General features: G+C 69.9%; 104 protein-coding genes and 4 pseudogenes (1 of these 108 running past the window's edge). 70 read left to right on the forward strand and 38 right to left on the reverse strand.

Annotated elements, in window-relative coordinates; genetic code table 11:
* The 9 genes and pseudogenes from FHR36_RS35280 to FHR36_RS35320 form a co-directional block, all read left to right on the forward strand.
* Window positions 1-1,083, forward strand: a pseudogene (locus FHR36_RS35280) (hypothetical protein); the annotation flags it as partial.
* A gap of 71 nt (window positions 1,084-1,154) precedes the next feature.
* The gene (locus FHR36_RS35285) at window positions 1,155-1,385 is read left to right on the forward strand and encodes a hypothetical protein (protein WP_253804170.1); all 231 of its coding nucleotides are present in this window, start codon (window positions 1,155-1,157) and stop codon (window positions 1,383-1,385) included.
* Window positions 1,386-1,688: 303 nt separating this feature from the next.
* Entirely contained in the window at window positions 1,689-1,925 is a 237-nt protein-coding gene (locus FHR36_RS35290) for a hypothetical protein (protein ID WP_253804172.1), read from the forward strand.
* Window positions 1,926-2,002: 77 nt separating this feature from the next.
* The gene (locus FHR36_RS35295; protein ID WP_253804174.1) at window positions 2,003-2,188 is read left to right on the forward strand and encodes a hypothetical protein; all 186 of its coding nucleotides are present in this window, start codon (window positions 2,003-2,005) and stop codon (window positions 2,186-2,188) included.
* A gap of 84 nt (window positions 2,189-2,272) precedes the next feature.
* Window positions 2,273-3,136, forward strand: a complete 864-nt coding sequence (locus FHR36_RS35300) for a hypothetical protein (protein WP_253804176.1) — start codon at window positions 2,273-2,275, stop codon at window positions 3,134-3,136.
* Window positions 3,137-3,185: 49 nt separating this feature from the next.
* Entirely contained in the window at window positions 3,186-3,410 is a 225-nt protein-coding gene (locus FHR36_RS35305; RefSeq protein ID WP_253804178.1) for a hypothetical protein, read from the forward strand.
* 117 nt (window positions 3,411-3,527) lie between these two features.
* Window positions 3,528-4,208: a hypothetical protein gene (locus FHR36_RS35310; protein WP_253804180.1), complete on the forward strand. Its 681-nt coding sequence runs from the start codon at window positions 3,528-3,530 to the stop codon at window positions 4,206-4,208.
* A 90-nt stretch (window positions 4,209-4,298) separates the two neighbouring features.
* Window positions 4,299-4,742: a hypothetical protein gene (locus FHR36_RS35315; protein WP_253804181.1), complete on the forward strand. Its 444-nt coding sequence runs from the start codon at window positions 4,299-4,301 to the stop codon at window positions 4,740-4,742.
* A gap of 182 nt (window positions 4,743-4,924) precedes the next feature.
* Window positions 4,925-5,242 (forward strand): hypothetical protein, encoded by a 318-nt coding sequence (locus tag FHR36_RS35320; RefSeq protein WP_253804183.1) that lies wholly within the window; start codon window positions 4,925-4,927, stop codon window positions 5,240-5,242.
* A gap of 300 nt (window positions 5,243-5,542) precedes the next feature.
* On the opposite strand, the gene FHR36_RS35325 is transcribed toward FHR36_RS35320, so the two are convergent.
* Window positions 5,543-6,292, reverse strand: a complete 750-nt coding sequence (locus FHR36_RS35325; RefSeq protein ID WP_253804185.1) for a class I SAM-dependent methyltransferase — start codon at window positions 6,290-6,292, stop codon at window positions 5,543-5,545.
* A gap of 158 nt (window positions 6,293-6,450) precedes the next feature.
* Here FHR36_RS35325 and FHR36_RS35330 point away from each other — a divergent pair, with 158 nt between their 5' ends.
* The gene (locus FHR36_RS35330; RefSeq protein ID WP_253804187.1) at window positions 6,451-7,386 is read left to right on the forward strand and encodes a phosphotransferase family protein; all 936 of its coding nucleotides are present in this window, start codon (window positions 6,451-6,453) and stop codon (window positions 7,384-7,386) included.
* 55 nt (window positions 7,387-7,441) lie between these two features.
* Here the strand turns inward: FHR36_RS35330 and FHR36_RS35335 are convergent, their stop codons facing one another.
* The 8 genes from FHR36_RS35335 to FHR36_RS35370 all read right to left on the reverse strand — a co-directional run bounded on the left by FHR36_RS35335 (window position 7,442) and on the right by FHR36_RS35370 (window position 16,977).
* A complete protein-coding gene (locus tag FHR36_RS35335; protein WP_253804189.1) occupies window positions 7,442-9,397 on the reverse strand; it encodes an HAD-IA family hydrolase in 1,956 nt (651 codons plus the stop codon).
* Window positions 9,398-9,403: 6 nt separating this feature from the next.
* Window positions 9,404-10,399: a nucleotidyltransferase family protein gene (locus FHR36_RS35340; protein WP_253804191.1), complete on the reverse strand. Its 996-nt coding sequence runs from the start codon at window positions 10,397-10,399 to the stop codon at window positions 9,404-9,406.
* Window positions 10,400-10,472: 73 nt separating this feature from the next.
* Window positions 10,473-11,549 (reverse strand): amidohydrolase family protein, encoded by a 1,077-nt coding sequence (locus FHR36_RS35345; protein ID WP_253804193.1) that lies wholly within the window; start codon window positions 11,547-11,549, stop codon window positions 10,473-10,475.
* Between the two features lie 77 nt (window positions 11,550-11,626).
* Window positions 11,627-13,507, reverse strand: a complete 1,881-nt coding sequence (locus tag FHR36_RS40160) for an inositol monophosphatase family protein (RefSeq protein ID WP_253804195.1) — start codon at window positions 13,505-13,507, stop codon at window positions 11,627-11,629.
* Entirely contained in the window at window positions 13,504-14,424 is a 921-nt protein-coding gene (locus FHR36_RS35355) for an aminotransferase class IV (RefSeq protein ID WP_253804197.1), read from the reverse strand. The genes FHR36_RS40160 and FHR36_RS35355 overlap by 4 nt, the downstream gene beginning before the upstream one ends.
* The gene (locus tag FHR36_RS35360; RefSeq protein ID WP_253804199.1) at window positions 14,411-15,169 is read right to left on the reverse strand and encodes an NUDIX hydrolase; all 759 of its coding nucleotides are present in this window, start codon (window positions 15,167-15,169) and stop codon (window positions 14,411-14,413) included. Before FHR36_RS35360 ends, FHR36_RS35355 begins: the two co-directional genes overlap by 14 nt.
* A gap of 53 nt (window positions 15,170-15,222) precedes the next feature.
* Window positions 15,223-16,437: a Sir2 family NAD-dependent protein deacetylase gene (locus FHR36_RS35365; RefSeq protein ID WP_253804200.1), complete on the reverse strand. Its 1,215-nt coding sequence runs from the start codon at window positions 16,435-16,437 to the stop codon at window positions 15,223-15,225.
* A gap of 141 nt (window positions 16,438-16,578) precedes the next feature.
* The gene (locus FHR36_RS35370) at window positions 16,579-16,977 is read right to left on the reverse strand and encodes an ATP-binding protein (RefSeq protein ID WP_253804202.1); all 399 of its coding nucleotides are present in this window, start codon (window positions 16,975-16,977) and stop codon (window positions 16,579-16,581) included.
* Window positions 16,978-17,398: 421 nt separating this feature from the next.
* On the opposite strand from FHR36_RS35370, the gene FHR36_RS35375 reads away from it, so the two are divergent.
* The 11 genes from FHR36_RS35375 to FHR36_RS35425 all read left to right on the forward strand — a co-directional run bounded on the left by FHR36_RS35375 (window position 17,399) and on the right by FHR36_RS35425 (window position 25,943).
* On the forward strand, window positions 17,399-18,406 hold the full coding sequence (locus FHR36_RS35375; RefSeq protein WP_253804204.1) for a hypothetical protein: 1,008 nt from the start codon (window positions 17,399-17,401) through the stop codon (window positions 18,404-18,406).
* Entirely contained in the window at window positions 18,400-18,624 is a 225-nt protein-coding gene (locus FHR36_RS35380) for a hypothetical protein (protein ID WP_253804205.1), read from the forward strand. Before FHR36_RS35375 ends, FHR36_RS35380 begins: the two co-directional genes overlap by 7 nt.
* A gap of 273 nt (window positions 18,625-18,897) precedes the next feature.
* The gene (locus FHR36_RS35385) at window positions 18,898-19,062 is read left to right on the forward strand and encodes a hypothetical protein (RefSeq protein WP_253804207.1); all 165 of its coding nucleotides are present in this window, start codon (window positions 18,898-18,900) and stop codon (window positions 19,060-19,062) included.
* Complete coding sequence (locus FHR36_RS35390; protein ID WP_253804209.1) at window positions 19,059-19,622, forward strand: hypothetical protein; 564 nt, start codon at window positions 19,059-19,061, stop codon at window positions 19,620-19,622. Before FHR36_RS35385 ends, FHR36_RS35390 begins: the two co-directional genes overlap by 4 nt.
* A gap of 169 nt (window positions 19,623-19,791) precedes the next feature.
* The gene (locus FHR36_RS35395; RefSeq protein ID WP_253804211.1) at window positions 19,792-21,213 is read left to right on the forward strand and encodes a DUF6197 family protein; all 1,422 of its coding nucleotides are present in this window, start codon (window positions 19,792-19,794) and stop codon (window positions 21,211-21,213) included.
* Window positions 21,214-21,339: 126 nt separating this feature from the next.
* Complete coding sequence (locus FHR36_RS35400) at window positions 21,340-21,759, forward strand: hypothetical protein (protein ID WP_253804213.1); 420 nt, start codon at window positions 21,340-21,342, stop codon at window positions 21,757-21,759.
* A gap of 156 nt (window positions 21,760-21,915) precedes the next feature.
* Window positions 21,916-22,605, forward strand: coding sequence for a hypothetical protein (locus FHR36_RS35405; protein ID WP_253804215.1), 690 nt, complete (start codon window positions 21,916-21,918; stop codon window positions 22,603-22,605).
* Window positions 22,606-22,692: 87 nt separating this feature from the next.
* Window positions 22,693-23,751 carry a hypothetical protein gene (locus tag FHR36_RS35410; protein WP_253804217.1) on the forward strand — a complete coding sequence of 353 codons (1,059 nt, stop codon included), beginning with the start codon at window positions 22,693-22,695 and terminating at the stop codon, window positions 23,749-23,751.
* Window positions 23,752-23,884: 133 nt separating this feature from the next.
* The gene (locus FHR36_RS35415; protein WP_253804219.1) at window positions 23,885-24,700 is read left to right on the forward strand and encodes a deazapurine DNA modification protein DpdA family protein; all 816 of its coding nucleotides are present in this window, start codon (window positions 23,885-23,887) and stop codon (window positions 24,698-24,700) included.
* A 123-nt stretch (window positions 24,701-24,823) separates the two neighbouring features.
* Complete coding sequence (locus tag FHR36_RS35420; RefSeq protein WP_253804221.1) at window positions 24,824-25,198, forward strand: hypothetical protein; 375 nt, start codon at window positions 24,824-24,826, stop codon at window positions 25,196-25,198.
* A 109-nt stretch (window positions 25,199-25,307) separates the two neighbouring features.
* Window positions 25,308-25,943: a hypothetical protein gene (locus FHR36_RS35425; protein ID WP_253804223.1), complete on the forward strand. Its 636-nt coding sequence runs from the start codon at window positions 25,308-25,310 to the stop codon at window positions 25,941-25,943.
* A 127-nt stretch (window positions 25,944-26,070) separates the two neighbouring features.
* Here FHR36_RS35425 and FHR36_RS35430 read toward each other — a convergent pair whose 3' ends face one another.
* Entirely contained in the window at window positions 26,071-26,997 is a 927-nt protein-coding gene (locus tag FHR36_RS35430; protein WP_253804225.1) for a TRADD-N-associated membrane domain-containing protein, read from the reverse strand.
* Between the two features lie 333 nt (window positions 26,998-27,330).
* On the opposite strand from FHR36_RS35430, the gene FHR36_RS35435 reads away from it, so the two are divergent.
* The 4 genes from FHR36_RS35435 (at window position 27,331) to FHR36_RS35445 (ending at window position 32,327) form a co-directional block, all read left to right on the forward strand.
* On the forward strand, window positions 27,331-28,767 hold the full coding sequence (locus FHR36_RS35435) for a DNA cytosine methyltransferase (RefSeq protein ID WP_253804227.1): 1,437 nt from the start codon (window positions 27,331-27,333) through the stop codon (window positions 28,765-28,767).
* A 227-nt stretch (window positions 28,768-28,994) separates the two neighbouring features.
* Window positions 28,995-29,129, forward strand: coding sequence for a hypothetical protein (locus FHR36_RS39700; RefSeq protein WP_301331147.1), 135 nt, complete (start codon window positions 28,995-28,997; stop codon window positions 29,127-29,129).
* Window positions 29,130-29,538: 409 nt separating this feature from the next.
* Window positions 29,539-30,327: a hypothetical protein gene (locus FHR36_RS35440; protein ID WP_253804617.1), complete on the forward strand. Its 789-nt coding sequence runs from the start codon at window positions 29,539-29,541 to the stop codon at window positions 30,325-30,327.
* Between the two features lie 395 nt (window positions 30,328-30,722).
* Window positions 30,723-32,327: a zinc-ribbon domain-containing protein gene (locus FHR36_RS35445; RefSeq protein WP_253804229.1), complete on the forward strand. Its 1,605-nt coding sequence runs from the start codon at window positions 30,723-30,725 to the stop codon at window positions 32,325-32,327.
* 178 nt (window positions 32,328-32,505) lie between these two features.
* Here the strand turns inward: FHR36_RS35445 and FHR36_RS35450 are convergent, their stop codons facing one another.
* Both FHR36_RS35450 and FHR36_RS35455 read right to left on the reverse strand, forming a co-directional pair.
* On the reverse strand, window positions 32,506-34,491 hold the full coding sequence (locus tag FHR36_RS35450; RefSeq protein WP_253804231.1) for a hypothetical protein: 1,986 nt from the start codon (window positions 34,489-34,491) through the stop codon (window positions 32,506-32,508).
* A 628-nt stretch (window positions 34,492-35,119) separates the two neighbouring features.
* On the reverse strand, window positions 35,120-36,037 hold the full coding sequence (locus FHR36_RS35455) for a hypothetical protein (protein ID WP_253804233.1): 918 nt from the start codon (window positions 36,035-36,037) through the stop codon (window positions 35,120-35,122).
* 288 nt (window positions 36,038-36,325) lie between these two features.
* Here FHR36_RS35455 and FHR36_RS35460 point away from each other — a divergent pair, with 288 nt between their 5' ends.
* The gene (locus tag FHR36_RS35460) at window positions 36,326-37,027 is read left to right on the forward strand and encodes a hypothetical protein (protein ID WP_253804235.1); all 702 of its coding nucleotides are present in this window, start codon (window positions 36,326-36,328) and stop codon (window positions 37,025-37,027) included.
* 51 nt (window positions 37,028-37,078) lie between these two features.
* Here the strand turns inward: FHR36_RS35460 and FHR36_RS35465 are convergent, their stop codons facing one another.
* Window positions 37,079-38,053, reverse strand: coding sequence for a hypothetical protein (locus tag FHR36_RS35465; protein WP_253804237.1), 975 nt, complete (start codon window positions 38,051-38,053; stop codon window positions 37,079-37,081).
* Window positions 38,054-38,300: 247 nt separating this feature from the next.
* Here FHR36_RS35465 and FHR36_RS35470 point away from each other — a divergent pair, with 247 nt between their 5' ends.
* The 6 genes from FHR36_RS35470 to FHR36_RS35495 all read left to right on the forward strand — a co-directional run bounded on the left by FHR36_RS35470 (window position 38,301) and on the right by FHR36_RS35495 (window position 46,445).
* The gene (locus FHR36_RS35470) at window positions 38,301-39,281 is read left to right on the forward strand and encodes a hypothetical protein (protein ID WP_253804239.1); all 981 of its coding nucleotides are present in this window, start codon (window positions 38,301-38,303) and stop codon (window positions 39,279-39,281) included.
* Between the two features lie 199 nt (window positions 39,282-39,480).
* Window positions 39,481-40,395, forward strand: coding sequence for a replication-relaxation family protein (locus FHR36_RS35475; protein ID WP_253804241.1), 915 nt, complete (start codon window positions 39,481-39,483; stop codon window positions 40,393-40,395).
* Between the two features lie 603 nt (window positions 40,396-40,998).
* The gene (locus tag FHR36_RS35480) at window positions 40,999-42,246 is read left to right on the forward strand and encodes an AlbA family DNA-binding domain-containing protein (RefSeq protein WP_253804243.1); all 1,248 of its coding nucleotides are present in this window, start codon (window positions 40,999-41,001) and stop codon (window positions 42,244-42,246) included.
* A gap of 266 nt (window positions 42,247-42,512) precedes the next feature.
* Window positions 42,513-43,997, forward strand: a complete 1,485-nt coding sequence (locus FHR36_RS35485; RefSeq protein ID WP_253804245.1) for a hypothetical protein — start codon at window positions 42,513-42,515, stop codon at window positions 43,995-43,997.
* On the forward strand, window positions 43,994-45,049 hold the full coding sequence (locus tag FHR36_RS35490) for a caspase family protein (protein ID WP_253804247.1): 1,056 nt from the start codon (window positions 43,994-43,996) through the stop codon (window positions 45,047-45,049). Before FHR36_RS35485 ends, FHR36_RS35490 begins: the two co-directional genes overlap by 4 nt.
* Complete coding sequence (locus FHR36_RS35495) at window positions 45,033-46,445, forward strand: hypothetical protein (RefSeq protein WP_253804248.1); 1,413 nt, start codon at window positions 45,033-45,035, stop codon at window positions 46,443-46,445. The genes FHR36_RS35490 and FHR36_RS35495 overlap by 17 nt, the downstream gene beginning before the upstream one ends.
* A 331-nt stretch (window positions 46,446-46,776) precedes the next feature.
* On the opposite strand, the gene FHR36_RS35500 is transcribed toward FHR36_RS35495, so the two are convergent.
* Together FHR36_RS35500 and FHR36_RS35505 are read right to left on the reverse strand one after the other, a co-directional pair.
* A complete protein-coding gene (locus FHR36_RS35500) occupies window positions 46,777-48,483 on the reverse strand; it encodes a MarR family transcriptional regulator (protein WP_253804249.1) in 1,707 nt (568 codons plus the stop codon).
* A complete protein-coding gene (locus FHR36_RS35505; RefSeq protein WP_253804250.1) occupies window positions 48,480-49,148 on the reverse strand; it encodes a hypothetical protein in 669 nt (222 codons plus the stop codon). Before FHR36_RS35505 ends, FHR36_RS35500 begins: the two co-directional genes overlap by 4 nt.
* A 490-nt stretch (window positions 49,149-49,638) precedes the next feature.
* Here FHR36_RS35505 and FHR36_RS40415 point away from each other — a divergent pair, with 490 nt between their 5' ends.
* The 12 genes and pseudogenes from FHR36_RS40415 to FHR36_RS35565 all read left to right on the forward strand — a co-directional run bounded on the left by FHR36_RS40415 (window position 49,639) and on the right by FHR36_RS35565 (window position 64,908).
* The gene (locus FHR36_RS40415; RefSeq protein WP_407660885.1) at window positions 49,639-49,773 is read left to right on the forward strand and encodes a TerD family protein; all 135 of its coding nucleotides are present in this window, start codon (window positions 49,639-49,641) and stop codon (window positions 49,771-49,773) included.
* A 40-nt stretch (window positions 49,774-49,813) separates the two neighbouring features.
* Window positions 49,814-50,217 (forward strand): annotated as a pseudogene (locus FHR36_RS35515) (TerD family protein); the annotation flags it as partial.
* 489 nt (window positions 50,218-50,706) lie between these two features.
* Window positions 50,707-50,889, forward strand: a complete 183-nt coding sequence (locus tag FHR36_RS35520) for a hypothetical protein (RefSeq protein ID WP_253804251.1) — start codon at window positions 50,707-50,709, stop codon at window positions 50,887-50,889.
* A 2-nt stretch (window positions 50,890-50,891) separates the two neighbouring features.
* Complete coding sequence (locus FHR36_RS35525) at window positions 50,892-51,908, forward strand: hypothetical protein (RefSeq protein ID WP_253804252.1); 1,017 nt, start codon at window positions 50,892-50,894, stop codon at window positions 51,906-51,908.
* 796 nt (window positions 51,909-52,704) lie between these two features.
* A complete protein-coding gene (locus FHR36_RS35530; RefSeq protein WP_253804253.1) occupies window positions 52,705-53,781 on the forward strand; it encodes a conjugal transfer protein in 1,077 nt (358 codons plus the stop codon).
* Window positions 53,778-54,110 carry a hypothetical protein gene (locus FHR36_RS35535; RefSeq protein ID WP_253804254.1) on the forward strand — a complete coding sequence of 111 codons (333 nt, stop codon included), beginning with the start codon at window positions 53,778-53,780 and terminating at the stop codon, window positions 54,108-54,110. The genes FHR36_RS35530 and FHR36_RS35535 overlap by 4 nt, the downstream gene beginning before the upstream one ends.
* Window positions 54,111-54,172: 62 nt before the next feature.
* Window positions 54,173-54,706 carry a hypothetical protein gene (locus FHR36_RS35540; RefSeq protein WP_253804256.1) on the forward strand — a complete coding sequence of 178 codons (534 nt, stop codon included), beginning with the start codon at window positions 54,173-54,175 and terminating at the stop codon, window positions 54,704-54,706.
* Entirely contained in the window at window positions 54,703-57,279 is a 2,577-nt protein-coding gene (locus tag FHR36_RS35545) for an ATP-binding protein (protein ID WP_253804257.1), read from the forward strand. The genes FHR36_RS35540 and FHR36_RS35545 overlap by 4 nt, the downstream gene beginning before the upstream one ends.
* A complete protein-coding gene (locus FHR36_RS35550; RefSeq protein WP_253804259.1) occupies window positions 57,276-60,239 on the forward strand; it encodes a hypothetical protein in 2,964 nt (987 codons plus the stop codon). The genes FHR36_RS35545 and FHR36_RS35550 overlap by 4 nt, the downstream gene beginning before the upstream one ends.
* Window positions 60,236-61,357, forward strand: coding sequence for a C40 family peptidase (locus FHR36_RS35555; RefSeq protein WP_253804260.1), 1,122 nt, complete (start codon window positions 60,236-60,238; stop codon window positions 61,355-61,357). Before FHR36_RS35550 ends, FHR36_RS35555 begins: the two co-directional genes overlap by 4 nt.
* Before the next feature lie 9 nt (window positions 61,358-61,366).
* Window positions 61,367-62,038, forward strand: coding sequence for a hypothetical protein (locus FHR36_RS35560; RefSeq protein WP_253804261.1), 672 nt, complete (start codon window positions 61,367-61,369; stop codon window positions 62,036-62,038).
* Window positions 62,035-64,908 (forward strand): type IV secretory system conjugative DNA transfer family protein, encoded by a 2,874-nt coding sequence (locus tag FHR36_RS35565; protein WP_253804262.1) that lies wholly within the window; start codon window positions 62,035-62,037, stop codon window positions 64,906-64,908. Before FHR36_RS35560 ends, FHR36_RS35565 begins: the two co-directional genes overlap by 4 nt.
* A 121-nt stretch (window positions 64,909-65,029) precedes the next feature.
* Here the strand turns inward: FHR36_RS35565 and FHR36_RS35570 are convergent, their stop codons facing one another.
* Entirely contained in the window at window positions 65,030-65,629 is a 600-nt protein-coding gene (locus tag FHR36_RS35570) for a hypothetical protein (RefSeq protein WP_253804263.1), read from the reverse strand.
* 61 nt (window positions 65,630-65,690) lie between these two features.
* On the opposite strand from FHR36_RS35570, the gene FHR36_RS35575 reads away from it, so the two are divergent.
* A protein-coding gene (locus tag FHR36_RS35575) for an IS5 family transposase (RefSeq protein WP_407660891.1) occupies window positions 65,691-66,538 on the forward strand; the annotation gives its coding sequence in 2 pieces (ribosomal slippage) (window positions 65,691-66,054 and window positions 66,054-66,538; 849 coding nt in all).
* Between the two features lie 84 nt (window positions 66,539-66,622).
* Here the strand turns inward: FHR36_RS35575 and FHR36_RS35580 are convergent.
* Window positions 66,623-67,391: pseudogene (locus FHR36_RS35580) on the reverse strand (transposase).
* A gap of 60 nt (window positions 67,392-67,451) precedes the next feature.
* Here FHR36_RS35580 and FHR36_RS35585 point away from each other — a divergent pair.
* From FHR36_RS35585 to FHR36_RS35645, 13 genes are all read left to right on the forward strand, one after another.
* Complete coding sequence (locus FHR36_RS35585; RefSeq protein WP_253804264.1) at window positions 67,452-67,967, forward strand: hypothetical protein; 516 nt, start codon at window positions 67,452-67,454, stop codon at window positions 67,965-67,967.
* A gap of 744 nt (window positions 67,968-68,711) precedes the next feature.
* Window positions 68,712-69,347: a hypothetical protein gene (locus FHR36_RS35590; RefSeq protein ID WP_253804265.1), complete on the forward strand. Its 636-nt coding sequence runs from the start codon at window positions 68,712-68,714 to the stop codon at window positions 69,345-69,347.
* 15 nt (window positions 69,348-69,362) lie between these two features.
* Complete coding sequence (locus tag FHR36_RS35595) at window positions 69,363-70,175, forward strand: hypothetical protein (RefSeq protein WP_253804267.1); 813 nt, start codon at window positions 69,363-69,365, stop codon at window positions 70,173-70,175.
* 8 nt (window positions 70,176-70,183) lie between these two features.
* Entirely contained in the window at window positions 70,184-71,482 is a 1,299-nt protein-coding gene (locus FHR36_RS35600) for a TadA family conjugal transfer-associated ATPase (RefSeq protein WP_253804269.1), read from the forward strand.
* Window positions 71,479-72,348, forward strand: a complete 870-nt coding sequence (locus tag FHR36_RS35605; protein WP_253804271.1) for a type II secretion system F family protein — start codon at window positions 71,479-71,481, stop codon at window positions 72,346-72,348. Before FHR36_RS35600 ends, FHR36_RS35605 begins: the two co-directional genes overlap by 4 nt.
* Complete coding sequence (locus tag FHR36_RS35610; protein ID WP_308199724.1) at window positions 72,345-73,256, forward strand: type II secretion system F family protein; 912 nt, start codon at window positions 72,345-72,347, stop codon at window positions 73,254-73,256. Before FHR36_RS35605 ends, FHR36_RS35610 begins: the two co-directional genes overlap by 4 nt.
* A 43-nt stretch (window positions 73,257-73,299) precedes the next feature.
* Window positions 73,300-73,575 carry a hypothetical protein gene (locus FHR36_RS35615; RefSeq protein ID WP_253804273.1) on the forward strand — a complete coding sequence of 92 codons (276 nt, stop codon included), beginning with the start codon at window positions 73,300-73,302 and terminating at the stop codon, window positions 73,573-73,575.
* A gap of 53 nt (window positions 73,576-73,628) precedes the next feature.
* A complete protein-coding gene (locus FHR36_RS35620; protein WP_253804275.1) occupies window positions 73,629-74,054 on the forward strand; it encodes a TadE/TadG family type IV pilus assembly protein in 426 nt (141 codons plus the stop codon).
* A complete protein-coding gene (locus tag FHR36_RS35625) occupies window positions 74,044-74,463 on the forward strand; it encodes a TadE/TadG family type IV pilus assembly protein (protein ID WP_253804277.1) in 420 nt (139 codons plus the stop codon). Before FHR36_RS35620 ends, FHR36_RS35625 begins: the two co-directional genes overlap by 11 nt.
* The gene (locus FHR36_RS35630; protein ID WP_253804279.1) at window positions 74,460-74,897 is read left to right on the forward strand and encodes a TadE/TadG family type IV pilus assembly protein; all 438 of its coding nucleotides are present in this window, start codon (window positions 74,460-74,462) and stop codon (window positions 74,895-74,897) included. Before FHR36_RS35625 ends, FHR36_RS35630 begins: the two co-directional genes overlap by 4 nt.
* Before the next feature lie 37 nt (window positions 74,898-74,934).
* The gene (locus FHR36_RS35635) at window positions 74,935-75,618 is read left to right on the forward strand and encodes a hypothetical protein (protein ID WP_253804281.1); all 684 of its coding nucleotides are present in this window, start codon (window positions 74,935-74,937) and stop codon (window positions 75,616-75,618) included.
* Window positions 75,600-76,592, forward strand: coding sequence for a hypothetical protein (locus FHR36_RS35640; RefSeq protein WP_253804282.1), 993 nt, complete (start codon window positions 75,600-75,602; stop codon window positions 76,590-76,592). The genes FHR36_RS35635 and FHR36_RS35640 overlap by 19 nt, the downstream gene beginning before the upstream one ends.
* A 40-nt stretch (window positions 76,593-76,632) precedes the next feature.
* Window positions 76,633-80,067, forward strand: a complete 3,435-nt coding sequence (locus FHR36_RS35645; protein WP_253804284.1) for a LysM peptidoglycan-binding domain-containing protein — start codon at window positions 76,633-76,635, stop codon at window positions 80,065-80,067.
* A gap of 310 nt (window positions 80,068-80,377) precedes the next feature.
* On the opposite strand, the gene FHR36_RS35650 is transcribed toward FHR36_RS35645, so the two are convergent.
* From FHR36_RS35650 to FHR36_RS35660, 3 genes are read right to left on the reverse strand one after another with little or no spacing between them, the layout of a single operon-like run.
* Complete coding sequence (locus FHR36_RS35650; protein ID WP_253804286.1) at window positions 80,378-80,731, reverse strand: hypothetical protein; 354 nt, start codon at window positions 80,729-80,731, stop codon at window positions 80,378-80,380.
* A gap of 49 nt (window positions 80,732-80,780) precedes the next feature.
* Window positions 80,781-82,001 carry an IS256 family transposase gene (locus FHR36_RS35655; RefSeq protein ID WP_253804288.1) on the reverse strand — a complete coding sequence of 407 codons (1,221 nt, stop codon included), beginning with the start codon at window positions 81,999-82,001 and terminating at the stop codon, window positions 80,781-80,783.
* 27 nt (window positions 82,002-82,028) lie between these two features.
* A complete protein-coding gene (locus FHR36_RS35660) occupies window positions 82,029-83,057 on the reverse strand; it encodes a hypothetical protein (protein ID WP_253804289.1) in 1,029 nt (342 codons plus the stop codon).
* 521 nt (window positions 83,058-83,578) lie between these two features.
* On the opposite strand from FHR36_RS35660, the gene FHR36_RS35665 reads away from it, so the two are divergent.
* The 3 genes from FHR36_RS35665 (at window position 83,579) to FHR36_RS35675 (ending at window position 89,599) form a co-directional block, all read left to right on the forward strand.
* Window positions 83,579-84,373: a hypothetical protein gene (locus tag FHR36_RS35665; RefSeq protein WP_253804290.1), complete on the forward strand. Its 795-nt coding sequence runs from the start codon at window positions 83,579-83,581 to the stop codon at window positions 84,371-84,373.
* A 659-nt stretch (window positions 84,374-85,032) separates the two neighbouring features.
* Window positions 85,033-85,539, forward strand: coding sequence for a hypothetical protein (locus tag FHR36_RS35670; RefSeq protein ID WP_253804291.1), 507 nt, complete (start codon window positions 85,033-85,035; stop codon window positions 85,537-85,539).
* Between the two features lie 370 nt (window positions 85,540-85,909).
* A complete protein-coding gene (locus FHR36_RS35675) occupies window positions 85,910-89,599 on the forward strand; it encodes an NB-ARC domain-containing protein (protein ID WP_253804292.1) in 3,690 nt (1,229 codons plus the stop codon).
* Window positions 89,600-90,181: 582 nt separating this feature from the next.
* Here the strand turns inward: FHR36_RS35675 and FHR36_RS35680 are convergent.
* Window positions 90,182-90,937: a hypothetical protein gene (locus tag FHR36_RS35680; RefSeq protein ID WP_253804293.1), complete on the reverse strand. Its 756-nt coding sequence runs from the start codon at window positions 90,935-90,937 to the stop codon at window positions 90,182-90,184.
* Window positions 90,938-91,109: 172 nt separating this feature from the next.
* Here FHR36_RS35680 and FHR36_RS35685 point away from each other — a divergent pair, with 172 nt between their 5' ends.
* On the forward strand, window positions 91,110-91,856 hold the full coding sequence (locus tag FHR36_RS35685; RefSeq protein WP_253804295.1) for a hypothetical protein: 747 nt from the start codon (window positions 91,110-91,112) through the stop codon (window positions 91,854-91,856).
* A 105-nt stretch (window positions 91,857-91,961) separates the two neighbouring features.
* Here the strand turns inward: FHR36_RS35685 and FHR36_RS35690 are convergent, their stop codons facing one another.
* The 3 genes from FHR36_RS35690 to FHR36_RS35700 form a co-directional block, all read right to left on the reverse strand.
* Window positions 91,962-92,288 carry a hypothetical protein gene (locus FHR36_RS35690; RefSeq protein ID WP_253804296.1) on the reverse strand — a complete coding sequence of 109 codons (327 nt, stop codon included), beginning with the start codon at window positions 92,286-92,288 and terminating at the stop codon, window positions 91,962-91,964.
* Entirely contained in the window at window positions 92,285-92,620 is a 336-nt protein-coding gene (locus FHR36_RS35695) for a hypothetical protein (RefSeq protein ID WP_253804297.1), read from the reverse strand. Before FHR36_RS35695 ends, FHR36_RS35690 begins: the two co-directional genes overlap by 4 nt.
* A gap of 142 nt (window positions 92,621-92,762) precedes the next feature.
* A complete protein-coding gene (locus tag FHR36_RS35700) occupies window positions 92,763-93,791 on the reverse strand; it encodes a hypothetical protein (protein WP_253804298.1) in 1,029 nt (342 codons plus the stop codon).
* A gap of 348 nt (window positions 93,792-94,139) precedes the next feature.
* On the opposite strand from FHR36_RS35700, the gene FHR36_RS35705 reads away from it, so the two are divergent.
* On the forward strand, window positions 94,140-94,451 hold the full coding sequence (locus FHR36_RS35705; RefSeq protein WP_253804299.1) for a hypothetical protein: 312 nt from the start codon (window positions 94,140-94,142) through the stop codon (window positions 94,449-94,451).
* 184 nt (window positions 94,452-94,635) lie between these two features.
* Here the strand turns inward: FHR36_RS35705 and FHR36_RS35710 are convergent, their stop codons facing one another.
* From FHR36_RS35710 to FHR36_RS35720, 3 genes are all read right to left on the reverse strand, one after another.
* Window positions 94,636-95,598, reverse strand: a complete 963-nt coding sequence (locus FHR36_RS35710) for a coiled-coil domain-containing protein (protein WP_253804300.1) — start codon at window positions 95,596-95,598, stop codon at window positions 94,636-94,638.
* Window positions 95,595-96,128 carry a hypothetical protein gene (locus tag FHR36_RS35715; protein WP_253804301.1) on the reverse strand — a complete coding sequence of 178 codons (534 nt, stop codon included), beginning with the start codon at window positions 96,126-96,128 and terminating at the stop codon, window positions 95,595-95,597. The genes FHR36_RS35710 and FHR36_RS35715 overlap by 4 nt, the downstream gene beginning before the upstream one ends.
* Before the next feature lie 372 nt (window positions 96,129-96,500).
* Window positions 96,501-97,340, reverse strand: a complete 840-nt coding sequence (locus FHR36_RS35720; protein WP_253804303.1) for an IS5 family transposase — start codon at window positions 97,338-97,340, stop codon at window positions 96,501-96,503.
* 457 nt (window positions 97,341-97,797) lie between these two features.
* On the opposite strand from FHR36_RS35720, the gene FHR36_RS35725 reads away from it, so the two are divergent.
* Complete coding sequence (locus FHR36_RS35725; RefSeq protein ID WP_253804305.1) at window positions 97,798-98,637, forward strand: IS5 family transposase; 840 nt, start codon at window positions 97,798-97,800, stop codon at window positions 98,635-98,637.
* A gap of 142 nt (window positions 98,638-98,779) precedes the next feature.
* Window positions 98,780-99,061 (forward strand): sortase domain-containing protein, encoded by a 282-nt coding sequence (locus FHR36_RS35730; protein WP_253804307.1) that lies wholly within the window; start codon window positions 98,780-98,782, stop codon window positions 99,059-99,061.
* Window positions 99,062-99,400: 339 nt separating this feature from the next.
* On the opposite strand, the gene FHR36_RS35735 is transcribed toward FHR36_RS35730, so the two are convergent.
* From FHR36_RS35735 to FHR36_RS35760, 6 genes are all read right to left on the reverse strand, one after another.
* Window positions 99,401-100,423 carry a PQQ-binding-like beta-propeller repeat protein gene (locus FHR36_RS35735; RefSeq protein ID WP_253804309.1) on the reverse strand — a complete coding sequence of 341 codons (1,023 nt, stop codon included), beginning with the start codon at window positions 100,421-100,423 and terminating at the stop codon, window positions 99,401-99,403.
* A 94-nt stretch (window positions 100,424-100,517) separates the two neighbouring features.
* The gene (locus FHR36_RS35740; protein WP_253804311.1) at window positions 100,518-104,783 is read right to left on the reverse strand and encodes a DUF6531 domain-containing protein; all 4,266 of its coding nucleotides are present in this window, start codon (window positions 104,781-104,783) and stop codon (window positions 100,518-100,520) included.
* A complete protein-coding gene (locus FHR36_RS35745; protein ID WP_253804313.1) occupies window positions 104,780-105,478 on the reverse strand; it encodes a WXG100-like domain-containing protein in 699 nt (232 codons plus the stop codon). Before FHR36_RS35745 ends, FHR36_RS35740 begins: the two co-directional genes overlap by 4 nt.
* Before the next feature lie 136 nt (window positions 105,479-105,614).
* Window positions 105,615-107,522 (reverse strand): hypothetical protein, encoded by a 1,908-nt coding sequence (locus tag FHR36_RS35750; protein WP_253804314.1) that lies wholly within the window; start codon window positions 107,520-107,522, stop codon window positions 105,615-105,617.
* 670 nt (window positions 107,523-108,192) lie between these two features.
* Entirely contained in the window at window positions 108,193-108,867 is a 675-nt protein-coding gene (locus tag FHR36_RS35755; protein ID WP_253804315.1) for a hypothetical protein, read from the reverse strand.
* A 328-nt stretch (window positions 108,868-109,195) separates the two neighbouring features.
* A protein-coding gene (locus FHR36_RS35760) for an IS5 family transposase (protein ID WP_253796714.1) occupies window positions 109,196-109,992 on the reverse strand; the annotation gives its coding sequence in 2 pieces (ribosomal slippage) (window positions 109,196-109,656 and window positions 109,656-109,992; 798 coding nt in all).
* A 72-nt stretch (window positions 109,993-110,064) separates the two neighbouring features.
* On the opposite strand from FHR36_RS35760, the gene FHR36_RS35765 reads away from it, so the two are divergent.
* The gene (locus FHR36_RS35765) at window positions 110,065-110,355 is read left to right on the forward strand and encodes a hypothetical protein (RefSeq protein ID WP_253804316.1); all 291 of its coding nucleotides are present in this window, start codon (window positions 110,065-110,067) and stop codon (window positions 110,353-110,355) included.
* A 570-nt stretch (window positions 110,356-110,925) separates the two neighbouring features.
* Here FHR36_RS35765 and FHR36_RS35770 read toward each other — a convergent pair.
* Together FHR36_RS35770 and FHR36_RS35775 are read right to left on the reverse strand one after the other, a co-directional pair.
* Entirely contained in the window at window positions 110,926-111,312 is a 387-nt protein-coding gene (locus FHR36_RS35770; protein ID WP_253804317.1) for a hypothetical protein, read from the reverse strand.
* A gap of 236 nt (window positions 111,313-111,548) precedes the next feature.
* The gene (locus FHR36_RS35775) at window positions 111,549-112,349 is read right to left on the reverse strand and encodes a tetratricopeptide repeat protein (RefSeq protein WP_253804318.1); all 801 of its coding nucleotides are present in this window, start codon (window positions 112,347-112,349) and stop codon (window positions 111,549-111,551) included.
* A gap of 208 nt (window positions 112,350-112,557) precedes the next feature.
* Here FHR36_RS35775 and FHR36_RS35780 point away from each other — a divergent pair, with 208 nt between their 5' ends.
* Window positions 112,558-113,064, forward strand: a complete 507-nt coding sequence (locus FHR36_RS35780; protein ID WP_253804320.1) for a suppressor of fused domain protein — start codon at window positions 112,558-112,560, stop codon at window positions 113,062-113,064.
* 32 nt (window positions 113,065-113,096) lie between these two features.
* Window positions 113,097-113,336 (forward strand): annotated as a pseudogene (locus FHR36_RS35785) (transposase); the annotation flags it as partial.
* 261 nt (window positions 113,337-113,597) lie between these two features.
* On the opposite strand, the gene FHR36_RS35790 reads toward FHR36_RS35785, so the two are convergent.
* Window positions 113,598-114,071, reverse strand: coding sequence for a transposase family protein (locus FHR36_RS35790; RefSeq protein ID WP_253804322.1), 474 nt, complete (start codon window positions 114,069-114,071; stop codon window positions 113,598-113,600).
* Here FHR36_RS35790 and FHR36_RS40420 point away from each other — a divergent pair.
* Window positions 114,064-114,309 (forward strand): DUF3418 domain-containing protein, encoded by a 246-nt coding sequence (locus FHR36_RS40420; protein WP_407660886.1) that lies wholly within the window; start codon window positions 114,064-114,066, stop codon window positions 114,307-114,309. The two genes, FHR36_RS35790 and FHR36_RS40420, sit on opposite strands and share 8 nt — an antisense overlap.
* Here FHR36_RS40420 and FHR36_RS35795 read toward each other — a convergent pair.
* Window positions 114,236-114,955 carry a DinB family protein gene (locus FHR36_RS35795; RefSeq protein WP_253804323.1) on the reverse strand — a complete coding sequence of 240 codons (720 nt, stop codon included), beginning with the start codon at window positions 114,953-114,955 and terminating at the stop codon, window positions 114,236-114,238. The two genes, FHR36_RS40420 and FHR36_RS35795, sit on opposite strands and share 74 nt — an antisense overlap.
* A gap of 10 nt (window positions 114,956-114,965) precedes the next feature.
* Complete coding sequence (locus tag FHR36_RS35800; protein ID WP_253804325.1) at window positions 114,966-115,148, reverse strand: hypothetical protein; 183 nt, start codon at window positions 115,146-115,148, stop codon at window positions 114,966-114,968.
* Window positions 115,149-115,330: 182 nt separating this feature from the next.
* On the opposite strand from FHR36_RS35800, the gene FHR36_RS35805 reads away from it, so the two are divergent.
* Window positions 115,331-115,343: the 5' portion of a hypothetical protein gene (locus FHR36_RS35805; protein ID WP_253804327.1), read on the forward strand. It continues 428 nt past the right edge of the window; 13 of the gene's 441 nt are visible here — the first part of the coding sequence; it begins with the start codon at window positions 115,331-115,333; its stop codon lies beyond the right edge, outside the window.

The raw sequence follows: 115,343 nt of genomic DNA on the forward strand, positions 1-115,343 counted from the left end.
CGGTCGGGTAAGCCCGGCAACGGCGAGTGGCGGCAGACGGTACAGGCGATCAAGGACGAGCAGGCCGAGGAGCAGAAGCGGCAGGCCGTGCGGGACGAGCTGCGCGCGGCCGGGGTGGCGGTGATCGACGTCCCGTATCGGTGGTGGCACACGGACGCCCGGCCGCTGTCGCACCTGCTCACCTCGTTGGGTAAGCCTCTGACGGTCGAGATCCACACACAGGTCTGCCCGAGTCACGGCGCGGCCGTCGACCCGGACACGCTGGAGGTGACCCACGTGTGCACCAACTGGCACGCCGAGGGCCACCGGCTCACCGAGGAGCACGCCGCCGAGCTGGAGGAGATGGGCAAGACTCCGGTCGACCCCGAGGCCGAGAAGGCGAAGGCGAAGGCCAGGCGCGAGGGCAACACCGCGTGGCGCTCCGCCCGGACCGTCCGTCAGGAGGTGCTGCGCGCGGCGATCGCGGAGAAGAACCTGCCCGAGGCTGCCGACGAGCTGACCGAGCGCACCGTCATGGGCCGTAAGACGTGGTGGTTCAAGTCAGTTGCGTCCGCCCGAACCGAGGTGGCCGCCGCCCTGCTGGGCGTGCCCGACCCGAACGAGGGGCGCAGCCAGTGGGAGCGGCTGGAGGACCCGTTCGCGGAGCTGATCGCCGCCGGTCCCAAGACCCGCCGCAGGCACCGCATGTTCGCCCGGGTGGTGGCCGCGATCGAGACCTATGTCATGGCGGACAAGGAGTGGCCGGAGCCGACCGAGGACATGGTCACGTACCTGCGGTTCCTGGAGAAGGCGTTCGGCTACACCCTGGCCGAGTGCGAGCGCCAGGTGATCGCCGCGTACGAGAGCAAGGCGAAGCAGGGCGACAAGGACGCAGGTAGCGATTCGGCCGACGACGCCGAGGCCGACGACCAGGGCGACACCGCCGAGGGCGGAGCGGCAGAGGAGAGCGGCACCGGCCACGACGCCGAGGTGGAGGCTGAGGCGCAGCCCGCACCGGAGAGCGCGGCGGGCGAGGTGGCCGAGGGCCAGGAGCAGGCCGAGGCGGAGCAGCAGCCGACCGGGGACACCCCGACCGAGGGCTGACAGCAAGGTCGGGGGCGGGGGCCGTTGTTGTGGCCCCCGCCCCCGGCTCGATCGGAGAGGAGGAGAGGTGCATGGAGAAGGCCGAGGAGGTAGCCGGCGACCTGTTCGCCGCGCTGCTGAAGGAGACCGCCGAGTGGGCCGACGACTCCGAGCAGGGGTGGGTGGACGGGCTCTGGGCGATGCCGCCGGGCGAAGCGCTCACCGCAATGGAGGAGTCGAACTGTCTGCCCGGCCAGCTGGCCGGTCCCGCCGCCGCCGCACTGCGCTTCTTGGCTCCGCACGTCTACGGCGTCCCGGGCTGATCAGCAGGACCGGGACGGGAAGAAGAACGGCGGTCCGCCCCGCCATAAGGCGGGACCCCCTGTCGAGCTGACAGCAGGCTGGCGCGGACCGCCATCTGCGGCAGGTTTCGACGCTGCCGCTCCCTTCGAACCAGTTCTCACAGGGAGACCGGTTGCGAGGGTTCAGGATAGCGCGGCGGGCGATCGGTCTGTGACGGGTAGATCACGCTTGCATGCGTGATTGATGGGTGATATAGTTCTCTTGTTGGAGCGGGGTGGCACCCCGGACCCGCACCCTTCGAGCCAGACCCCAGGGAGAACCCGATGGAACTCACCCACCTCCGCACGGACGAGCGCGAACCGGAGTGCACCGACTGCTACGGAACGGGCCGCATCGAGCTCTACCACCCCTCCACCGACGCTCTTACCGGCTACACGCCCTGCGCCCCGGAGTGCCAGCAGCCCATCGCCGAGAGCGCCGCCCGCTCGCGCGCCGCACGGGACCTCGCCGACGCCGCGTGGGCCGCGAAGGTGGCGGCTGGCACCGAACCCCCGCTCTGACCCACCCCGCGGCCGGGGCCGACCGCCCCGGCCGCGCACACGACCACACCAGACCCGACCACGCCCAGGGAGATCCGATGAACGATCCGGCAGCGACGACCCCCGCCGAGCCCACCACCGAGAACGACCGGCCCGACTGGACGACCCTCCCCGCACACGCCTTCACCGCTGCGCCGCGCGCCACGCAGGTCTCCCTGTTCGCCATCGGGGACGACTCGTTCGGCACCCCGTCGCTGCTCGACGACGCACAGCCGCTGTTCTGACCGCCCGGCCGCCCGGCCCGGCCACACCGCTGCGCCCCGGCTGGCCGCCGGGGCGCCGACCCTGAACCGAAGAAAGGGAACGACATGGAGATTTCGCCGACCTGGGAGAAGCTCAGCAGCCGGTTCGCCGCGCTCGGCGAGCAGATCGCCGCCGCCCTGAACACCCTCGAACCCGAGGAGCGGCGCGGCTGGACCCACCGCCGCGAGAACAATGCGTACGGCTCGGTGGCGCTCCTGCATCCGGCCGGCTGGCAACTGCACATCTGGCGGGAGAAGGCGCACTGCACGGGCGCGGCCGGCCAGCGGCTGACGATCAGCGGCATCGTTCCGAGCGAGTACCGGGGCCGGGCGGAGCACCGGATCACCGTCGCGGGCGACCGCCCGCCCGGGGACATCGCACGCGACATCGCGCGGCGCCTGCTCCCGGGGTACCGAGACACGGCGGCCAAGGCTTTCGAGCATCGCGACCAGGAGCAGGCCGCCACCCGGGCCCGGGTGGCGGCGTTCGCCCGGCTGCGCGAGGCTCTGCCCGCGCTGAACACCGGAGCGAGCAGCATCGAGAGCGGGTACGGGCTGTTCTACCGGGGGTACGCCCGGGTGGCCGACGGCCAGGGGGGTGCCCGGGAGAGCGGGCACCGCGCCCACGCCTCCGGGACAGTGCGGCTGTCCCACGACGGGTCGACCGGTTCCATCAAGGCGGACGAGGTGCCGCTGGAGTTGCTGGTGGAGTTCCTGGCGCGACTCAACGCCGACCCGCAGGCGCTGACCGGGAGGGTGATGCCGCGCTTGCTGGACAGTGCTCTGCCCGAGCTGGGCTGGCGGCCACGCGTCGTCCCCGGGGAGGTGGTCACCGGAGAGCCGGCGGGCAGCGGGGAACAGCGGCAGACGCTGCCCGCCGCCGGGACCGAGGCGAAGCCGATCACGCCCGCCGACGTGCCAATGATCTAATCTAGTTCTCTTGTTGGAAATCGGCGGCACCTTCCACCGGAGGAACCACATGAGCACGAAGCGCGGATACGCCTGGGGCATCGGCGGCACCGAGTACCTGATCGTCCCCGGCGAGGCATGGAACAGGCCCCCGCTGACGGAACACCCGCAGGAGGCCGTCCGCCCGGTCCACCCGCGCGTGGACACCCTCGCGCTGGTGGACCGGGTCTGGCACGGAGGCGTGAGCGGCGACGGCTACGTGCACCGCATCGTCGAGGTCGTCCCGACCACCTGACGCCACGAGCCGGGCCCCGCCCGACCGCGACCGACCCGCACCCCTGCCCGGGGGCGGCGGCTGGCCCCGCCGCCCCCGAACCCCTTCGAACCACAACCGACCCGAGGAGACACCACCGTGCACACACACCCGCCCACCGCCGCCGCCCAGGCCCGCAGACTGGTCACCGCCGCCCTGCTGGAGGCCGGGCTGCGCCCGACCTCCCTCCACCCGGACGAGCCCTGGCGGGGCCGCACCACCGGGTTCCTGGTCCGGGGCGACGAGAGGGCCGTGACGGTCAGTCGGCACCCGTTGCCGCTCGACCGCCAGGCACGCGACACCTACCACCGCGCGGTCTACGCCGGTTCGGTGGCGACCAACAGCGCGTGGCGGTACGAGGACGGCCCCGAGGGCTCCCTGGTGGTGCGTCCGGGCGTCTGGGGGTGGGGCGGGCCCATGACCACGCCCGGCCCGCTGACCGCCCTGGCCGCCGAGGAGCTGGAGGCGGCACTCACCGGCGAGGCGTTCGAGGTGTGGGCGGACACCGCGAACGGGCGCACCGTCGTCCCGGTGGGCAACTCCCGCACGACGACGCTGGCCATGCTCCGGCGTGCCCTGAAGAACGGGCGCACGGTGGCCGCCGACGCCCAGGGCGTGGTCACGGTCGACGCCCGCGGCTTCCGGGGGGACCCGTACCGCGTGTTCGTCAACGCCATCCCCGCCGCGTGGGTCGGCGGGCTGTGCGCGGGATGCGGCTGCACCCGGCGCGAGCACGGCGACCTCTACAAGCCGCTGTGCTGCGACGAGTTCCGGCGCTGACCTGCCCACAAGCGGCGGGCCGACCGGCCCGCCGGGCCCCCGAAGCCACGGCGAGACCGAGCACCCACCATCGGAAGGGACGATGCATCCATGCCCGAGGCGGACCTGACTGCCGAGCAGAAGGCCCTAGCGCAGCGGCGGGCACGACTCCCGCGCTCCCTCCGTCAGCTGCGCGGATTCGTGGACCGGTTGGCTGGCCTGGCGGAGCACAGCGCCTACGACGCCTATCTGCTCGACTGTCTGCGCGCGGTCCTGCTGGAGCAGGAGGTCGCCTCCGCCACGTCGGGGCGCTCGGTCCATCCCGGGCTGCGCGTGGAGGGGAACGCCTGGCCGGGGGCGGACCCCGCAACCCGATTCAGCGTGGCGCTGACCGGGGGGCGGGGGCGACTGCTGAGGCGGGGGTTCCCGACGACGCACGCGGCTCGGTGCGCGGCGGTCCGGCTGGCCGACGCCGCCGACTGGCGCCTGCCGACGGCGGAATTCGGGGCGCAGCACCACGCCGCCGTGCTGGCCGAGGAGACCCGGCCAATCTGACGGGGCCTCCGGTGTTCGAGGCACCCGGCCACGGTGGCCGGGTGCGCTGCCCCTGCTCCACCCTCACCGCCCCCTGACGGGCTCCCGCAGCCCCCTCTCTGCGGGGCGGCCAGCACCGCCGCCCCGCCCCCACCACACCCCGCCGCACCGTCCCGTGCGGCTCACCGAACCGGAGGATCATCGTGTCCATCCCCGCCATGACCACCAACGCCACCACCGCGTGCGACAACTGCGGCCACCGCCGCTGGACGCTGCACGTCACCGTCACCACGCGCAGCCCGGCCGCCGGGGCCGTCGTGGTCGCCGTGCCCGCGCCGCCCGCCCTGGAGCTCCTGGTCACCTGCGGCACCTGCGCCGGCTGGCTCGACCAGAAGGACCCCCTCCACGCCGCCTTCTACGCGCTCCTGGTCGACCGCTTCGCCCAGCAGCAGTCCGTCCGGCCCGGACGCCTGCACCACCTGCGCCGCCTGCTGCGCCGCCACACCGGGGCCCGGGTGTGAGCCGCACCCGCACCGGGGTCCGCAGACGCACTGCGAACGTGAACGCAGTCTGATATAGTTGTCGTTCTGGTAAAGCCCGGAGGTCGATCCACCGCTTCGAACCAGAGGAGCCTTTCGTGAGCACCACCACGACCACCCTGGCCTACCGCATCGGCGACCCGGACGCCGAATGCCGCCTACCCCGTGATCATCGGCATCGAGAACCCCCTGGTGATCGGCCGGGCCTACCGGCGGCATCGGACCGCCGATGGCCGATACGTGGCGCCCCGACCCGGGAGTGGCAGCGGCCCCTCGCCTTGATCAGTTGGAGGCAATGACGACAGTGCGATGGTCGTCATCAACGGGACCACCGCGAAGGTCCCCCATCATGCGGACATCGTTGAAGCCAGCGGCCAACAGGGCGGATCGCAGCTGGCTGCGGGAGTACATGCGGGTGCGGCAGCCCCTGGACCAGCCAGGACGTGAGTAGCGGACGTGGGCGAGCTGGCTGGTCCAGTCGAACCAGGAGTCCTCCTGGAGATCGCCATGCCGTACCCTCTTCGTGCTGATGGCCTCCGCTTCCGTGGTCCGGATCTGGCGCATCGCCTGCTCCAGAGTCGAGAGTTCCATGAGGAGTCGGCCGCCGGGAACCAGGACGCTCTGCCACGCGATGAGTGCCGCGAGGTCGTCCTCGGGCGTGCTGAGATAGCCGAAGCTGGTCCACAGGTTAAGGACGAAGTCGAACGGGCCGGGTGGCGGGTTTCGCATGTCCTGTAGATGGAAGGTGGCGGACGGCCAGCGTCGCCGGGCCTCGGCGATCTGGTGGGGAGAGATGTCGATGCCGGCCACTGAGAATCCGCGGCGGGACAGCGGCCCGCTGTGGCGGCCGAAGCCGCACGGTACGTCCAGGATGCGTTGCCCGGGTCGGAGACCGAGAAGCTCGGTCAGGTCGGCAAGTTCCTGCTCCGTGGAGTCGTACTTGCCGAGAAGGCGGGATGTGGCCTCGAAGCCTGAGTCGAAGAAGTTGTCGACCCAACCGTCGGGAACGGGCTGGTGCGCTGCTGCGGACACGGGTATCACCCTTCGGTGGATGACGATGCTGCCGGACGTTGAGTGGTGGGACTGCGTCCATGCAGTTCCACCTCGCTGGTAGTCCTTCTGCGTAGCGAAGCGCTACTCTGAGTATCCGGCGATGGCCGATCTGTCGATAGCTTCCCGCGAGGTGGCACATGCAGTCGCACGAGACGAATTGGATCGAGTACTTCAGCTCCGGCGGGCACCGCGACGTGGTCCCGCTGGCTGCCGGAATGGAGGGCGCGGTCTACCGCCTCGGGCAGGGGCTGGTCGGCAAGGTCTGGGGCCAGCGCGAAGCTGCGGAGCTGAAGCGCCTGCAGGAGTTCTATGCGGACATCTCTGCGGCGGGGCTGTCCTTCGCGACGCCGCAGATCCTCGAAGTCCGCGAGGTCGAGGGGACCTCGGTGACGATCGAGCGGGAGCTGGCGGGCCGTCCGCTCAAGCAGTTCGTGGGCGACGGCGTGCCGCCCGAGGCGGACGCGGCCGTCGTGGAGGTGCTGCGGGGCTTGGCCTCGGTGCCGGCGACAGCGGCGATGCATCAGCTGGCGGTATTGGACGAATCAACGCCGCTGTGGGAGGGCGCGGGGAGCTGGGCAGCAGCGCTGAACGGACTGCTGCGGCGCCGGGTTGACGTCTTCGGAGATCAACTGCGTTCAGCGGTTGCCGACTTCGACGGCGTGTTCAACCAAGTCGCCGAGCTGGTCTCTCGGCAGGCTGATCGGCCGCAGTCGGTGGTGCACGGCGACGTGTGCCTGGAGAACATCCTCGTGGACGATGACCTGCGGCTAACCGCCTTGCTGGACTTCGGGTTCCTGTCCGGCGCGGGCGATCCTGCGTGGGATGCGAGCATCACGGCGGGAATCGTCGACATGTACGGGCCTCACGCACGGGAGGTCGATGACCGGCTTACTCACCGGATGGCGCGAGAGTTCGGCTATCCCGTTGAGCTGCTGCTCGGTTACCGCGCCGCGTACGGGATCGCGGCGGCAAATGCCTACGACCCCCACGGGGCTGACGGGCACTTCGCCTGGTGCGCAGCCGTGTTGAGGCGCGAGGACGTCCGTGAAGCTCTCGGGGCCATCGCTGTCTGACGAGCCGGACACACGGCCCCGCCCCTCCGACTGGTTGGAGAGCGGGGCCGTGGTGTCAGCTGGATGGACGCCTGAGCCGGTCGATGGCGTCCGGAACTTCGGTGAGCCGGTTCACGCTGGCGGTCGCCGGCAGGTGACCGTAGAGGTCGTAGCGGTCGTACAGGAGTGGCAGGGCGATGCGAGCGGCGCGGGCTCCGAGCACGTCGTTGACCAGGCCGTCCCCGAGGAACCAGCACTGGTCCGGGCTGAGACTCAGGGCGTTGACCGCGATGTCGAAGATCTCGCGGCGGGGTTTCTCCACGCCGACCTGACTGGAGTCGATGACGACCTCGAAGTACCCCCTCATTCCGGTAGCGGCCAGCTCGTCCTCCAGTGCTCCTTCGGAGTTGGCGACGGCGGCCAGGCGGATGCCCTGCTCACGTAGACGACGCAGGGCGACGTGCGCGTCGGGGTCCACGTCGCTGTAGAGGTCGGGCCTTCGGAGGCAGGTGTGGAACGCCCGAAGAGCGATGGGGTCGGGCACACCAAGGGCGCGGCCCCAGGCGAGGGCGACCTTGTCGTCGCCGCTGATGCCGACGGGAAGTGGCAGGTGGCGGGCTTCGGCGGCCAGGACGAGGGCTGCGGTTAGGCGATCTGGCTCGAAGGGCGAGCGGTGCCCGGCCTGGCGGAGTTCTTCCCCGAGGACGGTCGAGCTCGGGTGGATGACCGTCATCCCGATGTCGAGCAGTAGGGCCTTCGGCACGGCAGTGGCGTGCTGCAGGCTGCGCCCGGCATGAGGGGCTGGCTCTGCCTGGGAGGACACATGCGCCGCGGCCGCGTTGCTGGGTGCGGTGCGCCGGGAAGCGCTGGCGGTGATCAGGTCCGCGAGAGCAGCCTGGGTGTGGTCGGCCATCCGAGCATGGGAGAAATGCTCTTCCACGTGGGCTCGGGCTCGTTCGCCCAGGGACTTGCGCACGTGAGGGTCGGTGACGAGCTGGTCGAGAGCTTTGGCGAGCGGAGGAACTTGGTCGGGCGCCACCACGAGGGCGATGTCCGACCGGGTGGTGATCTCGCGGGTGCCGGGGATGTCGGTGGTGATGACCGGTGTGCCGCTGGCCATGGCTTCCAGGACGGCGAGGCCGAGCCCTTCGGCGAGGCTGGGCTGGGCGACGATGTCGGCTTCGGCCAGTAGCGCGGGCATGCCGGTGTAGGGGACGGTCTCGTCGACGGTGACGACGCCGTCCAGCTCCAGGGCGCCGATCTGGGCATGGAGTTGGTCGGCGTAGGCGCGGCTGGCGGAGTTGACGCTCCCGGCGATCAGCAGCCGGGTCTCTGGGTGGCGCCGGTGGATCTCGGCGAACGCGGGCAGCAGGTTGTGCATGCCCTTGCGGTGCTTGAGGCGTCCCGCGCAGACGATGAGCAGGTGCTCGCGGGTCAGGCCGTACCGCTCACGCACGTGCGGTTCTCTGCGGGCCGGGTGGAACAGGTCGGTGTCAACGCCGTGGTGGATCAGCGCAGTGGCCAGGTCCGGGGCCCAGTGGAGGGCGCGGGCGGCGTAGAACGCGGAGCCAGCCAGGACGAGGTCTGGCCGTAAGGTCTCGTAGACCATGCGCAGGCGGCCGGCTCCGAGTGGTTCCGCCTCGGGCTGCTGCTCGTGGAAGGCCGCGGCCCACGGGATATCGGCTCCAAGTGCCAGCATCTTGGCAGTGATTGCGGTGTCCAGGCTGTTGCTGAGGAGGATGTCCGGGCGGAAGTCGTCCACCAGGTACTGGAGTTCGGGCAGCAGGCCGAAGGCCATCTGTTCCCAGGCGATGGTGCTCTCGGTCGTGGTCCGGTAACTGGACAGGCGCTCGACTCGGACGCCGGCCGGGTCGCCGTCGATCTGCTCGCCCGGCTGGTGGCCGCTGGGCAGGTCGGTGGCAACGGTGACCTGGTGTCTGCGGGCGGCGAGGAGTTGGGCGACCTGGAAGGCGTAGGTCTCGGCGCCGCCGATGAGGGGGTGGAAGGTGGCGGTGAGGATCAGCAGACGCATGGGCGGTCAGGTCCTTCCGGGGCGTTCGATGATCTGGCTGATGGCCCTGGTGCCGGCGGGCACGCTGGCACCAGGTAGCAGGACGGTGTCGACGAGGGTGCATCCGGCTCCGATGTGGCTCCCGGGCCCGATGACAACGCGGGCCAGTTCGGTGCCCGGCTCAACGAGGGCGTCCTGGCCGAGCACGACCGGACCGGTGATGCGCGTGTCGGGAGGCAGTGTGCGGTCCTGCCCGCTCCACAGCCCATTGGTGCCGAGGGCGCGCAGGCCGGTGGCTCTGCGCTGTTGTGGGGAGCGGAGGTAGGCGAGGTTGGCCGCCAGCAGCGCCTCGGGGGTGCCGATGTCGCTCCACTGGCCGTCGAGGCGGTGGGTGGCGACGCGGCGTCCGCAGGCGAGCAGCGTGGTGACCAGCTCCGCGAAGTCGTACGGGCGGCCGTTGTCCGGTGGCGTGAGGCTGTGCAGCAGCTGTCGGCTCATGACGTAGATGCCACAGCTGATGTCTTCCAGCGGCCCGGCCTTGGCTGGCTTCTCCCGCATCCGGATCACGAAGCCGTCGGCGTCGAGATCCAGGACGCCGAAGCGGTGGGCGTCTTCGACGAGTGTGGTGACCAGGGTGAGATCGGCGCCCGAGCGGCGGTGGGTCGCGAGCAGCGCTGCCAGGTCGAGGTCGGTCAGCGCGTCCGCGCTGACCACCAGGTAGTCCTTGGCATCCGGAACCGCTCGGCGGCAGGCGACTACACCGCCGAGGGGACCGCTGGGTAGCGGCTCGGACACCAGATGCAGACGAGGTCCGCCCTGCTCGGACAGCCTCTGCACCGCGGCGAACGCATCCGGCAGGTGGCAGACGTTCGCGTGGAACTCCACTATGCCGGCGCGGTGGAGCGCGAGAGCCGTCCACAGGATGAGGGGGACGTTGAGGACAGGCAGGAGCGGCTTGGGGATGGTGCGGGTGAACGGGTCGAGGCGGCTGCCTCGGCCCGCGGCCAGCACGATCGCCGCCACGTGGGCCGCCTGCTGCGTGGCTGGTGCTGTGGTGGCGAGTAGGGATCGGTAGAGAGCGGCGCCGGCTGCCGGTTCACGCACCGGTGCGTCCCACGGGCGTGGTGCGCGAGCTGGGGGTGAAGGCCAGGGCCTGGCTCGGGACGGTCGAAAACATCGTCTCGATGTCCGCGTCGGTGAGGCCGACGGAGGCCATATTGGCGGCCTGTACTGGGTAGCCGGAGGAGCCGGAGGCCACCGCGCCGTCGTCGCGGTATCGCAGGGGGCTGTTCGGGAGCTGATGGAGGATCTCGCCGGCCATGGCGTCGAGTTCGGTGTCGTCGGTCATCGCGATCAGCCGCTGCGGGGTGAGGTAGTCGACGGTGCGGCGGCAGATCGCGAGGTCGACGTGGTGGCCGTCGAAGTTGAGCGCCGGGGTCAGCAGGTTGGCGCGGGTGGCCTCCAGCAGGGCGGCGGGCACCGGCCCGAGGGTGTCGGCCAGGGTATCGGGGGCCCATGCCTCGTCCATGAACTTGGCCAGTTCGTGCTGACGCCGGTCGCACTGATGCGGGGTGCGCCAGGCGTGGGTGAACGCCCGGGGCATGTCGTTGAACAGGTGGTCGGTCAGCACCAGGTACGGCGAGGACTTGTAGGACTCGTGGAGTTGGTTCAGGACATCCTTGGTGCGTTCGGCACTGCGCTTGGGGTTCTCTCGGGTGAAGTGGCCCAGCGCGATCCGGGTGCCCTGGTCATACAGCTCCGTCAGCAGGCCGGCGAACGTGCAGGCGGTGCTGATCTTCTCGTCCAGCGCGAGCGCGTCGGGGGCCATCACTACGTAGCGCAGCCCGAGGGTGCCGAGCGAGGCGATCGCGCGCCACTCGGCGCCGGTGGGGGTCCAGGATCCGGCGCGCGGGATGCCGCCCTCGGGGCCGAGGAGCGGGCCCTCCATGGCGAACCCGGCGATGGCGGGCAGGCGGCCGTCGCGCTTGAGCGCGTCGAACGCCTTCATCACTTCGGTGAAGGAGGCGAGGTGGTCGCGCCGCAGGTAGACGGTGGGCAGCACGGTCAGGTCGTGCTCGCGGGCGAGCGCGTCCACGGCCTCCAGATCGTCCGGCTGGAGGGAGGAGTAGTCGAAGCGGCCGATCCCGTGGGTGTGGAACAGCACGGTGCTCATGGGAAGTCCTTTCGGTGCGGCTCCTGCGGCTGGGTGGTCTCTAGGAGCAAGGTCGGTGCGGTGGGTAAGGCGCGATGTCAGTGCTCGTGGGGGACGGATCCCTGGCCGCTGATGCCGGTCAGGGCGTGCAGGAGCTTGGAGTGCAGGGCCGCGGTGCGGGAGGCCACCAAGTACTTGGCCTCCACCTGCGGGCCGTTCATTGCGAGGGCATGCCCGCGTTCGTCGCTGACGACAGCGCCTGCCGCCCTCAGGAGGTGGATCGGGGCGGCGATGTCCCAGGTCTGCTGCCCGCACATGCGCACCACGGCGCCGCTCGCGAAACCGCGGGCGACGTCCGTCAGGACGCGGGTGGCCTCGGCGTGATCGACGAGGTAGCGAGTACCGGTGGGAAGTGCCTTGCGAAGGCCAGGCGGGTCGCAGTAGACCGTGTGCACCACAGCCGTGTCCGACGGCGGGGAATCGCTCGCTTGGAAGGCAGCGGCGCCTGCGACGGCGACGCCAGTAAGGCCCGGGGCCGGGAAGTGGACGACGGAGAAGTCGGGCCGGTGCCCAGTCCAGGCGCTGAGGAGGATGGCGAAGTCGGGCGAGCCGGCCAGGTACTGGCTGGTGCCGTCCAGCGGGTCGACGAACCACAGCGTGTCGCCCGCGCTCTGATGGGATTGCTCGTCCTCCTCACTGACGACGAGTGCACCAGGGTGGGTCAGCTGTAGCACGGACAGGAGGATGTCCTGGCTGTTGTAGTCGGCGCGGGAGACCTGGCTTCCGTCGGTCTTGATGCGGACCCCAAGCTCGGACTGGCCGACCACCGCGTTACCGGGCCAGGTGTCCAGGAGGTGCTGCCCGGCGCGTAGGACACCGGCCACCACCTCGCTCTGCGCCGGCGAGCAAACCGAGTAGAGGTTTTCGAGGTTGGGAGACATGGCCTGGTGCAGCCGGGGAATCGGCCGACCGACGCCTGCGATGCCGTCGTCCGGTGCAAGCGAAGGGAGGATGGCGTCCCGCCAGGCATGCCATGAGTTCGTGTCGTCGAACACCTCTACGAGTCTCGGGCGTTCACGCTGCTGGCGCATCGCGCGGAGGAGGTGAACGGGTTCCCCGAACCCCGGTGGAATGAGCGTGACCGCCTCGTTGAGAGTGAGGTCCCGGGTCTCGGGCAGATGTGTGCCGATCACCGGCCGGTTGTGGGCCGCGAGCTGGCGGGCGGCCCACAACGTCTCCCCGCACACCGGGTGACGTAGTTGGATCGCGCAGTCACATGCGAGCATGAGCGCGTCCAGGTCCTGGTAGTCCACATAACCGAGCGGTCGGATGGACGGGTCGGCCGGTAAGGCAATCTCGTCGTCCACGCTCCCGGCCAGAACGAGCACGGTGTCGGCCGGCCTGTCCTGCCACAGCCGCCAGCCCTCGAGGACGGCGTCCAGGCGTTCATGGCGGCCGAGTCGGCAGCCGAGCGATGCGAAGACGTAAGCGTGCTGCGGGAGACCGAACCGTTCGCGGGCCGCCTCCAAGGACATGCCGGTTGCTGGGGCAACCGGGTAGGGCAGGGCGGAGACGCGGACGTGCGGGTAGCGGCTGGTCAGCAGGTGGGCGACATCGCGGTTGTGAACGAGGACCTCGGTGGCCTGTTCGACGGCGAGCCACTGAACGTTGCCGTGACCGGCCCATCGGTCCAGGCCAGCGAGATGGTACTCGTGCAGCAGGACCGGACCGGGGCGCTGGAGGAGCGCCTGCAGAGCGCCGATGTGCAGCGGATCGTTGCCGAGGTGGTAGAGAACCTGATCGAACTCACCTGGGTGCCGCTGGTCGTTGGGGCCGACGTGGACGCACCGGAAGTGGCGGCCGAGGTGGGGCAACGACTGCTCGATGTACCGGGCGGCGGCGCTCTTGTACGGGGCGCGGGGGCCGAAGATGCCGAGCGTTGGCAGTGCGCCGGTCGTCTTGGGACTGACGGAGGTCACGGCAGCAGCTTCACGAGGGTGGCGTCGAGGGGCTGCCTGGAGCCGGTGCACAGTTCCAGGTAGGCAGTCCGCAGGGCGTTGGCCACGGGTGCCTGCCGGTGGCGGGGCGCGTGCCGGTCGATCTGGCCGACGAGCCGCACCTCGTCCAACGTGCCAGCGATGAACACCTCGTCGGCGCTGTACAGCTCCGAACGGGTGATCGAGCGCTCCTGGGCGGTCAGGCCGAGTTCCGTCTGAGCCAGGCGAATGACGGTGCGTCGGGTGATGCTGTCCAGGATCCCGTCGGCCAATGGTGGAGTGATCAACTGCCCGTCACGCAGCAGGAAGACGGCGGCTCCTGGGGTCTCGGTAACGTGGCCGTCAGCGTTGAGGAGGATCGCTTCGTCGGCGCCAGCCTGGAGGGCTTCCAGGCGGGCCAGCCGGAACGCGGTGTACGCGGCGCCGGTCTTGGCCAGGGGCGGCAGCGCCAGCTCCGGGATGCGCCGCCACGTACTGATGGTGCACGACAGCGGTTGATCGGAGCGAGGACCGGTGGGGTGACAGGCGATGAACGCACCCACTGTCACTGTGTCCTGGCGCGCCGTGTAGCGGCCGGAGTCGACGTAGATCGTCGGCCGAACGTACACGTCCTCGCGCAGCTCAGTGGCGTGGAGGATCTCGCCGAGCCCCTGGGCCAGCTGCTCGATCAGCCCGTCGTGCGGGATCTGCAGCAGGCGCGCCGAGGCGGCGAGACGGTGCAGGTGCTCGTGCGGCCGGATGACGGCGAACTGCCCGGTCTCGGGGCGCCAGTAGCCACGGATGCCCTCGAAGACGTTCAGACCGCGAAGCGCCGTCTCGGAGGCGACGTGGACCTGGGCGTCCTGCCAGGGCACGACCTCGCCATTCCACCAGATCAGCTTCGGTTCAGTCTCGTACATGGTATTCCTCCTTGTGTTCGTTGGCGGTAGCGGGCCACTCCTGGACGGTCAGAGCGCCGTTGCCCAGGGCCGCGCGCAGGAGTTCGGGGACGTAGTCCACGTACGGTCGAAGGTTGTTGGAGGGCGGGTCGTCGTTCTGGGGGGGGTGGTGGGACGCGGCGAGCAGGGAGACGAACTCCGGGTGCCCGCCGGCCAGCGTCAGCTGGCGGTGGTGACGGGTGAAGATCGCGCGGAGCTCGGTGGCGTCCCGGGGCGGGGCGCCGAAGATGATGCCGATGTCCCCGTGGTCGCCACCGGTCTTGACGGCCCACAGCGTGACCTCGTCCGGCCTCAGCGCGAGGCCGGTCTCCTCCGCGAGTTCGCGCACCGCCTCGGCGCGCACGGCCGCCTCGGTGAGCAAGGCCCCGCTCGGCGGCACATCGACGTTGCCGCCGGGGAGTTGGACCCGTCCGGGGGTGCTTGTGGCGGCTCCCATGCGGCCCAGGACGACCCGCCCGTCCGTGGTCACCGGCAAGACCGAGGCGAACAGGGCACGGGCGAAGCGCCGCCCTACCGCCGGACCGGATGCCCGTCGCCACAGGTACTGGGAGTACGTGCCAGCCGACCAGTCCACTCGGCAGGTCGCGCCGTCCCAACTGAGCGAGCGGGCTGCCACGATGGGTCCGTCGAACAAGTTCGGGTTCGCCGCGAGCGCCGACTGCCAGGTGAGGGCGATCTCCTCGCTCTCCGAAGGCGTGTACTGCACGGGTTCCACTTCCCGGAGCGCCAGGCCGTCCGCCAGACGCCACTCGACGCCGGTCACGAGGCAACGCCCAGCAGTGCGGACAGCTCGGTGAGGGCCGGCTCCGCCTCCCGGCGACACAGCAGGTCCCCGTCCAGCGCTCCCTCGACGGGGTAGGACACGAAGGCGTCGTTCTCCCAGAAGCCCTCCGGGTCGAGGAAGAACACCCTCATGCCGCGGGCGCGGGCCCGGCGCTGGACGCGGCGCCGGTCGGCGTGGCTGCCGATCACCAGCAGCGAGCGCGCCTCGGGTAGGAACGGCACCGGCGGTACCTGCTGGTCGTAGCGGCGCACGTAGCACTCCTCCATTCCGGCGCGGGCCGTCAGACCGTCGAAGTTGTTGGTGATCACCGGGCCGACAATGTGGCCGGCGTCCCGCAGCGCCCGAAGGGCGCCGTGGCCGGGGGTCGGTTCGGCGAGGAAGCACGCCTGGAACATCTCCGTCAGTTCCGGCAACTTGTGCTCAGGAGTGGCGATGACCTCGTGGAGGAACGTGTCCGCCTGGGGGTCCAGGACGAAGGTGTTGGCGGCGCGGTTGGTGACCCGATAGATCTCGTGCAGCCGGTGCAGCGCCGGGATGCCCGCTTCGACCGACATGCCGCAGCCGATCTCCACCTGGCACGGCAGGAAGTCGGCCAGCGCCGACAGGTCGGGTATCGGGGCCGGGTTCTGTCGGCGGTCCTTGACCCGCATGCCGCCGGTCAACACGTCCCACGGGAGGTTGCGGGTCGCGGCCGTGGGCGTGTAGCCATCGGATACCAGGCAGACGTCCAGCGCGCGGTAGCCGGCTGGCAGGACACGGCCGACACGCAGGTCCTGCGGGTGAACGGGGTGGTCGGTCACAGTACAGCGGGCGTCGGCCCGTACCCATTCGCGCGTCCCTAACCGGCGCCATCCGCCGTCCGCCAGCGCCTTCGTGACACTGTCGCGGTGCTGTGCCCACTCGGCCTCCGGGTAGGCCGCCGAGTGGTAGATGTACAGCTCCGTCAGCGCCAGGCTGGGGCGCGCACCGGAGTCGAGGAGCCCGTACCGGTAGCGGTAGTGCAGCAGCCTACGGCGCGCGTCCCCGGGCTGCTGCCACCCGGACTGGTCAGCATTGGCGGTCTCCTGCGTGCGTCGCCAAAGCCCCTCCTCCAAGTATCGGGGCCGGTCGCGCGCGTCGCGGTACCGCGTGCGCCAGCGCTGCGCCAGTTTCTCGTCGAGATTGTGGAGCACGACGTGCGGGAACTTCATGATCCCCCTCTTCCTGCCCCAGGGCGGCGTGCCGTCCTGGGCGGTGCCATTCCGGCCGGGACGTCGAGGGCCGGTTGATAATGAAGTCGAGTGGCGAACGCGACTCTCAGAGGCGGTAGCTGGGCACCAGGCACGGATAACTCAGGCCGCAAAAGCAGCCAGCGCCGGGTCGCTGAGCGTGAACCAGACCTTGCTGCCGAGCGGAAGCGGCTCGATGCCCCATTCGTCGACCACGCCGGCCAGCAGTGCCAGTCCCCTGCCGGTGGTCTGGTGATCCGTCGGGTCCTTCACCTGCGGATGCCCCTTGCCATAGTCGACGAGGCTGATGTGCACGCCCTCGGGCACCCGACGGGCCGTCAGCTCACAGCCGCTGTCGGCGTGCACCATCGCGTTGGTCAGCAGCTCGGTAGCCCCGAGGACCGCGCTGTCTGCCAGCCACAGCCGTAGGTGTGCCCGCACGGTTTCGCGCACCAGGTGCAGCACTTCCGGGCGGACTTCCGGAAGGACCAACTGGTACTGCGAGACGAGATTGACGGCCATGACTGGCATGGGCTCCTCCAAACGGCATGGCGAGCGCAGCACTTCGTAGCACTCCGTACCCGCCGGAGCACGTTCCGCACGTGCTCGACCTTGCGAGTTGGACATGATATAGTTCTCCTGTTGCCGGGATGGCGGCAGCGCCGCCCTTCCGACACCGCACCCGTTCGAACCAGTTCGATCCGAGGAGCACCCCGGGCGCCTGCGCGGCCCGCTATGCCACCGCCCCGGCGCCCCGGCCCGAGCCACGCCCACACCGAGGCCGCGAACGCGTTGGCAGCATGGATAGCGACTGATATTGTTGTCTTGTTGGTGAGGCTGGGAGGCCGATCCATCCCTTCAAACCAGAGGAGCCTTTCGTGAGCAGCACCCGCCCACGCTGGCCTACCGCATCGGCGACCCCGACGCCGAGTGCCGCTACCCCGTGATCATCGGCACCGAGAACCCCCTGGTGATCGGCTGGGCCTTCCGGTGGCACCGCAACTGGCTGGTCACCGCCGTCTGGGCCGACGGCAGCGAGAGCGAGCGCAACCTGCACCGTCCCGCCAAGGGCGACAAGGGCGTGAACATGGCCGCCGCCTTCCTCGCCCAGCAGTACGCCGCCGGAGCCATCACCGCGGTCCCCCTGGCCGAGGCCCTGGCCCAGGCGCCGCTGCCCACCGGTCCGGTGCCCCTGCTGCACCCGCGGATGGCGGTCAAGGAGCGCAACGACCGCAACATCGGCAGCGCCCTGAAGGCGTTCGCCGGACTGGCCGAGCACCACTGGCGGGCCTACGGGGGCTTCCCCCGCTCGGAACCCCTGGTTCGTCGGCTGCGAGCCGTGCGACTGGACCGGGCCGAAGTACTGCCGCAGACCGATGCCCTCTTCCCCGCCCTCGCCGACGCCTTGGCCCTCAACGTGACCACCGGCGCCCGCCGCACTTGGACCGGCCTGCCCGACGGGTACGCGGTCGCCGTCGGCTTCGGCTCCCTCGGCCCCGCCGGTGACCTCCGGGTCACCGTGTTCGCGCCCTCGCCGCAGGGCCCGACCCGGATCTGCAACGCCCGCTTCTCCCCCGGCACGGCGCTGCCCGCCGCGACGCGGCTCCTGGCCCGGACCGTCCGCGAAGCGCCCGCCGTGCCCTGCGCCCCGACCGTCCGCCCCGCACCGGCGGACGTGGCTGCGCATCTGACGATCGGCGCGCCGGAGCAGCGTCACGACGAGCCCGGCCTGTTCGTCGAGTCCGGCCATGCGACCGCGTGGCTGTGCGACGGCCGGCTGGGCGTCACGCTGGGCAGCGCGGCGACGGGCGGCAGCCTCACCCTGTCGGGGCCGTGGACGCGATGGCCGTCGCCGCCGTGGTCGACTGCGCACTGCTGGAGCTCACCGACGCACAGGCGCTGGCGGCGGAGGTCTCGGTCCTGCTTCCGGAACGGTGGAACCGGGTGCTGACCGACCAGTGGCATCCTGCGGCGGCGGTAGTGCTGCCCCGCCACTCCCCCGGACCGGACGATCCGCTCGGCCGGGTGTTCTCCCGGGAGCTGATGGCAGTCGGCAGGGAACTCCCCGCCTCTTCGCCGGACCTGGAGGCGCAGCCCTTCTACTCGAACGAGGGTGCGGCGGTGGCGCTGCGCGTCGCGCGCCGTGAGGCCCGGGTGCCGGATTGGTGAAGTTCGCCCGGCTGGTTCCGCCACGGGCGGGGGAGCCGCCTGTCAGCGTGCTCCACTGCGAGTACATTCCCCCCGCCGTGCGGGCCGCCCGCCGAGCAGCGCTCGTCGCAGGGATCGGGCGCAGGTGACGCGAGCACCACGAGTTCTCCACTCCCGGGCGCGAAAAGACGATCCGATCATGCATGAGACATGATATAGTTCTCTTGTTGGTCCAGGGTGGCGGCACCGCCCCGGACCGGCCCCCTTCGAAACCAGACGAGCAGAGGACACCCCATGACCAGCGAACCGACCCCCGACGAAACCGCGCAGGCACCGCGCTCACGGTTCCACCGGTGCGACGAGACCTGCCGCCCGATCCCCGGGGCCCCGTCCGAGGACGGCGACGCCACCGGCGGCGGCCCATACCTCCCCGGCTCCGGCATCGAGGGGGCCTGGTGAGCGCCACCGGACTGCCGAGCCCGCGAACCGCCTTCCTCATCCTGGCCGCCGAGCACATCCCCACCGGACGCGGGGCGCAGCAGGAGTTCGACGACGCCAGCGAACTCGTCGCGATGCGCTGGGACCTTCCGGCCTACGTGGACGACGCGACGGCCCGCCGAGCCCTGGCCGCGCTGCGCCGCGCGGGCTGGGACTTCCATCAGGAGGCCCGTGGGGAGCACGGCGGCCGGGTGCTGCGCCTGAACTCCGCCGCGGCCGTCGAGTTCGCCGACACCCCAGGCGGCCGGGTGGACGCCCTGCTGTGGCGCGCGGGATTCGACCGGTACCGCTACGGCGTGCCGGTGTGGGGGTACCGGTGGGACCACCTGTTCGACGACCCCTCCGAGGGCAGCGCCTACGTCACGGTCCACGGGCCGGGCAACGGCTCACACGCCGACGCCCGCCACCGACGCGAACTGACTGACGCGATGGTGCGGACCGTGGAGGCCGCCGAGGGGTGGCGGACACTGCGGCCTGAGTGCCTGGACCACGCCTTCCACGCCCTGACGCCGGCGTACTGACCAGGGCACCCCTCCGGCCGAACCGGTGGGCCGCGCTCCGGTGCGGCCCACCCGGCAACTCCGGCGGCGGTCGCGCCTGGCAGCGCGGCCCCGCCGATCCCTTCGGACCATCCGGCGGCACCACGGCCTCTCGGGCCCGCAGTGCCGCCCGCACGGGAGGACCATCCGCATGACGAACCAACTCGCCCTGTTCGAGGCGCCGGTGACGGCCGGGCCTCCGTGCCTGGGCGCGGCGCTCCCGCAGGCCAAGCGCGCACCACGGACCCGCCTGGCCCGGATCGGGGAGGACCTGGAACGGGCCGCCCGGCTGATCGCCGAACACGGGCTCTCGCCGGACAGCTGCGCCGAGCCGCCGCCCGCGCCCGTCGGCGCCGGTACCCGCTCCCGGCAGCCGGAGCACGGGGCCCTGCACCCGGTGGGGGCGATCTTCCTGGCCGCGCACGCGGCCGAGACGCCCCGGCGGCGGGTGGAGGACCCGGTGCGGGCGGGCGCCGTGGCGGACCGGATCTGGGCGCGCTGCGACGAGGCGCTGCGCTACCTGGCCGACCGCCTTGACCCGGCGCTGGGCCGCGGGGCGGTCGAGCGGATCGCCGGGTGGGTGGCGCAGCCGGGAATCGGGCTGCGGGAGGTGCTGGCGGAGCTGGCGCGGGCGGCGCGCAAGGCCCGGCCGCTGCCGAAGGCGCCCGTCGGGTACGTCGAGTTCAACCCGGCGCGCCACGGGCCGGAGGGGTACGACTGGATCGTGGTCGCGTCGAGCGGGGGCAAGGACTCGCAGGCGATGCTGGACGAGGTGGTGCGCAGCACCGACGCGGCCGGGGTGCCGCGCGACCGGATCGTGGTGGTGCACAACGACCTGGACGCGACCGACTCCGGGGAGAGCATCGAGTGGCCGGGCACGATGGAGCTCGCCAGGGAGCAGGCCGAGCACTACGGCCTGCGGTTCGTGACCCTGCGCCGGCCGCAGGGCGGGCTGTGGCGGCAGCTGCTCCAGCGGCGCATGTGGCCGTCAAGTTCGGCCAGGTGGTGCACGAGTGATCAAAAGTCGGCGCAGGCCTTGAAGCTGCTCACCGCGCTGGTGAAGGAGTCGCGACGGGCGGGGGTGCAGGGCCGGCCGGTGCGCATCCTGTACTGCCTCGGCCTGCGGGCACAGGAATCGACCGGTCGCGCCGGGAAGGCGCCGATCGCGGTCGACCACTCCGCCTCCAACGGGCAACGGACGGTGGTGCGGTGGCACCCGATCCACAACTGGAGCGAGCGGCAGGTCTGGGAGCGGATCGCCGAGACCGGGGTCCGGTACCACTGGGCCTACGACGCAGGCATGGAGCGCCTTTCCTGCTCGCTGTGCGTGCTGTCGAGCGGGAAGGATCTGGTGTGCGCGGCGCGGCTGCGCCGGCCGCTGGCGGTCGAGTACGCGGGGGCGGAGGCGGAGATCGGGCACCGGTTCCAGGACAAGCGGTCGATGGCCGAGGTCCTGGCGGAGGCCGACCGGCTGAACGCGGCCGAGGGCGAACTGCGCTGGGAACGCGGGGACGCGCTGCGCCGCCACGCCGGAGACGCGGCAGCCGCCGCGTACCTGGCCCTGGCCGCGTAAATCACCCCACGGAATGAGTCAGAGGTGATATAGTTCTCTTGTTGGCGGGCGGAGGGGGCGGCTCCCCCTCCGCCCGCCGGCACCCCTTCGAACCAGCAGCGGCCCCGGCCGCAGAGCGGAGTTCCCGTGAACCAGTCCGCCCCCTCCGAGGCCGCCGCAGCCCTCCACCGCCCTGGCGCCACTCCCCCGAGGCGCATCAACGGCTGCGACGTCATCGCCATCGTCAACGGGGCCAGCATCATCGAGCACCCGCGAGGGTTCATGGTGTACCGCGCGATCCGGATCGGAACCCGTAACAGCATCGAGGCCGCCATCACGCTGGCACAGGAGGCGAAGCCGATGGCGGAGGGGACCGGGGCCGAGACGGCGGGGTGGTGCCAGCGGCGTTCGCACCCGCTGGTCACCTTCAACCCCGAGCTGAACATGTCGCTGTGCCGCTGCGGCGAGCGCCTGGAGTCCGGCGAGCAGCCGCTGGACTGGGAGGCGAAGCGGGACATCTTCCACTCCTGCCTGCCGGACGGACCGTGCTCCTGCTACTTGAAGTGAGACCAGGGCGGCCAGCCGCTGCGGCCTCGGCGCCCCCTGAGCACACGGCTTCAACCAGGGCCATCGGCCTTCCGGTGCGGGGCGACGGCGGCACCGCCGCCCCGCACGACCCCCTTCGAACCCACCAGGGCCGAACGGCCCCAGAGAGGAGCAACCATGTCCGAATTCCCGCGCGCCCGGATCACCGAGCTCGTCGCCCTGCTGGGCGCACCGTGGCGGCTGGACAACTGCCCGTACAAGCAGGACGACGCGTGGCAGTTCGTGACGGACGGCCGCGGGCGGGGCTTCTGGCTGCACATCGACCGCGGGCAGCTGGAGCGGGAGCCGGCGAAGCCGCACGGCTACCGGGTGACCGCCCGGGGCCGGTACCCGGACATCCCGGGCCACTTCTTCACCGACAAGGGCCGCCCCGAGATCGGTTTCGACCTGTCACGCCCACTGACGACCCTGGCCAAGGACATGCGGCGGCGGTTCCTGCCGCAGTTCGAGGCGGCCTACGCCCGGGCCGTGGACGAGCTCCACGCCCGGTCCTCCGCCGCCGACAAGCGCGCGGCCATGGCCAGGGCCCTGCTGGACCGCTTCCCGCAACGGGGCTGGGAGGGGGAGATGCGCCCCGGGGTGCACCGGGTGTGCGTCGACCTGGAGCCACACCCGGGGGCGAGCGCCGACCTGGAGATCAGGCAGGCCGGCGAAGTGGTCGACGTCCAGCTGCGCAACGTCGACCCGAGGGATCTCGACGCGCTGTGGGCCCTGTTCGAGCGGCGGCAGGCCGAGCGGATCGCCGCGGCGTGCGGCGCGCCCGCCTCCGCGGACCTGACCACGCTCGACATCATGCGTGTGGCATAATATAGTTCTCCTGTTGGTCGGGGTGGCGGCGGCACCACCACCCCGGCACAACACCCCTTCGAACCAGTCCGATCCGAGGAGCTGATCATGTCGCGCAGCACCGCCCCTGCCGCCGAGCCCCAGACCTCCCCCGCCGAAGAGGCACCCAAGCCGCCCCGGCCGACGTACGCAGTACTGAACGCGGTGATCTCCGACGACCAGGGCGGGGAGGAGGTGCTGCGCCTGGCGATGCCGTCCGAGCCGTTCGGCACCGCCGCCTGGCAGATGTGGACCGTCGGCCTCTACCTCGCCCGCCTGCACCGCCACCAGGTCCAGCCCAGCGCGGCGACCCTGCGCGCCCACCTGACGTCCGGCGTGGTGCCGTTCCCCACGCCGACGGCCAGGTTCCCGTACGGGCTGCTGCACGACTCGCGCCCGACACTGATCCTCGACCTGGAACTCGGCCCGCTGGACGCGAGCGGCTGGCCGTCGACGTCCCTGGTCGTGGTCGAGCAGGACACCGAGCCTTACGGCTTCACCCGTGTCCGGCGTTTCCGCACCCTGCGAGCCACTGCGAAGGCCGTCCGGAAGGAACTCGACGACGAGTGCTCGCGACTGGCCGGGAAGGAGGAGCAGCGGGAGCTGTTCGAGCTGGCCGCCAAGCTCTGCCAGCAGGCCGGCGCGATCCAGCAGCGGGCGCGGGAGAGCGCGTCCCCGCTGCTCGGCGGCGCCGCCCGGGAGAGCATGCACGCCGAAGGGGAAGAGCGGGAGAGGCTGCTGCTGGAACTGGAGGAGTTCTGCGGGCAGGACGCCCCGCTGCCCGACGACGCGGCCTCTGCGTCCCCGGTGCAGACCGTCACCGGGCACCTTGAGCGGGCGACGGAGGTGATGGCGGACGGCACCGCCCGGCTGTACGTCCGGTTGGCCGGAGCGTGCGGCACGGCGTCCTGGCGCGCGGACCGGCCCTCCGTGGTGATCTGCACCGCCCGAGGCGCGGCGGCCCGGGGGGTGCTGGCGCTGAAGCCCGGGACGGCCGTGGTCGTGGTCGGCCGGGCCGGCACGGCCGTCTACCAGCACGAGGAGGACGTCCGGCGCCGGGCCGACACCTTCGAGGTGCTCCACATCGGCGTGGACCTCGCGGCCGGGACCCCGGCCGCGACGGCCTGACACCCACCGCTCCACCTGGCCGGTGCGGCACCCGCCCGCACCGGCCCCTTTCTGCGCCCCGGTCAGCGTTCGGCCGGTCGTTCGGCGCGCCTTCGACGCCCCCGCGAACCCGCCCCCTCCCGAGGAGGACACCATGAGCCTGCCCCCTCCCGCCGTGGCCGACCGCACCACGTTCTTCCTCGGCGGCCCGCCGTCCTGGGCCAAGGACTCCCCTGTCCCGCTCATGCTGTCGGTGAACGCCCTGGTCAGGTACCGCAGCCGGGGCGAACGGTTCCCGTCGGCCAGGTGCCTGTGGGCGCTGGACAGCGCGGGGTTCTCGCAGATCGGCCAGCATGGGGAGTTCCTGCTCGACCCGGACGAGTACGGCGGCATGGTCTACCGGCTGATGGACGACTTCGGCGCCCCGCCGGTGTTCGCGTCGGTACAGGACTGGATGACCGAGCCTCAGATCCTCGCGCGCAGCGGATTCGGGCTGCGCCAGCACCAGGAGTTCACGGTCGACTCGTACCTCTACCTCACGGAGCAGTTCGACCAGGCCCCGTGGATTCCCATCCTGCAGGGCCAGAGCGTGGAGGACTACGTCGAGCACTGCCGGATGTACGAGCGGGCCGGAGTCGACCTGGCCCAGGCGTTCCGGGTCGGGGTGGGGTCGGTCTGCCGCCGCCAGGGCACCCGGGCCACCGGACACATCCTGGCCACCCTGGCCGGCCGCGGGTACGCCCTTCACGGCTTCGGCATCAAATCGGATGGACTGGACCGCCACGGCCACCACCTCGCGAGCGCGGACAGCTACGCCTGGTCAGCCGGGGCACGGCGGCGCAACATCCGGCTGGCCGGCTGCACGCACCAGGGCCTCGACTGCCGCAACTGTCGGACCTACGCCATGGCATGGCGCAGCCAGGTGATTGAGAAGCTGAAAACTCCGAAGCAGCTGACCCTGGCCGTGTGACGACACCAGGGCGGAGCGGAAATACGCTCGCGTCCATGCACTAGGAATGATATAGTTCTCTTATTGGGCGGATGGCTCCGCCCGAACCCTTCGAACCGCTACGACCCCACAGGAGCACTGACCATGTCCGACTTCGAGACCGCCCGCGCCTTCATCTCCACCGCCACCGCCGAGCAGGTGGAGCTCATCGCGGCGGCGCTCCGCTCGCGGCGCCTCGCACTGCGCCCCGCCCCCGCCGAGATGGCCACTCGCACGTCGTCGATGGTGCAGATCGCCAGCCCCGGCGACCGGGTGAGGATCGACCGGATCCGGCCGCAGTACCTCAAGGGCCTGACCGGCATGGTGATCCACGCCCGCGTGAGCCGCGTGGACATCGAGCTCGACGCCGAGTCCACGCTGAAGCTGGCCGCCACGAGGCAGACGCGCTTCGAGGTCCCGGCGGGGGCGACCTCGTTCGTGATCGAGGGCGTCCACCCGACCTCCTACGACATCCTCTGACGGCGAGTCGGGAGGCCCGGGCGGATCCCGCCCGGGCCTCCTCGCGGGGCGGCGGCCCACGCCGCCGCCCCGGTAACCCGTCGAGCCCACCGAGAGGAAGCACTCCGCCATGACCATCGCCACCAGCGCACCGCTGCCCGACCCGCACGAGGAGCCGGCCCGTCACCTCGACGTCCGTCGTCGGCTCTTCGAACTCCACCCCAACCCCACCACCCGGGCCGACCTCGCCGACGCCCTGGCCTTCGACGCCACGTACGTGGTGCGCTCCGTCTGGCGCCATGCCCACCAGGTCGACATCGTCCTGCGCGACGGCGGCCGGTTCGGCCCGAGGCCCGTCTTCGCCGAGCTCCGCTCCCAGAGCGCGGCGCTGGTCGCCCCGGCCCAGCTCCGCTACCTGTGGCCGGAGGACGGGAGGGCGCTCGCGGCCGCCCTGCAGTCCCTGTACGCCGCCGTCGAGCTGGCTGGCCGCGACGGGGACGGCCCGGAGTCGTGGGCGGGCCGGTTCGCCGCCGCCAGCTCGGCACCGGCCGCCGCCGGGCGACCGTGGGACATCGCCGCGGTCGCCGACCGCCCGAGCCGGTACACCGTGACGCTCCCCCCGCCTCGCCGCGCCGCTGCGCCCGGCCAGGCACCCGGGGGCACGTCGCGAGCACCCTTTCCAGGGACCTGCCCTGGCACGGTGCCTGGGCGGTCATCTCGGTGCCGCCCGCAGCCGAGCAGCTGGACCGGATCAGCGTCTGGTTGACGGTCCACGTGGAGTACCGTCCTGGAGCGCGTGGAGGCGACAACAACAGCGAACGCCTCACGCTGCGCCTGCACTGCGGGACCGACCTGGCGCTGCTTGCCCTGGCCGCACTGCGCTGCCCCCGGGCTCAGCCCTGGATCTGCTCGGGCGTGGCCGAAGGCTCCGCCGCCGCCGCCGCGGCCGGACGCTTGCGGCGCGCGCCCGGCACCGACGGCGTCCGCGGCGACGGGACCGGGGCCGTGCCCTGCAGGGCCGCACTCGCCTGCAGCACCTGATCGATAATCTTCCGCCGCATCTCCCCCTCCGGAGTATCGGGGAGATCCTTCGCCAGCCGCTCCGCCGTCAGGTAATAGCCGGTGAGCACCGGCTGCTCGAAGTACCGGTTCAACTGCGCGAGCGTCTGCCCGTAGACCTGCAGGTAAGTCCGGCTCAGATAGCCCGACAGCACCGTGCCGACGCCGCCCATCGCCCCGATGAAGATTTTCGCCTCGCCGCTCGGCACCTTCAGCCCCACCGCGAAGCACACCACGACCACGGCCAGGCCGATCCACATCGCCCACTGCGACGACCGGAACGACCGGTCTGCCTGACCGGTCGCGATCCGGTGATAGGCATCGATCTGCTTCTGGTTCAGCTCCAGCAACTCCGCGAGCGGGGTGATCGCCTTCAGGTTCGCCAGCCGCTTCTCGTTGATCCGCCGCTGCAGCGCCGCGCGTTCCACAGCCACCGTCTCCGCGGCCCGATCACGCTTCGCCCTGAACCCCAGCCACACCACACCGCCCACCGTCAGCACCCCGGCGCAGACGGCGAGCACCACCCACATCCAGTCCGGCATGTGCTCGACGTTCCCGCCCTGACTGCTGCCGCCCGATTGGGAAGACGCGCCATCGTTGAGTGGTAGAAGACCACTGAGGGTCAACGCAAGAGTGAGCGCGACGCCCAGGAAAAACAGGAGCAGCCGAGACGACACAGAAATACTGGACTCGTCGAACGTCACCGAGATCTCGGAGCCAGGGCCGGGGCTCTCGCCGGAAAGATCGGTAACGGTAGGCATCGGCCACCCCCGGCAGCAGGATCGTGAAGCGTCTGATCATAGCGGCGACCTGATGCCCCATCACACATGCGCAGTCAAGAACGCCTCGCCAGTGCGGAACAGAACCCGCACCAGCCCGCACCGCCAATCTGGGCCGTCGAGGGCAATCGGCCCAGGTCTAGCGAGACCGGCCCAGGTTCAGTGAGACCGGACAGCCGGCGGCCCGGGGGGCAGCGAATTCCACTCCCATTCGGGCATAACATCTGATATAGTTGTCCTGTTGGCAAGCGGTGGGGGTGGCTCCCCGCCGCCGGGCCGGCACCCCTTCGAACCTTCCGACAGGAGACACAGCCCATGACGCTCAAGGTGTTCGACGAGTTCGCCGGCGCTGGCGGGACGAGCCAAGGCGTGCACGCCGTCCCCGGGACGGAGCTGATCCTCGCGGCCAACCACAACCCGCAGGCTGTCGCCACGCACTCGGCGAACTTCCCGCACGTGGAGCACTTCGTCGAGGACATCGCCCGCACCGACATCACCAAGTTCCCCTCCGCCGACGTCTTCTGCTCCTCCCCCAGCTGCCCGCCCTGGGCCGACGCCCGCGGCAAGCGCCGGGACTTCGACAAGTCCACCCAGGGCGTGCTGTTCGGGGAGAAGGAACCGGACCCCATGATCAAGCGGGCTAGGGCGCTGATGGAGGAGGTGCCCCGGTACCTGCGGGCGATGAACCTGCGCGGGACCCCGGTTCTGGTCGGCATGGTCGAGAACGTGATCGAGGTCCGCAAGTGGGCCGAGTGGGACCGCTGGATCAAGGAGATCAAGGCGGAGGGCTACGAGGTGAAGGTGATCGCCTTCAACTCCTCCCATGCCCGACCGGTGCGCTGCCGGCCCGCTCCGCAGTCCCGGGACCGGGCCTACGTCGCCTACTGGCACAAGAAGCTCGGCCGCCGGCCCGACTGGGACAAGTGGCTGCGCCCGCGGGCGTACTGCCGCGCCTGCGACAAGATGGTCGACGCCCTGCAGGTCTTCAAGAAGCCCGGCGACGACATGGGCAGCTACGGCCGCCACGGCCAGTACTGGTACCGCTGCCCCAACACGGCCTGCCGCCACAGCATCGTCGAGCCGGAGGTCCTGGGCGCCGACAGCATCATCGACTGGAGCACGCCGGGCACCCGGGTCGGCGACCGCTCCGAGCCCCTCGCCGACGCAACTCTGGCCCGCATCCTGGCCGGGCTGCGCAAGTACCGGCCGCTGCCGGCCGCCGAGGCCGAGGACACGCTGCTCGCCGCTCCGACCGGCCCCACGCAGCCGAATCTGGGCTGGGAGCCGTTCATCGTCCCGCTACGCGGCGGGGGCGACAAGGGACGCTTCCGGCCGGTAACGGCGCCGCTGACCACGGTGACCGCGAGCGGCAACCACCACGGCCTGGTCACCGCGCCGAACGAACAGATCCAGCGGCTGCTGGTGCCGTACTACACCAACGGCCGGGCCCGGCCCGTCACCGACCCGGTAGGCACCATCACCACCAAGGACCGGTGGTCACTGATCACCCACCAGCTCCTGGACGGCCGCGAGATCGACCTCGACGACGTCCTGTTCAGGATGCTGACGCCCCGGGAGGTCGGCCGGGCCATGGCCTTCGGCCACGACTACATCGTGCTGGGCTCCGCCAAGGACCAGGTCCGCCAGTACGGCAACGCAGTCACCCCGCCCGTCGCCGAGCTCATCATCTCGGCCCTGGTCGAAGCCGTCACCGGCGAGCCGCTCCAGCGCGACCTCGCGCTCGCGGCCTGACCCACACCGCCCCACCCGGGGCGAAGGGCTGCAACCAGCCCTTCGCCCCCGGGCCCACCGGCCAGCGGCGCCGGACCCCGCAGCACCACCACTCACCCCCCGCCTGGGCGGCCCGCACCGCCGCCCCGGCCCACCCCGACCGAACGGAGCTCCACCATGACCCAGCAAGCCCCCGAGGCGGCCGCCTGACCGCCGCCGTCGCCCAGCTCCACTCCCGCCTCACCGACGTGCACGCACGGGAGGGGTACCTCAACGGCGGCGACACCGTCGGCATCGTCGACGAGTGGTTCACCGAGATCGGGATGCCCCTGCCCGACGGCCGCAAGGACGACGGGGACGATGACGAACCGGAGGACCGGTGACCCGTCGCCCGGGCCGCGGCCCGACGACGGGCGGCGCCCGGCCCACCCCTGGCCACCGAGCGGCGGTCGCCGCCGTCCTGACTGCCAAGGGATGGCGGCCGGCACCGGCGCCCGAGAACTGCGGCCCCGAACGCGGAGGCGACTTCGCGCTGCGCGAAGAGCCGGCCACCGAGGAGCGCCCGTACGACAGCGTCGTGCTGTGGTGCCTCACCGACAACTTCGTCAGCACCCTGGCCGCCATGACCGGGGTGCTGGAGGAGTCCGGCTACACCGCCGAGGACGCCCCGGACGTCGACAGCGTCCGCGTCCGGCCCGCCACCACCGGCGAGACAAGCGAACGCGAGGCACTGGCCCGCGAGCCCCGTCGGCACGCCCCTTCGAACCGAGATCCCACCGAGGAGACATGGCCATGCGCCCGACAACTCAGTTCCGCGCCGCCGAGGAGTTCGCCGCAGCCACCGCCGCACACCTGCCCGCACGGGCAGGAAGGTCCTGGCACCCGGCACCGGGCACCGAGCTGGACGGCCTGGCCGCAGCCGGGCTGACCGACGACACCCGCACCCTGCTGCTCGCCACCAGCCCCTGCGGCCAGGTGCGGATGGCGGCTTGGCCCGCCGACTGCGCCCCGCTGGAGGCCGCCGCCGTCCCGGGCCGCCGCGTCCACCCGCGCCATCTCGCCGCAGCCGCGGCCCGCCACCACCTGCCCGCCGCCGACCAGGCCGCCCTCGCCACCGGCTCGGACTGCGACGGCTTCGCCCGCCGGCGGGAGCTCCGGTACGAACTCTGCTCCAGCCCCCTCGCCCCCGAGCGCCGCACCGTCACCGACACCGAGACCGGCGGCTTCAAGGTCTGCTGGAACCTGGACGGCACCCGGATCACCGCGGCCCCCTCCGGCGACCACGCCGTCGTCGTCCGGGCAGAACGCCTCCGACTCCCCTACGCCGAACGCCTGCTGCGCCTGGCCCTGGAAAGCCGGTCCGCCCACGACCCCCACCGCCGGAGTCACCGGGGCAGCCGCCCGGCGCCTGGCCGCGGCGTGGCCGCTACTGCCAACCAACGCCCAGGCTGCGGGCACCACCCGGCTCACCTCCCGCACCGGCCGGCCGCACGCGCCGCACGCGGAGATCACGCTCACCGCTGGCCTGGGCGGCACCGACTGCGCACGGGTCTGCCCGTCACGCCAGGCCCGGGCAGCTGATCGCTCAGGGCGGATGTCAGCCCAGCGGGCAGTTATGTCGGCTGGGGCTGACACTTTTGTCGCGGTACCCGACGGTTTCGGCGAGATGTGTCGCTCCTGGTGGGACACAGGCTCGCGAGCTGTTACCTCAAGCAACAGTGATACGCACAGAGCCCATGCCGAGGTCTTCTGATCTGCTGCAGCGCTGGCGCCATTCGATCAAATCTGTTAGCAGGAAGAGGAGTTGTCAGTCGCTGGCTTAGTCTGTTGGCCAGCTCTGGGAGGGGCTCGGAACGTGACGGGGAAGCCTCGAGATCAAGCAACGCGCTCCCAGAGGTGACCACCCAGGAGAGGCACCAATGGCGTCCGCTACCCGACCCACCGCCGCACCAAAGAGGATGCTCAGCGAGCACCCCGTGGCCGCGCAGTTCCACCCCACCCTCAACGGCGCTCTGACCCCGGACCAGGTCCCCTACAGCTGGAAGGAGAGGGTCTGGTGGCAGTGCCCGGATGTCCCCGACCATGCCTGGAAGGCCACACCGAATAACAGGACGAAGAAGACGAAGCCCACGGGCTGCGGCCCCTGCAGGAGCAAGCGTCTGCGCGGCGACGTCCCCTTCGAGCGGAGCCTGGAAGGCCGCTTCCCGCAGATAGCCGCCGAGCTCAACGCGGAAGCATCGGGCTTCAAGGCCAGCGAGATCCTCGCCGGCGCGAAGGTCGAGGCGACGTGGACCTGTCCCAAGGCTCTCGGCCACCCGGACTACCCCATGCCGGTGAACAGCCGGACGAATCCGGGCCAGATGCAAGGATGCCCCTCCTGCGCCGGGAAGCGACTCTCGCCTGAACGCTCACTGGCCGCTGTCGCACCGGCCGTGGCCAAGGAGTTCCTGAGCGCGGTGAACGGGACGACCCCCGCTGACGTCTTCTCCCAGGACAACCGGCGATATATCTGGACATGCTCCGAATTCCCACAGCACCGCTGGGCAGCCAGCCCGAACAACAGGGTCGGCAAGGGATCCGGCTGCCCTTACTGCAGCGGCAGCCGGGTCTGGGAGCTCAACCGCCTCTCGAGTTCGCGCCCCGATCTGGTGGCCCAGTGGGACTACGAGCGCAACGGTGCCCTCACACCCGACAGTGTGTCGATCGGGTCGAGCCGCAAGGTCCACTGGAAGTGCCCCGAGGGATCAGACCACCGCTGGCCCGCGCGTGTCTACAAGCGGACGAGCGGCCAGGGATGTCCGTTCTGTGCTGGGCACGAGGTATCCGAGACCACCAGCCTGCTGGCCCTGCGTGAGGACCTGGCTGCCCAGCTTGATGCCGAGAGGTCTGGCATCAGTGCCGCTGAGCTGACGTTGGGAAGCAACCGGAAGGTGTGGTGGATCTGCCCCCTCCAACCAGCGGAGCACACCTGGGAAGCCGTGGTTCTGAACCGCACCTTCAACGGTACGGGCTGCCCCGAGTGCAACCTGCCGGGCACCTCTGCCCAGGAAATCCGCCTTGCCGCGGAACTGGGCGTCGTCCTGCCGGTCGACTTCGACCACCACCGGATCCAGACGGAACAGCGCACCAATCTGGTGGACATCTGGATCCCCTCCCTCGACTTGGTCCTGGAGTTCGACGGGTCCTATTGGCACGACAGCACCGAGAAGATCGACGCCGAGAAGTCCGAGCGCTTGCTGACGAAGGTTCGCTACGTAGTCCGCGTTCGAGAGCATCCGCTGACGGCTCTGGACCCCAGCCGCGACGTCGTCATCCCGTTCCGGGCCCCCGCTGAAGTCGCAGCCGGCATCGTCTTGGACCATCTCGTCAGTCTGGGCGTCATCCCCGCTAGCAAGGCGGAGGAGTACCGCAGCCAGCCTGGACCTCGCGCCTCGGACCGAGCCGAGTACCGACTGGCCGAGTTGCGGAGCCGGGCGGCAGAGCGGAGGGCAGCCAAGGCCGCTGACCGTCAATCTGCCTATGTGCTGCACGACTTCAATGAGCACGAACTGGATGACGCAGATCCGTTGCGCCTTTGGTGATCAAGCCCGCAAGCGAGGGTGTCCGCACGGACTTCGGTGCGGACACCCTCGTTCAGGCGGCGATGCCGAGCTCCTCCTGCAGCATTCGTCAAATACAAGTTCGGCGGCTTCACCATCGGTGAAACCTCAGCTGGATGGGCAACGGCAGGTCAGCTGAGTCAGGCCGGCCGTCGCGACCTCAGCCACCTACTGGATCAAGCAGGTGTGGGCCTTGAGCCGGGAGCATCGCTACTCGGATATCACTGAGAACTTCATTCAGATCTCGCCGATCCTCGCTGGTGGCGTAGATCACCTGACAGCCACTGGCCGCCGCTCTTTCGAGCCGCCTGACGAAAGCAGCGAGGCTTCTGCGATCGGTCTCCTGCTGGCGGGGTTCGTCGAGCATGAGCAGCTTGGCATGCCGGTTTCGAGGCGAAGACAAAGATGCCTCGAAAAGAGATAGGTAGTACGCCCACTTCGTTCGGATCATGTCCGAAGCGCTGATTCCCATCGACAGATCGAACGCAAGCTCTACCCCATCGTTCACCGGGATTAGAGCCGATTCATCAATCGACAAATCGGAAGGCGGCACACTGCGTAGCCCATAGTCTCGGACCTGTGCCTGGAAACTCGAATTCATCCTTGAAACGATCTGCTGGTCGGTCCGGCTGAGCGTTCCGTCCCGCAAATCCGCCAGCCTGTCACGAATGTCTTGCCAGCGAAGAGCCAGTTCATCGAAGTAATCGTCAGCATCTTCAGCCAGATCGAGCAAACGTTGCGCTCTTTCGATGGAGGAAGCGAGAAGAATCTGCTGCTGAACTTGCGCTCGGCTCGGGGCTGCTGAAGGACCAGCTAGCTCGTCCCGAAGTGCCCTAGCTTGCCGCATAGCCCCGTGCAGTGCGGCCTGAAGGGAGTTCCGGTTTCGTTCGAGACCAGCCCTGCGTCGTTCAGCACTCTGGGTAGCCGCTCGAACCGTTTCCCGCTCAGCCTCGGTCTCTGCGATTGTTTGGTCAAGGTCCGCAGCAATTCCTGTTGCGGTTTCTCGCCCATCAAGAAGTTGCCCGCAGGTAGGGCAAACGTCGTTCGATACTGACATGATGCCGAGAGTGCTACCAAGGCTGCGAAGCTTGCGGAGGTCCGCCAGGCGATTCCGTTCCGTGTCGAGACTTGCCAGGCGGCTAGCAAGGGCATCGGAATCGGTTCGTGAGAAGTTTAGCTGTTCGTCGATTAGTCGAATCCTGCCGCCAACTTCGCGGATGGATTTTTCCGCGACGGCCAGCTCTTCCTGGGCTTGACTTGTGTGTTCTCCGGCCGGCTCAACGCCAGCATGCTCCAACTCGCTTAGACGCTGGCGCCAGACGTCGATCTGTCGCTCCAACGGGACCCACGAATTCTCGTCCATCACTTCCACGACACAGTGTTGGCGACGAGCGGGAGTGACCGGACTCTCTTGATGCAGGAAGACCCGACAGTTCAAGCTCTTTGCCGCGTCACTGAGGCGGTCGCTCGCTGCCTGCCATCGCTTCTTGACATCGTCTTCCTCGCTTCTCACCGCACCAAGTGCGGTGAGCCGCTCCAAGGCAGACAATCCGAGGACGTATTCAACAGAACGCTTCAACACGTCGCGGATTCCCAAATATGTGGGCATCCGGGGAGCTACTCCGGACCAGCCGGATTTCTGCTCCACATAGAACAGGGGGAAAAGAGCTTCCAGGTAGAGAGAAACTTCGGTTGAGTTGAATCCAGGGACGGTGGGGAGGCCCCATCCCAAGAATTCTGCCAGCGCCCTGTGAAATCCAAGCTCCCGGAAGGCAGCCCCAGGTTGCCGAACGAACATGTCGACCCGGTTCGCTCGGTCGAGCTCGATCTGGCTACTTCCCTGCCACGTCATGATCAGCGACGTGTCGATACCGTCACCACGCACGAACCGCTTGCATCGCATATAAGCACCCTGCTCATTTGCAATGGTCAGCGATACCCACGATTCACGCACCGGTGAACGTGTTCCATCTGGCCAGTCCGCCAGCGTCAGAAGCGCCGGGCCGAACGGAGGCTTCCGACTGGAGGAAAACATCCCTTCAAGCCCCAGGGCGTAAATGATGCCCTGCAAGAGGGTTGACTTCCCGAAGCTATTCGGGGCTGCGATGACATTCAGGCCGGGCGAGAGATTCGTCTCGTATCGCAAAAGGCCGCGCTCAGTCCTTGACGAGATCTCTACATTTGCAAGTCTAATGCTCACGCTCAAGCCCCCGGTTCCCCGCGACTAGCCGCCTTGATGACTCCCAGCCTATCCCACATTCCCGAAGTTGTGATCGGTCGGATTTGGGCCAGGAATCGCTTTTCTTCCTCTAGGAGGTCATCATCGAGGCCAAGCAGTGATAGATACCTCTTTCCGAGTGCAGTGAGCCCGTATCGCGCCTTGCCCTTTTGCTCGACAAGCCCCTCGGAGTGAGCGATTTTGAGGGTGTCATCAAGCGGGGGGAAGAATTTTCGGAGAGGAGCCTTCTGTGAGTCATTGCTTTGCCAGGTGGATAGAAATAGATCAGTGCTGGCTCTGTCGCTGATGGCCCACAGGAGGCAGTTCAACTGCTCGACGGTAGCCGAACTTCCGCGACAGCTACCAAGAATTAGCACGAGAGCAGTCACGCGCCATCCCGCCCGGCTCACCGTAGGCACCGGCAATGGAACACGCTGGAGCTCAACGGGCGCAAGAGGATTGCGGTGCGGAAACTGCTTGAGCGTGGCTAGATCAGTCAGCCGCTCTTCCGGATTGATCGGCTCCAGAGGGATGCTGTCGGGAAGCGTCGACCACACTACGCTGCCCTCCTGAACCGCAACGGGCACCGGATAAGCCAGCTAGAGACTGCATGCCAAGCGATCTCTTCGCATAGGATGTTGGATAGGCCGGGAGCGTCCTTCTTGAGACTCTCGGTCAATCTTCGCACTAGAGTTTCAATTACCTCAGTGCCGGGGCTTTCCATAGCGGAGATGGTCATTGTCAGGGTATTTAGATCAGACTTAAGCCTTCGCGCCACCGCTGCATAGAGCGGCGGGTATTCCACCTGGAGTTTCTCCATCTGGGCCTGGCCTCTGAAGTAGACCCGAAGCATCCCGTCGCGGTAGTCGGTGAGCCATTCCGGGTCAGAGGCAAGGGAGGGCACCACTGAGAGCTTGGAAGCGACTCGGTCAGCTATCTCATTGCCCTCGCCAAAGCTCCACAGAGTTTCATCCGGATCCGGGACGTCAAGATGAAGTTCCGTCTCCACTTGCCCAACAAGGCGAGCGCGCTCAGCGGCAAATTCCTCGTCCGTAATGACGAGAACTTTGAATTCGTCAGCCAGCCACTTTGGGCGCGGCAGGATGGCTGATACGTCCTTTTTCTTCTTCTGCGCGTGCTCAACAAGGGATCGACTATCGAACTCTGGGGTCATCAGGATCCAGGTATGCAGGCGCACATCGCCGAGGAGGCGACAGGTCCCCTCAACATCATCACAGAGACGCTTGAGATCTTTTGTGATCTTGCGCTTCTGGGAGGTCGTCTGTGACTCTAGGGTGAAGGCGTCTTCCGGGACGTAGCACTGATATCCAACGCCATCGAAACGGAACGCTTCCAGGCCGCCGTCGCCGCGATCGCGAGCGGGAATGAACTGAATGTTCGAGTCGTAGCGCATCGACAGGAGGCGCCGACAGTAGTCCTCCCATTCGCCCCCGCTCCACTGCTCTCTGATCACGGGGGCACTCTAGCGGTGCAGCGGCCGTAGCATCCACGAGTTGAACACAGTCGATGCCAACTCGTGGGCCCCATCCATCAATCGAACAAACGGTCTATTGATGCCTCGGGCCTTTGAGTCTCGCCCGCTACTTGGGGTCATGACTCTCGTCCGCTACCAGTAGTGATGAAGTTCCGGGATCGCCAGAGGTCGCCAGGGTTGGTTAGAGCCAATGCTCGCAACACATGCAGACTTGACAGGGAATGGGCCTGTCCCTACCCGACTTCCAGCGGATCGCTACCCGACCACATGGCCCGAGCCGCGCGCTTCCCCGAGCAGATCGTGGAGGCCGCGTTGCTGGAGTACACCGCCCAGGCCCTGAACCCCCTGTTCACGCTCTACGCCAACTCCTCGCTGCGCCAGCAGCTTCACCTGGCCGGCAACACCCGGGCGCTCGACCTCCTGGCCGCCCGCCTGGACGCCGAGCCGTGGAGCGTCTACGAGGTGCGGCGCGTACTCACCCCCGGCCGCTCCGCCTGGTGCCGGAGCTGGCACGGGCCGCGCTGCGCGGCCTGCCTCGCCTACGAGCAGCAGCACGGCGAGCCGCGCCCGCGGTGCAAGGCGTGCCGCGGCCTGCCCAAGCAGTCGTGCACCCGGCGGGTTCCGGACTGCAACGACCCGCAGCGCAAGGGCACGGTGTGGCGCTCGGTCCGCCGGGCCGGGGTCCTGCCCCGCCGTCTGGCGAAGGCCTCGCTCGACCGCTTCGCCGCCACCCCCGGCCGGGAGCTGGCGCACACCGCGAGCGTCGTCGACGGCTACGCCTTCGGCTTCGACCGGGTGGTCACGCTCCAGCGGGGTGAGCGCTTCCCCGCGGTCGAGCGCCAGTTCGTCACCGCCCCGGCCAGCGTGCCCACCAAGGCGCGCGACGGCTTCGAGACGGCATGGCGGTCAGCGCGGGCCGCGGCAACGCCGGTTCCGGCGCCGGGGGCGGCGCTGCTGCCGGTCGCCTGAACCGGCATCGGGCCGGACGGCTGCTCCATCCGTCCGGCCCGAGACCGTTCGTCAGCTGTCGTCCAGGTCTCCGGCCACCGCCTGCTGCACCAGGTCGCGGGTCAGGGTCGCCACCTTCGCGGTGCCCAGCCTGCTGGCCGTCGTCTCCGGCGGGAGGGCGCGCACCACCACGACGTAGACCCGCACGCCGGCGATCTCGAAGTAGGGCGGCCATGTTCCGGCAGGTCCGTCGCCGTCGACCTCCAGGATGTGGTCGGTGAGGTTGAAGACCACCAAATAGCCGGTGTGCTGGCTGTAATCGATGGCGTACTCGTAGACCTGGCGGACCCCGTGGGCGACGTACTTGATCTTCCCCGCCTTGTACAGCTTGCCGTCGAGGATGATCGGGTCCCAGGAGTCGAGGTCACCGATCAGGTCGGGCTCGCCGGAGGCGGACCTGACCTTCGCGTAGGTGACGTAGTCGCCGTCGTCGAAGAGGCGCTTCTGGAGGTCGTCGTTGTAGAGCTCCTCGCCGGTGGCGGTCCGCTCCAGGTAGAGCGTGTGGAGGGCCTCGCGGTCGTAGGTCTCGACGCGGTGGACGTAGCGGCGCAGGGTGTGGATCACACTGCTGGTCCGCTGGACCCGTTCGAGGAGCCACTCGAAGAGCGGAGTGAAGACATCGGCGGCCAGGTGGTTGACCATCGTGTCGATGCGCTTCTCGCCAGACCTCATGAAGACGTTCAGGGCCACGCTCTCCGCCTGGCCCGGGCCGGCGGTGGTGAGGAAGTCCCAGGCGAGGGCGGCCCGGCCCTCTTCCGTGCTGGTCCGCCAGACGATCCCGAACTCCTTGTAGCACTCAGTGAGCCAGTCTTCGATCTGCGGCGGCTCCTCGGTCCGGCGGCCCTCTTGGAGCAGGCCCATCAGCGCCGGCTGCTTGCGGATCCAGTCGGCGGCGTAGCGCATCTCACTGTCGATGTTCTGGCTCCGGGCCGCCGCGATCGCCTTGTAGCGCCGGACGAGGCCGTCGTGGAGGTCCTGCTTGCGCATGGTGGTTCGTCCGTCCCTTTCGAGGGCAATGTCGGGACGAGCATGGCAGGTTGCTTGGGCATGTGGTTTTCGCTGGTCAGCGGCCTGCCGAGGGCAGGTTACGGAGGGTCGGCCCGCCCCTGGGCGGTGTCCGGGAACCAGCGGTGGGCCGCACAACAGGTACCGATCATGGTTCTAGTGCGATACCGTTGTCCTGTTGCCACCCGATCGGGCCGGCCCCACCCGCTACTCAACTGAGGACTCCAACATGATCCCCGCCAACCGCACCACCGCCGACACCGCCCGGGCCGCCTCCCTCATGGGCGTCAGCACTGGCACCTTCACCAACACCCGCCGATGGGAGAAGCTCCGCGCCCAGCCGATCAGCCGGCCCGGCGCCAAGACCCGATTCTGGGACGAGGAGCAGCTGCTCGCCGCGGTCGAGGAGCGCGAGATCCCGCTGATCACGCCGGCCAACCCTGACGAGGTGTTCAACCTGGCGGTCGAGGACGAGTCGGTGCTGGAGCTGCTGCGCAGCTTCCTCACCGGCTACTTCACCGGTTCGGGTAGCTCTGCTCCGGTGGCCGACGGCGCCCGGATCGCGCCTGCCGCCGACGCGAGTTTTGACCGGGTCGAGGTGTTCAGCGTGTTCGCGGCCGACGAGGTGCCCGAGGCCGCGGAAGACGCGGTCGTCGACGTGAACGTGAAGCTGGTCGCGTACAACGAGAAGGGTGCCTGGCCGGTGAACACCCAGCTGCGCCTGGAGTTCACCGGCGGCCGTTGGGTCGTCGCCGCCCTGGAGCGCGAGGACGAGGATGACCTGTTCGACCTCGAGGAGGCCTACCACCTGGTGCCGGAGGACCGCCGGCCCACCATCTCGACCTGGCGGACCTACGCCACCTCCACCAACCGGAAGAGCACGAAGCTCACCTCCATCCCGGAGGCCGACGCGGAGGTCCACGGCGTGAAGCACTGGAAGCGCTCGACCATCACGAACTGGGACCAGCACGACCGGTTCCTGCAGGGCGAGGCGAAGGCCGGCGGGCGTCCGGCCGGATCGGCGGACCGCGCCCCGCGGCGCCGCACCCAGCCGCTGCTCGCCCAGGCCGACGCCCGTCGGGCCCAGCTGAAGGAGCTGCTCGCCGAGAACCCGGCGCTCACTCCGGCCGAGGCCGGCGCCGCTCTCGGTGTCAGCGCCGAGCGGGGTCGCCAGCTTCTCAAGGAAGCCAAGGCCGGCACGGGCCAGTGATTCTTGATGCCCCGTCAAGGCGGGCATCAACGAATCCGCCGCCCGCGACAGGCCGTCAAGGTGCCGCCGGCCGTGGCTCGACGTGCGACGTTACGGAACCGTGGCCCAAGTCCGTACCCGTATCAAGGGGTGCATCAAGGAGTGCGGGGTTGTCTAGGCCGACCCGCACACGCGCCTGAGATTCGAGAAGGGGCCCGGCGTGATCGCCACCACCGACAGCCACAACGGACACGACTTCGACCGGCAGGTCCTGGCCCTGCTCTTCCAGCACCGCTTGGTCACATCGGCACAGCTGCGGGAGCTGCTCGGCCCGTTCGAGAACCCGAACTGGGCCAACAAGCGCCTGGCCGGCCTGCACAGCAAGGGCCTGGCCGAGTACGTCACCCGGTCCGTCTTCGGGAACGGCCGGTCACGGATCTGGTTCCTGACCGATGCCGGCCGGGAGGTCGCGGGCGAGTTCAAGGAGCTGAGGAGCCTGAGCAGCCCGCCGCCGAAGCTCGACGCGAGCCGGGCGCTGCTCAACTCCGGCCACACGCTGGACGTCGTGCGGACGCACGTCGAGTTCATCCGGGACGCGCGGCGACGCGGTGACGAGTACGGGCCACGCGACTGGGTGCCGGAGGTCTACCACCGCCTCTCCGAGGCCCGGCGGGACGCCCTGATGCCGGATGCCGTGATGCGCTACACCGCCACCACGGACGAGGGCCGGGTGCACCTGCGGGCGTTCGTCGAGCTGGACCGGTGCACGGAGGTGAGCGAGCAGCTGACCTCGAAGCTCACCGCCTACGCCCGCTTCTACGAGCTCACCCCGATCCCGCTGCGCCTGCGCGGCACCACCGAGGCCCAGGGCGCCCCGCCGGCCTGGCAGGACTTCTACCCCCTCTTCCCCCGGCTGCTGTTCGTCCTGACCAACGGCTCGGAGACCACGATGCGCAACCGGATCGAGGACCTGCAGCTGGCCGCCGGGGACAACGCCCGCGTGGTCAACCTGCTGCGCAACGTCCCGGCCGGTGCGGCGACGCTCCGGGACATCGAGGAGCACGGTCCGTCGGCGCCCGTCTGGAGCCCGCTGGCCGACGCCGAACGCCCGCGGTGCGGCTGGGCCGACCTGTAACGCCTACTCAAGGAGGTTTGCGTGCCACGGTTCACCAGCATCGGTCACGCCACCGCGACGACGGCGGGATCCGGCACTCCCTCGCCCCCGGGGAGTGCGCCGATGTCGTGTTCGTGACCCCGGGCGAGGCTGACAGCGTGCAGCTCTTCGGTTCCCCGTGGCCGATCCACCGGGCCGAGTTCACCACCATCACCGTACGTCCGCGCGAATCCGGACCGAGCGAAGGGGACCACGATGCTCGCGCTGCAGATTGACCCGGCCGGCCCGGTTGTCGAGATCGAGCTGCCCGACGATCCGGCCCTGCTTCAGCGGGGTCCTGGCTACCCGTCTCGGCGGGAGCCCCGGCCGGGGTGTCTACCACCGGCGGGCGCTGGTGTGGGTGCACGGCAACGCGGCCAACGAGAACCTGCCGCCGAACGTGGTGGCCGCCGCACTGGCCAGCGCCTGGCGCGAGACGACATCGGGGCAAACTACTTCCTCCACGGCCGGGTCATCGTAGCCGGCGCCGTGGACGGCGACGCAGACCACGACGATGCGCTACCCGGAGAACAGTCTCACGCTGAAGGTGGAGCAGTGCCCGCGGCGGCTCAAGGAGGATGACCCGTGATCCCCATCCATCTCTCCACGAATCACCCTCGATGGACCCCTGAGACAGAGGAGGAGCTCCAGGGCGCCATCGATATGGGTCTGCTCGAGGAATCCCACTACCTGGACCTCAAGGAAGCACTCGCCAGCAAGAGCGACAACCGGGAGACCGCGAGAGACCTGGCGTCCTTCGCGATCGACGGCGGGACGCTGATCATCGGGATCGCCGAGGACACGGCGTCCAACGTCTTCTCCCTCGCTCCTCAGCCGCTGGTCGGCCTACCGGAGAAGATCGAGCAGATTGCCCGGAACACTCCCGACCCTCCGCTCAACGTCCTCACCGACAGCATCCCGTCGACCGCAGATCCCCAGGCTGGCTACCTGATCGTTCACATTCCGGCCAGCCCCAGTGCACCCCACATGGTCGACGGCCGCTACTACGGACGGGGAGACAAGACCAAGCATCGCCTCGCCGATCCCGAGGTCCTGCTCCTGCACGAGCGTCGGCGCATCGCCGAGAAGGACGCGCTCGCCATGCTGCAGTACGAGATGGAGCGCGATCCGATCCCCGACGGCGAGCAGGCCCACTTCTTCTTCGTAGCCCATCCCCTGGCGGCACGACGAGACATGCTCAAGGACCTCGTCAGCGGCGACTGGAACCTGCAGATGGCTCACTTAATCCAGAAGGCTTACACCCCCGAGCTGAACACACAGCTTGGCCAGGGCGTCGTCCCCCCGATCACCTACGCTTCCACCGGGTACCGCGTTTCCCGTGGCGCTGCTCGCGCGACGAACAATCTGAGCAACGGACGGAAGTACACCCCGAACCCGTCGACCTCCGAGATCGCACTCGAGCTGCAGGTACACGAGAACGGCGGCATGCGTCTGTACAGCAGCCGGCTATCGGAGGCTCTGCATTCCCGACCCAACTCCGACGAGCAGTTCATCTACGAGAACGCTGCGGTCGACCTCACCCGCCGGATGTTGGTCCTGATTCACTCGGCCAGCGAGAACGCCGGCTACTTCGGCAACTGGGCGCTCGCGGTGGGAGTCACCAAGCTCCGGGGCCTCCGGATCTTCCCTTACCACGCGCCCGGGTCGCTTCCTCCCGAAGCTCGGTATGAGGAGGACACATACCAGGAGACCTCTGCCGTCACGTGGGCCGAACTCAATAGCACACCGGGAGAGATCACACACAAGCTCATCGGACCTCTACTGCGGGCCCTGGATGCCGAGCACCTGCACACCAAGCTCCTGCAGGACTGATCGCTTGGGGCCCGGCGCACGCCCGCGCATGCCGGGCGGCGCTACCGAAATTCGATCGGACTGCAAGGCGTGGTCAGCGACCGGACACATGCGACGTCGAACGCCGATGCGCGCCTTCTGTCGACTCAGGCGCGCGGCCAGCACGGGCACGGAGAACATCTGGCAACGGGACGGCTCTGGTGGCAGCACCAGCGGCCGAGTGTGACCCTGGGAGTGGACGTGGCAGCGCGACTACGCGGTCGGGACTAGAGGACCGAGGTATCGCCATGTCAGATCAGGCATACATTGTCATCACCGGCCGCAACGGCCAGCTGGACAGGCGCGACTCCGCGTCAGTGGACGACATCGTCGCGGCGGTGCGCTCCGGACACGACCTCGTCGTCCACCTTCACGGCGGGCTGGTCAACGAAGCCAGCGGGTTACGGACGGCGCGTCGGCTGACCCCGGAGTACCTCGACGCCGGAGCGTCCCCGGTTTTCGTGGTGTGGCAGAGCGGTCTGCTTGAAGTGCTGTGCCATAACCTCGACGAGATTTTCCGCGAAGAGATCTTCAAGCGCATGCTCAAGTGGGTGCTGCAGTTCACCGTGGGCAAGTTGTGGCAGGGCCCCGGTGAACGAGCGGCGGGGGCGCTTCCTGTACCCAACGACATCAAGGTCAAGACCGAACTGGCCCGCCGCGCCAAAGACCAGGAGCCATTCGACGAGGCCTTGCAGGAACCCGGGCTCACCGAGGTGTCGGACGCCGAACGGCGGGAGCTGGAGTCCGCAATCGAGAGTGATCCGGACCTCTTGGCCGAGCTCGAGCAGGTTCTGACGGCCAGGCACCCGGAGACCACGACCGAGGGTTCGCGCGGGGTGGTACTACGCCGGGAGGGATCAAGCGCGACGCTGATGGATCCCGATGCGCTCGACGAGGTCGACACCCGGGCGAGCGGGGACCGCGGAATCGTCACCACGCTGGCGCTGGCCAGGAAGTGTGGGCAGGTCCTAGTCCGTGTGATCAGCCGATGCCGGGCGCAGACCGACCACGGGATCTACCCGACCGTGGTGGAGGAGCTGCTGCGCGCGTTCTATCTCGCCAATGCCGGTGGCGCGGTGTGGTCGGCCATGAAAAAGGAGACGTCGGACACCTTCGCCTCCGCCCACGACCGCTTCGGCCGTCTCCTCCTGGATGGGCTGAGCGGCGCGCTTGCCAGCGGGTCCCGCCCCAGAATCACGCTAGTCGGGCACAGTACCGGAGCGGTCTACATCGACAACCTGCTGGCGGAAGTGGCCCGAGGCCGGACCGAGGGCGATCGCGTTTGGCCAGACGACACGCGGTTCCAGGTCGTCTTCCTTGCCCCGGCCTGTACGTACGACCACTTCACGGTGGCGCTCGACAAGGGCGGCGGGCTCATCAAGGACCTTCGCATGTTCACCATGGACGACGCCACGGAGGCCAGCGACCGGCTGGTCGGACCGCTCTACCCCCGATCTCTGCTCTACTTCGTCTCCGGTGTCCTGGAGCGGAATGCACGGGGAGCCTCCGCCTGCGTGCCACTGCTTGGGATGGCGCGCTACCGAGAGGCCGCCTACCAGACCGTCGTGGCGCTGGGTCCCGGTCGGAAGTACCTGACCGCCGAGCGAGTGGTGTTGTCGCCCAGTGCCGAAGGCTCCCCTCCGGGTCGGCAGGCCGGCGCCAGAAGCCACACCTCCTTCGACGACGACTCGCTAGTGCTGGGAAGCATCGCGACCATGATTCGGGGCGCATGATGCACGCTCACCACTTCGGCGTGGTCACCGGCATCACACGCTATCCGGGGATCAGTGATCTCAGCGGACCGGTCAATGACGCGCAGGCGTTCCTCGAGTGGCTGCTCGAGCCCACGGGTGGGGGGGTGCCTTCGACCAACGTAGAACTGATCACTACACCGGACACGGGCGTTGCCTTCTCCGAGGCTTACGATGCCCGGCCGATCAAACGCGAGATCGACCGCGCCCTCGAACTGGTCAACACTCAGGCAAAGGCGACCTTCGCGGATGACCCCGAGCAGTGGCAGGAGTCCCGGCTGTACCTCTACGTGGCCGGCCACGGAATCATGCCCGGGAGAGGTGAGACCGCCCTGCTGCTCGCCGACGCGCGAGCGGGAATGTACGAGAACCTGGAGCTTCGGTCCTACCTCGAGTGGTATCGCATCTGTGGGCTGTTCCGCGAGGTCGTCGTGTTCGCCGACTGCTGCCGAAACTGGTTCGGGCAGGTAGAACCATCCGCGGTCCCGTTCAGCCGGTACGGACGTCCGGCCGCCCAGGTCTTCGCGCTCGTGGGCTACGCGGCCGGCCCAGGTGATCCTGCCTATGAACAGGTGGAGGCGGACGTGTCTCCTGACGATCGGCGCGGCTACTTCACCCAGGCCCTCCTTGACGGACTTCGCGCCGCGCCGGCAGACCCGGCCCTCGGAGCCATCACATCCACCACCCTCGCACCATACGTGCAAACCGTGGTCGAGGAAGCCACCCGGCACAAGCCCGTCCCTCAACAGGTCGAGATGCCGTCCGACCCTGGGCACCCCATCATCCTCGCAACCCCCAGGCCCGGCCACAACCACACGGTGACCATCCGCTTCCCAGCCAGCTGGTCCGGACCGGTGGAGCTCCTGCTGCCCGGCGGGCAGAGAGTCGCGTTCGACCCCGTGGCAGCACCTTGGACAATCGAACTGCCCTCCGGAGCCTACGGGGTGGTGCTCCCCGGCACCTGCGACGGATCTCCGTTCGCCAACGAGGGCCTGTTTATGGTCGCCGGAGGTAGCCGTGACGTCCAGCTCTGAGTTGGCGAAGCTCACACTGACCAGCGACACCCCGGGCGCACTGCTCAGCATCGTCGACAGCACTCTCCGTCAAGTGGCGTCCGGGTACGGGTTCCTAAGAGAGCAACTGGCGCCAGGGGTCTACCGGATCCAGGCACGACTCGGAGGCACCAACAACACACATCTGATCTCACTCGCACCGGGCTCCAGCGAGCGCCGAGACCTCACCGTCCCCTTCCCCTCAGCCGCACCGGTCTACGGAACCTCGACCGAGAAAGAGACACATGGAGAACTCACCGAGGCGCTGAGCGAGTCGGTCTCCGACATTGTCGGTCCCGACGCCGGCGTCGTGCTGATCCTCCGCAATCTCTGCGGCTCGCCGGCCTACCCCCTGTACAGGAATGAAGTCACGCTGCTCGACTCGAACCTCCGGGAGGTCAACTGGTACTACAACAGCTGGATACTGGCGGACCCGGAGGACGCCGCGGGACTGTGCGGGCGTTTCCCGCCCGGGCCATACGTGCTGCGGACCGTCGGCTTAAGCCCAGAAGGCAACTCCACCACCGACCAGGCCATCTGGCTCTCAGCTGGCTGGCAGACCGTAGTGTTCATCCCGAACGGCCCCCGCGGTCCGGAGGCTCGCGGTCTCTCCGTACACATGGTTCCGCACTCAAAGCCGTGGAATCGGCTGGACCCGATCTCGCTGGAGGTCGAGGCAGCGCTGGCCGGGCTCCGCGACGGCATCCCGTCGATCCCCCAAGAGCTACCGGGCCAGCTCGTAGACGGCCGGATCACCAATCCGATGCTGGGCATTCTCGGCCTGCACACCCTCCTGCTGGACACCTACCCCGACCTCCCCGATGACGGTCTGTCGTCCGCGGTCGCCAACGTTGAAGAGCTGCTCTGGCCTCCTCACCCCGATGCTCTGGCGATCGAGTGGGTGCTACCTCCCGAAGATCGCGCACCGATGTCTGTCCCGTGGCCGCCGATGCTCGCTTCGTCGTACCGGCGGCTTCTGCTCCCCGCCGACCTCGAGGACAGCCGCGTCCTGCCGACGGGCAGTCCTTCGGAACGGGTGGCACCCTACCTTCGTCCGTCGGAGCCCTGGCTCCAGTGGTCCTCGACGCCAGACCTGCTCACCGAGCGCTACACCGGAGGTGAGCCCCCGTGGCTTGGTGGATGGCACGTGGAGGCCGTGACGGAGCAGCCGGAGATCCGTGCCCCGGGGGCGGCAGTGGCCACGGTCGACCGTGTGCTGGCGGAAATCGCGGGATTCCTGGAGATGGAGCGCGGACGGTTGGTCGAACAGCTCGGTACCCAGGAGCTGGCCCGCAGATGCGGGCTGCCCGAGTCCCTCGTCACCGCTGCCCTTCGAGAACTCGGCGTTGGCCGGCCCATTGCAACTGTCAGTACATGACTGTCCTGAACGGCTTCCGTCCCGGTGTTGCGGATGTCGCTCAGCCCACCCGCCACGGCGGCCGGGGTTACCTCGGTGATCCGCTCCGCTTCCAGGTCCAGCAGAACGGGCTGGCCAGTCACGGCCTGATGAGGAACGCGGTGACCGTCTCGATCACCGCGGCTTGCCAGCCGGGTGAAGAACCTCCTTCTTCGCGGGTGACGCCCGCCTGTGGACCAGGACCGGCAGTGTCTGGGGGCGTTCGACGATGGCAAGTGTGCCGCTCAGTCGCGTGCCGTCGAAGGACCGGAACCCCGTATCGCGATCAGCCATGCACTGAGCCGGTTCGGGCTCACCCGGCGCGGGTCTGGCGGAGGCTCTCCAGGCAGTCCGGGCACATCGCCGGTTCCGGCGCGGTGCCGGTTCCCGGCCTGCCGCACGGCCCACTGCCCAGGCCGTCCGGGCCGGGTGCCTCGCACCGCCAAGTCACCAGGGCGCGTCCCGGGGCGGGCTGCGGTGCGGGGCGGCGCTGGGGGCGCGGGCCGGACGGCTGGTCCAGGGCGGTGGTCTCCTGCTCCAGGTGCTCCTGGGCGCGGCGGGCCTGACGCTCGGCCGCCCGCAGGCCGCAGACGCGGCACTCCTCACCCGAGCCGAGGATCAGCCCGCGTTCGCAGTCCGGCCGTTCGCAGTCCTGGCTGGAGAGGATGGCCGCGATGTAGCCGACCGGCCCCCGGATCTCCCGGCTCTTGACCCGCTCCGGCGCCCCGGCCCGCCACCAGCCGTCGTTGATCCGGGCCAGGGCGTGCTCCGGGGACCGCCCCGCCCACAGCAGGTCGCGGACGGCCCGGCGCAGCGGCGGGACCTTGATGGCCGGGTGCTCGCTGACGCCGAGGGCGTCGACCATTGCGAAGACCTCCTCCTCCCGGGCGACGGGCTTGGAGGCGGTGGTGCGGATCGTCTTGGTGCGGGGCTTCGTGGTCTTGGTCGCGGCTGTGCCGCCGCTCGGGTTCGGCTGGGGGCGCGAGCGTGCGCCGCGAGCCGCGCGCGGCCAACCACCTGTACTTGCCCTTCGGGCGTCCGGAAGGAGCTCGCTGCGACTGTTCTCACTACTGCTCTTAATGATGTCCGCGTGGTGTCCCCACCCATGTCCGCCTGGTGACGCCACCCCTGTCCGCGTGGTGTCCCCACCCATGTCCGCCTGGTGACGCCACCCCCCGGTGAAGGCGGCGAGCTCGCGGTCGTCGCGGGCGGCGGCGCGGGCCCGCCAGAGCCGGGCGTCGAGGAGGAAGTAGGAGGAGGCGACGCGACCGCCGCCGTCCTGCGCGGGGAGGAAGTTGTCCTGCATGACGAGAAGGCCGTCGGCCCGCATCTGGGCCAGGACATCGGTGACGGCGGTCCGGGACAGCCCGGTGCAGGCCATCAGCTCCTTCACGGTGGGCGGCCGGTCGGTGATTGCCCGGTTGTGGATGTTCACGAAGGTGGCGATCGCGGCGTAGACGGACTTGTAGTTGGGCGAGCGCTCGCCGGTGCGGGCGATGCGGGCGTCGAGCTTGACGTAGTCGATGCCGGGTGCGCGCTGGACGCGGGGCACCGGCCGGCCGTCGGGGCCGAGGACGGCGGTGGGTGCCGGAGCGGCGGCCCTCTGCAGGAGTTGCTGGGCCCAGCGCTCGCGGTCGAGGAGCTGGTACAGGTTGGCGTCGGCCAGCGCGTCGTTGCCGGGAGCGGTCTGGGGTTGGACTGCCAGGATCTGGCGGTCCACCAGGTCGGCGGTGGCCCGGTCGAGGGTCTTGACCGAGCGGCCCATGCAGGCGGCGACGGTCTTGCGGTACGGGAGGAGCGTGTAGCGGGCCTCCGTGGACCAGGCCGCCACGGACTCGGTGGTGAGGGTGACGCGCTCTTCGATCCCGGCGAAGGAGGAGAGCGCCATGTACGCGGCCTTGGTGGTGGGCGCGCAGTCACCGTCCCGGGCGAGACGGGCGTCGAACTCGACGTAGTCGAGGCCCTCGCAGACCAGGCAGCCGTCGGGGCCGGTGGAGAGCCCGGTGAAGAAGGTGGTCACCAGGTCACCGCCTGCTGGCCGCGGGTGGCGGTGTAGACGCTGTCGCGGTCGGGGTCCCAGGCGCCGCGATGGGCTTGGGGGAAGAGGAAGTAGCCGTACGGGTCCTCGATCGGCTGGGCGTCGGTCGGTTGCCCGGCCCGGATGTCGGTGAGGGCAGCGTGGACGGTGCGGGCGACGAGCAGCCACGCCTCCCGGGTGAACGGGTGGGCGGGGCCGAACTCGTGGGCGGCATCGTCTGTGAGGAAGCCCGCCCAGGTCCGGGCGATCGAGATACGGCCCTCGGCAAGGGCGGCGTTGACGGCCGCGTACTCCTGCCGGTACCAGCGCGGGGGCACCGGCGGCTCGGAAGGCTTCGGCGGGAGCGGCGCCGAGGCGGCAGGTCGTGGAATCGGCGTGGCGAGGCGGAGCGGGCCGGCGGCAGCGGTCCGGCGGCGGTGCAACGCGCGGATCGCTCGGGTGGCGAGGAGCAGGGGCCAGAAGAGGGTCAGCGCCACCGAGGCGGCGACGGCCGCCAGGACGGCGGTGGGTCCTGGGGGGCGCCGGAGCCGGTTGCCGCCGACTCCGGTGAGCGCGATGTAGAAGGCGCCGACCGGAAGGTAAGTGGTTACGGCGACGGCGGCCAGGCAGCTGGTGTCGCCGGGCAGCAGGGTCGGCAGCAGGTCCATCGCGGGGTCTCCTCGGGCTGTGGTGGTCAGTGCCCGAGGCAACCCCGCACTTCTGGACGGACCCCTTGACGATCAAGGTGCAGCAGATAACGACTGCGCATCGCCGCCGATCAAGGTGATCCGGCACTTCTGGATGGTGCGCACCTGTGCCCCGTGCCACCGAACCGGGAACGCTTGCCAGGAAGTAGGACTGAACGCATTTCGTGGACCGCCGCTGGTCATCCGCCTGCACCTCCTCCCACTGCGCGCCGCCCAGCAGCCGGGCCCGGGGGGCGCCCCAGCGGTTCGGTTCGACGGGGGAGGCGAACACACCCCCGCGCCCAAGCGCCTTGTGCAGCTGCTCCAGCACGCACACCGCGTAGGCGTGGCGGTCCACCGCGCTCACCGGCAGGTCAGGGGTTGGAGAACACCGCCTTCAGTTCACGGTGCAGCAAGCACCTCGCGAGCGGTGGATCCGTGGTTGTGGAGGGCGAGCGCCTATGCCCAATAGGTGATCTGGCCCCGCCGGACGCGGTCGCGCTGTGTCCCGTCTCACCGATGGGCCGAGTGGAAGTTCCGCGCCATCGGCCAGGGCTACGCCTCGGGCCTGCGCGGCATCGCCCAGGTCTTCGGCGTGAACGGGTGAGCCATGGGCAACGTCCGGCGGACAAAGGGGGCGCTGCACCGTCACACACCTTCGGATCGGCCTCGGCTGGGACGCCAGGTCCACCACCGGCGTGCCCTTCGACCTGGACGCCAGCGCGCTGCTGTGCGCCGGCGGCCGGGTGCTCTGGGCGACGAGTACTTCGTCTTCTACAACAACCTGAAGAGCCCCGAGGGTTCGGTGGAGCACCAGGGCGACAACCTCACCGGTGACGGCGACGGCGACGGCGACGGCGACGCCCGGGTGCAGAACTTCGGCCAGGTCTTCAACGCGTACATCCGCGTGGTCAACCTGACCGGCGGCGAGGAGATCGCCCGCTACGACCTCTCCGAGGACGCCTCCACCGAGACCGCCATGATCTTCGGTGAGCTCTACCGCTACCAGGGCGAGTGGAAGTTCCGCGCGGTGGGCCAGGGCTACACCTCTAGCGAGGGTCAGGCGCCAAGCCTGCGCCAAAGACGGGAGTGTTCAGGTGGAGGGTCACAACCGAGCTCGGTCTCTCATCGCTACGGCCGCAGTCACGTCACCGGTGTTGCTGTGGCACAGTCGCGCCCCTTGGTGGGCAATCGTGCCGCTCACGCTGCTCAACGCCACGTGTGCCCTGCTGACCACGGTCTTTCCGCAAGCCTCCCGGGATCGACTGGATTGGTGGCGGGACCGGCGCCGGCATCTACGAACTGTCCGACGTCGGCGTTGAGCCCGCTGAGTGCTGGAGGGCTTGATGCGACATCACTCCTGATCGAGGGCCTGCCCGGCAGGCGGTAACACGGTGAGGGGCGGCTACCCCGCGAGGTTTCCTGCGGATCAGGAATCGAGCCATGAGCCCATGGAGGAGCAGCACCGCGGTGTGTCAACGCGATCGGGCTGCACTGCCGGGCAGACCCGGTAGCCGGACCTTCGAAAGGGATCTTGTACGTGAAGACCAATCTGCCCGCTCCTGACGGCTCCGGCACGGGCGGCCCCCGGCTGCTCGTGCTGCTCGTGGTGGCGGGCGCCGCCGTTGCTGCCGCGCAGAGCCAGGCGTGGGAGAGCGCGGTGGGCACCGCTGTCACCCTGTACTCCGTGTTGACCGTCGGCGGCCAGGACCGGAGGAATTGACGATGCCCCGCACGAAGCCATCCCGCGCCCACCTCGCCCTGGTCCAAGCCATCGCGAAGCGCGGGGGCAACGCCACCGTGACCCAGGTGGAGCGCTGGCAGCAGCAGGGCTGGCTGCCCAAGCCTTCGACCTGGTTTGCACCCGGCAGCGCAGCGGTCGAGCCCGAATACCTGGAGCGGGCCCTGTACCTGGCCAGCACCGTGCGACCGGGCGCCAGCATTGGGTGGGTCGGATGGTTCTTCTGGGCCGTCGATGACACCCCCGACAGCGCCCGGCGGCTGCGGACGGACCTGGTCGCAACACTGGAGCGGCCGCTGAGGCGGGCGGGCATCACGGGGTTGCCCGCCGGGTCGTCCGACCGCGCGTTCCAGGCCCGGCGGGACGCCGCCGCGAGGATGACGCCGAACCGTCGCGCATCGCGGCGCGACCTGGATCAGATGCTGCGCGACCGCTTCGCCGAAGCCGGGATCGACCTGCCGCCCGGATCGCCGGACGCTCTTCCGAACGTGCACCACTGGGCCTTGGTCGAACCCGGTGCCCGGCTGCTGCTCGGCGGAGCCGAGGACCTGGGGATCGAGGACCTGCTGGAGGCACTGGAGCAGGCCCTGCCGGAGCACACCGAGGCAATCGATCACCTGCGCGAAGAGCACCGGCAGGCCGAACTCGCCGGTACCGACCCGATGGCAGAGTCGCTCTGGGGAGGGGGCATCGCCGCCATGGTGCACACCGTCGCGGCGGCTGGCGACCGGGACCTGTGCCGCGCCGTGCACGTCTGCACGCGAGCGGTTGCCGTCCTTCAGTCGCTGATGCGGCGAGCCCAGGATGAGCCTGAGATTTTCGCCCTTCTGACCCGGGATGTGATGTGGAGACGGTGGGCCACCGACGGCGGCATCGTGCCGGAGGGGGCGCCCGGCCTCGCCGCGATCGCCCTCCACACGTACCAGTACCTTGCCGACCCCGACTGGGCGGCGGAACTGGACCGCTACCTCTTCGTCATGTACGCCCTGTACGTCGTCTAGCCCGACTCCTCTCAGGACTCTGACATGTGACGACGGAGTGGGCGCGGTTCGCCTGGCTGGCTTCCGCAAAGCCGGAGGCGCGCTTGCGTATGCGGGGACCCGCCCTTTGCGGGCGCGGGGCGCCATTGCGGGTGCGGGTGGCGGGTCCTTTGCGGGCGCCGTCCCGCACCCGCAAAGGGAGGGTGTCGAGCCCTGCGGCCGGTGCACCTGCGATCCGCATGCACCGCGGAGCTCCGGCCGCCCGGACCTCCGGCTCCCGCCTCGCACCTTGCGGGGCGGACCGCCTTCCGGTCCGCGCGCAGCACGCCGGGGTGGGGGCCACCGCAGAAGGAGGTGCCGCGCCCGGGCGCCGGTGAGCCGGTGCCCGACGGCGGGCTGGGTCCGCTGGTGCTTCTACGGGACGTGCGCGGGCGGGTCGTCGGCCGTGCCGGGTGCCGGGGGGTCGTATCAAGGAATCCGGGCAGCCCGGGGTCGGGCATCAAGAATCCGGCCTCGCCGGAACGCCCCGTCAAGGTGTTCGCCCGCAGTTTGGGGAGGCCATCAAGGAGTCGCCCGCACCGTGGGCGTCGGAGTCAGCGGCTCACCTTGATGCCTCCCTTCGGGAGGCTCCGTGTTCCTTGATGGGTCATCAAGGAACCGTCGCCGTTCCTTGACGCCTCACCAAATCGGCAGGTCAGGACTTTGATCGGGCCCGTTGTGGAGTCGTTACCGGGCGGGCTTCGATCATCAAGGAGTCCGTCAAGGAGTGCGGGGTTTCCTCCGTCGACAGCAATCGCTGACGACCTAGGAGCACTGAGTGAGTCGCCCTTCCTCCCGGCGCAACCGCGCACCGGACACCCCCTCGCCGGTCGCCTCCGGCACCGACCTGCAGCGCTCTCGCGCCCGGACCGTCCTCGTGCGCGGCGGCATCTGGGCCGCGCTCGCCGCCGGCCCTCTCGCCCTCGCCCTCGCGATCGCCGTCCCGCAGACGGCCGGGAGCACCCCCTCGGGGCAGACCGCCGCCCCGATCGTGATCGCCCCGCCGACCGGCTACGCGGAGAGCTTCGTCGACCTGTGGCTGCGCTCCACCGACGCGGACACCGACGCCGAGGCGCTGCGCGCGATGGCCCCCGGGGTCGTCCTGCCGAAGTCGACCGCCGCTTTGCGGGCCTCCGTCGTCAAGACGGTTGCGGTGCGCAGCACGCCGATGGGTGGGCGGACGTGGCAGGTGACGGTGGCGGCCACGCTGGTCGTACCGTCTGCTTCTACGCAAGGCGCGAAGTCCCCGCAAGGCTCTACGCAAGCGCCCGTTGCGGGGGCCGATGTCCCGCAAAGCGCCGCAGCCGGCGGTGTGCGGGTGGTGCGGTACTTCGCGGTCCAGGTGTCGATGGTCCGCTCGGACGCCTCCGGCGGTGCGCCGGACTCGCTGGTGGTGACGGACGCTCCGTCTCAGGTGGCGGCGCCGGCCGCTCTGGCCGAGAAGGACCCGGCGACGCGGGTCTATGGCTCGCAGGTCATGGACGGGCCGCTGCGCGAGACGGTGACCGGCTATCTGACGGCCTACCTGAGCGGGGTGGGGGACAGCTCCCGCTATCTCGCGCCGACGGCCAAGATCCCGACTCCGGGCGCGGCCTACTCGAAGGTCTCGCTGAAGACGCTGACGGCTTCCGGCACGGTGCCGTCCGCGCCGGCGGACGGGGCGGTGCTGGAGGTGCTGGCCGATGTCGTCGCGGCGGACAGCGCCGGTGAGTGGCCGCTGTCCTATCCGCTGCGGCTGATCGCCCGGGCCGGGCGGTGGGAGATCGCCGCGCTCGCCCCGGCCGGCACTCCCTCTCCTTCTTCCTCCGGCGCGACGGCGCCGACCTCCACCACCACGAACGGAGCGTCCCGATGAAGACCACCACCCTCGCGGGGCCGATCCAGAACTTCGGCAACAGCTGGGCGAACACGCTGCTCGACTGGGTGGCTTCCGGCCTGATGATCGCCCTGACCGGCATCGTGATCATCCACGCGATCCGGAAGATGAGCATCAAGTCCGCGATCGGCGGGGCCATCGGCCTGGTGATCTGCTGGAGCCTGTTCACCGGCCGGTACTCGATCTCGAGCATCTTCCAGACCGAGTACAGCGAGAACAAGGCGCCGAGCGTGCCGAAGGTCCAGGGCGCGGGCCCCCTGCCGCGTGAGCTTCCGGTCGCCTTCACCGGCCAGCTGGGCCAGTCGTGAGCAGCGCCGCGCGTCCCAGGATCGGCCGCTCTTACACCAAGGCCCGCCGGCACCCGTGGGTCTTGGGCAAGATCGGCGACTGGCGCATCCCGATGGGGCCCTACACGCCGCCCCAGTTGGTGGTGGCCGCCGTCGGCGCCTTCCTGCTGATCCGCACCGTCACCTGGTGGGCGCCGGTTCTCGGCCCCCTGCCGGTGGTGGTGTGGGCGGTGGCGATCTGGGCCGCGCGGCACTCACGGATCGCCGGCCGGAGCCCGTTCCTGGTGGCGGCGGACGCGGCCTCCCTGCTCATCGCTCCTCGCGGCGGCCGGATCGCCGGCCGCGCGGTGCGGCCGATGCGGCCGGTGGTGATGACCGGCTCCTTCACCGTCGAGGAAGCCCCGGGCGAGGAGTCGGCTGTAGAGGCCCCTGCCGTGCGCGGGGACCTGCGGCCCGAGGCGGAGTTCCGCTCGCTGAGCATCTTCGAGCCCCGCTCCCGCGATCCGCTCCCCGATCCCCTTCCCGCCGCCCCGGTTACGGGTCCGGCCCTCACCCCCCTGCAGCAGATGCTCGCCGCGGCCTCGGCCGCCCACACCCAGAAAGGGGAGCCGTCGTGAAGGCGTCGATCCGTCACATCGCCGGGCACATCCTGTTCTCCACCACCGGCACCGTCTGGGCCTTCTGGCGGGTCACCCCGGTCGGTTCCCGCTACGCCAGCGATCTCGAGCGCCAGGACGTGCTGCGTCGGGTCACCTCCCTGGTCCGCTCCCTTTCCGGCACCGCCCGCCTGTACAGCCTGTGCGCCAGGGTGGAGGCGAGCGAGGTCGCCGCCCGGATCGCCGACGGCATCGACCTGGACGCCAACCCCGGCGCGCTGGAGAGCGCCCGCGCCGCCGAGTACCTGCTGGCCGACCGCGAGATGCACCGCCGGACTATCTGGCTGGCGGTGCCGCTGCAGGCGCCCGGCCGGGCGGCGCAGCTGGCCCAGGCCCGTGGGTCGGCGTGGGCGATGTTCGGCGAGCAGGCCGGTCTGCCCGCGGCCCCGGTGCCGGTCGCCGATGTGCAGCTTTATAGGGGACTGGCCCGGCAGGCCGAGTCCGGGTTCGGCGGCGGTCTGCAGATGCGTCCTGCCCGGCCGGCGGAGATCGTGTGGCTCCACCAGCACGCGGTCCACCGCGGCATGACGGAGCCGCTGCTCACGGAGGCTGAGACCAGCGCGCGCTACGGCGGGCGGATCGTCGGTGCCCAGCTGCGCAGCCCCGGTTACGCGAGTCTGGGCCAGGTGCGGCTGCTGGAGGGCGGCCAGGACGCCGCTGCCCGGCGGGAGCGGGAGGAGGGCGGGCTGCGGGGCTGGTTCGGTTCCCGGATCGACGGCAGTGCCCTGTCGAAGCTCTGGCTGCAGGTGGAGACGGAGGAGCAGACCGGCTACCAGGCGCACCTGGCGCTGGAGGAGATTCCGGAGGCGGTGTACGAGGGCTCGGCCGATCTGCTGGCGCGGCTGGACGTGCTGCCGTGGCCGGTCGATGCGGTGGTGGACCTGACGCTGGTGGAGGGGCAGCGGGCGAAGCGGGCCATCGCCAAGAAGAAGGCCGAGCTGTCGGATCAGGCCGATCAGTGGGCGGCGCACCCGACCGGCACGCCGGACTCTCTGCACGGCGCGGCCGAGGTGCTTGGCGAGCAGGAGGCGCGTCTGGGGCGTACCAGCGTGGAGCTGGAGGTGCAGTCCCGCACTGTGTTCACGGTGTGGGGGCCGACCGCGCAGGTGGCGGACGAGCGGGCGAGGGAGTTGAAGGCCCGGCTGTCGGGCGCGGACTACGGGGTGATCCGGCCGCGCGGCGGGCAGGAGCGGCTGTTCCAGCTCGGCCTGCCCGGTGCGCCGTCGGTGCTTCGCCAGCGCGAGTGCACCCAGTTCCAGCTGTCCGAGGACTGGGCGATGAGCGGGGCCTTCACTGTCGCGGAGATCGGTGACGAGAGCGGCCCGATGATCGGTCAGAGTCTGGACGTCGGCACGACGAAGCCGGTCTACCTGGACTTGGCCGCCGCTCCGCTGAGCAACACGGCGGCGAGCCTCGCAGTGCTGGGGGACCTGGGGTCGGGCAAGTCGGTGCTGCTCAAGCTGATCGTCAGCACGCTGCTCGACCGGGGCCACCGGGCGATCGTGATCGACCGGACGAGTCAGCGCGAGTACGTGAGCTTCGCGTCCACGGCGGCTCCGGGCCGGCACCAGGTCATCGACGCCGCCAACGCGAAGGTCTCGATCGACCCGCTGCGCGTCCTTCCCCCTGCGGAGGGCGAGGCCGCGGCGCTCAGCTACCTGCTGCTGCAGACCCAGCTGGACCTGATGTCGCCGGGCGGTGCACTGCTCTCTCGGGCGGTGAAGGCTGCCGCCGCGTCCCGCAACCCGCACATGGGCGCCGTACTGGAGGAGCTGCAGGCCGTCGCCGACGGGGGCGGGACCCGGGGCGCGGCGGCCGCCGACGTCCTGGACCTGCTGGCCACGGTCAGCGATCAGAAGCTGGCCCGGATGGTCTTCGACCCGTCGCTGCCCGCTCTGTCGCTCATCGACCTGCAGGCCGACCTGATCATCTTTGCGACGAACGGGCTGACGCTGCCGCCGAAGGAGAGCCTGGGCCGGCCGGAGGTGCTGCGTACCCAGCCGCTGGAGGCCCTGATCGGCCGTGCGGTGCTGTACCTGATCGCGGCGATCTCGAGGCACATCGCTTTCACGGATCGCCTGCGCTTCGCCGCGCTGATCCTGGACGAGATCTACTGGCTGACCTCCTCCGCCGAGGGATCGGCGTTGATCTCCGAAATCGCGCACGACGGCCGCAAGCACAACGCGGGGTTCGTCGCCGGCGGCCACGACGCCCCGGAGCTCGGGAACGAGACGATCCGCGGGTTGATCACGCAGCGGGTGCTGGCCCGCACCACGGACGAGGCGATGGCCAAGCGCGGCTTGGAGTTCCTCGGTCTTCCCTCGGACGACGAGGGCCTGGTGCAGCTGGTCAAGGGCTTGTCGCCGCACGGCCAGCGGAACCGGGCCGGCGAGATGTTCCTGCAGGACACCCGCAACCGCGTCGGCCTCATCCAGGTGGTGGTCCCCGACCTGCCCAAGCACAAGAACATCTTCACCACCCCGGCCACCCGCCCGACCGCCGCCGGCTCGCTCCGGAAGGAGGCCCTGCGATGAACACCCCCACTTTCCCGGCTGCCCTTGAGCGCGCCGCGCGGCGTGCCGGAGTCGCCGGTCGCCGGGCGCTGCGGATCGCGCGGACGGTCCACCGGTTCGCCGCGGCCTACTGGCCCGGGCGCCGCACCGTGCTGATGACGGCCGGGATGACGTTCCTGTTCCTGCTGGCGGGAGCATCGGCCGCCGATGCCGCCGACGGCAGCGAGCGCGGCGGCATCCTGGCCCCCCTCAACGTGCTGTCGTCGGAGGGGGTGCCGCTCGACAACTACGACTTGAAGTCCGAGAACGGCGGCACGACCGACATCCGGTCCCACGTGTGCAACCTGCTCCTCGGCGCCGGGTTCGCGCTGGTGCGGATGGCGGTGGGCCTCATGTGCTGGGTCTGCCAGTGGATCTGGAACTTCCCCATCGTCTCGACGCTGGTGGAGACCGCGCAGAAGCTCAGCAGCGAGTTCTTCCAGGTCACCGCCAACGACCTGTCGCTCTACCCCCTCTTCCTGGCGGCGGGGACCGCCTTCGGCTGCATCCTGATCATGCGGGGGAGGATCGGCCGCGGCGCGGGCGAGATGGTCATCACCCTGCTGCTGTCGACGCTGGTGCTGATGCCCGCGCTCACTCCGCGCAGCGTCCTGGGCGAGCAGGGGCCGCTGGTGCAGACCCAGCAGGCCGCACACGAGGTCGGCCAGCTGGCCGCCGGGGTCAACGGGCCCGACCCGGGCTGCACCAGCGACAAGGACAAGAAGGACCCCAGCTGCCCGATGCGGATGACCCTGACCCGCGTCCTGGTCGTCCAGCCGTACCAGCTGCTGCAGTACGGGATCATCCCGAACCCGCAGTCCGAGAACGCCCATGAGCGGGAGCTCGCGGAGGTGCACCGGCGGTGGATCCACGGCGAGATCAAGGGCAAGGACGCCGGCGACGGCTGCGTCACCTGGGTCCCCGGCTCCGAGCAGCTGTGCCCCAAGAGCACGGCCTGGGAGGAGCTGAAGAAGGAGCTGCAGAAGCACGGCGATGAGGGGAAGGCGGCCTACAACTTCTCGGTCAACAGCAACTGGGACCGGGTCGGCGGCACCGTCTTGGTGCTGTTCGCGACGCTGCTGATTGCGATCGTCGTGCTCGGCATGGCCCTGGTCCACCTGGGCACGCAGTTCGCGGACGTGGTGGCCGCCTCGCTGACGGCCCCGGCGCTGGTGTGGGCGATGCTCCCCGGCGGCAACAGGAGTGCGCTCTGGAAGTGGCTCGGGATCTTCATGACGAGCGTGGTCACCGAGTTCGCCATCAGCATCATGCTGCCGCTCTTCGCGCTGGGCGCCGACCAGATTCTGACGAACTCCAAGGACACCGTCATGATCCAGCGGCTGTTGATCCTGGACGGTTTCGCGCTGGTGCTCCTGGTCTTCCACCGGCGGATCTTCGCCGCCGCCGGGCAGGTCGGTGAGCGGTTCGCGTCCCGGATGCGGTACGCGAAGGTGGGCGGCAGCTTGTTCCTGGGCGAGAACCAGGGCTTGGCGCTGGCCATGTCCCAGGCCATGGGCACCCTGTCTCCCTCCGGCGGCGGGTTGCTGGGCGGCGGTCGCGCCGGTGGCGGAGCGCTGGGCGGCGGCCTGTTCGGCGGCGGATCCCCCGCCCACGGTGCGCTGATGCGCAAGGCGCGCATCGCCGAGGGCCTGGCGGCGATCGCCGACCCCGGTCTCGGCCGCATGAACGGCGGGGCGATGGTCCTCGGCGCGTACGGGGACGTCCGCCGCGGGCTGTCCGCGCTGGCACTGCCCTTCCACGCCGCGCACCAGCTGGTGGCCGGCAACCCGCTGCCGCCGCACAAGCTCGCCGCCCGCATGAAGCCGGTCGGCTCCCGGGGGCCGCTGGGCGGGCAGACACCGCAGCACGGCCCGGGCGGACCCGGCACGCACGGCGGACCGGGCGGCGGGCGCGGACCGGCCGGTGGCGGAGGCAGGCCGCCCTTCGGGCGGCAGCAGCAGATGCCCGCCCACGGCCTCACTCCGGTAGGGCACGCCCTGCACAACTCGCTGCTGGGCACCCGGGCCGGACGCCTGGCGATCCGGGCGGGCCAGGTCGGCAAGCTGGGCTTCAACGCGGTCGTTGGTGCTCCGGCCACCTGGACCCGGCTGAACCGGGCCAACGACGCCATGTGGGAGAACGTCAACCGCCAGTGGGAGCACTACTCGAACGTCCGGCGGGAGTGGACCGGCGACTGGGCGGAGGGCGCGAAGGACCTGACGAAGGACATCCCGGCCGGCTACCGCATGGCCAAGCGCGGCGCCGAGGGAACCGTCAACGCCATCGGCGGGACGGCCCGGCACCAGTACTACCAGGCCGCCGCGTTCGGCCAGACCTACGGTCCGACGCTGGTCAACGGCGTCCGCGCCGCCTACGAGGCCGCCCACATCGGCTACGACCTGACGCTGGGCGACCCGTTCCAGCAGGCGAGCGGCCGGGCCGGCCACTTCGCCCCGGCCGACCAGGGCGAGGTCTGGGAGCACGCCAAGGGCCGAGGCCCGGAGTACCCCTTCCACGAGGTGCAGCCGAGCGAGCCCGTCATCGAGGCGGACCGCGCCGGTCAGGTGGTGGTCTACGGCGGCGAGGGCGACAACGGCCCGTCCGAGGTGCGTTCCGCGCTGGGCCCGGGAGTCTTTCCGCCGACCGAGCCGATCCGGGTGATCGAGGGCGAGGAGCCGATGGTCATCAACGAGCGCACGGGGGAGATCCTGGCGTCGCGGCCGTTCACGTCCATTCCGCCCGCGCCCGCCATGGAGGGCATGGATCCGGCAGTGCTGCGGCGGGTCAGCCCGGAGGTGCTGCGCGAGCCGGGCAGCACGCCGCTGGAAGCGCTGCGGATGCGCCGTCACATCGGCTACCAGACACCGCAGGACACCGCCGGTAGCAACGACGGTCCCGGTGACGGCCTGGTGGACGGTCCGGACGGGGGGCTCGGACTGTGAAGCTGTTCAGGGCCCACCGGAAGATCAGCTGCATGGGCCTGCTGCTGGTGTGCGCGGCGGCGACGCTGTGCGGTCTCACCATCATCAGCATGATCGAGGGCGCCGACCCGGGGGCCACCGCTCCGGTGGCCTCGGTCGGCGGCATCCCCCCGAGGCTGATGCAAGCGTACGTACAGGCCGCCGCCGCGATGCCGCAGCTCGACCCCGAGTGCAAGGGCATGTCGTGGCAGCTCCTGGCCGGCATCGGCAAGGTCGAGTCCGGCCACGCCGAAGGCCACCAGATCGACGCCGACGGGGTGGTGACACCCCCGCTCGTCGGACCGATCCTCAACGGCAGCGGGGCCGGAGGCAACACCACTCCCGTCTACGACACAGACCAGGGCCGGTGGGACGACAACAGCCAGTTCGACGCCGCGGTGGGCGTCGTCCAGTTCCTCCCCTCGACCTTCGCCTCGTACGCGGAAAGGGTCCGCCCCGAGGGCGGCGCCAACCCGCAGGACGTCGACGACGAGACGCTCGCCGCCGCGCTGTACCTGTGCCAGGGCCAGGACCTGACCGATCCGCAGACCCTGCACAACGCGATCCTCCGCTACAACTACTCCAGCGCCTACGTCGACGAAGTGCTGCGCTGGATGCGGCAGTACACCGAGCTCGGCGATCCCACGGGGACCGTGCCGATCGGGGACGCCTCCGAGCAGGCGCAGCAGGTGATCGCGGCGGCGGCGAGCCAGTTCGGTGTCCCCTACTCCTGGGGCGGTGGAAGCGCGGCGGGCCCGACGACGGGCATCTGCTGCTCCGAGGGCGGGCAGGACGGCCGCACGGTCACCGGGTTCGACTGCTCCGGTCTGATGGTCTATGCGTTCGCGAAGGTCGGGATCAGGCTGCCGCGGGTGGCCGCCGATCAGGCCGGGGTCGGGCAGCGCATCCCCGCCTCAGCCGGCGTGAGCGCGCTGCGGCCCGGCGACCTGGTCTTCTTCGGCAACTCGGGCGGGATCTACCACGTCGGCCTGTACATCGGCGGCGGCCAGATGATCAACGCCCCGAAGCCCGGCGATGTCGTCAAGCAAGCCGCCGTCTGGAACTACAACTATGCGGGCGGCGCCCGCTTGCTCGGCTGAGAGGCCACCATGATGATCAAGATTCCCCGGCGCCTGCCCGAGATCGCCGCCTTCGCCGTGCTCGCCGGAGGACTCGCCCTCCTGGTGACTCCGGGCGCCGCCGGCCACCGGCCGGAGGCGGTCACCACCGGCACCCGGACCCCGTCCGCGCCCGCCCCGGCGAGACCGCCGGACTCCGCCGCCCTTCCAACGCCCCCGGCAGCGGAGATGGCCTCGGCGACGGCGTCGCCGACGGGCACCCCGGTGGCCGGGGCGCCGTCGCCGAGTCCGGCCACCGAGCGGGACGTGATGCCCTCCGGCGTGCCCGCCGCCGGTGACGGGCCGGACGCTGACACTGCACTGCAGGCCGCGTTCTCCCGGCAGAAGCCGAGCGACCTCGCCCCGGTCGACGCCGAGCAGCTCACCTCCCAGGCCCGCGCGGTCTGGACGGCCGAGACCACCGGCGTCGGACGTGACCGCTGGCCGCTGTACTTCCCCGCCACCACCGGCGCGGGCCGCCTCTACCTCTACACCGACGTGCGGGTGCAGGCCGCCGCCGCGCACACGGTCGACGGCAGCGCCGACAAGGCCCGGGTCGACCTGCTGTGGGCGGGCACCTCCGCGACCGGCTCGTACGGGGACAGCCGACCGGCCACGTTGACCTTCACCCGCACCTCGACCGGATGGGAGCCCGTGCGATGAACGACCAGACCAACAGCACCGTGCTGCAGGACGTGCTGGGCGCGGCCTGGGGCGTCACGAGCCGGCTGGCCGACGTGGCCGCCTGGTGCAGCGACAACGCCGGGACGCTCCTGGTCCTCATCACCCCCGTGGCCGTCGCCGCCGGCGTCCTCCACCAGGTCCTGACCCGCCGCGCCCTCGCGCTGCGCACCCGCTACGTCCTGACGCCCAGCCGCCGGTTCGATCCGAGCACCGAGGACATCTGGCGCCAGACCGCCCTGCTGATGCGGGCGGCCGGCAAGGGCCCGTGGTGGGCACCTCGAGGAGCCCGCCGGGTGCGGGTGCGGCTGCGGGCGGACGGCAGTGTGCCGCTGGAGTACTCGATCGAGGGGCCCAAGGCGGCCGCCACTTTGCTCACCGACAGCCGCTTCCAGGAGGTCAGCGTCGCCGAGGCCGAGGAGGCTGCCGACCCGGTGGCCGCCCAGGCCGCGCAGGACCGGCTGGACAAGAAGGACAAGGAGCTGCAGCGGCGCCTGAAGGCCGAAGCCAAGAAGGCCCGGGCCAGGGCGAAGGCCGCCGGCAAGAAAGGCAAGGTGGCCTTGGAGAAGAAGAAGGAGAAGGACGGCCGCCTGGTCGCGGTGCGCGCCGAGTTCGTCCTCAAGGGACGTCCCTCCGCCGCGCTGCGCGAGGTGCCGATGAACCCCGATCCGCTCCAGCCGCTGATCGACGCCGTCAGCGACGTCCGCGCCGAGCAGGGGGACCTGGCCGAGGTCGTCCTCGACGTCCAGTCCATCCCGCTGTGGCAGGTGAAGCTGCGCCGCTGGAAGCTGATGCACGACGCCCAGGAGGAGCAGCGCAAGGCCGCCCGGAGGAACGCCCGCAACGCCGCGATCGTGGCGGCGGACGCGGAGGACTCGCTGCGCTTCCAACTGCTCAGCCTGCTCGACCCGTCCTCGAAGTCCTCCGCAGGCTCCCGGATGCCGACCCCCCGGCCGCGGGCGGTCGAGCCGGAGGAGGCGCTCGGGCGCCTGCACGGCAACACCGGGCTGGTGCGCATCCAGCTGCTGGTGCGCTGCGCCTCCGAGGATGAGGGGCGCGCCCGGCAGCTGCTGGAGCGGGTGAGTGCCGGTCTCGACGTCTTCGGGCAGGACAGCCGGCTCGCTGTGGACGGCGGCCGGTTCCTGAAGTGGTCGTGGGGTGCGGACAGCTGGCACCGCCGGGACTCCTTCGACCGGCGCTGGAGCAGCGGGCAGGTCGCCCCCCGGGAGCAGAACTGGCTGCACGTCAGCGAGCTCGCCGGGCTGTTCAAGCCCCCGACGATGCACGCGGTGCTGCCGGTCCTCGCCTCCGAGCTGCCCGACTACGTGGCCGGAGAGGCTCTGGTCCCGCACGGGCGGCTCGTCCACGCCGACGGCACCAGCCGGGTCATCGCGACAAGGGAGGAGGAGTTCCTCTTCAGCGTCACCTTGGGCAAGTCGGCCTACGGCAAGACCGAGACCGCGCTCACCAAGGCGATCGCGCTGGCCGCCGCGGGGTTCGGCGTGATGTTCGTCGACCCGCACGGTGACTCCTGGACCACGGCCTCCCCCTACCTGGCTCACCCCGCCTTCGCCTCCCGGGTGCGCCGGGTCGACCTGGCCCGGGCGGACCAGCCGGAGGCGAAGCTGCCGAGCTGGAACATGCTGGAGATGGACGCGGAGCGCAATGCCAACCGGGTGGCGTCGGCGGCGGTCGATGCCCTCGCGACTGGCCTGAACTGGACGGACGCGGCGGCACCCCGTGCGTTGACGATCTTCACGAAGTCCATTGAGGCGCTGGTGATGCACAACGGCCGGGCGGTGGCCGCCGGCCGGCCGGACGCGCAGGCGACCCTGCTGCAGATCCGCACCCTGCTGACGGACAAGCAGTGGCGGGACGCGCTGATCAAGCACCTGAGCCCGGAGCAGCGCCGGTGGTGGACCACGACGTTCGCGGCCTACCAGGTGGCGGAGGTGCTGGGCCCGGTGCTGAACCCGATCGACCGGCTCGCGTCGAACGAGGTGACGCGCGCGTTCCTGGGTTCGCCGGCGGGGACGTACGACATCCGGGAGGCGATGGACGAGGGCCACATCGTGTGGCTGTGTCTGGAGGGCACCGGGCCTTCGGACCGGCTGCTGGTCAGCACGGTCTTGCAGGACCTGCTGCGGGCCGGTCTGTCGCGGCGTGATCTAGCGGAGGAGGCGCGTAAGCCCTTCCACTGCTTCGCCGACGAGCTCATTTCCCTCGATCCGGCGGGCGGGCCCACCTTCGCGTCGATCAGCGAGCAGTTGCGGAAGTTCAAGGGCCGGCTGCACGTGATGGCGCAGCTGCTCAGCCGGGTGAGTCCGGCGACGAGGGAGTCGGTGATGCAGAACTCGTCCGTGGTGAGTACGACGTCCGGGTCGATGACGGCGGTGCGCACGATGGCCGATGAGTGGCACGGGGCGGTGTCGCCCGGTCAGATCGCGGACCTGCCGCGGTACTGGCACTACGTGCAGGTCACCGCGGACGGGAACCGGGTGGGGCCGCTGCGGGTGCGGGGTGCGCAGGTCTCCGAGCTGTTCGGGACGTACCACCGCCCGAAGCTGGTCGGGCAGATGGTGGAGAAGGCGGACGAGCAGATGGGCTCGAGGACGCTTCCGGAACTGCTGGCCGTCGCGGACGTGCAGGACGCCGTCGTGCTGGAGTTCAACGGGCCCGAGCCGGACCCGTCGGGCGGAGAGGGCAAGCAGTCGGACTCCTCACCCAGGGACGGCGGTGCGTCGACGGCTGCGCAGCAGCCGGCCGAGAGCGGGTCGACGGCAACGACTGTCCACCACCAGGTGGGGACAAAGCACGGCAGGCGAGGGCCAGGGCGCCCGAGAAGGCGGTAGCAGTCGCGGGTGTTCATGAGTGCGGCTGACCAGCGGTGCGAGCGGCGACCTGGAGATCGCTTCCCCAGCGCTCAAGGTCTGCGGCCGCAGGACAGAAAGATCAAGTTCTACAGCTGGAGTACTAGGAGGCTTCGCCGTCCGTCTCCTCGAAGTCGCCGATCATGGCCGGGTCGTCTGCCGAGGTCGACTCCGGCCAGGGCGCGGCGCCCGTAACGCCCAGGTCGACGCGCATCGCCTCTCGGGTGGCGCGGATCAAGGGCCAGAGCGCGTGTTGGCTCTCGGCGGCCGACCGTAGTGTCTCGCCGGCCCGGGGGTTCCCCTGTTCAATGCGCTTGATCTGCCCGTACACCCGGGTCAGTGCGTCGTTCAGTTTGTTCGCCGGGCCGATCACGGTGTCCGGGGCGATCATCAAGGTCTCGGACCAGCGATCTCGGTGGGCATTCTTCGCCCTTTCTAGCACTTGGAGGTCCTCGTCCCCGGGCGCGCGATCTCGCATGACGTACAGGTGGCGGCTCAGCGCGGTGGCGAACTGTCGGGCCTCCCGGTGGAGTTCGGTGTAACACCGCCGCCGCAGTTCGCTGTTCTCGCGGCGTTCCTGGATCGCGTGGCTCATCTCCAGCTCACGCTTCTTGACCCGATCCGCACCGCGCTGGGTCAGTAGCGCGCCGCCCAACGTCCCCGCCACCCCGGTCATCGCAATCAGTACCGCCCCCACGTCCATGGGATCACCCTAGGGTCCGTCTTCAAAGATGATCAAGCGATGAGAGATCATGTCGGGCGTGATACGTCGTCATGAGCTTTCTGATGCCGAGTGGGCCGTGCTCTCGCGGTTCCTGCCGAGTTCGGGGACCGCGGGCCGGCCGCGCAGTGACGATCGGGTGGTGCTGAACGGGATCGTGTGGAAGCTGCGGACCGGGTCGGCCTGGCGCGATGTGCCGGAGCGGTACGGGTCCTGGCAGACCCTGTACACGCGTTTCCGCAGGTGGGCGCTGGACGGCACGTTCTCGCGCATGCTGCGGCAGGTCCAGGCGGAGAAGGACGCGGCCGGGGACATCGACTGGCTGGTGTCGGTCGACTCCACGATCGTGCGGGCCCACCAGCACGCCGCGGGCGGCAAAAAGGGGCAGTCGACCGGGACGAAGCGGGTGATCACGCCCTCGGCCGATCCCGTGGCGGACTGAGCACCAAGGTCCACCTGGCCTGCGACGGACGCGGACGCCCGCTCGCTTTCGTCCTGACCGGCGGCAACCGCAACGACTGCACCCGCTTCGAGGCCGTGATGGCCGACATCCGCGTCCCCAGGGTTGGGCCGGGCCGGCCACGAACCCGACCCGACCACGTCATCGCCGACAAGGGCTACAGCTCCCGGAAGATCCGCGCCTACCTGCGCAGACGCGGCATCCGACACACCATCCCCGAACGCGCCGACCAGGTACTGAACCGTCTGAACCGGGGCTCTCGCGGCGGCCGGCCGACCGGCTTCGACCGGCAGGCCTACAAGCTCCGCAACGTCGTCGAGCGCTGCTTCAACCGGCTCAAGCAGTGGCGTGGCCTGGCCACCCGCTACGACAAGACCCGCGAGTCCTACCAGGCCACCGTCACCATCGCCTCGATCCTGCTCTGGATCTGATCTTTGAAGACGATCTCTAAGGGTTGTCCCGTAATTGATCTTTGAGTCGCCTGGGACAGGTCCAGTCGAGCTCCTATGGCTCGGTTATGCGGTCTGGAGGAGGTTGTGGAGGCGCGCGATGCCGAGCATGGCGTGGTGGACGCCGTCGCCCTTGAGGCGGCAGTCCCGGAGGATCTTCCAGGCCTTCATCCGGGCGAAGACGTGCTCGACGCGGGCTCGGATCTGCTTGTGCTCACGGTTGTGCTCGGCCTGCCACTCGGCCAGCTCGCCGCCGCGTGACCTCCGGTGCGGGATGACCAGGCCAGTGCCCGGATAGCCGCCGTCGGCGATGGTCGTCGTCCGGCCGACGGCGGCCTTCGCGCCGGACTCCTCCCAGGCCTTGCAGTCGTTCCGGTTGCCCCGCAGGGGCTTGCCGACCACGACGACCAGCCGGGTGTGGGCATCGATGACGACCTGGTGGTTGGTGGAGTACCGGTAGTTCTTCGACTGCTCGGCGATCGTGTGGTCGCGGGTGGGGACCAGGGTGCCGTCGACGATCAGCACGGTGCCCTTGCGGAACCGGCGCCGAGTGGAGCGCGAGCAGGGGGCCGATGTGGTCGAGGATCCGGCCGGCAGCTGACTTCGACACCCCGAACAGCGGCGCGAGCTGCCGCAGTGTCAGGTTCGCACGCCAGTATGCGGCGACCAGCAGGACCCGGTCCTCCAACGACAGGCTCCACGGGCGGCCGCGGCGTATTGCGCCGTCGGCGCCCTCGCGGCGGAGCATCGTGATCAGCTTCTGGAAGCCACGCGGGCTCAGCCCGGTGAACGGGGCTATCCAGGACGACTCGGACGCCGTGATCACACCAGCCACACCAAGATCATCCCACCCGTGGTGGCCACCCCGGTACGGCCGATAGTCGAGAATCCTGCCATGACCGAAGGTGACCGCCACGAGGCATCAACACGCTCCTTCCTTGCATGCGCGGCCGAAGTGGCCCGCCTGCTGGACCTTGGGGCTGCGGCCGACGTGCCCGAAGACAGGCGCGCGCGGCACCTGGCCCACGCCGCACGAAGGCCACTACTGGAACGCGCCAGCCTGCCCGAGGAGTTCTTCGGTCCGCTGATGGCCGCCGCCGTCTATGACCCGGACCCAAGCCACTGCCGCTGGTTCGTCGAGCCGGCGCTCTACGCATTCGGTCGCCGCAGGGTCCTGACAGCACTGCTCGGATATCTCCGCACGGGCACGGCTGCGGAACGAGCCGGCGCCCGCCGGGCCTGGTACTGCGCGCACCTTCCCCTACGCGCCGAGCGGTCACCGGCCTACGCACCCAGCGGAAGGCGCGATGCAGCCCTCGATGAAGCCGACGACGTGGTGAACCAGTGGCTGGAGTCGTCCAGACTCCAGCAGCTCGACCGCAGCGCATCAGGGGGCCAAGACCACGTCTGAGACTGTCGCGGCCGGAAGATCGTGGCGCATCTGCTCGGTTTACGGGACAGCTCTTAGACAACAGGTCATTCAGGGTGCAGCCCACCCGCGGAGTATCACCCGCGGCGGCTGCTCCCCTCGGTCCCAGCGGCGGTCCGGGTTTCCGGAAGGCTGGGAATCACGCTTCGCCGATGGGCCGAGTAGGTGAATTCGGGTGCGACCTGACGGTGGGGATGGGCAAGTCGACTAATCCATATCCATTTTGACCGATTAGTCGCGTTTATTTATAGGTGGTCTCTGGACTATGCCAGCGGTAGGTACCGTAACCGGCCGAATTGGTGTGGGCAGGTGGCCGAATCTTTCGTAGTGTGACTGATCGAGTGCTCTGTGACGCGAAGACAGCAGAGTGATTTGGTCATGCCTGCACGCCGGTTGACCTGAACCCTCGCGATCGAGCACCACGGGGGCAGGTAACGGGGGGCGATCATGCCGCGTTAGGCATCGCGGGCACCGAATGAGCCGGCTTGACCGGCTGCTCGGCGGCCCCGGCGGACAGGGTGGTCCGCTCCACGGGGGGCTCTGCTGTTCCAGCCCCCGGGTTTGACGCGCTGACGTCAAATCAGACATTGGCCAGCACGATCGCGTTGGGGCGTGACAGTGACTCTAGGGAATTCCAGCAAGCAGGCGCCCGCGGCTCCGAACCCGCCGGCACAGCGCACAGCCCAAGGCACCAGGCCGTCCGCCGGGGGAGAGCGCACACCGGTCGTGGTCCGCGAGCGCCGCTACGGCCTCGCCGTCATGGCAGCGCTGCTGGTGATCGCGGGTGGCCTGGGAGCCACCGTGCTCCAGCAGAAGGCCGGACAGCGGGTGTCCGCCGTGAAGGTCACCCAGCGGGTGGCACCCGGCCAGCACATCCCCTCCGCGGCGATCGAGGAAATCAAGGTCGCCGAGGACACCCCGGTCAACTTCGTCCGCTGGGAGCAGCGAGGCCTGCTGACGAGCCGTTACTTCACCGCTTCCGAGGTGCCGGCGGGCACGTTGCTGACCGGCATGATGCTCACCGAGAAGGTCGGCGTCGCCACGGACCAGTCCGTCGTCGGGCTGTCCCTGAAGTCGGGCACCTTCCCGGCCGGGCTCCGCGAGGGCGACCGCGTGAGGGTGATGTGGGTGGGCCGCACCGCGACTCAGACCGCCCCCACCGGCGGGGCCAGCGGCGGAACCCCCGCCGGGACCGAGCTCGCGGCCAGCGCCACGATCCGCCAGGTCTTCAAGAACGACAACGGCTCCAGCTCGTCCCTGTCCCTGAACATCCTGGTCCCCGCCGAAAAGGCGGGCGCCGTCGCCCAGGCGTCCGCGAACGGCGAGGTGGCCCTGGTGCTGCTCCCCGCCGCCGCGCAGTAGAGAGGGGACGCCGACATGGCACTGATCTTGGTGGGGTCCGCGAAGGGCGCGCCGGGAGCGAGCACCACGGCCCTGGCCCTGGCCTCCGTGTGGATGCGCAACTCGCTGCTCGTCGAGGCGGACGAGAACGGCGGCGACCTGGTCTTCCGTCACGCGGACAGCAACGGCGCCCCGCTCAACCCCGACAAGGGCATGCTGTCGCTCGCCGTCGCCGCGCGGCGCGGCCTGTCCGTACCCGCCCTGTGGGAGCACACCCAGCAGCTCAACGGCGGGCTGGACGTGCTGGTCGGTCTGGCCGGCCCCGAGCAGGCCGCTCCCTGGACCGGTCTGTGGCTGAACCTCGGCCGGGCTCTGGCGGCGATGGGCGACACCGACGCCATCGTCGACATCGGACGCATCGGCCCCCGCTCGAGCGGCGCGGACCTGCTCAACAGCGCCTCCCTCGTCCTGCTGGTGGCACGCACCCACGCAGAGGACCTCGCGGCCGTCCGCGACCGGGCCGACACCATCGCGCGCCGCCTCGGTGCCGGCGGCGCGCCCGTCGGCATCCTGCTCGTCGCCCCCAAGAGCGAGCACGCCCGGGCCGCGGCGGGACTCGGCCAGCTCCTGCTGGGGGCGGGCATCCCCGCAGAGGTCCTGGGCTGCATCGAGGAGGACCCGGACGGCGCCGCCCAGCTGGCGGGCCGCAAGGGCGGGAAGGTCGCGAAGTCCAAGCTGCTGCGCTCCACCCGGCTGATCGTCACCAACATCGGCGGCCGCTACGGACTCGGATGGAACAACGCCGCCCAGCACGCCAGCACCGCCGGCCGCGCGACCGCGGCCGTCTAGGAGATCCGATGGACCACGCACTCGTACACCAGATCCGGCGCCAGTCCGGAAGCGTCCTGGCACAGCGCCGCCGCTCCGACGAGGCGGCCGGCCTGGTCCCGATGGACCTGGACAGCGAGCGGCAGTACGCCCGTTCGGTGATCCGCGACGTCCTGAACGAGCACTTCCAGGCCGAGGCCGGACGCGGCATGGCGCTGCCCGACGCCGCCGAGGAAGCGGAACTCGCCGAGGCCGTCCACGCCGCGCTGTACGGCGCCGGGGCCCTGCAGCCGCTGCTGGAGGACCGGGACATCGAGAACATCGACATGCAGGGCCACGACAACGTCTTCATCACCCGCGCCGGTGGCCGTATCGAGCGGGGTGCGCCGGTCTGCGGCAGCGACGACGAACTTGTCGAGCTGGTGCAGACCCTGGCCGCCACGGCCGGGCTGACCTCCCGGGCCTGGGACACCGTCAACTGGGAGCTGGACCTTCGCCTGCCCGGCGGCGAGCGCCTGTCCGCCGTCATGGCCGCCTCCGAGCGCCCTCACCTGAGCATCCGCAAGCCCCGTCTGGGCAAGGTGGCGCTGGACTTCCTGGTCAAGAACGGCACCGTCAGCGACGACGCCGCCCAGTTCCTGCGCTCGGCGGTGCTCGCCAAGAAGAACATGGTCATCTGCGGGGCGACCGACTCCGGCAAGACCACCCTGCTGCGCGCCATCGCGAACGAGATCCCGCCGAGCGAGCGCCTGATCACCGTCGAGGGCGTCCGCGAACTCGGGCTCGACGAGTTCAAGGACCTGCACCCCAACATCGCCGTGTGGGAGGCGCGCCTGCCCAACTCCGAGGGGCAGGGCGAGATCAGCCTCTCCAGCCTGGTGCGCCGTTCCCTGCGGCAGAACCCCTCCCGGGTGATCGTTGGTGAGGTCCTCGGCGACGAGATCATCGACATGCTGCGCGCCATGAGCCAGGGCAACAACGGCTCCCTGTCCACGATCCACTCCGACTCCGCTCAGGGCGCGTTCAGTCGCATCGCCCTGTACGCGCTGGCTGCGGAGAAGCCGCTGCCGATCGAGGCCAGCCACATGCTGATCGCCCAGTCGATCAACTTCGTGGTCTTCATCAGCAAGGTCCGCAACCACGAGACCGGCGAGGAGCAGCGCAGGGTCACCGAGATCCGCGAGGTCAACGGCTTCGACGGGCAGGTCTCCTCCTCCCGGGTGTTCGCCTACGACCACGCGATCGGGGCGCTGCGGGCCGACTCGCAGATCAGCTGCCTGCCGGATCTGGAGCGTCACGGGTACTACCCGAGCGGGGGGTGGATGTGAGCAACATCTTCCTGTCCCCGGACACCATGCTGGCGCTGCTGTGCGGCCTGGTCGCCGGCGGCGGCGTGGCTCTGCTGATCGCCTCGCTCGTCGGCTGGCCCCGGCGGGCGAAGACCGGCCCGAGCACCGGGGAGCGGCTCGCCGCCTTCGCGCGGCGCCGGGGCGGCACGGCCGCGATCGCCGGGCTGCTCGTCCTGGTCACCACCCAGTGGCTGGTCGCCGCGGTCGCCGTCACCCTGGTCCTGCTGTTCCGCGACAGGCTGTTCGGCGGTGCCAAGGCCGAGCGGGAGGGGCTGGCCTACATCGAGGGCCTGGCCGGGTGGATCGAGAGCCTGCGCGACACCCTGGCCGGGGCGGTCGGCCTGGAGCAGGCGATCCAGGCCAGCGCCCGCGCCGCCGCGCCCGCGCTGCGTCCGCACCTGCTGACGATGATCGACCGGCTGCGGGCCAAGACCCCGCTGCAGGCCGCGCTCGACCAGTTCGCCGACGACCTCGGCGACGGCTCGGCGGACGTCATCATCATCGCGCTGAAGGACAACGCGAGGCAGCGCGGGCCTGGTCTGCGCGATGTGCTCGGCGAGCTCGCCCAGACCGCCCGTGACGAGGCGGACATGCGCCGCCGGATCCTGGCGTCGCGCGCCGGCACCCGCAGGAGCGTGCAGATCGTGACGACGATCGTCGTCGCGGTCCCGCTCGGCACGGCGATCTTCAACCCGACCTTCGTCGAGCCCTACCGCACCGTCCAGGGCCAGGCCGTGCTGATGGTCGTGGTGCTGTTCTTCACCGCGGCGCTGGTGTGGCTGCGCAGGCTGTCCGTCCTCAAGGCGCCGGACCGTCTGCTGCTCCGATCGGAGGTGTCCCGGTGATCGCGACCATGGCGGCCGGCGGCGCGTTCGGCCTCGGCCTGTTCCTCCTGGTGCGGGCCCTGCTGCCCGGCAGGGTCAGCCCGGCGGCGGCCGTTGCGCGCGTCGACGCCCTGCGAGCGGGCGGAGCGCCGGCGGTGTCGGCTCCGGTCACCGCCGTCGGTGCCCAGGAGAAGATCATCGGCCGGATCGGCCCGAAGATCGCGGCGTTCTACGCCAAGCAGGGCTGGACGCTGCACTCCCAGCGCGCCAACCTGGCGCTGCTGGAGAAGCCGCTGGACGTCTTCCTGGCGCAGAAGGTCGTCTTCGCGGCGGCCGGGCTGCTGGTCGGTCCGCCGATCTCCCTGGTGCTGTGGATGGGCGGCGTCACCGACAGCGCCCTGACACCGGTGTGGCTGACCCTGGTGTCGATCGTCGGCTGCTTCTTCCTCCCGGACATGGAGGTCGCCACCGAGGCGACCAAGGTCCGGGCGGAGTACCAGCGGGCCGTCAGCGTCTACATGTCGCTCGTCCACCTCAACCTGGCCGGCGGCAGCGGCCTGCCCGAGGCGATGAAGGCGGCCGCGGAGTCGTCCAACAGCGCCCCGATGGTCCGCATCCGCCGTGCCCTGGACGAGGCCCGCCTGCAGGGCATCCCGCAGTGGCAGGCACCGGGCCGCCTCGGGGAGGAGGTCGGCCTCACCGACCTGATCGACCTGACGTCCACCCTGTCACTGGTCGCCGAGGACGGGGCGAAGGTCCGCCAGTCCCTCAAGGCCCGCGCCGAGACGCTCCGCAGGCGCGACATCGCCCGCATGGAGACCGCCGCCGGCGCCAACGGCCAGTCCATGTTGGTCGCCCAGATGCTGCTCGTCGCCGGGTTCCTTGTGTTCCTCGGCTACCCCGCCATGCAGCACCTGGCGTCCTTCTGACCACCACCCGAAGATTTCTGCTCCAACTACGAGGGGAGACCCCATGTCCGTCACCGTCATCGAGGCGCACACCGAGCGCCCGACCCCCAAGCCGCTGACGCAGCGTCTGGCCGCCGCCAAGGCGGGCCGCAAGGGCAAGCGCGGCGATGCTGGTCTGTCCGCCGTCGAGTTCCTCGGCTTCGCCCTCCTGGCGATCGTCATCGTCGGCATCGTCGGGTTCGGCGTGAAGCAGGCCATCACCACCAAGACGAACGACGTCGGCACCTGCATCACCACGTCCGACTCCACCCAGAACGGGACCGGGACCGGCTGCAAGTAGGGCCGGGCCGTACACCGCTGAACTGGACCAGGGTCATGAAGGGGGAACCACCAATGCGGCACCGACCGGGTCTGTCCCGGGCCCGTCGCCAGGGCGACCGAGGATCTTCGACGATCGAGTTCCTTCTGCTCACGCCGCTGCTGGTGGGCATCGTCTTCTCCCTGGTCCAGTTCGGCATGTACTACTTCGCCAAGCAGGTCACCGAGGCCGCCGCGCAGGCTGGAGCCCGCAAGGCCCGCGCCACCGCGGAGGACTACCCGAACGGCTGGGCCGACGCCGCTCGCACCACCACCGCGAGCCGGATCCAGGACCTGGGTCCGGCGCTGGTGGGCGACCCGTCCATCACGCCCTACGCGCAGGGGGACAACGTCGGAGTCGTCGTGACCGCCGACGTGGTCTCGGTGGTCCCGTGGATCCACCTGCACGTCACCTCGCGCAGCGTGGGTCCGATCGAAAGGTTCATCCCCGATGCTGGCTGACACCGTGCGGCCCCGACGGACGGATGCCGGGGTCAGCTCCGTCGAGCTGGTCCTCATGGCGCCGCTGCTGATGCTGTTCATCCTGCTGCTGATCGCGCTCGGCCAGATCAGCCAGGCCCAGTCCACCCTGGACGGCACCGCCCGCGACGCCGCCCGGGCCGGGGCGCTTCAGCGGGACTGGAACTCCGCCGTGGCCGCCGCCCGGCAGACCGCCAACGCCAACATCGGGGGCACCTGCGCGGGCGGCATCACCGTCACCCCCAGCGGGACCTTCGAGGCCGGGGGCATGTTCACCATCACCCTGTCCTGCGACGTCCAAGGCCTGAGCTCCCTCGGGATCGGGTGGACCAAGCAGGTCTCGGGCAGGTCCACCGCCCCGCTCGACACCTACCGCCGGGTGGCGCCATGACGATCACATCCCGCCGCGCCCGCCGCGGCGACAGCGGCTCGGGCGCGATCGCCCTGATCCTCGCCGCGATCCTCGTCCTGGTCGTCGCCGGATTCTTCATCGACACCGGCCGGGCGATCCACCAGCGCGAACGCGCCTCCGACGTCGCCGAGCAGGCCGCACGATACGCCGCCAACCACATCAGCGCCGACGCCCTGCGCGCCGGAGCCGGTGTGGTCGTCGACACCCAGAACTGCACCTCGAACGTGCAGGCCTTCGTGCTGCAGTCCGGCTTCGCCGACAGCGACGCGTACGCCTCCGAGTGCACCGCGGCCGTCGGAAACACCGTCAGCGTCCGTGTCCGCCTCACCTATCACCCCCTCCTGATGAAGATCGGCAATGGCGACCCACAGGTGTGGGGCCACGCCACCGCACAGGCCGTACAGGAACATTGACCCCTGACGGATCATCCGAAGGGGACGGGAGAACACAATGACCAGCACCACCCGCACGCACCACCTGCCGCTGAACGCCGTCTCGGGCGCAGCGGCCGCCGCGCTGCTCGTCGCCGTCCTGGCCGGCTGTTCCTCCAGCGGCTCCAAGGCCTCGAGCGACATCACCGGTGCCCAGAGCGCGCCGCCCACCACCGCGTCCGCCAGCCCCAGCCCGACCGCGGCCCAGCCGGCCGGGGCCCCTCCAATCGCCCTGCCCGACGACGTCATCGTCAACCTGGAGTTCAAGCCCAGCGGCGACGCCACCAAGGACAAGGTGTCCGCCGACCTGAGCTACGCACTGAAGGCGTTCAACGAGGCCCAGGCCAAGGGCGACATCAACCTCCCGTCGATGCTCTACTCCTACACCGGCACCGCGGGCGCGTACATGAAGCAGGCAGTCGACCAGCTCACCTCGAGGAACCAGACGATCACCGGTACCGACCGGTACTACGCCCTGACCGTGGACGTGAAGGACACCTCCCACGCGGTGGTGGCGTACTGCGAGTCGCAGGCGGCGAGTTACGCGAAGGACAAGGCCAGCGGAAAGGTCCTCACGACCACGCCCGGCATCAACGACTTCACGGACTGGACCATGAGTATGGAACTGTCCGACAAGGGCGTCTGGCGCGTGGCCACCCCGCTCGCGGAGAAGGGGTCCACCCGGTGCCAGAGCGCAGCCTGAGGACGTCCGCCGGGGCCGTCGCCGTCGCGCTCGCCGCGACAGTGGCGGCCTCGGCCACCGCTCATGCGGACCGCGGTACCGGCTGGGGCAGCGCGCCGTCCGTGGGAGCCATCGAGTCGCATGTGGAGATCCAGGTCAGCGGGGCCGGTGCGGACGGAAAGCACCTGACCTCGCTGGGCGGCAACTACGATCCGCCGGCGTGCTGGTACGAGCCCCAGTACACGCCGGAGCAGTTCGACGCGGCGTACCAGCAGATGCTGGCCGGGATGTCCGGGGCGATGGGCGCCGAGGCGAAGGCCGAGTACGACCGGCTGAAGGCCGATCAGGACTTCCACCGCGGGCAGGACGGCCGCTGGTGGGGCATGGTCAAGACGAAGAAGGCCTGGGACCTGCCGGTCACCGCGCCGTGCACGCAGCAGGCGGGCATCGTGTGGGTGCCCACCGGCAAGCCGCCGGCCGGGATGCCCGTGATCACCCCGGTGATGTTGTCGAAGTTGGCGTACGGGGCGACGAAGCTCCCGCCGCCGCACGTCGCGCTGTCGCCGCGCGCCGACCAGCAGACCGTCAACCTGCCGACGTACGTGAAGTTCGACCAGCCGATCCAGCCGGTGTCCGTGACCGCCTCGCTGAACTACAGCGGGATCAGCGTCGCAGCGTCGACGCTGGCCGTGCCGGTCAGCCTGCGGATCGACGCGGGCACCAACGACGCGAGCCCGGCAAGCTGCACCTACGACTTCGTCAGGAGTGGCTCCGGGTACCAGGTCGACTCCTCCGGTTCCTCCTGCAACGTGACCTACCAGCGCTCCAGCCGCGGCGGCACGTTCCCGCTGACCGCGCAGGTGACCTGGAAGGTGACCTGGACCGCGTCGACGAACCCGAACGCCACCCCCGCGAATCCCCTGCCGGACGGGGTCACCGGCGGCGCACCGCAGGACGTGACCGTCCGGGAGATCCAGACGATCGTCACCGGGTAGGCCGGGCGAGACAGCGCAACCGAATCAAGGAAGGCCGAGGATGGCGAACACACGGATCAAGGCGCCCGCGGGTGCCGGCTCACGCACGCTCGGGGACGTGCTGCGGGCGCTGCTCGCGGGGGTGCTGCTGGCCGCCATCCTGGCCGGCATTCCCTATGGCCTGGTGCGGTTCGTGGGGTGGCCGCTGCCCACGACGATGCCGGACATGTCGATGCTCACCCAGGCGGTGGGCGTCGACACGATGATCGACATCCTCGCGGTCATCGTCTGGGCCCTGTGGGCGCAGTTCGCGTTCTGCGTCGCGGTGGAGCTCCGGGCCGCGGTGTCGGGTATCGACATCGACGTGCGCCTCCCGGCGGCCGGCGGCAGCCAGGCGCTGGCCCGGGCGCTGGTCACCAGCATGCTGCTCGTCGGCGCCGGCGCCCTGACCGCCGGTCAGGCTGCGAGCGCCGCAGCGGTCCCGGCCCCCGGCCCGCAGGTGGCCGCGGTCGCCAGCGCCGTTCCCGCCGCCGCCCCTCAGACCGCCGCCACTGCGGCCACGGCGGCTCCCGCCGCCTCGGGTCCGGTTTACACCGTGCAGGCCTCCACCGGTTCGCACCACGAGACGCTGTGGGACATCGCCGAGCGCCACCTGGGCGACGGCAAGCGGTACAAGGAGATCTTCGAACTCAACAGGGACCGCATCCAGCCGGACGGCAGCCGTATGACCGAGGCCGGGATCGTCCGCGCGGGCTGGCAGCTGGTGATGCCCGCCGACGCCACGGGCCTGCCCGGCGCCTCCGCGGCCGAGCCTGCGCCCGCCGCGGCGGCCGGCGGCGGCCAGCACACCGTCACCGTGCAGAAGGGCGACACCCTCTCCCGGATCGCCGAAGAGCAGCTCGGCAGCGCCGACGCCTACCCGCAGCTGCTGGAGGCGTCGAAGGACGTCGTCCAGCCGGGCGGGCGGCACCTCACCGACCCCGACAAGCTGTTCCCGGGGGACGTCATCGTGATCCCAGGACCGGCCGCGGCGACGCCGACACCGGCCGCCACCGCACCCGACCCGGCCCCGGCGGCAGCCGCCCCGGCCGCCACCGGTACCGCGCCCAGTGCCCCCTCGACGCCGTCGCCCGCCCCGAGCCGCCCTGCACCCGCCGCCACCGATGCGGCCTCCCCCGCGGCCGCGACGCCCGCGCCCGCCGCCTCGACGGCCCCCGCCACCCCGACGGCTCCCGACGCCACACCCCAGGCCCCGCAGACCGCCGAGGCCACGACCGGCGACACCACCCGGTCGCCGATCTCCCTCCAGCAGGGCATCGGCGGAATCGCCGCCCTCCTCGGCGCCGGCGCCCTGGCCGTCATCGTCGCTCGGCGCCGCGCGCAGCAGCGCGACCGGCGACCCGGCGAGCAGATCGCCATGCCGGAGGAGACCAGCCAGGTCGAGATGGTGCTCGACCGCACCTCCTCCCCCGTCCTGGTCGACCTGCTCGACCGCGCGCTGCGCACCCTCGCCCACCACCACGCGCAGGACCTGCCCCAGATCATCGGCGCCCGGGTCCAGCAGGACCGGGTGGAGATCCGGGTCGAGGACCCCGACGCGGAGGCCCTGGCCCCGTTCACCGACCGATCCGGCGGATGGTGGGGTGTCCGCGGCGACCGCGCCGTCCTGCTCAGCGCCGCCGAGGCCCGCACCGTGCCCGCCCCCTACCCGGGCCTGGCCACGATCGGCACCGCCGAGGACGGCACCCTGCTGCTGGCGGATCTCCACCACGCCCGGGTGCTGCTGCTGGACGGCGACGAGCAGAACGTGCGCGAGGTCGCCCGCGGCATCGCCATGGAGGCCGGCACCGCCCTGTGGGCCGACCATGCCGAGATCATGACCGCAGGCTTCGGGCTGGAGCTGCAACAGCTCCTCCCCCAGTGCCGCACCATGTTCGTCCCCCGCCTGGCCACCGCAACCGCCGACCTGGCGCGGGTGATGGTCGAACTCCACCAGGCCGAGCACGAAGGCGGCGAGCAGCCGCAGCCGTGGATGGTGGTGTGCTCCACCGTCCCGTCGCCGGACGAGCTGTACGAGTTCGCGGACGTCATCGGCAAGGTGCCGGACAGGGTGCGCGTCGCGGCGGTACTGCCCGCCGCCGGCCAGGCCCGAGACCTGTTCCCCGACGCCGAAATCCTGGACGCGAACCTGGTGACGGACCTTCAGTCGCTCGAGTCGTTGGACACCGAGGTCGTCCTCCAGCGCGTCACGGACGAGGTCTACCGTCAGCTGACCGCCGACCTGACCACCGCCGCACAGCCAGCCACCGAGGCCGAAGGCGCCTGGGCGCAGGTCCCCGACCCCGACCGCAAGGTGTTCGGCCCATCCTCTCCCCAGAAGGGCGGCACCCCGCCCCGCAGCCACCTGTCCCTGCTGGCCACCCCCGCGGTGCCGACTGCGACGGCCGACGGCGGACAGAAGGACGAGGACGAGGAGACGACCGAGGTTGGGAACGTGCCCGCTGCCGGCATGCCGACCCAGGCCGACGCCGAGCAGCTGCCGCCGACCGGCACCGGGTCCATCGCACCGGTCGCCGCCAAGTCGGGCGAGGACGCCATCCCTGCTCAGGCCCAAGGCCCGGTGAACGCCACCGACGACACCGTCGACGGGGACCCTGCCGCAGCCGCCACGGCGCCCAAGCTTGCGAAGGTCCCGCCGCGGGTGAGCGTGGTCCGCGACGGCGACGCTCCGGCGCCGGCCGAGGGGACTGCCCCTCAGGTGCAGGTGCTGGGGCCGCTGCGGATCACCGGGATCGGCGATGCCCCGATCCAGCCGAAGCTGGTGCTGCTGGCGGCGCTGCTCCTCTTCAAGTCCGACCGGGGCTACGGCGCGATCGCCAACAACATGGACCCCGTCAGCCCGTGGACCCAGTCGACGATGGACACCCACATGTCCCGACTTCGGCGCCGGCTGGGCGTCGACTCCACCGGAGAGCCGTACCTGCGCCCCAAGCCCAAGGGCGTCGAGCAGTACGCCCTCTCACCCGAGGTCACCTGCGACTACGCCACCTTCAGCTACCTCGCGCAGCGTGGACTTCCGCACGGACCGGCCGGGGTCCTGGACCTGGAGGCCGCCCTCGATCTCGTCCGCGGCCGCCCGTTCGGCGGGGCGGGCGCACACACCTGGGCTGCGCCGCTGGTTCAGACGATGGTCAGCCAGATCGTCGACACCGCCCACGCGGTGGCCACGCTGCGGATCCAGGACGAGGTCCTCGACATCGAGGCGGCCCGGCGGGCGGTGGCGGTGGGACTGGACGTCGAGCCGGCCGCCGAGATGCTCTACCGGAGCTGGATGCGCATCGAGCACCGGGCGGGCAACCAGGCCGGGGTGCGTGAGGTCATCGACCAGGTCCGGCAGATGACGGTCGACATGGGGTGGGACGGGATGCTCCAGGACGAGACCGAGCAGCTGATCGCCCGCCTCACTTCCAAGCCCGCCGCCCGGATCCGCTTCTAGGATCTGCAGTTTCGTGAGCACTGTCGGCGGATCATGAGCACTGTCCGAGCAAATCCACGTGATCACGAGCATCGGTGACGCTCAGTAGTTGTCGGTTGTCGGACTCTTGCGGTCTTCCGAGCTTGGGCGGCACGGGTGCTCCGTACCGTCCAGGGCGTGACGGTACGGGGCATCGCGCACCTCTCACGAAGGACGACCTGACCTCCTTCGCGGCCTTCCATCAGCCGTTGCCGCAAAGGTGCCCTTGCGCCGCTTGCAGGCCGTAGCCCCCCTCGTGCCGGCGAGCTGCGGCCCTGCGAGGCGTACCGAGTCAGGAATTGGGGGACGGCAGTGCGGGCGCCGCCTTGGCCGCGGCTGCGATGGTCGGGTCGGCTATCACCTTGGCGTACTGCTGCTGGACCAGCGTCGTCAGTGCCGCTCGGTCGGCCTTGGCAGGTACCCAGATGTCGATTGCGATGGCGATGTTGCCAACCACGGTGTAGCTCTCGGTCCAGATGTTGCCGCGACTGGTCAGCTCGGGGTGTTCGAAGGCCATTGCGTCACCACTGCTGGGAATCGCGTACGTGCCGGCGGTGCCGACGGCGTTTCCCGCTCCGCTCTGGGTTCCCAGGGTGAAGCTTTGTGCACCGGTCGCGGTGGCGAACTGCAGTAGCCGGATGTCCACTTCACTGGGTCGTGCCCCATGAAGTGGTGTAGTGGTCGTGCGCCAACAGTCATGAAGTGAGCGGGAGTTCGTCGCGGCCGGGGTTGGCGGGGTAGATCTTCTCCATGCTGGCCTCGGGCAGGTAGCGGCGAGGGAACGCGATCCATTCGTCGTGCATCTCGAACAGCACGGCGGTGACCAGCCGCAGGAGCGCGTCGTCGTTCGGGAAGACCTGGACGACGTCGGTGCGACGCTTGATCTCGCGGTTGATCCGCTCCAGCGGATTGGTGGACTGGATCTTCTTCCAATGTCGCTCGGGGAAGGCCGCGAAGGCGGTCAGGTCGTCCTTGGCCTCCAGCAGCATCTGGCTGACCTTGGGGAACTGCTTGCCGAGCATCTCGGCGACGGTGTCCAGCTGGGCCCGGACCGCGGCTTCGGCGGGTTGGGCGAAGATCGTCCGGATGGTCGCGGCGACCATCTCGCCGGCCTCCTTCGGGATCACCGTGAAGACGTTCCGCAGGAAGTGGACGCGACAGCGCTGGTAGGCCGCGCCGAGCATGACCTTGCGGATCGCCTTGACCAGACCGCTGTGGTGGTCGCCGATGACCAGGCGGACCCCGGTCAGGCCACGCTCGCGCAGGGAGCGCAGGAACTCGGCCCAGAACACCTCGGTCTCGCTGTCGCCGACCATCAGCCCGAGCACCTCGCGGCCGCCGTCCTCGGTGATCCCGGTCGCGACGACCACGGCCCGGGAGACGATCTGGTGGTTCACCCGCGCCTTGCAGTAGGTCGCGTCGAGGTAGACGTAAGGGAAGCGGGTGTGGCCCAGCGGCCGGTCGCGGAAGGCGGTGAGCTGTTCGTCCAGGTCCGCGCAGATCCGGGAGACCTCACTCTTGGAGATCCCGGTGTCCGCGCCCAGGGCCTTGACAAGGTCGTCGACCGAGCGGGTCGACACGCCCAGGACGTAGGCCTCCATGATGACCGCGTAGAGGGCCTGGTCGATCCGGCGTCGGCGCTCGAGCAGACTGGGGAAGAAGCTGCCGGTGCGGACCTTGGGGATGGCCAGCTCCAGGTCGCCGGCCTGCGTGGTCAGGGTCTTGTCGCGGTGGCCGTTGCGCCACGTGGTGCGGGCCTCGGTGTGCTCGCCGGGTTCAGCGCCGATCCGGGCGGTCGCCTCGGCCTCGATCAGTTCCTGAAGCATCCGCTGGGCGACAGCCCTGATCAACTCGATTCCATCCGCCGTACGCAGTGACTCCATGAGGCGGAGTAGGTCAGACTGGGACAAGGCCATCGCGCACCTCTCACTCAACGAGCCTTCCTACTCGGAGAGTTGCGCGATGGCTCCTTCATGACCAGGGGTTACACCAAGATCCCTGCTACACCACTCGGCGGGACGCCATCCTTCACTGCCACTGTCGGCGTTCCAGTCCTCGCGCACCGCGTACTGGAAGCCCCGGTCGATCTGCTCGTTGGTGACGAGCTGCTGATCCGTCTGAGAGGCGAAGCGGGCGACGAACTGCTGCAGCGTCAGGACGCCGGTTGGTCCGTTCTGGCCATTGGACGGCCACGGCTTGGACCCGTCCGGTGGCGTCACCAGGTCGCCCTGGAGTCGGCTCTGGTCGGCCGGGGAGGTCGGAGCTGGCGCGGTGCCGGCGGGGGCAGGTGCGGCTACCGCGGACGAGGGCAGCGGTGACGGGGTGGTGACGTTCCCCGTGAGTCGCGCGTACTGGGCCTGAGCGAGCTGTGCCAGGCCGGACGCGTTGGGCGCACCCGGTGTGTAGTAGTGCAGGTCGGCCACGATGTTGCCGACGGCGAACCATGCGATCTGGGAGATGTCCCCATTGCCGTCCACGGCCCCGGCAGTCCAGGCTTCGCCTTCGGGTATTCCGTCAAGAGACGACAGCGGTTCCTGTGGTTTGCCCTTCCGCGAGGTGCCCTCTGAGACGTCCGCGACGAAGTCCTGCGCGCCGGCGGACCCGCTGAACTGAATGAGGAACACATCGGCCTGGGTGCCGTCCGGCGCGGACCAGTTCGCCTGAACGGCGTAATTGAAACCGTCTCCGGCGACCCTGGTCTTCTCGTTGGACTGATCCTCGGGGTTGAACACGCCATCCACGAACTGGTTGACGGTCAGGACGCCGTCGGGAGACAGGGTGCCCCGGCTGAACGGCTTCGACCCCGCTGGTCCCGTCACGAGTTCGCTCTTCAACTGGGACGCGGGCAGCATTTTCTCCTGCGACAACAGGCCTTGGCAGCCGCTCAGTGTCATCATGGAGAGGGTGGCGGCAAGGACGCCGGCGAGCGTGGAGCCGGTCGTACGCCGGATGTTCATGAACTGGTGGGGCACCGTGAGCCATTCGAGAGTGCGGCGAGACCGGGATTGAAGATCGTCGGAAATCCTTGCGCACGAAAATCACATGAATGTCGCGGCGTGATCAAGATGCGGGGCTGCCCGGGCAGGCCGGTGCTGAGCTGATGCTGGCTGAAGTCCGCGCCGGTGCACATCACCGCTCCCCTTCAGGAGGTCTGTTCCGGTCACATCAACCCCTACAGCACGTCGCGCCTCGGTATGGAATCTCAGCTCGACCTGTCCACGGTGACGCCATCCCCAGGAGACGGGCGGGCGCACGCCCCCGCTTCATAGAGCCGGACGGCCACACCTACTCACGGTGACTACATTGCCGCTTCAGCGGTCCTGAGTGCGCACAGAACACCGACACGAGTAGTGCGCACAATGCGTGGATTCGCGGGTTTCCGCAGGACCCAGTGCTCATCGACTCGTGGACCCTACATGAGTCCCCCCACCGTCAAGGGCCCGGCCGGTGAGCACCGGCCGGGCCCTCTTGCTTCACTGATCGAAGAGGTCCGATGCACCACTCCCCCACGATCCTGGCCCTCACCGCTGCACTGGGGCTCGCGGCCGGGGCGTTCATCGTCCGGCCGCTCGTGTTCGCGTTCACCGTCTACGAAGGGTGGCGCCGCACCTGCCCGAACTGCGACGCCCCCGTCCTCGGAGGCGGCGCGGCCGCCTACTGGGACCTCGCGGTGCGCCGACGGTGCCGCTCGTGCAGCGCCGCATCCCTGGCCCCGGCCACGGCCTCCCCCGCGGGAGCGGTCACGGTAGCCGCACCCCCCGCACGGCCGATCGGTCCGCCGGCAGGTGCGCCCGAGGCGCTGACCGCCACCGCCGTGAGCGCGGTCGCCGGTGCGGGTGCGAGCGGATGGCTGCTGGCCGTACAGCTGTGGCTGGCGGTGCTCGGCGCGGCGATGCTGCTGATCGACCTGAAGGAAGAACGACTGCCGCACCTGCTCACCGGCCTGTCCGCCGCGGGGGTGGCCGTGTACCTGGGAGCGCTGGCCGTCTCCGGCTCGGGGTGGACGGCGCTGGTCCTCCCCCTGCTCGGCGCAGCTGTGGTCGGCGGTGCACTGCTGCTCGCCGAACGGTGTGGCCTGATCGGCATGGGCGACGTCCTGCTGGCCCCGAGTCTGGCCGCCGTCCTCGCTTCGCAGGGCGGGGAGGCGTTGTACTGGGGCCTCATGGCGCAGTTCGGCATCGGCATGGTGATGGGCGTGGCCAGGCTCCTGCTCACCGGGAACCGCGACGTGGCGCTCGGCCCCGGTCTGATCGTCGGTACCTTGCTGGTGTCCATCGCCTCGGGCTGATCACGGCGGCATCCGGCCCGTCCATGGATCCGCCCGGCCCAACATGCCGTGACTCTTCCCCAGCCAGCCCGTCACCGCCCACCACCTCACCTCGAAGCTGCGGCGCCACGGACCCCCGGTCATCTCCCTGCGCAACTCCGCCCTGATCACCCTCGCCGCCGACCTGCCACCGTCCGTCCTCAGCTCGCTCCTTGGCATCAGCCTCACCACGGCCGTGAAGTGGACCCGCCGCGCTGGCCGCGACTGGAACACCTACTTGGCCACCCGAGTCTGACGCCGAACTCGCCACTCGATTCCGGTGACTCAGCGTCGAGCTCCAAGCCTGTTGAGCTGAACCTTCGTCCTGGACGACTTCACTCGTCGATCTGTGCCTACAGCGGCGCTTGTCTGTCGACGGCGAGGCCCCTGTGCGACCGATCGCTGCGCGGTGGCGAGCTTTCTGCGGATACCACAGCCGCCCACCGGATCAAGTGAGGCCGGAGGATTCCTCCGGCTTGTCGACTCGCATCGTGGTGTGGTTCGGCGGTCGATACGGGGGGCAGAGTACGCCCAGAAGTCGACGACCTGCAGCGAGGCCGCGCGCATGACAGCGCGGGCACGGTGAGCGGTGCAGGCACGCGCGACCTACGGGGGCGAGCACATCCAGGGGAGGAGCTGCCGTGACGATCGTGGTGGAGACCGCTGTGGCCTGTGCCATTGCGTGGGCGCTGCGCAAAGCCCGCAGGGTCGGTGATCGGGCGGACATCGAGGTCGACTACGCGCTGGATTCGGCAATGGACCGCGTCCACCAGGTCGTGGTGGACAGGCTCGGCCCCGGTGGAGACGTGGAACGCCTGGAGTTGGAGGCCGCGTTCGCGCACCAGCGAAACCCGGAGCAAGCCGAACAGACGCTGGCCGCCGGTCTCACCCGGCACAGCATCGAGACTGTCTTGACCCAGGCGGTCAACACCGACGAGGTGTTCGCCGCACGGCTGGAGTCCGCCGTCGCGGAATACAGGGACGCTGCGAGCAAGGCGTCTCCAGAGGCTTTCGGGGCCTACGGCGTCACTGTCGGCGGGAACCTGCAGATCAAGGCCGATCAAGGCGCGGTCGCGGGTGCCGTCATCCATGTCCAAGGCAACCTGAACCTGGGAAACGCTCCGAGGCCCGATCTCGACGGCCGCTGATGACGCGCGACACCGACCGCGTTCAGCGCGTCGGGGACGGGCGTCCCGTCCTGGGAGTCCCTGCCTGCGTACTCGCCTAGCCCTACGTGCCAGGCACCATCTTCGCGGCGGGACGCGCCATCCCGCCGCTGGATGTTCACCATTAGCCGAGCCGAGGGCCATGGTCTAGACGGCCTCAGCCTGTTTCAATTTGGGCCAACCCACCTGCACGGAAACCTAGTTCTAGCTACGGTCGGCGTGCAGGGACGGTGGCATGGCGGGGTGGGGGTCTGGGGTGCTCGAGGTGGATGTCGCGGTGGACTGCATCTTCAGATGGGCCGCGCACACCACACACCAGGACAGCGGCGACCCCGCGGCTGGGAGCGGGAGCATGCTGGCGGCCGCGGGGCGGGTACGGGACCTGGTCGTGGAACGCCTGCTGGGTGCGGGCGGCGAGGTCGCACGGCTTATGCAGGAGGCGGCTGCGAAGCAGTCCGCGCCCGGGTCGCTGACCCGCTACCGCCTGCGGGCAGCCGTGGCCGAAGCCGCCGCGGCGGACGCGGTGTTCGCCCAGGCACTGCAGCAGGCGGCCGCGGCCTACCTCCAGGCAGCGGGCGGCACCCGGGTGCCGCCCGAGCTGGCCATCGGCGGGAACGCCGAGATCAATGCCGATGGCGGGGGGTTCGCCGCTGCGGTCGCCCACGTCCACGGCGGTGTGCAGATCGACAACAGCACGACCAACGTGTTCGCCGGTGACGGGCCTGCCAGTATGAGGGACGGTCTCGGCCCGCCGCCGCCCCCAGTGCTGGAATCGTGGCTGGTGCCCCGGGCCGAGCTAACGCAGGCTGTCGAGGCTGTGCTCACCGACGGCGGGACGGTGGGGCTGACGACCTCGCTCCACGGCGCCGGCGGGTTCGGCAAGACTCGCCTCGCCCGCATGGTCTGCGCCGACGCCCGTGTCCGCGCCCACTTCGGGGGCCGTGTCTACCGGGTGACGATCGGCCGCGACGTGCGTAACACGGCGGAGATCGCGTCCAAGGTCACCGACGTCATCAGGCAAATCACCGACGACGACCGCCCCCACACCGACCCCGAAGCAGCCGGCACCCACCTCGGCCGCCTCCTTGGACAGCAACCGTCCGCTCTGCTCATGATCGACGACGTGTGGCAGCGCGAGCAGGTCGAGCCGTTCCTGATAGGCGCACCTGGATGCGTGCGCCTGGTCACCACCCGGCGACCCAGCATCGTGGACACCGGCGGCTTCACCCGGCTCATCACCGTCGATCGGATGACCGAGGCGGAAGCCCGCCACCTTCTCCTCCAGGACCTCGACACCACGCTGTTTCCCACGCGTGCAATAGATGAGCTCATCGCGCGGACCGGGCGAATGCCCCTGAATCTGCGCCAGGTCAACCGCACGATGGTGAAACGCGTCCGGCTCGGCATGGCCGCCGACCGGGCTGCGATGGCGGTGCTGGAGCGACTGCGCGTGGCCGGACCGGCGGCCGTCGACGAACCCGGCATGAACGCCGCAATTGCATCACAACGGGAACGGGCGCTGGCCGCCACGATCGAGGCGGCGCTCGAACTCCTGCCGCCCGGCGGGCGGGACCGCTGCCTGGAGCTCGGGGTTTTCGCCGAGGACGAGGCCGTCCCGGTGCCGCTGGTGTGCCGACTCTGGGCAGCCACCGCGGGTATCAGCGAGGACCAGGCCTACGACCTGCTGTCGGAACTGGTCGACCTCTCGCTGATCACCGTCGACTCCTCCAACGGCGGCCGGATCAGCCTGCACGACGTCCACCGCGACTACCTCCGCCACACCCTCGGCGAGTCGGAGCTCACCCACGCCAACCTGCTCCTCGTTGAAGCCGTCACCGCCAACCTCCTCCCTGTCGCGGCGCCGCTCACCCCCGGTGCCCCGGATCCCGGACACGCCTGGTGGGACACCCTCGACCGCTACGTACTCGACCACGCCGTCGAACACCTCCTCGCTGCCGACCGCCTCGACACCGCCGAAGCCCTCGCCACGGACCTGCGCTGGATCGACCGCCGCCTCCACCAACGAGGCCCCACCGCACCCATCGCCGACCTCCTCACCATCGGCAGCCCTGATCCCGCCGAGCGCGCCGGCGACCTCGCCCAGGCCGCGCACCTCCTCCAACACACTCACCCCGACCACTCCCTCACTTCCGTCCTCCACAGCCGCCTCGACCACCACCCCCACTGGCGCACCCAAATCACGGCCCACGCCGACCTGCTCACCCGCCCCCGGCTCAGCAACCACTCGCGTCTCCCCGACATCCCTCACCCTGCCCTCCTGCGCACCCTCACTGGCCGCACCGGCACGGTGCGTGCGGTGGCGATCTCCTCCGACGGGACCTGGCTCGCCACCACCGGCGCCAACGACAGGACGGTGCGGATCTGGGACCACGCCACCGCCACCCAGACCGCCGTCCTCGTCGGTCACGACTTCGGGGTGAATGCGGTGGCGATCTCCCCCGACGGCTCCTGGCTCGCCACCACCGGCGCCAACGACAGGACGGTGCGGATCTGGGACCGCGCCACCGCCACCCAGACCGCCGTCCTCGTCGGTCACACCGGCGCGGTGAACGCGGTGGCGATCTCCCCCGACGGCTCCTGGCTCGCCACCACCGGCGACGACCAGACGGTGCGGATCTGGGACCGCGCCACCGCCACCCAGACCGCCGTCCTCGTCGGTCACACCGGCGCGGTGAACGCGGTGGCGATCTCCCCCGACGGGACCTGGCTCGCCACCGCCGGCGACGACCAGACGGTGCGGATCTGGGACCGCGCCACCGCCACCCAGACCGCGATCCTCACCGGCCACACCGGCACGGTGAACGCGGTGGCGATCTCCCCCGACGGGACCTGGCTCGCCACCGCCGGCGACGACCAGACGGTGCGGATCTGGGACCGCGCCACCGCCACCCAGACCGCGCCCCTCACCGACCACGACTTCTGGGTGAACGCGCTGGCGATCTCCTCCGACCTGACCTGGCTCGCCACCGCCAGCAAGGCCAGAAGCGTGCATATCCGGGACCGCGCAACCGCCACCGAGACCGCGATCCTCACCGGTCACGACCGTGGGGTGAGCGCGGTGGCGATCTCCCCCGACGGCACCTGGCTCGCCACCACCAGCGACGACGGTACGGCTCGGCTCTGGAACCCCACCACCGCCACCCAGACCGCGACCCTCACCGGCCACACCAACAAGGTCAACGCGGTGGCGATCTCCCCCGACGGCACCTGGCTCGCCACCACCGGCCACGACGAGACCGTGCGCATCTGGGACCATGCCACCGCCACCCAGACCGCGATCCTCACCGGCCACGACTTCGGGGTGCGCGCGGTGGCGATCTCCCCCGACGGCACCTGGCTCGCCACCGCCGGCCACGACGAGACCGTGCGCATCTGGGACCGCGCCACCGGCATCGAAACCGCGATCCTCGTCGGCCACGACGGCACGGTCAACGTGGTAGCGATCTCCCCCGACGGGACCTTGCTCGCCACCGCCGGCGACGACAGAACCGTGCGCGTCTGGGACCGCGCCACCGGCATCGAAACCGTGATCCTCACCGGCCACGACTTCGGGGTGCGCGCGGTGGCGATCTCCCCCGACGGCACCTGGCTCGCCACCGCCGGCCACGACGAGACCGTGCGCATCTGGGACCGCGCCACCGGCATCGAAACCGCGATCCTCACCGGCCACGACTTCGGGGTGCGCGCGGTGGCGATCTCCCCCGACGGGACCTGGCTCGCCACCACCGGCGACGACGAGACCGTGCGTATCTGGGACCGCGCCACCGCCACCCAGACCGCGATCCTCACCGGCCACACCGGCACGGTGAACGCGGTGGCGATCTCCCCCGACGGGACCTGGCTCGCCACTACCGGCAACGACGGCACCGTGCGGGTCTGGAACGCCATCAGCCCGGCACCACTGGCCATGATGCGGACCGAGAACAGCCTCACCTCGTGCTCCTGGTCGTCCGACAGCCGGAGTATCGCCGTCGGATCCGACAGCGGGCTGTACTACTTCGACTTCCACCCCGGCACGTAGAACACGACGCCACGCCCACCGCAGGGCGGCATGCGACACGACCCGAATACGACGCTGGGGCGGATCAGCGCCCGGCGCCCTCCAGCTCGAGCAGGCCTTGGCCAAGACCGCGCAGTCAGTCGTGCTCTTGATCGGCCGTCAAGCGTCGGTGAGACGGGTCACTGAAGAAGGAAGCTGGCGAGGCCCAGCTCGCTGTGGCCCGGTATACCGTCGGTATATCCCGTTGGGTCAGACAGGGATGCCTGGTGTGGGAGCACAGGTACAAATCGCAGTCGCACCGACCGGGGGCACGCCGACGCGGCGGACACCACGGCCGTATCAGGCGCCCTCCGCTTTTGCGGTACACCCTGCGAAGTGCGACTCCTTTTGCTGCTGCCCCGGTCAGGTGCTGCCGCCGGCAGCTTCAAGCCATTCGGCTTCCCTCACCGCGTGGGACGCGGGCCGTCGCTACCGGCATCGAGGGCCGATGCCGCTGGCACAGGTTCTTCCATCCGAACGGTGTCTCGTATCCGGACGGGTCCATCCAGGACGACCAGTTGCAGGCCTGCCGGCCCGGTCCTGTACCCGGACCGGCAGGATTGCCTACACGGCCAGGCGCTTGATGTCCGTGAGAGTGAGCTCCTGGGTCTGCTTGGCGTGCGGGCTTTGCAGGAACGTCTCGATGCTGGCTCCGGCATGACGAGGACCGCGGCGGTCAGCGATATACGTGTCCCGGCCGTCGGAGTCGGCCAGCTGCTGGATGTACTCAGCCAGCGCGGTCCGGCCGCCAGTACCGGCGAGACCATAGCCGTGACCCCGTCGCTGGGGAAGCAGGGTGATGTTGCCGCGGTCGGTCCTCATCCAGAACGTCTCCTGGTCGATGATCAGGGAGGCGAAGGCCTCTCCATCGCGCAGGCCGAGAGGCGTGTAAGTGCGGTACGTCCACTGGTCGATGTGGTGGGTCTTCCAGGGCAGGTGGTCCGAGTCGCCGTCGTCACGGCATGTGCGGAAGTGCTCGCCGACAACGGGCAGTCCGAAGGCGGGATCGGTGAAGGTGCGGCGGCAGACACAGCCGCTCCCCGCGATGGCGGACGGACTGGCGGGGTCTTCGTCGACGCACGGGTGGAAGAGCTTGGGGATCTCATGGTTGGCGACCAGCGTGGTGTGCAGGGGGTTGGGCTCGCATCGCTGCAGCCGGCTCAGCCACTGCTGGACATAGGGGCTGCGATGTTCGATGGCCACGGTGCCGTTCATGCTGGCCGTGACGATGCCCCGGTCGGGCTCGGTGTAGAGAACGAAGTGCGCCCACGTCTTCCTCGGGTCGTAGGTCAGCGTCAGGTCGTGCTGGGTTTCACCCACTGTTGCTCGCCCCCATGGATCTCTCAACGTGCCCACCTGGTCACGTTCAGTCTTCCAGTGCGTGGTCGAGCCAGCGGCCGATTCAGCCGTTCCGGCCGGATTGGAGTGGGGTGAACGGCTCCACACGGCCGGGGTGCTCGCCGTCAGCGCGGCGTCAGGTGATCCTGAGCCCATGCAGAACGGGCAAGTTCTCAGGTTGCGGTACTCGGTGGCGTGGGTCGATCAGCATCCGCTGACCTGGGTCGAGGGGGCGTTCCCCGCCGACTACGAGGTCAAGGGTTGGAGGCTGCAACTCGGTGAGTCACAGCTCGAGGCATGGCCGCCGACTCCGATGGGTGAGGACGAGGCGCGACTGGCACTCCTTCCGATCTTGAGTGCTTGGGCCGCCTCGTTGGAGGTCGAGCACCACCTGATCGTGACCTTCACCTACCTCGGCGCCGAATTCGAGCCGGAGTCGGCCGTGGCGGGCGAGGTGCGGGTGCAAGCGACGGACGTCTGGACTCTTGCATTCGACGCTACGGTCGAGGTGCAACGCGGCACGCCGCCAGAACCGAGTTGGGATTGGCAGGAGACGCCCGCGGCCGCAGCGGTGCGTGAGGTGTGCCTGCGTCCACTTCGCAACGGCACGCGGCCGGTGGCGGACGCGGCCTACTGGCTTGCGACACATCTGAAGATGTGGGCTGGCGGCCAGTCTCAGGCGGCATCTCGGCTCAACGTCGATCCCGCCTACTTCGAGCGGGCGCGGCAGCAGGGCGCGCGCAGTGCCGAACGCAAGGTCTCCAACGATTCCGTGTCCCTGACCGAGCAGCAGAAGGAGTCGCTCAGGCTGGTACTGGAGGATCTCGTCGCTCGCCTGTATCTCGTCGAGAGCGGCCTCACCCCGGGCGAGCGCCTCACGCTGACCGATTGGCCGTCGTAGCTGTCTCACCGGTCGCCGTGGCCGGTCCATGGCCCTGAGTGCGGGGCGGCGCCCGAAGTCCGCGGAGCTCACACCACCGCCTCGAAGCGCCGGCCGTCGCACCGGCTAGAGCGCTGGTCGGGGTGGATCCTCGGGGACAACGGCGGCGATCCGCACCGTGGGCGGCCACGGCGGCGCGGGGGAGAAGGCGTGCACCACGTTGACGGCCGGACGGCCGACGGCGACATCCCCTTCGATTCGGGTGGAGTACAGCTCGACCAGCTGACCGCCCTCGGAGACCGTACGGATCAACCGGCCGAGTCGGGGATGATGCTGCAGCTCGCGGCGCAGGCCCTCCAGCACATCGTCGGCGGCGATCTCCTTGGCGCGCTGGGCGGCGCGGTCGGTGACGACGGCGATGACGTCGCCGTGCTGGTGGTCCGGGTGGCTCACTCGGCGCCCTGCCGGGACAGCAGCTCGGCGACGGCCTGGTCGACCGCGTCGACGGCCTCCGGGTCGGCGGCGAGCAGCACCCGGCCTCTGTAGGCGGCGAGGATCTCGGCGACGGCGGCCAGGTCGACGACGGTGCCGAGTTCGTCGACTTCGGAGACCTGGTCGACAGGCACCCGGCGCAGCAGTTGTTCGGCGAGTTCGCCGTCCAGACGTTCGGCGTCGCCGTGGAATCCGTGGCCGGCACGCAGTGCGGCGCGCAGTTCCTGGACGGTGTCCATCGGCGGCAGGCCGAAGCGGCCTCCTCCACCGTGTTCGGCGGGTTGGGCGCTCATCCCGACCACCGCCCTCTCCCTGTCGGCTCATCCGGCCCGGGCCGGGCCCTCTACAGATGACGGTAGCGCCCCCGGAGGGCCTGCGGGGGCGCTGGCCGAGAACCCGCTGGCAGCCCCGGACGGGCTTGTCCGCAGGAAGGGGTCAGCGGTGGCTCAACTGCACCCGGCCCCTCGCAGAGGGCAGCGCGATGCCCTGCGCTTCAGCCGCCGGCCCAGGGCGCAGCGTCCACGGCATCTGACCGGTGCTGATGAGCCACTGGTTCGCCAGCAGACGCCGGACGACGAAGACCTGCAGCCCGCGTGGCAGTTCCCAGCCCAAGCCTTCGCGCAGCTGGTTGAACGACGGCCCGTGGCCGTGCTTCTCGCGGAAGGCCACGGTGAACGCGGCCGCCTGGGGACCGCGATCGGGATGTGCCGCCTTCCAAGGGCCGTAGGCCTCCATGGTCCTGGGGTACAGGCGCGGCGGCGGACACAGGGGACCAAGGAAGGCCTGCGCGACCCGGTCTCGTGCCAGTGAGCACAGGGAGCAGTTTTCGACGGCCTCGACGTGACGGCGCAGCGCGGGCGTGATGGAGTCCTTCCATCGGTTCCAGTCGTGGTCCTCGATGTGGAACCGGGAGCTGACGGGCTTCTGCGGTTCGGTCAGGGCGCCGGGCAGCTTCGCGCGCTCGTCCTCCGTGAGGGGTCGCATGCCCGCGAGGTGGCCGACCTGGCTCGCCAGTCGGAAGCGGTCTCCGGTCACGTCGACGATGAAGCCCTTGCTCTCGAGATCCGCCATGGCAGCTCGGCAGGCGCCCGGGAGGCCGGCCGGGACTTGGCCGAGCCCCTCGGCCGTGCCGTGCGCCGCATGCAGCAGGGCGGCGAGCCGTGCGGCAGGCGGCAGCTTCTTGACCGGCTTCGCGTTCAGAGTCCGCGCGGTCCAGCCGGAGACCCGGGTGCGCATGAGCTTTCCGAACGGCAGCGGGTGGTCCGCCCCGCGCCCGAGGTCGGGGACGGACACGGGTACCGGGACTGCGGGGTCGCTATCGAGGAGGGCGGCGGGGTCGATCTGCCAGCCGAGCGTACGGAGCGCGGCGACGGCGGCGGCCGGGTCCTCCAGCCGAAGGGCGGCAAGGTCGCTGCCCGTGATGTTGGCGACTCCGCCGCGCGCGGCGCGGATGGCCACCACCACGGCGAGGAGCTGGGCGTCGGGGCCCGGCAGGGGCAGCTCGAGTACGTAGCTCAGCAGGGTCCGAGCTGCCTCGCCTTGCGCTGGGGTCAGGAGATGTGGGGTGCGTTGGGGCGGGAGGGCCGAGGCGCCATCGGCCCTGGTCAGGTTGGATGCAGTGTGAGACACACCGGATCCAACGCGCGCCCGCTGTTCGGGTCACCGACTGGGCTGTCCGGGGCACCCCGCCAGCACGCACGGCCGGTCCTGAGCGGGCCCCAGTCCCGGTGCAGTCCGAGACCGGCGGTGCCGTACGAGATGTGGCGCAAACCCACACCAACCGGCGATCACGGAGGCACGTGCGCTGGAAACATGAGCGCTGTGACAGACGATTCGACCCCCGAGCAGCCCCAGTTCCGCAAAGGGACGCGCGACCTGACGCCCACGCAGCGCGTTCTGGCCGACGAGATTGCCGAGCGGGCTGAGCTCCTCTACGAAGGGTCTCCCGACCTGACCCGCGCCGAGGCAGTGGAGGCGGCTGCCCGGCAGCTGGGCGACCGGCCGAAAGAGCTGATCCAGCAGGCCCATAGGCTGTACGACGCCCACGCGGACCTCACCTGGCGCCAGGCAGTGCACGGCGCAGCGCTGCAACTCGGCTACCTGCCGCCTCCATCCGTCGGCTGACCATCAAGGCCACCGGCCGATCAAGACGTCAAACCTGCACGCCATGTTCCGGTCACCGGGGTAAGCGAGTTCGTAGGCGGTGTTGTACGCCGTGGCGATCGCAGGCTTGGCGGTCATCCGGGGGAGCCGGGCAGCGCCGATGCGGACGGCGGCGGTGTGGGTGTGGTCTCGGGTGAGGGAGTGGTCATAGGCGAAGGCCCTGCTCGGCGTCCTTGTGATCGGCGCGCTGGCGGGCGGTGGCCTGGGCGGGGATGTGGCCGAGGGCCACGATTTCGTCGCGGACGCCGTAGGTGAGCCGGTAGACGAGGGCCTCGGTCGCGGCCGCAAGCCACCTTTCGGTTCCGGAGCGCGGCGGCATCGGGCCGAGAGCGGTGGTGAACCAGACCGGGAGGAGGTCGCTGCCAGTGATGGCGTTGCTGATCCGGGCGCGGGCAATCTCGGCGAGGCGGTCTCGGGCGGCGTCGCCCGCGTCCGCCGCTTCCGTCAGTGTCTGGTCGAGGGACTCGTCGCGGTCGAGAGCCTTGCGAGCGGCGCCGGCGGCGCTCCGCAGCTGCTCGACTCGGGCGGCTGCGTTGGCCATCTTCGTGCAGGCCAGCCGGTAGTCGGTGGTGGCGGTCTTGAAGGCGTCGCTGTCGTGGGCGGCGGTGGCGAGGATGCCGGTTGCGGTCAGGACCGCGACACGGGCCTGTTCCAGTGAGCTGGTTGCCTGGCTGTGGGCGTGCAGGTTCTGGGCGTGGCGGGCGCGTTCGGCCTCGGGAAGGAGTCGGGCTTCGGCGGCCAGTCCTGCGATGATCTTGGTCAGCAGCTGGTCGATCTCTCCGGTGGTGGCATCCAGGTCGACGGCGGATCCGCCTGCCGCCGTGCGCAGGCGGCGCTCGATCCAGGCGACGCGCTGGGTGAGGTCGTCGACGGAGCCCTGCAGGCCCTTGAGCTCGCTGTCGGTTTCGTCGGCGCGCTCGTCCAGCTGCTCGATCTCGTTCTGGTGGTCGCGGAGCTTGTACTCGGCGGAGTCCAGGCGGCTGCCGGCGCTGGAGGTCTCGTGTTCGTGGTCGTCGCGCAGCCGCCGCAGGGAGGACTCGATGTCGTCGATTGTGCGGCCGAGCTGCCGGATCTGGTGGTCCGCGTCGCCGCCGTAGGGAGTGGTCACTTCGAGCTCTCCTTCGGGTCGTCCGGCAGACCGGTGGCGAGGGTCGCGGCAGCAGCAGCAAGTGAGGCGATGACCCACCAGGCGCTCACTGCGCCGAAGGCCACCGCGCTGAGCAGCAGGGTGCTGGCGGCGAGCAGCGTCGCGCTCACGCGGTGCCGCAGGTGCGGGCGGTGTTTGGCCAGGGGCGTGGCCTGCCAGCCCGCGCTGAGGGCGGCGAGCGTGAGGGGGAGTAGGAGGATGAGCCAGCCCCAGGCCACCCAGCCGGGGATCACTCCGGCGGCGGTGAGGGCGGCGGCGGCTGCTGCGCCGCGGCGGGTCCACATCACGAATTGCTCCGTGGCGCGGCGCGCGGGCTCCTGGCGGAGGTCGGGAACCCGCGCGGCGTATGCGAGGAGGGCGTCGGCGGCCGCTTGCAGTTCGGCGAAGGCCTCTGCCCGGCCGGCGGCGCCGGGTGCCAGCGCGGCCGCGCTGGCCTGCCGCTGGCCGACGTCCTTCTGCAGCTGTGCGAACCGTGCGGAGACCTTGTCCACCCGTTCCCCTCCATCAGGTCGAAAGCGGCTTCGGCCGCCTGTCATGAACGGTATCTGTGTGTACTGACAGCTCGTTGCTGATTTCGGAATGTCACGGCCCGCAGTCTTCGGGGCACGACGGGCACCCTGTGCCACGCTGGGGGGATGGTTGCTGGGACAGTCGCCGGGATTGCTGCCGGTTCAGTGCCAGACCACGATCGGTCGGTCGTGGTTCCGTGCCGAAAAGGCACGGAGCTGGCATCGACGCAGGTCTCGCGCGGCCGACGTGGGAGCACGACCTGTGGGTCGTGCTCCTACGCCGAAAGTACATAGGCAGGAGTTGCCCGGGCGGATGGATGCTCTGACTGGGCGTTTCGTCCCTGACTTTGGAGCTCAGGTTCCGCGCCAGGTCGGGGTGGCTTCGCCGGTGAGTCGGCGGGTCATGAGGCCGATCATGGCGACGTGGACCATGGCTTCGGAGCGGGCCGGGAGGGCTTCGTAGTCGCGGGCCAGTCGTCGGTGGTTCATGAGCCAGCCAAAGGTGCGCTCGACGACCCAGCGGCGGGGCTGGACGACGAATCCCCTGGTGGCGGGGTCGCGTCGGACGATCTCGAGGTCGATGCCCAGGGTGGCGGCGTGTTCGACGACGGCGTTCTTGTAGCCCATGTCGGCCCAGGCCTTGCCGACGGTCGGGTGCTCGGCCGCGACGGTGGTCAGCAGCTGTCGGCCGGCAGCGTTGTCCTGGATGCTCGCGGCGGTGACCAGCACCACGAGCAGCAGGCCGATCGTGTCGGTGACGATGTTGCGTTTCCTGCCGACGATCCGCTTCCCGACGTCGGCGCCCTGGCCGGCGACAGGGACGTTCGTGGAGGTCTTGATGCTCTGCGAGTCGATGATGCACGCCGTCGGCTCCGGATCGCGGCCCTCGGCGGTGCGGACCAGGCGCCGGAGAAGGCCGTTGAGCTGCTCGAACACTCCCTCCTTCTGCCAGCGGGCGAAGTAGGCGTAGACCGTCTCCCATGGCGGGTAGTCGTGCGGGAGGTAGCGCCAGGGGATGCCGGTGCGGTCCACGTACAGGATCGCGTCCAGCAGGTCCCGCAGGCCGTGTTCGGGAGGCCGGCCGAACGCCAGGGCGCGTTCGGTCCGGGCCTGACGCCAGGCGGTGAGGGTGGGCTCGACCAGAGCCCAGCGAGCGTCGGACAGGTCGCTCTGATACGGTCGACGATCCGTCATGATGACGGCATACTGCGGAATCCCGCATCCGCCCAGAGGCAGCGGAACCCAGGGGACAACTGTGCTCCAGTCGGGCTTCCTGGGATGAGACAGGACGATGTGCACAGTTCCGACGGACATTCGTGTAACGGCGGGACTCCCGTCACTACAGCCCCAAGAGTCACCGAAAGCGAGCAGCTTGGGCACCTCGAAAACCGCCATCAACCGACCCACTTAGGGGCGAAACGCCCAGTGAGTGGGCGTTTTGGTATTACTGATCTGGTAAGAGGCTTATGCGCATGCCGTCTTGGTGGCGTTATGTCCGGTAAATGGATAACGCCCCTCCTGTGCTCAGGGGAGCGACTGTCCGTCTCGCCCACATCTCTGCCTTGAAGTCCGTCTGGTTTGAAGAAGTCATAGAAACGCCCAACAGGCTGCGGAACGGGATCCTCCGCCCCATCCGTGCCGACGCTGTGGCGTGAGCCAGCGGAAGCCGTACCCCAGCGACCTGTCCGACGCCCGATGGGCCCTGATCGAGCCGAAACTGACGGCCTGGAGGAAAGCCCGACTCGACCGCAGGCCCACCGGCAAGCCAGCCCAGGTCGAACTGCGCGACGTCTTCAACGCGATCCTCTACATCAACCGCACCGGAATCCCCTGGAAGTACCTCCCGCACGACTTCCCCAACCACGGCACCGTCTACGCCTACTACGCGGCCCGGCGTGACGAGGGAATCCTCGCGGAACTCAACTACGACCTGACCGGCCTGGCTCGCGTGAAAGAAGGGCGCAAGCCCGAACCGACCGCATCCGTCATCGACACCCAGAGCGTGAAAACCTCCACCAACGTGCCCCTGACCAGCCAGGGGACGGATGCCGCGAAGAAGATCGTCGGCCGCAAGCGCGGCATCATCACCGACACCGTCGGACTGATCCTCGCCGTGACCGTCACCGCCGCGAGCCTGTCCGAGAATGCCCTGGGAATCCGCCTCCTCAACCAGGCCAAGAAAACGTACCCGAGCATCTCCAAGAGCTGGGTCGACACCGGCTTCAAGAACGCCGTGATCGAGTACGGAGCCGGGCTCGGAATCGACGTCGAAGTCGTCGCGAGAAAATCCGACGTCCGCGGCTTCCATGTCGTGAAGAGACGCTGGGTGGTCGAACGAAGTCTGGGGTGGCTCATGTTGCGCCGCCGTCTCGCTCGCGACTACGAGACCCTGCCGGCCAGCTCCGAAGCCATGATCCACATCGCCTCGATCGACAACCTCACCAAGCGCATAACGGACGAGACCACACCAACCTGGCGAGGGACCTACTAGGGCATAAAGGGCAATCCGCTCACATCAAATGCCCTCTCAGAACCGACGCCCATGCCGCGCGCCGAACCGGTCCGGATCCGTATCCCCGCCCTGTCGGTGAACACCCCCCCTGGTACCGCTGCACCTGGACGCCACCGGAACCGTGCCCCCACCCGCATCGGACGACCGCAACATCGCTGGCTGGTACGCCGACGGCACCACACCAGGGGAGACGGGAACCGCCGTGATCGTCGGCCACCTCGACACCCGCCAGGGCATCGCCGCCTTCTACCGCCTGTCGACCCTCGCGCCCGGCCAGACCGCAATCGTCCAGCGCGGCGACGGCAGCACCGCAGTCTTCTCCATCGACGCCGTGCGGACCTACCCCAAATCCGCGTTCCCCACCGACCACGTGTACAAGCCCACCGGGCGACCGGAACTGTGACTGATCACCTGCGCCTGGCCGTACGACCGCGCACACGGCGGATACCAGGACAACACCGTCGTCTACGCCCACCTCACCGGCACGACGCCCCCGCCGGCAAGCGCCGTCGGATCGGCCACCAGCGCCCGGTAGAGCGATCCTTGTGACCGCGACCCCATGACGGCCATCGTCGCGCACGAGATCGGCAACCGGCGCGATTGCCGACTCGTGCCCGGTCGTCCGGACGTGTGGGGTCAGGTGCGGTCCGGCAGCACCCACGCTCGGTCCGGCCGCCGACGGCGACCTTCCGGCGCGAGATGGAGCAACTGCAGCGCAGCCGGGTGGCGGTGTTCCCGGCGGCTACGGGTTGCTGGCGGTCCAGCGGGAGACCTGGTCTCCGGCCGTGATGGTGAGCCAGGTTCCGTCGCCGAGTGCGAGCGGGTCGGGGCCGGGAGCGGCCGGGTAGGTGAGTTCGGTGACCAGGGTGAGGGTTTGCGGGTCGAGGATGACGTGGCGGGAGGTCTCCGCGAAGTCGTGTTCGGCGACTGCGGCGATGACGGCGGTCTCGGAGAGGAAGCCGGGACGGTTGACGAAGCGGTCGTCGCCGGCGCCGGGGATGTCCGTGATGGCGATCGACGCGGCGGCCTGCCATCGGTCGGCGGTGAGGACGTGGAGTTGGACCCGGGTGCCGGAGCGCTCAAGCGTGATCAAGCGGTCGCCGGCGGGATTGGTTCCGGCGAGGAGTTCGTCGGGGCGGGCGGCGGGTGCGACATCAAGCTTCCCGCCGGCGCAGGAGACTGCATAGGAGAGGGCATCCTCCTGTCCCTGGCCGGCCGACAACAGCAGCGCCCCGACGGCTGTCGGCCGGCCGTGGAAGGTGTAGGTCGCCGACGCCGCGGTGAGGGTGACCCGGTCGACCACCTGCCCGCTCCGCGCGTCGACGGCGATGCACAGGTCGCCGTCGTACGAGCCGTCCGCGTTCACGGGACCGGGGATGGTGGCGAGCACGTAGCGCCCGTCGGGGGTAGCAGCGCACGCCCCGTCGCCGGACCCGCCGCTGCTCCAAGGGGTGTGCTCCACGGTCCACAGCCGCTGGCCGGCGGTGTCGACGGCTGTCAGCGCCGTGTCCCCGCTCACGAACACCAGCGAGCCGTTGGCGTTCGGGCATGCGTAGCCGTGTTCGGCGAACGGTGCGGGGAAGACGATGCCGTCGTCGAAGACGCGGTCGGCTTCGGGGCGGATGCGGTGGGCGGTGATGCTGTCGCCGTCGCTGGTGACGATCCACGCCGTCCCGCCGCGGGGCTGCCATCCGTCCGGCCAGCCGAGAGCGTCCTCCGCTCCGGGGACGGTGGTGTGGGCGGTCGGGCGTGCGGGGGTGGTCACCGGTCCATCTCTCCCTGTTGTGTGACGGTTCGCCACCCAGTGTCCCACCGGTGTGCCACGGCCGGGGCGGTGCGGCCGCGGCACACACCGGGTGTCAGGGGAGCCAGGTGAACAGGCGGCGGTGTGTTCCGCGTTCGCGCGGGAAGTACCACTCCCCGTCTCCGACCATGCGCCCGCCGCTGCCGCGGATGAGGGGCGCGCAGTGGTCGGTGCAGACGCTGCGCGAGGCGCCGCCTTGGAGCGGCCGCCAGGCGGAGTCTGTCTGGTGGCGGCGGGCGAGGAATGCCAGCAGGTTCTGCTCGGCGTGGCCGGCGAAGTCGTCGGTCTTCGGCGAGTACTCGCTGGACGGCAGCGGGATCAGGCCGAGCTTCTTCGCGTGGGCTTGCTGAGCGGGGGTCAGCGGGCTGGAGCTGGTGCCGGCAGCAAAGAGCTTCGGACCCTTCGGGGTCATCGCCTCGATGACCGCGACGGTCTGGTACTCCTGGCTGCGCTTGGGCAGCAGCCCGGCGATCTCGCTCGCCATCTTCCCCAGGTGCGTGGGGCAGGGGGCCAGGCCGAACGGGTCCGCCCAGGTTTGCGGGTTGTGGACGTAGGTCTGGGGGTTCAGGGCCGGCCGCAGTCCGAGCGGATCGGGGCTGAGGTAGCGGGCCGTGAGCGGGTCGTAGTAGCGGAACAGGTTGTAGTGCAGGCCGGACTCGGCGTCCGCCTGCTGGCCGGGGAACCGCAGCGGGCAGTCGGGTCCGCGTGGTGCGGGCGCGGGCTTCCCGGGTGCTCCCCACAGGGTGGTGCGCAGGTGCCAGGCGACGGTTCCGTGCTCGTCGACGAGTTCGGTCGGGGCGCCGACGAGGTCGCTGACGATGGCGTAGAACCGCTCGTCGATCTCGTCCTGGGTGGCGTCGCGCAGGTGGTGGGTGCGGTCGCGTTGGGCGAGGGGGCGTTCGCCGTCGGGTTCCCAGTCCCAGGTTGAGGTGTGCGCGGTGCCGGTGTCGGGGTCGGTGCGGGTCTGTTCGGCGAGGTTGGTGCCGTCCCAGACGAACCGGGTCTCCTCGAGGACGGTGTGCCGGTCGGTGGCCAGGCGCTGCTTGGCGATGCGCCGTCCGAACGGGTCGTACAGGTATTGCCAGAGGGAGCCGTCAGGGGTGGTCAGGTGGGTGAGCCGGTCGGCGGTGTCCCAGGTGTAGCGCCACTCGCGGTGGCCGCCGGAGAGCAGCCGGCGGCGCTGGCGGACGAGGCGGCCCTGCTGGTCGTACTCGTAGGTGGTGCGGCCGGCGGTGGTGAGCTGCATGCCGGTGTGGGTGCGTTCGCCGACGGCCGCGTCGGCCTCGGTGCCGTCGTTGCCGCCGGCGGTGGGCCAGTCGGCGCCGGTGAGGTTGCCGGCTTCGTCGTAGGTGTAGCGCTCGGTCCAGTTCGCGCCGGTGACGGCGGTGACGCGGCCGGCCGGGTCGAGGTCCTGGTGGTGCACCTCGCCGCTCGGGCCGCTGGTCGCGGTGACGTATCCGGTCGGTGAGTAGGCCCAGGCCCTCGACCAGCTTGCGGCCCTCGTGCCGGGTGCGGCGGTCAGCTGCTGCCCGGTGAGGCGTCCGCCATCATCGAAGGTGTGGGTGAGCGCCGCGGCGCCGAACTGCCGGCTGGTCTCCCGGCCGGCCAGGTCGTGCGCGAAGGCGAGCGTGTGCCCGCTGCCGGTGTGCAGTTGCCGGGGCCGGCCGGCCGCGTCGTAGGTCCAGCGGCTCTCGGCGCCGCTGGGGGTCTGGCGGACGGTGGTGCGCCCCAGCGGGTCGTAGGCGCGGTGGACGCTGGCGCCGTTGCAGGTCTCGGTGAGGACCCGCCCGGCGGCGTCGTAGGTGAAGGTGACGGTGGCGTCCGCGTTGGCGGCTTCGAGCAGGTGGCCGCCCGCGTCGTAGCGGAAGGTGGTGGTGGCGCCGTCGGCGTGCCGGGCGACGGTGCGCCCCAGTGGGTCGCGGGTGAAGGCAGTGCGCTGGCCCGCGCCGTTGGTGAGTTCGGTGGGGTGCCCGGCCGCGTCCAGGCTGTAGGTGACCGTACGGCCGTTGAAGTCGCGCTCGCTCACGAGCCGCCCGGCGACGTCGTGCTCGTATGTCCAGGTGAGGCCGTGCGGGTTGGTGATCCGGGTGAGCTTCAGCTCCGGGTCGTAGTCGAAGCGGTAGTGGGCGCCGTCGGGGTCGGTGCGGGCGGCGAGCAGGTCGAAGTAGGTGTACTCGAACGTTGACGTGCCGCCGCCGGGGTCGGTGTGCCGCACGCAGTTGCCCTCGCCGTCGTACGCCCACCGTTCGGTGTTGCCGGCCGCGTCGGTGCGCCACGCGGGCCGGCCTTCGATAGTCCAGCCGAGCAGGGTGGTGGTGCCGAGCGGATCGGTGATCCGGGCGGGCAGTCCGAACGCGTCGTAGGCGCAGGTGGAGGTGCCGCCGAGCGGGCCGGTGATCGTTGTGGTCAGTCCGGCCGGGTTGTACGTGAACCGGGTGGTGGCGCCGAGGGCGTCGGTGACCGTGTCGGCGTTGCCGTGTTCGTCGCGCACGTAGCGGGTGAGGGCCCCGGCGGGGTCGGTCGCGGTCAGCAGGTTCCCGCGGTCGTCGTAGGTGAACTGCTCGACGGCGCCGTCGGCGGTCGTGACTTCCAGGGGCTGGTGCAGGTCGTTGTAGACGGCCTGGCTGAAGCTGCCGTCGGGCCTTGATATTCGGGACAGGTTTCCGTCTTCGTCCCAGGACAGCGTCGTGGTGCGGCCGAGCTGGTCGGTGCGCTCCAGCAGCCTGTCGTAGGGGTCCCAGAGGGAGCGGGTGACGTGACCGAGCGGGTCGGTCTCGGCGACGGTCTGTCCGAGCTCGTTGAGCTGGTAGACCGTTCGCTGCCCCAGTGCGTTGGTCACCGTTGTGGTGCGGTTGTCCGTGTCGTAGGAGAACACGTTGTCCAGGAACCCGCCGTCGCCGCGGGTCTGCACGCAGCGCCCGGCCCGGTCGTACAGGTACCGGTAGCGGTGACGGTTGCGGTCGGTCCACGTCGTGATCCGCGCCAGGTGGTCGTAGGTGAACTCCAGCGGCACGCCGGAGGAGTTCATGACCTGGGACAGGTTCCCGTTGCCGTCGTAGGAGAACGCGACGAGCAGTGTCCCCTCCGGCTCGGGCCGGGGCGCCGCTGCTGGCCCGCTGGGCGCCGAGGGTTCGGTGGCCGCGGCCTCGCCCGCCGCCGGCGCCCCGGGGACGGCCTGCTCGGCGTTGCCTGCGGCCTGCGGCCCGGTGCCGGCGGCGGGCTCGGGCTCGGTGCCGGCCGCCTGTCCGGTTCCGGCGGCCCCCTGGGTGTCGGTGCCGGCCGGGTCCAGGAGCCGGAAGCCGGTGATCCGCCGCCCTGCGGTTTCGACACCGACGCGGTAGCCGCCGCTGTGCCGTACCTCGACGGGCGCGCCCTGCGGCGAGTAGGCGATGTCGATCCGGTGCCCGTTCCGGTCGCTGATGGCCGCCAGCGGCAGCAGGGACTGGTCCGCAAGGTCGCCCGGTGCCCCGCCGTCCGGTGTGAGTGGCACGAAGTGCCGCGTCACCCCGCTGAACGGGTCACAGACTGTCAGACAACCCGGCACCTGCGGATCCCAGGCGAGCTCCCACCTCGGCCCCTCCACCGGGTGCACCGGCCTGTCCGGACGCGGGACGGGGAACACCAGCAGCATGCCGTCGTCGGTCGCGAAGACCACGCCCTCGTCGTCCAGCTCGAGCCGCTGGTCCAGCGTTGAGGTCCACGACGGTCCGAACCACCGACCCGACCGGTACGACGACAGGTGCGTGCGCGTCAGTAGCAGGGGCAGCGCACCGGGAAGGCTCACGTCCTCCTGGCCCATCACCATCTCACCGGACGCGACATCGACCGGGTCACCGCAGGTGTTCCGCGAGTTCAGCTGCACTCCGGTCTTCCGCGGATCCCCCGCGCCGTCTCGCAGCCGCGGCGAGCCCGGCTTCCTCGATCCGCCCTTGCGGCCCGGACCTCGCCGATTCGACCCGCCTCCGCCGCCGCTACCGCCGGGCGATTTGGGGCCGCTGCCGCCACTGTGCTTGCCGAGCATGATGTCGGCGATCTTCCGGTCGTTGTCCCGGTGGTTGCGGCTGGTCTGCTCCAGGCCTTGACCGACGTCCTTCAGGTGCTTGCGCAACGCCTTCTGGCCGTCCTGCATCGCGTCGAGGAGCTTTGAGACGCCCTGCTCGGCGGCCGCCGCAAGGCCGCCCTTGCCGCGGGTGCGGCCGAACGCGGCCTTCGCCCGGGTGTGGTGCCGGCGGTGCGAGTTCTCCAGGTCGTCGGAGTACGTGCCGAAGCGCTTGGCCAGGTTCTCCGTTGCGTCGTGGTCGTGCTGGAATCCGTCACTCATGCCGCGCTCCCCCGTGCGCCGTCACCGAGACCGAGCTGCGACTTGCTGTCGTCCACTCCGTCCTTGAAGCCCTGCTTGCCGGCGTCGCCGACGTCCGACCAGTTGACGCCATCACTCATCCCCAGCGCCTGCTCCCCAAGCTGCAGGACGAGATTCCCAGCCATGTCGGACAGCGCCTGGATCACCGGCCCAGTGGCAATAGAGATCAGCTGGTCGATGATCTGCTGCTCGGCCTCCTTCAGCAGCCTCCGGACGATCACCCGGGTCACCTGGGTCGCCCCCAGCGCTCCCGCCTCCGACAGGCCGAACGTCAACGGCGCCGCCGCCTGCGCGGCGATCACCTCGGCCGCCATGATGCCCAGCTGCACGATCGCGGCGACCTTTGCGCCCTCGATGACGATCGCCACCCCGTCCAGGCACGTGGCCACCAGCCGCCCGCCCTCGGCCAACTGGTGCAGGTGCGTGCCGGAGAGTTTTCCCCAGTGCGCCTCGAACGCCTCCACCGCCAGGCCCGCATTGCTGCCCAGCATGTCCTGGACCGCACCGTGCATGTCGGTGATCCCGCTGTCCATCTCCTCCGAGAACGAGCGCAGCGCGTCCGCCATCTCCCGGTAGTCGTCCTCGTCCACGTTCGGCCAATTCACGCCGATCAGATCGAGAACCCACGCCAGCTCGTCGGGCAGCACAACACCCACGCGACTCCACCCCCGTGATCACATCGCTCCGGTACGTAGGCTACTTGACACCCCGTAGCCACGAAACGGCCCTCCGGGGCCGGCCGATCGCCCAGCCTGGCGACCGCCGCGACGTACCCGCCGGTGGCACTTCCTCTCAGCGGTAGCGGAACAACTGCTGCAGCCGTAGGACCTCCGATTGCCAGAACACACGGGCCTCACCTGGCTCGGCAGGAACCGCCCGACCCAGCCGCCCCGCCAGATCACGGCAGACCGCCAGAGAACCCGTGTCGCCCGCCGCGAGCAGCGAGGACAGCAGCGGCTCACCCTGAGGTGTGCCGGCGTCCACTCGCACGAGGACTTCCACCCGGTCGGCCGGGTGCAGTACCTGCGGCAGAGCGTTGCCCAGCTGGCGGCCCAGCCTCGACCATGTGGTCGTGGAGCGCTCGCGCGCAGCCTTCTTCAACGCTCCTGTCACTGCGGCGGCGATCTGCGCCACCGCTTCCTCCGGCAACCGGGCCGGCCTCGCCGGCACCGCCTTCCTCGCCCTCTGCCTCTGCGGAACACCAGAGGCGGAACGCCGGGCCGCAGGCTGCTCCCTGACCACCTCGCGGTCCTCGCGCATCCTGCCGATTCCCGTCCGGGCCGCCAGTCGCTCGAAAGCACGCTTGTCCGTGTCCTGCCGGGCAGCCGGAACACCGGCTTCCCGCCTCGGCGCCACGCCACTCTCGGAGGCCAACGCTCCGCGCAGCCGACGGCCGCGTGAGAGCCACCACTGCGCCTCCTCGAGCTGCGCCGGGGTGAGGCGTGGCCGTACCTTCCTCACCGTCCCGGCGAGTGAGTCCACCAGGTGTTGAATCTGCCGTGCGGGCAGCTGCTCTCCCAGCTGCCGCAGGTCGCCGAGGATGTCCAGGACTCGCTGCTGTGCGGTATCTGCCGGATCGTCCGGTTCGGCCGCCCTCGATGCCGTTGGGGCCCCGGGCACGTCAGCAGGGACGACAGCCCGCGATGTCTTGCGATCCGAGAAGACCGCACGCTCCTGTTGCCGCAGGAGCTCTGCCGCCTCTTCGGCAGTGGAACGCTGGTCCTCCGTTCGTCCCCAGGCCGCGTCCGTGTCCACGCGGACCAGAAGGTGGCGTACCAGTTCGGTGTCGCCCATCGCGACGGCCTGGCGCAGCCGGTCGAAGAGCTCGCCGCGGCCGCGGTCGTATGCGGTCAGCCACGTCCGGCCGCGCTCGATCAATGCGGCCGTGGTCCCCGATGCGGAGTCTCGGGCCTGACCTGCAGCCTCGAGTTCACGGACCAGGGACACGACGGCAACCCGAGAGCGTGACTCGATCGCCGTGTCCAGGCGCCGCTCGAACTCCGACCGATGCGCCGTCCGCTCCCCCAGCGCCGCAGGCCTCCACGCGGCCTGCGGTCTCGGCGACCGGCGCGCCTCGACGATCCGATCGACAGCCGGCGTCCGGAAGCCGTCCGCAGTCATAGAGCACTCGTCGAGGCCGAACCACTCGGTCTGCCGTGCGAAGGCCTGCGTCCCGATCAGCATCCGCCGTGCGGTACCGACACTCTCGAACCGCACCCGATGCACGTACCAGCGCCGCACCAGCGTCTCGTCATCGACCAGCGACGACATGCCCAGAACCGGCTCCACCGCCTCGTCGTCCCACACCGGCTCCACCGCACCGTCCAGATGAAGGCGCAGCCCACGCGCGGGAACGCCCCAACTGATGTCCACGACGGAGCCGAGCGGCAGCGCGAAGGTGATGCCGGCCCTCTGCCCCCTTGTCTTCAGCCACGCCGCAGCCGCCGCCTTCGCATACAGGTGGTCGGCACTGGACACGCTCCGGGCCCGGCGACCACACACATGCTCACCCGTCGGATCCGGGAAGTGCGCGAAATGGCAGACCCGGTCGGTGTACAGCTTCGTCGCCAGCTGCGCGCCGCAGCCGCCGAGCAGCAGCCCACACCAGAACGTGTCCTCCGCGTGTCGCTGGCGAAAGGCGTCCAACTCGATTGCTTCCAGCGGAAGGATCAGAGGTTCCTCCGACCCGGCGTTCCCCATGACCGCCGTCTGAATACGCCGCCTGTCACCCGGCAACAACAACCCCCACCGTGATCGTTTGGCTCACTTGCCGCAGCCTGCGATGAGTCGCAAGCCTGTCGGCCCCCTCCAGGAGCGCCCCAGCACTCTCGTTGTGTACGGCGGGCTCTCCTGCTCTGCCGCGACTCCTGCCCACGCGAGCGCGGCGCCATGCGCCGACGAACAATCGCGGCAAGGCTTTTGAGACCTTCAGCTGTAGGCTCTCGCGGCTCGTGTCATACGGCAGAGCGCTGACCTGGTGATTTGCTGGCGGTCTCACCGAGTGGCCAGGAATCTCACGACCGTGGCGGATTCCTCCAGACAGCGGTCAAGCTGCGGATGACCCTCGTCTGCGTCTATCTCTGCCCGTGTGAGAGTGCAGAGTCAGGTCCGAATGAACGTACAGAGCTGTCCTACGAGCAATCCCAGTGATGCTGCACGGCCGCTCCGGGCATGAGCCGCACTCGAAAATTTAGACGCCGCCCGCATCGCCGATCATGAGCCCAGCCGCTTGTCGCACCGCAGCTCTCCGTTCAAATGCCTCGCGGTTCCTCTCCTCGCTGGCCACGACGCCTTGGTCTTCAAGCGGAACCCAGGTCCGACGGGACTCGCCGTCGAACTCCCAGCTGCTCACGGTCAACAGGTGCGGGAACTACTCATACCAGACGCCTGCGATGGGGCCTCGCTGGGTGGCGGCTCGGATTCCGGACGGCAGAGCGACCTGGTCGAGGTTGCCACGGATGTGAAGGTAGAGATCGGGCGTCGGCAGGCCAGTGGTCTGGATCCAGCCCCGGCCGTGGACATGGCCCGCCGCCTTGAGCGCTTCTGCCTGCCCATCGGGCGCGTACTGGCGGCTGTAGAGCTGGCTGAGGGTCTCGTCCCGGTCGGCGAAGGCGTAGCGGGCGGCGTAGGCGTAGCCGTCGTGGAGCCAGACGTAGAGCACGACCGGCCGGTGTAGGGCTGTGCGCATCCACTCGGCGGTCCGCCGGGCAAGTTCCTGCGGGTTGCCCTCGGCGTTCAGCGCCCAAGCAGAAGGCCGGTCCGGCAGGGTGAACAGTTGGTTGTGCAGGCGGTCGCCACGTATCTGGTCGCCGGAGAAGTGGACGCCGATGTCGATCAGGCTCAGCCGCGTCTCGGGGTCGCTCAGGGTGATGTACGCCAGCAGCGCGTCCCCGGTTTCCGGTCGGCTGATCTCACCGCTGGCGCCGTGGGAGGGCCACTGCGCGGTGTGTGAACGCAGCGCCTCCACGAAGGCGCGCTCGGACTCGGTGATCTCCAAGTCGAGGTAGTCGTCCGGCTCCTCGAGTTCGAACCATTGCGTCGGCATGACCGGGACCCTACGGGTGGCGGGTGGCGGGGCGCGAACGGCTTTGTGCCTGTGACCGGGCCTACTCGGGTGGGCTGCCCCTGGCGGCAGCGTGCACTCGCTACTTGCTAGAGGTTCTCCCGTATGAGGTGACGGCTATCCGGTGAGGGCGAGGTTGTGCAGCCCCCATCATTGCCTTGCGGCGCCCGTGCTCTGCATTGAGCACGGCCTGTTCGAGCGTCCGCATAGTCCGGCCGGCTCGCGAACTCGGTTGCGGAGGAGATGTTGGCGCCTGTCTCATTGGCTGCCATGACCCGGCGATCTTCACGGCTGACCCTTAGAAGCCATCTCATTTGGCCAGCCGGCGATGGCAGATGAGTGCCGCGGCGATGGTGGCGAAGGCTGCGAAGTGGTCGGCTTTGCGTTCGTAGCGGCGGTGGAGCCGACGGAAGCCGCCCAGCCATGCGACGGTCCGCTCGATCACCCAGCGGTGCCGGCCGAGGCGGCTGGAGGACTCGATGCCGCGGCGTGCGATGCGGGTCGTGATCTGTCGTCGTCGCAGGTAGGAGCGGATGAAGCGGTGGTCGTAGGCTTTGTCGCCGTGGAGCCTGCCGGGCCGGCGGCGCCGGGGGCCGCGGCGGGAGCGGATCGGTGGGATCGCCTCGACGAGCGGAATCAGGGCCTGGCTGTCGTGCAGGTTGGCGCCGGAGATCGCCAGCGACAGGGGTAAACCGGTGCGTTCGGTGAGCAAGTGGATCTTTGACCCGAACTTGCCCCGATCGACAGGATTCGGACCCGTCAGGTCCCCTTTTTCGTGGCCCGCATGTTCACGGAGTCGACCGCGCACCTCGACCAGTCCAGCTCACCCTGCGAGCCGAGCTCGTCCAGGACCAGGCGGTAGAGCTTGGCCCACACCCGGGCCGCGGTCCACTCGGTGAAGCGCCGGTGGGCCGTCGGCCCGGACGGGCCGAAACACGGCGGCAACTGGGCCCACGTGCACCCCGATGTCGCCACGAACACGATCGCCGCAAGCACTTCGCGGTCCCCGTGCCGGCGTCGGCCACCGCCCTGCGGGCGCGTCGGTGCCGCTGGCACCACCCGCTGGAACAGCTCCCACAACTCGTCCGGTACCAGCCGCTCCACGATCGTCACGAGAGCAGCCTACAAGCCCAAATGAGATGGCTTCTTAAGCAGCGATTCAGCCCCCATCCCCCGAGCGTGCCGCGTACCGCGCTGCAGCGCTTCAACCGCGCCAAGACAGACTCCGGCTGGCCCCTGCTCCTCGCCAACTTCGCGCTCTTCGTCGTTTTGGGTGCTTATTCGCTCAATGCGGCCGCTTCGGGATCTTTTCTCTTCACTGTCCTGAGTGTGAACCTTGTTCTCGGGGCGCTGCGGACGGGCCACGTGATGCTCTGCGTCGCCCAAGGGAAAACCGGACTAACCGCGACGGGGGAACGAATAGCTGTCGATGTCACCACTGACCCCAGTCAGCGGGCCAGGCTTTTCTAGCGCTCCGGTTCCCGTAGGTGACGGCCTTGGCCTGACCGCTGATCGGGTGGCAGGAGGGGCCAGGGAAGGATTCGCCCGCTCGCGCGCCAGCTCCAGCTGATGGCGGTCGGCGTCGGTGATGAGACCGGGGCGGCGGCCGTGCGCGCGTGCCGTCCACCGCCCCCAGCGGGCCGACTACCAGGCCCGGCGGCCCGCCCTCACCGCTCAGGCCGGGGCATTCGCCACCGCTCTCGCCGAACCTGTCCGTCCAGGAGTCCACCAGCTCGAGCTGGGCGCCTCTCACGGCCGCCCCGGCGACTGCACTGGCCCGGGTGCGCAGCAGGGCGAGCGCCGCCAGTGTGGCGTAGGTGGAGAGGTTCGTGGGGCCGTAGCCGGCATCGGGGTCGGGAAGGGCCGCAGGTTCATCCTGGCCTGGCCGGCGGTCGGTGTCCGTCAATGCGGCGACTGCGGGGTGGTGCGCTCGTCAGCCGGTACTCTCTGCGGCCGGCCGAGGTGGATGCGGCCGAACCGACCAGTGGGATGCTCACATCCCTGTGGCCCCGGCTGCGATTCGGGTGCGTAGTCGCGTGATCAAACGGTGGCCTTCGTCGATGCCGTCCTCGACCGGGCCCGGTCCAGTAGCCGAGGGACCGCATAGGCGAATCCTGCATTGAGTCCGCCCATGTACAGGGCGGCAGACCAGGAGCCGTGGCCGCCTGGGTTGTCGATGGGGTACGAGAGCGCGGCGCAGCTGACGGACATGACGGAGATCAGTACGACGGTGACCAGGCGGGGACCGCCGACGCGTTGCCCCGCTGCCTCGCTGCGCGCCAGTGTCGCCGCGCAGGACGCCCCCGCCAGCGGGAGGAAGAGCGCTGCCAGCCAGTTGAAGGGCCACGATGTGCCTGCGGCGGCGAGTCCGGCGGCCGCGTACGGCAGGTTGATGGACCACCACGCTGCTGCGGCCAGCAGCATCATGGCGCCGACACCGCCCCAACCCCGCGCCCTTGTTCCTCCCGAATCCGCCACAGCGCCCAGTGTCGCGAACGGGCCGCCGCCGAGTCGCCTGCCACCGGCGCGCCGCGCACGCCACACGCCCCAGCGCGTACGCCGCTTGAGACCTCTACTCGGGCAGGCAGACACTGGCTGGCGACCGTGCCTCGCTCTCGGGGGCCGTCGCTACACTGCGGTCACTCGCGATCGAGCCTTGGCCGTCATCGGACACCGTTGTGCCACGGACCATACGTGTGGGCGGCGGGTGGCTGGGGGCGGGGTCGCTGGAGGACGGCCAAGGCATCGTCGATGCGGTCGAGGTCGATGAGGTAGCCGGCCAGGGCATGGCTGTTGCCCGAGGCGTGCTGTCGGAGGACGGTGACGGCAGCCTTGGTGCGCCCGGCGCCGGCGAGCAGGTCGGCGAGGTCCCAGGCCGCGTAGGAGCTGCCGCTCTCGGGGTGGACCCGGGCCTGGGCGATCGCTTCGTCGATGCCGTCGCGGGCGGCGATCAGCGGCAGCCGGATCCGGTAGAGGTCCCACTCCTCCTCGCCGCCGCGGGCGGCGGCGAGGGCATCGAGGAAGGCCAGCCCGTCTGCGGGGCGGTTGTGGTCGAGGCACAGGTCCGCCAGGGTGTGAAGGATCCAGTCCTCGCCGTTGCGGTCGGCGGCCAGGGTGCGCATCACGTCGATCGCTTGGTCGCCCCGACCGTGGCGGGCAAGGAGTTGCGCGAGCGCGAAAGCCGAGTTCGGGTCCTCGGCCACTGGCCTGCCGGTCTGCCGGTACGCCGCGATCGCCCCCTCCACGTCGCCGGACTCCTCCAGCCACGTCGCGAGCCGTTGTACGGCGTAGCCCGAGTCGTCGCTCGCTGCGGCTTCCCGGAGCTCGTCGATCCGGCCGTGCCGTGACAGCAGCGCGGCCAGTTGATTCCGGTGATTGACCAGCGTGGTGCTGCCGGTGCGCAGCAGGGCGATCGCGTCGTCGGTGCGGCCCTGGCGCTCGCGGGTGGTGGCGATCAGACCCAATGGTCGTTTCGCGGTCGAGGCCTTGGCAGCACCATGGGAAGTCGGAACACCAGTGCTCGGTACAAGGCCGGCCAGCACTTCATGACACTGAGTGATCAGTGGTAGACGTCCGTCGGCGGTCTGGCATGATCGCGCGGTGAGCGTTGCGAAGGTGCAGGCCGCTGAGGCCGTCGAGTCACATGTCCGAGAATTCTTTGAAGGACATCCCGTGGAGGTCGTCGAATACGACCTTGGGCCGGGGCGCCGAGAGGCGCTGGCCGACCTGCGAGTTCTCGTCGTGGGCCCCGGCCCGCGCAGCGACTGCTGGGCCTATGTGACGGCCGGTTGCTGGTCCGAGGTGGAGCAGGACGGCCATGGACTTGAGTTCGTCATGACCGCCCATGTCCGCGACCAGCGGTTCGTCGAACTCATGGCGATGATCGCTTACTACCACTGCGGAGGGCATCTGCTCGACCTGGAGCACAGCATGCCGATCGGTGAACCGTGGGTGCCGGGTTCGGCCTGCGACCACTTGCTGATCAGCCTGCCCTATCTCCACGGGCCCGAGCTTGAGCGCTGTCCGTTGCCCGAGGGACACGCACGCATTCTGTGGGCCCTGCCGGTGACGACGGCCGAGATCGAGTTCCGCAGACATCACGGCCACGAGGCGCTGGAGCAACTCTTCGACGAGGCCGAGATCATTCCCACCGACCCATTCAGGGCATCGGTCGTTTGAGCTCGCCTCCGGCCGCCCGGGATCACGGGGCGGTCGACGACCTGGTCAAGGCCCTCGGCGCGGACACCGGCATCTCCAAGAGCGAGGTCTCCCGGATCTGCGCCGACCTGGACGAACAGCTCACCGCCTTCCGCACCAGGCCGCTGGGCCACACGCGCTTCCCCTACGTCTGCCTCGACGCGACCTACTGCAAGGCCCGGGTGAACCACCAGATCGTCTCCCGGGCCGTGGTCGTCGCGACCGGAATCACCGAGGACGGCGGCCGGGAAGTCGCCAACGCGTCGTGGCGCGGCGGCGTTCGGTCCGCTACGTGTTCATGCGGCGAGGTAAACCGATGGGCCCGAACAGCATGTCTGAGTACCTCGTGCAGACCCCCGCCGGGCGCGGGCGGTGGGGCACTTTGCACCTCGTTTCACCCGTTGCCGACAATGAGAACTTTTCATCCTGAATTCGCAGGTGGGATGGGGTGGCCTGGGGTCGGTCGGGTGTGATCGCGCCGGTCGTGGGCCGTGATCGCGGCGCTTGATCGTCTGTCAGCGGGTGATCTCGGCGCGGGTCAGCACGAGGAGCGAGCGCAGCAGCGTGGTGGCGTGGGTGGCGTTCATCCGGACCTTGGTGAGGATGCGCCAGTTCTTGAGGTCGGCGAAGCCGTGCTCGTTGGCGGCGCGTTCGCGGGAGATGAGCTTGTTGGCTTCCTTCTGGGCCGAGGTGAGCGGCTTTCTGCGGGCGGCGCGCTTCCCGGTGATGATCACCGGGTTGTCGGGGTCGTCGTCCAGCGCGGTGAAGCCCAGGTCCCCGATCGCGCCGAGGCCGGCGGCGCGCAGCTTCGCGCAGATCTTGTTGTGCCTCGCGGCGGTCAGGTCCAAGGCGCGGCCGGGTTTGGCCGCCGAGATCCACAGCAGGTTCCCGCGCTCGTCGGTGACGGCCAGGAACAGCAGCCCGTGGGCCTTGTGCTTCCCGGAGTAGTTGCGCCGATTCTGTCTACCGGTGCGGCGTCTGGTGCGCACCCAAGCTCGCCGTGCTCCCGACGGCCGCCGGCCCGGCCGGCACCTAGGTCAGGCCCGCCGGATGCTCGAGACGTACCGCGTCCGGCTCTGGGCCCAGCAGCTCGGCACCGCGCAGACGGTCGGTGATGCCCGCATCCGCAAAGATGCTGAGTCCGTAGCCGGCCCTACTCGGCGTCCTGTGCTTCGATCAGGTCGAGGTCGCGGACGCAGAAGCCGTGGTGTTCGAAGGTCTCGTTGAGCACCGTGACGAGGCACTGCCGCACCAAGCGGCCCCGGGCGTACGGCGGCCAGACATCGTCGTCGGGCACCGGCGCTCGCTCTGCGAGCTGCACGGCGGTGACCTCGTCGAGCCAGGCCTCAAGCTCGGCGGCCTGCGCGTCACGCACGCTCACGATCTCGTCGAGGGTCGGATCGAGCGAGAGGTCAAGCCCGTGCGCTCCACGGTAGGGCTCGACGGTCGTCCCGATGCCCATCGGCGTGAACAGCTCCGTCGAGCCCAGGCAGCAGCGGCGGAACCACGAGTCGTGGACGAAGACCAGGTGGCGCATCGTCTGCACCGCCGACCACTCGTCGTTCACGCTGCGGCGCTCGATGCCGGGCCTACGGCGGATTCGCTCGATCGTCGCGGCCCAGCCGGCATGGAGCTGACGCGATGCCTCGCGCAGATCGTCAGGGTCCTCGGAGCGGATCAGCACCCGCACCGGATGACGCCGGTCGAGCTCTGCCTCGACGTACTCGCTGACCTCGACACCGTTGACCACGAGGTTGGCGACGAGCCTGTCGATCACGGCATCCTGCATGACGACGCCGATCAGGCGTGCCCCGCTCAGATCGCACTCGCGGAACTCCACACCGTGCAGATCCTCGTCCACATATCGCGTCATGCCCCGCATACTAGATCCGAGCACCGACAAGCCGGCCTCCCCGCAACTGCTCGACTTCGCTGTCGACGAAATCCCACCCACCCAAAAGCCAGACCCGCACCCAGGCTTGCTCCGGTTCGTGGACGTCTTCGGAGTCGTCGATGCCGATCAGGAACTCGCGTCTATCGTCAAACAGGCCGTACTCGGCGGCCATCCGCATCCGCCCGGCATTGAGAACTTTTCATCTTGAATTCGCAGGTGGGATGGTGTGGCCTGGGGTCGGCCGGTCGGCCGGGTCGGGTCACTCGTCTGTGTCTGACGGCATCGTCCGGTTTCGCAGCCCCCTACGATCGGCGGCGGAGCTTGGACGCGGGTCGAGGGGGTCGGAAGTCGGTGTTGGACCGGATCG

Source organism: Kitasatospora cinereorecta, assembly GCF_024172095.1.
In the GTDB taxonomy this organism is placed as follows: domain Bacteria; phylum Actinomycetota; class Actinomycetes; order Streptomycetales; family Streptomycetaceae; genus Kitasatospora; species Kitasatospora cinereorecta.

Coding starts and splice junctions, on each gene's coding strand:
- FHR36_RS35490 (WP_253804247.1), top strand. CDS start 43,994: ATGATGCACGCTCACCACTTCGGCGTGGTCACCGGCATCACACGCTAT.
- FHR36_RS35410 (WP_253804217.1), top strand. CDS start 22,693: ATGTCGCGCAGCACCGCCCCTGCCGCCGAGCCCCAGACCTCCCCCGCC.
- FHR36_RS35415 (WP_253804219.1), top strand. CDS start 23,885: ATGAGCCTGCCCCCTCCCGCCGTGGCCGACCGCACCACGTTCTTCCTC.
- FHR36_RS35595 (WP_253804267.1), top strand. CDS start 69,363: ATGGCACTGATCTTGGTGGGGTCCGCGAAGGGCGCGCCGGGAGCGAGC.
- FHR36_RS35420 (WP_253804221.1), top strand. CDS start 24,824: ATGTCCGACTTCGAGACCGCCCGCGCCTTCATCTCCACCGCCACCGCC.
- FHR36_RS35620 (WP_253804275.1), top strand. CDS start 73,629: ATGCGGCACCGACCGGGTCTGTCCCGGGCCCGTCGCCAGGGCGACCGA.
- FHR36_RS35300 (WP_253804176.1), top strand. CDS start 2,273: ATGGAGATTTCGCCGACCTGGGAGAAGCTCAGCAGCCGGTTCGCCGCG.
- FHR36_RS35470 (WP_253804239.1), top strand. CDS start 38,301: ATGATCCCCGCCAACCGCACCACCGCCGACACCGCCCGGGCCGCCTCC.
- FHR36_RS35565 (WP_253804262.1), top strand. CDS start 62,035: ATGAACGACCAGACCAACAGCACCGTGCTGCAGGACGTGCTGGGCGCG.
- FHR36_RS35665 (WP_253804290.1), top strand. CDS start 83,579: ATGCACCACTCCCCCACGATCCTGGCCCTCACCGCTGCACTGGGGCTC.
- FHR36_RS35615 (WP_253804273.1), top strand. CDS start 73,300: ATGTCCGTCACCGTCATCGAGGCGCACACCGAGCGCCCGACCCCCAAG.
- FHR36_RS35365 (WP_253804200.1), bottom strand. CDS start 16,437: ATGAAGTTCCCGCACGTCGTGCTCCACAATCTCGACGAGAAACTGGCG.
- FHR36_RS35335 (WP_253804189.1), bottom strand. CDS start 9,397: ATGCGTCTGCTGATCCTCACCGCCACCTTCCACCCCCTCATCGGCGGC.
- FHR36_RS35755 (WP_253804315.1), bottom strand. CDS start 108,867: ATGCCGACGCAATGGTTCGAACTCGAGGAGCCGGACGACTACCTCGAC.
- FHR36_RS35285 (WP_253804170.1), top strand. CDS start 1,155: ATGGAGAAGGCCGAGGAGGTAGCCGGCGACCTGTTCGCCGCGCTGCTG.
- FHR36_RS35465 (WP_253804237.1), bottom strand. CDS start 38,053: ATGCGCAAGCAGGACCTCCACGACGGCCTCGTCCGGCGCTACAAGGCG.
- FHR36_RS35625 (WP_253804277.1), top strand. CDS start 74,044: ATGCTGGCTGACACCGTGCGGCCCCGACGGACGGATGCCGGGGTCAGC.
- FHR36_RS35305 (WP_253804178.1), top strand. CDS start 3,186: ATGAGCACGAAGCGCGGATACGCCTGGGGCATCGGCGGCACCGAGTAC.
- FHR36_RS35330 (WP_253804187.1), top strand. CDS start 6,451: ATGCAGTCGCACGAGACGAATTGGATCGAGTACTTCAGCTCCGGCGGG.
- FHR36_RS35645 (WP_253804284.1), top strand. CDS start 76,633: ATGGCGAACACACGGATCAAGGCGCCCGCGGGTGCCGGCTCACGCACG.
- FHR36_RS35385 (WP_253804207.1), top strand. CDS start 18,898: ATGACCAGCGAACCGACCCCCGACGAAACCGCGCAGGCACCGCGCTCA.
- FHR36_RS35460 (WP_253804235.1), top strand. CDS start 36,326: ATGGCCCGAGCCGCGCGCTTCCCCGAGCAGATCGTGGAGGCCGCGTTG.
- FHR36_RS35630 (WP_253804279.1), top strand. CDS start 74,460: ATGACGATCACATCCCGCCGCGCCCGCCGCGGCGACAGCGGCTCGGGC.
- FHR36_RS35675 (WP_253804292.1), top strand. CDS start 85,910: ATGCTGGCGGCCGCGGGGCGGGTACGGGACCTGGTCGTGGAACGCCTG.
- FHR36_RS35695 (WP_253804297.1), bottom strand. CDS start 92,620: ATGAGCGCCCAACCCGCCGAACACGGTGGAGGAGGCCGCTTCGGCCTG.
- FHR36_RS35685 (WP_253804295.1), top strand. CDS start 91,110: ATGCAGAACGGGCAAGTTCTCAGGTTGCGGTACTCGGTGGCGTGGGTC.
- FHR36_RS35550 (WP_253804259.1), top strand. CDS start 57,276: ATGAACACCCCCACTTTCCCGGCTGCCCTTGAGCGCGCCGCGCGGCGT.
- FHR36_RS35505 (WP_253804250.1), bottom strand. CDS start 49,148: ATGGACCTGCTGCCGACCCTGCTGCCCGGCGACACCAGCTGCCTGGCC.
- FHR36_RS35430 (WP_253804225.1), bottom strand. CDS start 26,997: ATGCCTACCGTTACCGATCTTTCCGGCGAGAGCCCCGGCCCTGGCTCC.
- FHR36_RS35485 (WP_253804245.1), top strand. CDS start 42,513: ATGTCAGATCAGGCATACATTGTCATCACCGGCCGCAACGGCCAGCTG.
- FHR36_RS35355 (WP_253804197.1), bottom strand. CDS start 14,424: ATGTACGAGACTGAACCGAAGCTGATCTGGTGGAATGGCGAGGTCGTG.
- FHR36_RS35395 (WP_253804211.1), top strand. CDS start 19,792: ATGACGAACCAACTCGCCCTGTTCGAGGCGCCGGTGACGGCCGGGCCT.
- FHR36_RS35525 (WP_253804252.1), top strand. CDS start 50,892: ATGCCCCGCACGAAGCCATCCCGCGCCCACCTCGCCCTGGTCCAAGCC.
- FHR36_RS35740 (WP_253804311.1), bottom strand. CDS start 104,783: ATGAGTGACGGATTCCAGCACGACCACGACGCAACGGAGAACCTGGCC.
- FHR36_RS35570 (WP_253804263.1), bottom strand. CDS start 65,629: ATGGACGTGGGGGCGGTACTGATTGCGATGACCGGGGTGGCGGGGACG.
- FHR36_RS35315 (WP_253804181.1), top strand. CDS start 4,299: ATGCCCGAGGCGGACCTGACTGCCGAGCAGAAGGCCCTAGCGCAGCGG.
- FHR36_RS35800 (WP_253804325.1), bottom strand. CDS start 115,148: ATGGCCGCCGAGTACGGCCTGTTTGACGATAGACGCGAGTTCCTGATC.
- FHR36_RS35405 (WP_253804215.1), top strand. CDS start 21,916: ATGTCCGAATTCCCGCGCGCCCGGATCACCGAGCTCGTCGCCCTGCTG.
- FHR36_RS35600 (WP_253804269.1), top strand. CDS start 70,184: ATGGACCACGCACTCGTACACCAGATCCGGCGCCAGTCCGGAAGCGTC.
- FHR36_RS35795 (WP_253804323.1), bottom strand. CDS start 114,955: ATGACGCGATATGTGGACGAGGATCTGCACGGTGTGGAGTTCCGCGAG.
- FHR36_RS35295 (WP_253804174.1), top strand. CDS start 2,003: ATGAACGATCCGGCAGCGACGACCCCCGCCGAGCCCACCACCGAGAAC.
- FHR36_RS35425 (WP_253804223.1), top strand. CDS start 25,308: ATGACCATCGCCACCAGCGCACCGCTGCCCGACCCGCACGAGGAGCCG.
- FHR36_RS35770 (WP_253804317.1), bottom strand. CDS start 111,312: ATGATGCTGCTGGCCGCAGCAGCGTGGTGGTCCATCAACCTGCCGTAC.
- FHR36_RS35635 (WP_253804281.1), top strand. CDS start 74,935: ATGACCAGCACCACCCGCACGCACCACCTGCCGCTGAACGCCGTCTCG.
- FHR36_RS35345 (WP_253804193.1), bottom strand. CDS start 11,549: ATGAGCACCGTGCTGTTCCACACCCACGGGATCGGCCGCTTCGACTAC.
- FHR36_RS35750 (WP_253804314.1), bottom strand. CDS start 107,522: ATGGGGAACGCCGGGTCGGAGGAACCTCTGATCCTTCCGCTGGAAGCA.
- FHR36_RS35370 (WP_253804202.1), bottom strand. CDS start 16,977: ATGGCCGTCAATCTCGTCTCGCAGTACCAGTTGGTCCTTCCGGAAGTC.
- FHR36_RS35440 (WP_253804617.1), top strand. CDS start 29,539: ATGCGCCCGACAACTCAGTTCCGCGCCGCCGAGGAGTTCGCCGCAGCC.
- FHR36_RS35290 (WP_253804172.1), top strand. CDS start 1,689: ATGGAACTCACCCACCTCCGCACGGACGAGCGCGAACCGGAGTGCACC.
- FHR36_RS35435 (WP_253804227.1), top strand. CDS start 27,331: ATGACGCTCAAGGTGTTCGACGAGTTCGCCGGCGCTGGCGGGACGAGC.
- FHR36_RS35535 (WP_253804254.1), top strand. CDS start 53,778: ATGAAGACCACCACCCTCGCGGGGCCGATCCAGAACTTCGGCAACAGC.
- FHR36_RS35705 (WP_253804299.1), top strand. CDS start 94,140: ATGAGCGCTGTGACAGACGATTCGACCCCCGAGCAGCCCCAGTTCCGC.
- FHR36_RS35560 (WP_253804261.1), top strand. CDS start 61,367: ATGATGATCAAGATTCCCCGGCGCCTGCCCGAGATCGCCGCCTTCGCC.
- FHR36_RS35655 (WP_253804288.1), bottom strand. CDS start 82,001: ATGGCCTTGTCCCAGTCTGACCTACTCCGCCTCATGGAGTCACTGCGT.
- FHR36_RS35585 (WP_253804264.1), top strand. CDS start 67,452: ATGACCGAAGGTGACCGCCACGAGGCATCAACACGCTCCTTCCTTGCA.
- FHR36_RS35720 (WP_253804303.1), bottom strand. CDS start 97,340: ATGACGGATCGTCGACCGTATCAGAGCGACCTGTCCGACGCTCGCTGG.